At 54.2% G+C, this 115343-nt stretch carries 113 protein-coding genes and 1 tRNA gene (1 of these 114 cut by a window edge); 82 read left to right on the top strand and 32 right to left on the bottom strand.

Features of this window, described 5'->3' with window-relative positions; all coding sequences use genetic code 11:
• Window positions 1-12 precede the first annotated feature (12 nt).
• From MCM46_19590 to MCM46_19540, 11 genes are all read left to right on the top strand, one after another.
• Window positions 13-393 (top strand): TraR/DksA C4-type zinc finger protein, encoded by a 381-nt coding sequence (locus MCM46_19590; GenBank protein MCG3114014.1) that lies wholly within the window; start codon window positions 13-15, stop codon window positions 391-393.
• 317 nt (window positions 394-710) lie between these two features.
• Complete coding sequence (locus MCM46_19585; GenBank protein ID MCG3114013.1) at window positions 711-2030, top strand: FHA domain-containing protein; 1320 nt, start codon at window positions 711-713, stop codon at window positions 2028-2030.
• A complete protein-coding gene (locus tag MCM46_19580; GenBank protein ID MCG3114012.1) occupies window positions 2027-4435 on the top strand; it encodes a protein kinase in 2409 nt (802 codons plus the stop codon). Before MCM46_19585 ends, MCM46_19580 begins: the two co-directional genes overlap by 4 nt.
• Window positions 4436-4632: 197 nt before the next feature.
• Entirely contained in the window at window positions 4633-5034 is a 402-nt protein-coding gene (locus tag MCM46_19575; GenBank protein ID MCG3114011.1) for a hypothetical protein, read from the top strand.
• A complete protein-coding gene (locus tag MCM46_19570; protein ID MCG3114010.1) occupies window positions 5031-5516 on the top strand; it encodes a hypothetical protein in 486 nt (161 codons plus the stop codon). Before MCM46_19575 ends, MCM46_19570 begins: the two co-directional genes overlap by 4 nt.
• A gap of 22 nt (window positions 5517-5538) precedes the next feature.
• Complete coding sequence (locus MCM46_19565) at window positions 5539-6615, top strand: trypsin-like peptidase domain-containing protein (protein MCG3114009.1); 1077 nt, start codon at window positions 5539-5541, stop codon at window positions 6613-6615.
• 114 nt (window positions 6616-6729) lie between these two features.
• Window positions 6730-8457, top strand: coding sequence for an ATP-dependent DNA ligase (locus MCM46_19560; GenBank protein ID MCG3114008.1), 1728 nt, complete (start codon window positions 6730-6732; stop codon window positions 8455-8457).
• Entirely contained in the window at window positions 8454-9773 is a 1320-nt protein-coding gene (locus MCM46_19555; GenBank protein ID MCG3114007.1) for a hypothetical protein, read from the top strand. Before MCM46_19560 ends, MCM46_19555 begins: the two co-directional genes overlap by 4 nt.
• A 2-nt stretch (window positions 9774-9775) precedes the next feature.
• On the top strand, window positions 9776-10507 hold the full coding sequence (locus tag MCM46_19550) for an ABC transporter ATP-binding protein (GenBank protein ID MCG3114006.1): 732 nt from the start codon (window positions 9776-9778) through the stop codon (window positions 10505-10507).
• Entirely contained in the window at window positions 10504-11295 is a 792-nt protein-coding gene (locus MCM46_19545) for an acyltransferase (GenBank protein ID MCG3114005.1), read from the top strand. Before MCM46_19550 ends, MCM46_19545 begins: the two co-directional genes overlap by 4 nt.
• A gap of 71 nt (window positions 11296-11366) precedes the next feature.
• Window positions 11367-12575 carry an MFS transporter gene (locus MCM46_19540; protein ID MCG3114004.1) on the top strand — a complete coding sequence of 403 codons (1209 nt, stop codon included), beginning with the start codon at window positions 11367-11369 and terminating at the stop codon, window positions 12573-12575.
• Here the strand turns inward: MCM46_19540 and MCM46_19535 are convergent.
• From MCM46_19535 to leuC, 4 genes are all read right to left on the bottom strand, one after another.
• Entirely contained in the window at window positions 12556-13299 is a 744-nt protein-coding gene (locus tag MCM46_19535; GenBank protein ID MCG3114003.1) for an alpha/beta hydrolase, read from the bottom strand. The two genes, MCM46_19540 and MCM46_19535, sit on opposite strands and share 20 nt — an antisense overlap.
• 89 nt (window positions 13300-13388) lie before the next feature.
• Window positions 13389-13883, bottom strand: coding sequence for a hypothetical protein (locus MCM46_19530; GenBank protein MCG3114002.1), 495 nt, complete (start codon window positions 13881-13883; stop codon window positions 13389-13391).
• A 79-nt stretch (window positions 13884-13962) separates the two neighbouring features.
• The gene (gene leuD, locus MCM46_19525; GenBank protein ID MCG3114001.1) at window positions 13963-14559 is read right to left on the bottom strand and encodes a 3-isopropylmalate dehydratase small subunit; all 597 of its coding nucleotides are present in this window, start codon (window positions 14557-14559) and stop codon (window positions 13963-13965) included.
• A gap of 13 nt (window positions 14560-14572) precedes the next feature.
• On the bottom strand, window positions 14573-15979 hold the full coding sequence (leuC, locus tag MCM46_19520; protein MCG3114000.1) for a 3-isopropylmalate dehydratase large subunit: 1407 nt from the start codon (window positions 15977-15979) through the stop codon (window positions 14573-14575).
• Window positions 15980-16279: 300 nt separating this feature from the next.
• Here leuC and MCM46_19515 point away from each other — a divergent pair, with 300 nt between their 5' ends.
• Together MCM46_19515 and MCM46_19510 are read left to right on the top strand one after the other, a co-directional pair.
• The gene (locus MCM46_19515; GenBank protein MCG3113999.1) at window positions 16280-16612 is read left to right on the top strand and encodes a cytochrome c; all 333 of its coding nucleotides are present in this window, start codon (window positions 16280-16282) and stop codon (window positions 16610-16612) included.
• An 88-nt stretch (window positions 16613-16700) separates the two neighbouring features.
• Entirely contained in the window at window positions 16701-17642 is a 942-nt protein-coding gene (locus tag MCM46_19510; GenBank protein MCG3113998.1) for a CPBP family intramembrane metalloprotease, read from the top strand.
• Here the strand turns inward: MCM46_19510 and aat are convergent.
• Both aat and MCM46_19500 read right to left on the bottom strand, forming a co-directional pair.
• A complete protein-coding gene (aat, locus tag MCM46_19505; GenBank protein ID MCG3113997.1) occupies window positions 17639-18214 on the bottom strand; it encodes a leucyl/phenylalanyl-tRNA--protein transferase in 576 nt (191 codons plus the stop codon). The two genes, MCM46_19510 and aat, sit on opposite strands and share 4 nt — an antisense overlap.
• Window positions 18215-18357: 143 nt before the next feature.
• Window positions 18358-19005: a bifunctional 4-hydroxy-2-oxoglutarate aldolase/2-dehydro-3-deoxy-phosphogluconate aldolase gene (locus MCM46_19500; protein MCG3113996.1), complete on the bottom strand. Its 648-nt coding sequence runs from the start codon at window positions 19003-19005 to the stop codon at window positions 18358-18360.
• An 838-nt stretch (window positions 19006-19843) separates the two neighbouring features.
• Here MCM46_19500 and MCM46_19495 point away from each other — a divergent pair.
• From MCM46_19495 to MCM46_19485, 3 genes are all read left to right on the top strand, one after another.
• Window positions 19844-19921, top strand: a tRNA-Glu gene (locus tag MCM46_19495).
• Between the two features lie 138 nt (window positions 19922-20059).
• Window positions 20060-20551, top strand: a complete 492-nt coding sequence (locus MCM46_19490; protein ID MCG3113995.1) for a response regulator — start codon at window positions 20060-20062, stop codon at window positions 20549-20551.
• Window positions 20552-20736: 185 nt separating this feature from the next.
• Window positions 20737-21054, top strand: a complete 318-nt coding sequence (locus MCM46_19485; protein ID MCG3113994.1) for a hypothetical protein — start codon at window positions 20737-20739, stop codon at window positions 21052-21054.
• Between the two features lie 31 nt (window positions 21055-21085).
• Here MCM46_19485 and MCM46_19480 read toward each other — a convergent pair whose 3' ends face one another.
• Both MCM46_19480 and MCM46_19475 read right to left on the bottom strand, forming a co-directional pair.
• Complete coding sequence (locus MCM46_19480; protein ID MCG3113993.1) at window positions 21086-21346, bottom strand: hypothetical protein; 261 nt, start codon at window positions 21344-21346, stop codon at window positions 21086-21088.
• A gap of 27 nt (window positions 21347-21373) precedes the next feature.
• On the bottom strand, window positions 21374-21892 hold the full coding sequence (locus MCM46_19475) for a CbiX/SirB N-terminal domain-containing protein (protein ID MCG3113992.1): 519 nt from the start codon (window positions 21890-21892) through the stop codon (window positions 21374-21376).
• A gap of 138 nt (window positions 21893-22030) precedes the next feature.
• On the opposite strand from MCM46_19475, the gene MCM46_19470 reads away from it, so the two are divergent.
• The 7 genes from MCM46_19470 (at window position 22031) to MCM46_19440 (ending at window position 28343) form a co-directional block, all read left to right on the top strand.
• Window positions 22031-22912: a deoxyribonuclease IV gene (locus MCM46_19470; protein ID MCG3113991.1), complete on the top strand. Its 882-nt coding sequence runs from the start codon at window positions 22031-22033 to the stop codon at window positions 22910-22912.
• Between the two features lie 301 nt (window positions 22913-23213).
• Window positions 23214-23909 (top strand): chlorite dismutase family protein, encoded by a 696-nt coding sequence (locus tag MCM46_19465; protein ID MCG3113990.1) that lies wholly within the window; start codon window positions 23214-23216, stop codon window positions 23907-23909.
• 7 nt (window positions 23910-23916) lie between these two features.
• Window positions 23917-24888, top strand: coding sequence for a thioredoxin-disulfide reductase (gene trxB, locus MCM46_19460; GenBank protein ID MCG3113989.1), 972 nt, complete (start codon window positions 23917-23919; stop codon window positions 24886-24888).
• A complete protein-coding gene (locus MCM46_19455) occupies window positions 24889-26046 on the top strand; it encodes a Xaa-Pro peptidase family protein (GenBank protein MCG3113988.1) in 1158 nt (385 codons plus the stop codon).
• The gene (gene folE / locus MCM46_19450; protein ID MCG3113987.1) at window positions 26047-26673 is read left to right on the top strand and encodes a GTP cyclohydrolase I FolE; all 627 of its coding nucleotides are present in this window, start codon (window positions 26047-26049) and stop codon (window positions 26671-26673) included.
• Window positions 26674-26705: 32 nt separating this feature from the next.
• Window positions 26706-27950 (top strand): molybdopterin molybdotransferase MoeA, encoded by a 1245-nt coding sequence (locus MCM46_19445; protein MCG3113986.1) that lies wholly within the window; start codon window positions 26706-26708, stop codon window positions 27948-27950.
• A 111-nt stretch (window positions 27951-28061) separates the two neighbouring features.
• Window positions 28062-28343 carry a hypothetical protein gene (locus MCM46_19440; GenBank protein ID MCG3113985.1) on the top strand — a complete coding sequence of 94 codons (282 nt, stop codon included), beginning with the start codon at window positions 28062-28064 and terminating at the stop codon, window positions 28341-28343.
• A 58-nt stretch (window positions 28344-28401) separates the two neighbouring features.
• Here the strand turns inward: MCM46_19440 and MCM46_19435 are convergent, their stop codons facing one another.
• From MCM46_19435 to MCM46_19390, 10 genes are all read right to left on the bottom strand, one after another.
• Complete coding sequence (locus MCM46_19435; GenBank protein ID MCG3113984.1) at window positions 28402-29892, bottom strand: PhoX family protein; 1491 nt, start codon at window positions 29890-29892, stop codon at window positions 28402-28404.
• A gap of 348 nt (window positions 29893-30240) precedes the next feature.
• Entirely contained in the window at window positions 30241-30852 is a 612-nt protein-coding gene (locus MCM46_19430) for an inorganic pyrophosphatase (protein MCG3113983.1), read from the bottom strand.
• A 213-nt stretch (window positions 30853-31065) separates the two neighbouring features.
• Window positions 31066-31443 (bottom strand): DUF2628 domain-containing protein, encoded by a 378-nt coding sequence (locus tag MCM46_19425; GenBank protein MCG3113982.1) that lies wholly within the window; start codon window positions 31441-31443, stop codon window positions 31066-31068.
• Between the two features lie 197 nt (window positions 31444-31640).
• Window positions 31641-33143: a catalase gene (locus MCM46_19420; protein MCG3113981.1), complete on the bottom strand. Its 1503-nt coding sequence runs from the start codon at window positions 33141-33143 to the stop codon at window positions 31641-31643.
• Window positions 33144-33206: 63 nt separating this feature from the next.
• Complete coding sequence (locus tag MCM46_19415) at window positions 33207-33626, bottom strand: transcriptional repressor (protein MCG3113980.1); 420 nt, start codon at window positions 33624-33626, stop codon at window positions 33207-33209.
• Between the two features lie 58 nt (window positions 33627-33684).
• Complete coding sequence (locus MCM46_19410; protein ID MCG3113979.1) at window positions 33685-34698, bottom strand: chemotaxis protein CheB; 1014 nt, start codon at window positions 34696-34698, stop codon at window positions 33685-33687.
• A 94-nt stretch (window positions 34699-34792) separates the two neighbouring features.
• Window positions 34793-35272 carry an Hsp20/alpha crystallin family protein gene (locus MCM46_19405; GenBank protein MCG3113978.1) on the bottom strand — a complete coding sequence of 160 codons (480 nt, stop codon included), beginning with the start codon at window positions 35270-35272 and terminating at the stop codon, window positions 34793-34795.
• 110 nt (window positions 35273-35382) lie between these two features.
• The gene (locus tag MCM46_19400; protein ID MCG3113977.1) at window positions 35383-35859 is read right to left on the bottom strand and encodes an Hsp20/alpha crystallin family protein; all 477 of its coding nucleotides are present in this window, start codon (window positions 35857-35859) and stop codon (window positions 35383-35385) included.
• Window positions 35860-36052: 193 nt separating this feature from the next.
• Window positions 36053-37135: an LPS export ABC transporter permease LptG gene (gene lptG / locus MCM46_19395; protein ID MCG3113976.1), complete on the bottom strand. Its 1083-nt coding sequence runs from the start codon at window positions 37133-37135 to the stop codon at window positions 36053-36055.
• A gap of 2 nt (window positions 37136-37137) precedes the next feature.
• Window positions 37138-38268 carry an LptF/LptG family permease gene (locus tag MCM46_19390; GenBank protein MCG3113975.1) on the bottom strand — a complete coding sequence of 377 codons (1131 nt, stop codon included), beginning with the start codon at window positions 38266-38268 and terminating at the stop codon, window positions 37138-37140.
• 521 nt (window positions 38269-38789) lie between these two features.
• On the opposite strand from MCM46_19390, the gene MCM46_19385 reads away from it, so the two are divergent.
• The 20 genes from MCM46_19385 (at window position 38790) to recN (ending at window position 57816) form a co-directional block, all read left to right on the top strand.
• A complete protein-coding gene (locus MCM46_19385) occupies window positions 38790-41741 on the top strand; it encodes a tetratricopeptide repeat protein (GenBank protein ID MCG3113974.1) in 2952 nt (983 codons plus the stop codon).
• Window positions 41742-41747: 6 nt separating this feature from the next.
• Window positions 41748-42581 (top strand): AAA family ATPase, encoded by an 834-nt coding sequence (locus MCM46_19380; GenBank protein ID MCG3113973.1) that lies wholly within the window; start codon window positions 41748-41750, stop codon window positions 42579-42581.
• A 119-nt stretch (window positions 42582-42700) separates the two neighbouring features.
• Window positions 42701-43807 carry a DegT/DnrJ/EryC1/StrS family aminotransferase gene (locus tag MCM46_19375; protein ID MCG3113972.1) on the top strand — a complete coding sequence of 369 codons (1107 nt, stop codon included), beginning with the start codon at window positions 42701-42703 and terminating at the stop codon, window positions 43805-43807.
• A 63-nt stretch (window positions 43808-43870) separates the two neighbouring features.
• Window positions 43871-45202: a signal recognition particle protein gene (gene ffh, locus MCM46_19370; GenBank protein ID MCG3113971.1), complete on the top strand. Its 1332-nt coding sequence runs from the start codon at window positions 43871-43873 to the stop codon at window positions 45200-45202.
• An 84-nt stretch (window positions 45203-45286) separates the two neighbouring features.
• The gene (rpsP, locus tag MCM46_19365; GenBank protein MCG3113970.1) at window positions 45287-45556 is read left to right on the top strand and encodes a 30S ribosomal protein S16; all 270 of its coding nucleotides are present in this window, start codon (window positions 45287-45289) and stop codon (window positions 45554-45556) included.
• A gap of 88 nt (window positions 45557-45644) precedes the next feature.
• Window positions 45645-45875 (top strand): KH domain-containing protein, encoded by a 231-nt coding sequence (locus MCM46_19360; GenBank protein MCG3113969.1) that lies wholly within the window; start codon window positions 45645-45647, stop codon window positions 45873-45875.
• An 11-nt stretch (window positions 45876-45886) separates the two neighbouring features.
• Window positions 45887-46393 carry a ribosome maturation factor RimM gene (rimM, locus tag MCM46_19355; GenBank protein ID MCG3113968.1) on the top strand — a complete coding sequence of 169 codons (507 nt, stop codon included), beginning with the start codon at window positions 45887-45889 and terminating at the stop codon, window positions 46391-46393.
• Window positions 46393-47139 (top strand): tRNA (guanosine(37)-N1)-methyltransferase TrmD, encoded by a 747-nt coding sequence (trmD, locus tag MCM46_19350; protein ID MCG3113967.1) that lies wholly within the window; start codon window positions 46393-46395, stop codon window positions 47137-47139. Before rimM ends, trmD begins: the two co-directional genes overlap by 1 nt.
• A gap of 23 nt (window positions 47140-47162) precedes the next feature.
• Window positions 47163-47573 (top strand): 50S ribosomal protein L19, encoded by a 411-nt coding sequence (rplS, locus tag MCM46_19345; protein MCG3113966.1) that lies wholly within the window; start codon window positions 47163-47165, stop codon window positions 47571-47573.
• Window positions 47574-47737: 164 nt separating this feature from the next.
• The gene (locus MCM46_19340) at window positions 47738-48370 is read left to right on the top strand and encodes a ribonuclease HII (GenBank protein ID MCG3113965.1); all 633 of its coding nucleotides are present in this window, start codon (window positions 47738-47740) and stop codon (window positions 48368-48370) included.
• Window positions 48367-48735: a YraN family protein gene (locus MCM46_19335; protein MCG3113964.1), complete on the top strand. Its 369-nt coding sequence runs from the start codon at window positions 48367-48369 to the stop codon at window positions 48733-48735. The genes MCM46_19340 and MCM46_19335 overlap by 4 nt, the downstream gene beginning before the upstream one ends.
• A complete protein-coding gene (locus MCM46_19330; GenBank protein ID MCG3113963.1) occupies window positions 48729-49130 on the top strand; it encodes a hypothetical protein in 402 nt (133 codons plus the stop codon). Before MCM46_19335 ends, MCM46_19330 begins: the two co-directional genes overlap by 7 nt.
• Before the next feature lie 153 nt (window positions 49131-49283).
• Window positions 49284-49952 (top strand): cell division ATP-binding protein FtsE, encoded by a 669-nt coding sequence (gene ftsE, locus MCM46_19325; GenBank protein MCG3113962.1) that lies wholly within the window; start codon window positions 49284-49286, stop codon window positions 49950-49952.
• Entirely contained in the window at window positions 49949-50869 is a 921-nt protein-coding gene (locus MCM46_19320; protein MCG3113961.1) for an ABC transporter permease, read from the top strand. The genes ftsE and MCM46_19320 overlap by 4 nt, the downstream gene beginning before the upstream one ends.
• 31 nt (window positions 50870-50900) lie before the next feature.
• Window positions 50901-52046 (top strand): peptidoglycan DD-metalloendopeptidase family protein, encoded by a 1146-nt coding sequence (locus MCM46_19315; GenBank protein ID MCG3113960.1) that lies wholly within the window; start codon window positions 50901-50903, stop codon window positions 52044-52046.
• Between the two features lie 41 nt (window positions 52047-52087).
• Window positions 52088-53455, top strand: coding sequence for a S41 family peptidase (locus tag MCM46_19310; GenBank protein MCG3113959.1), 1368 nt, complete (start codon window positions 52088-52090; stop codon window positions 53453-53455).
• A 211-nt stretch (window positions 53456-53666) separates the two neighbouring features.
• Window positions 53667-53951 carry a co-chaperone GroES gene (locus tag MCM46_19305; GenBank protein ID MCG3113958.1) on the top strand — a complete coding sequence of 95 codons (285 nt, stop codon included), beginning with the start codon at window positions 53667-53669 and terminating at the stop codon, window positions 53949-53951.
• Between the two features lie 49 nt (window positions 53952-54000).
• Window positions 54001-55629, top strand: coding sequence for a chaperonin GroEL (gene groL, locus MCM46_19300; GenBank protein ID MCG3113957.1), 1629 nt, complete (start codon window positions 54001-54003; stop codon window positions 55627-55629).
• Window positions 55630-55776: 147 nt separating this feature from the next.
• Window positions 55777-56109 carry a thioredoxin gene (gene trxA, locus MCM46_19295; GenBank protein ID MCG3113956.1) on the top strand — a complete coding sequence of 111 codons (333 nt, stop codon included), beginning with the start codon at window positions 55777-55779 and terminating at the stop codon, window positions 56107-56109.
• A gap of 12 nt (window positions 56110-56121) precedes the next feature.
• Window positions 56122-57816, top strand: coding sequence for a DNA repair protein RecN (recN, locus tag MCM46_19290; protein ID MCG3113955.1), 1695 nt, complete (start codon window positions 56122-56124; stop codon window positions 57814-57816).
• 99 nt (window positions 57817-57915) lie between these two features.
• On the opposite strand, the gene MCM46_19285 is transcribed toward recN, so the two are convergent.
• On the bottom strand, window positions 57916-58365 hold the full coding sequence (locus tag MCM46_19285; GenBank protein MCG3113954.1) for a response regulator: 450 nt from the start codon (window positions 58363-58365) through the stop codon (window positions 57916-57918).
• A 534-nt stretch (window positions 58366-58899) separates the two neighbouring features.
• Between MCM46_19285 and MCM46_19280 the strand changes: the two genes are divergently transcribed.
• Window positions 58900-59685, top strand: a complete 786-nt coding sequence (locus MCM46_19280; GenBank protein MCG3113953.1) for a transporter — start codon at window positions 58900-58902, stop codon at window positions 59683-59685.
• Between the two features lie 29 nt (window positions 59686-59714).
• On the opposite strand, the gene MCM46_19275 is transcribed toward MCM46_19280, so the two are convergent.
• Together MCM46_19275 and rpmB are read right to left on the bottom strand one after the other, a co-directional pair.
• Window positions 59715-60491, bottom strand: a complete 777-nt coding sequence (locus MCM46_19275; GenBank protein MCG3113952.1) for a MerR family transcriptional regulator — start codon at window positions 60489-60491, stop codon at window positions 59715-59717.
• 255 nt (window positions 60492-60746) lie between these two features.
• The gene (gene rpmB / locus MCM46_19270; protein MCG3113951.1) at window positions 60747-60938 is read right to left on the bottom strand and encodes a 50S ribosomal protein L28; all 192 of its coding nucleotides are present in this window, start codon (window positions 60936-60938) and stop codon (window positions 60747-60749) included.
• Between the two features lie 125 nt (window positions 60939-61063).
• Here rpmB and recG point away from each other — a divergent pair, with 125 nt between their 5' ends.
• The 6 genes from recG (at window position 61064) to MCM46_19240 (ending at window position 66894) form a co-directional block, all read left to right on the top strand.
• Window positions 61064-63205 carry an ATP-dependent DNA helicase RecG gene (recG, locus tag MCM46_19265; GenBank protein MCG3113950.1) on the top strand — a complete coding sequence of 714 codons (2142 nt, stop codon included), beginning with the start codon at window positions 61064-61066 and terminating at the stop codon, window positions 63203-63205.
• A 24-nt stretch (window positions 63206-63229) separates the two neighbouring features.
• A complete protein-coding gene (locus MCM46_19260; protein MCG3113949.1) occupies window positions 63230-63616 on the top strand; it encodes a hypothetical protein in 387 nt (128 codons plus the stop codon).
• A gap of 19 nt (window positions 63617-63635) precedes the next feature.
• Window positions 63636-64574, top strand: a complete 939-nt coding sequence (locus MCM46_19255) for a Ppx/GppA family phosphatase (GenBank protein MCG3113948.1) — start codon at window positions 63636-63638, stop codon at window positions 64572-64574.
• 76 nt (window positions 64575-64650) lie between these two features.
• Entirely contained in the window at window positions 64651-64992 is a 342-nt protein-coding gene (locus MCM46_19250; GenBank protein MCG3113947.1) for a PilZ domain-containing protein, read from the top strand.
• Window positions 64993-65009: 17 nt separating this feature from the next.
• The gene (locus MCM46_19245; GenBank protein ID MCG3113946.1) at window positions 65010-65729 is read left to right on the top strand and encodes an FAD-binding oxidoreductase; all 720 of its coding nucleotides are present in this window, start codon (window positions 65010-65012) and stop codon (window positions 65727-65729) included.
• A 157-nt stretch (window positions 65730-65886) separates the two neighbouring features.
• The gene (locus MCM46_19240) at window positions 65887-66894 is read left to right on the top strand and encodes a hypothetical protein (GenBank protein MCG3113945.1); all 1008 of its coding nucleotides are present in this window, start codon (window positions 65887-65889) and stop codon (window positions 66892-66894) included.
• A 9-nt stretch (window positions 66895-66903) separates the two neighbouring features.
• On the opposite strand, the gene MCM46_19235 is transcribed toward MCM46_19240, so the two are convergent.
• Genes MCM46_19235 through MCM46_19225 form a run of 3 tightly spaced genes read right to left on the bottom strand, consistent with a single transcriptional unit; the run spans window position 66904 to window position 68713 of the window.
• A complete protein-coding gene (locus MCM46_19235) occupies window positions 66904-67461 on the bottom strand; it encodes an NAD(P)H-dependent oxidoreductase (GenBank protein MCG3113944.1) in 558 nt (185 codons plus the stop codon).
• A gap of 59 nt (window positions 67462-67520) precedes the next feature.
• The gene (locus tag MCM46_19230) at window positions 67521-68045 is read right to left on the bottom strand and encodes a DNA-3-methyladenine glycosylase I (GenBank protein ID MCG3113943.1); all 525 of its coding nucleotides are present in this window, start codon (window positions 68043-68045) and stop codon (window positions 67521-67523) included.
• A gap of 59 nt (window positions 68046-68104) precedes the next feature.
• Entirely contained in the window at window positions 68105-68713 is a 609-nt protein-coding gene (locus MCM46_19225; GenBank protein ID MCG3113942.1) for a DUF3052 domain-containing protein, read from the bottom strand.
• 260 nt (window positions 68714-68973) lie between these two features.
• Here MCM46_19225 and MCM46_19220 point away from each other — a divergent pair, with 260 nt between their 5' ends.
• The 12 genes from MCM46_19220 (at window position 68974) to MCM46_19165 (ending at window position 84131) form a co-directional block, all read left to right on the top strand.
• Entirely contained in the window at window positions 68974-69672 is a 699-nt protein-coding gene (locus MCM46_19220) for a hypothetical protein (protein MCG3113941.1), read from the top strand.
• 95 nt (window positions 69673-69767) lie between these two features.
• Complete coding sequence (gene ilvD, locus MCM46_19215; GenBank protein MCG3113940.1) at window positions 69768-71441, top strand: dihydroxy-acid dehydratase; 1674 nt, start codon at window positions 69768-69770, stop codon at window positions 71439-71441.
• Window positions 71442-71448: 7 nt separating this feature from the next.
• Complete coding sequence (locus MCM46_19210; protein MCG3113939.1) at window positions 71449-72405, top strand: hypothetical protein; 957 nt, start codon at window positions 71449-71451, stop codon at window positions 72403-72405.
• Window positions 72406-72416: 11 nt separating this feature from the next.
• On the top strand, window positions 72417-73334 hold the full coding sequence (locus MCM46_19205) for a hypothetical protein (protein ID MCG3113938.1): 918 nt from the start codon (window positions 72417-72419) through the stop codon (window positions 73332-73334).
• A gap of 86 nt (window positions 73335-73420) precedes the next feature.
• Window positions 73421-73621 carry a hypothetical protein gene (locus tag MCM46_19200; GenBank protein MCG3113937.1) on the top strand — a complete coding sequence of 67 codons (201 nt, stop codon included), beginning with the start codon at window positions 73421-73423 and terminating at the stop codon, window positions 73619-73621.
• A 516-nt stretch (window positions 73622-74137) separates the two neighbouring features.
• Entirely contained in the window at window positions 74138-74725 is a 588-nt protein-coding gene (locus MCM46_19195) for a CHRD domain-containing protein (GenBank protein MCG3113936.1), read from the top strand.
• A gap of 152 nt (window positions 74726-74877) precedes the next feature.
• Entirely contained in the window at window positions 74878-76953 is a 2076-nt protein-coding gene (locus MCM46_19190) for a sigma 54-interacting transcriptional regulator (protein MCG3113935.1), read from the top strand.
• A 199-nt stretch (window positions 76954-77152) separates the two neighbouring features.
• Complete coding sequence (locus tag MCM46_19185; GenBank protein MCG3113934.1) at window positions 77153-77446, top strand: hypothetical protein; 294 nt, start codon at window positions 77153-77155, stop codon at window positions 77444-77446.
• A gap of 18 nt (window positions 77447-77464) precedes the next feature.
• Window positions 77465-78706, top strand: a complete 1242-nt coding sequence (locus tag MCM46_19180; protein ID MCG3113933.1) for an efflux RND transporter periplasmic adaptor subunit — start codon at window positions 77465-77467, stop codon at window positions 78704-78706.
• A complete protein-coding gene (locus tag MCM46_19175) occupies window positions 78703-81876 on the top strand; it encodes a multidrug efflux RND transporter permease subunit (protein ID MCG3113932.1) in 3174 nt (1057 codons plus the stop codon). Before MCM46_19180 ends, MCM46_19175 begins: the two co-directional genes overlap by 4 nt.
• 1 nt (window position 81877) lies before the next feature.
• Complete coding sequence (locus MCM46_19170; GenBank protein ID MCG3113931.1) at window positions 81878-83317, top strand: efflux transporter outer membrane subunit; 1440 nt, start codon at window positions 81878-81880, stop codon at window positions 83315-83317.
• A gap of 82 nt (window positions 83318-83399) precedes the next feature.
• Window positions 83400-84131, top strand: a complete 732-nt coding sequence (locus MCM46_19165) for a cytochrome b/b6 domain-containing protein (protein ID MCG3113930.1) — start codon at window positions 83400-83402, stop codon at window positions 84129-84131.
• Window positions 84132-84215: 84 nt separating this feature from the next.
• Here MCM46_19165 and MCM46_19160 read toward each other — a convergent pair whose 3' ends face one another.
• Window positions 84216-84947: an intradiol ring-cleavage dioxygenase gene (locus tag MCM46_19160; protein ID MCG3113929.1), complete on the bottom strand. Its 732-nt coding sequence runs from the start codon at window positions 84945-84947 to the stop codon at window positions 84216-84218.
• A gap of 108 nt (window positions 84948-85055) precedes the next feature.
• Window positions 85056-86126 carry a HEAT repeat domain-containing protein gene (locus tag MCM46_19155; protein ID MCG3113928.1) on the bottom strand — a complete coding sequence of 357 codons (1071 nt, stop codon included), beginning with the start codon at window positions 86124-86126 and terminating at the stop codon, window positions 85056-85058.
• 583 nt (window positions 86127-86709) lie between these two features.
• Here MCM46_19155 and MCM46_19150 point away from each other — a divergent pair.
• The 5 genes from MCM46_19150 to MCM46_19130 all read left to right on the top strand — a co-directional run bounded on the left by MCM46_19150 (window position 86710) and on the right by MCM46_19130 (window position 91448).
• Window positions 86710-86949: a hypothetical protein gene (locus tag MCM46_19150; protein MCG3113927.1), complete on the top strand. Its 240-nt coding sequence runs from the start codon at window positions 86710-86712 to the stop codon at window positions 86947-86949.
• A 198-nt stretch (window positions 86950-87147) separates the two neighbouring features.
• Window positions 87148-88530 (top strand): glutamine synthetase family protein, encoded by a 1383-nt coding sequence (locus MCM46_19145; GenBank protein MCG3113926.1) that lies wholly within the window; start codon window positions 87148-87150, stop codon window positions 88528-88530.
• Between the two features lie 4 nt (window positions 88531-88534).
• Window positions 88535-89245 carry a gamma-glutamyl-gamma-aminobutyrate hydrolase family protein gene (locus MCM46_19140; GenBank protein ID MCG3113925.1) on the top strand — a complete coding sequence of 237 codons (711 nt, stop codon included), beginning with the start codon at window positions 88535-88537 and terminating at the stop codon, window positions 89243-89245.
• A gap of 17 nt (window positions 89246-89262) precedes the next feature.
• Entirely contained in the window at window positions 89263-90036 is a 774-nt protein-coding gene (locus MCM46_19135; GenBank protein ID MCG3113924.1) for a glucose 1-dehydrogenase, read from the top strand.
• A gap of 38 nt (window positions 90037-90074) precedes the next feature.
• Complete coding sequence (locus MCM46_19130; protein ID MCG3113923.1) at window positions 90075-91448, top strand: aldehyde dehydrogenase family protein; 1374 nt, start codon at window positions 90075-90077, stop codon at window positions 91446-91448.
• Window positions 91449-91482: 34 nt separating this feature from the next.
• Here MCM46_19130 and MCM46_19125 read toward each other — a convergent pair whose 3' ends face one another.
• Window positions 91483-92919, bottom strand: coding sequence for a hypothetical protein (locus tag MCM46_19125; protein ID MCG3113922.1), 1437 nt, complete (start codon window positions 92917-92919; stop codon window positions 91483-91485).
• Between the two features lie 171 nt (window positions 92920-93090).
• Between MCM46_19125 and MCM46_19120 the strand changes: the two genes are divergently transcribed.
• Complete coding sequence (locus MCM46_19120) at window positions 93091-94890, top strand: glycoside hydrolase family 15 protein (GenBank protein MCG3113921.1); 1800 nt, start codon at window positions 93091-93093, stop codon at window positions 94888-94890.
• On the opposite strand, the gene MCM46_19115 is transcribed toward MCM46_19120, so the two are convergent.
• Both MCM46_19115 and MCM46_19110 read right to left on the bottom strand, forming a co-directional pair.
• Complete coding sequence (locus MCM46_19115) at window positions 94878-95351, bottom strand: hypothetical protein (protein MCG3113920.1); 474 nt, start codon at window positions 95349-95351, stop codon at window positions 94878-94880. The genes MCM46_19120 and MCM46_19115 overlap by 13 nt on opposite strands.
• Window positions 95352-95368: 17 nt before the next feature.
• Window positions 95369-96592, bottom strand: coding sequence for a glutathione-dependent formaldehyde dehydrogenase (locus MCM46_19110; GenBank protein ID MCG3113919.1), 1224 nt, complete (start codon window positions 96590-96592; stop codon window positions 95369-95371).
• A 212-nt stretch (window positions 96593-96804) separates the two neighbouring features.
• Between MCM46_19110 and MCM46_19105 the strand changes: the two genes are divergently transcribed.
• Together MCM46_19105 and MCM46_19100 are read left to right on the top strand one after the other, a co-directional pair.
• Window positions 96805-97677 (top strand): NAD(P)-dependent oxidoreductase, encoded by an 873-nt coding sequence (locus tag MCM46_19105; GenBank protein ID MCG3113918.1) that lies wholly within the window; start codon window positions 96805-96807, stop codon window positions 97675-97677.
• 197 nt (window positions 97678-97874) lie between these two features.
• Window positions 97875-99137: a GAF and ANTAR domain-containing protein gene (locus MCM46_19100; GenBank protein ID MCG3113917.1), complete on the top strand. Its 1263-nt coding sequence runs from the start codon at window positions 97875-97877 to the stop codon at window positions 99135-99137.
• 32 nt (window positions 99138-99169) lie between these two features.
• On the opposite strand, the gene cls is transcribed toward MCM46_19100, so the two are convergent.
• Window positions 99170-100327 carry a cardiolipin synthase gene (cls, locus tag MCM46_19095; GenBank protein ID MCG3113916.1) on the bottom strand — a complete coding sequence of 386 codons (1158 nt, stop codon included), beginning with the start codon at window positions 100325-100327 and terminating at the stop codon, window positions 99170-99172.
• 118 nt (window positions 100328-100445) lie between these two features.
• On the opposite strand from cls, the gene MCM46_19090 reads away from it, so the two are divergent.
• The 3 genes from MCM46_19090 to MCM46_19080 are packed head-to-tail and all read left to right on the top strand — an operon-like array spanning window position 100446 to window position 102817.
• The gene (locus MCM46_19090; GenBank protein ID MCG3113915.1) at window positions 100446-101429 is read left to right on the top strand and encodes an NTP transferase domain-containing protein; all 984 of its coding nucleotides are present in this window, start codon (window positions 100446-100448) and stop codon (window positions 101427-101429) included.
• The gene (locus tag MCM46_19085; protein ID MCG3113914.1) at window positions 101426-102436 is read left to right on the top strand and encodes a zinc dependent phospholipase C family protein; all 1011 of its coding nucleotides are present in this window, start codon (window positions 101426-101428) and stop codon (window positions 102434-102436) included. Before MCM46_19090 ends, MCM46_19085 begins: the two co-directional genes overlap by 4 nt.
• Before the next feature lie 33 nt (window positions 102437-102469).
• Window positions 102470-102817, top strand: a complete 348-nt coding sequence (locus MCM46_19080; protein ID MCG3113913.1) for a PilZ domain-containing protein — start codon at window positions 102470-102472, stop codon at window positions 102815-102817.
• Window positions 102818-102832: 15 nt separating this feature from the next.
• Here MCM46_19080 and MCM46_19075 read toward each other — a convergent pair whose 3' ends face one another.
• Window positions 102833-104113 (bottom strand): Glu/Leu/Phe/Val dehydrogenase, encoded by a 1281-nt coding sequence (locus tag MCM46_19075; GenBank protein ID MCG3113912.1) that lies wholly within the window; start codon window positions 104111-104113, stop codon window positions 102833-102835.
• A gap of 52 nt (window positions 104114-104165) precedes the next feature.
• Window positions 104166-104975 carry a CBS domain-containing protein gene (locus MCM46_19070; GenBank protein ID MCG3113911.1) on the bottom strand — a complete coding sequence of 270 codons (810 nt, stop codon included), beginning with the start codon at window positions 104973-104975 and terminating at the stop codon, window positions 104166-104168.
• A gap of 227 nt (window positions 104976-105202) precedes the next feature.
• Here MCM46_19070 and moaC point away from each other — a divergent pair, with 227 nt between their 5' ends.
• The 9 genes from moaC to moaA form a co-directional block, all read left to right on the top strand.
• Complete coding sequence (moaC, locus tag MCM46_19065; protein ID MCG3113910.1) at window positions 105203-105712, top strand: cyclic pyranopterin monophosphate synthase MoaC; 510 nt, start codon at window positions 105203-105205, stop codon at window positions 105710-105712.
• Window positions 105709-106962 carry an ATP-binding cassette domain-containing protein gene (locus MCM46_19060; protein ID MCG3113909.1) on the top strand — a complete coding sequence of 418 codons (1254 nt, stop codon included), beginning with the start codon at window positions 105709-105711 and terminating at the stop codon, window positions 106960-106962. Before moaC ends, MCM46_19060 begins: the two co-directional genes overlap by 4 nt.
• Window positions 106947-107771: an ABC transporter permease gene (locus tag MCM46_19055; protein MCG3113908.1), complete on the top strand. Its 825-nt coding sequence runs from the start codon at window positions 106947-106949 to the stop codon at window positions 107769-107771. Before MCM46_19060 ends, MCM46_19055 begins: the two co-directional genes overlap by 16 nt.
• A gap of 7 nt (window positions 107772-107778) precedes the next feature.
• Window positions 107779-108399: a histidine phosphatase family protein gene (locus MCM46_19050; protein MCG3113907.1), complete on the top strand. Its 621-nt coding sequence runs from the start codon at window positions 107779-107781 to the stop codon at window positions 108397-108399.
• A gap of 16 nt (window positions 108400-108415) precedes the next feature.
• Window positions 108416-109474 carry a methyltransferase gene (locus MCM46_19045; GenBank protein ID MCG3113906.1) on the top strand — a complete coding sequence of 353 codons (1059 nt, stop codon included), beginning with the start codon at window positions 108416-108418 and terminating at the stop codon, window positions 109472-109474.
• A gap of 17 nt (window positions 109475-109491) precedes the next feature.
• Window positions 109492-110316, top strand: coding sequence for an outer membrane lipoprotein-sorting protein (locus MCM46_19040; GenBank protein ID MCG3113905.1), 825 nt, complete (start codon window positions 109492-109494; stop codon window positions 110314-110316).
• Window positions 110317-110498: 182 nt separating this feature from the next.
• Window positions 110499-113060: an MMPL family transporter gene (locus MCM46_19035; GenBank protein MCG3113904.1), complete on the top strand. Its 2562-nt coding sequence runs from the start codon at window positions 110499-110501 to the stop codon at window positions 113058-113060.
• A 36-nt stretch (window positions 113061-113096) separates the two neighbouring features.
• A complete protein-coding gene (locus MCM46_19030) occupies window positions 113097-114095 on the top strand; it encodes a hypothetical protein (protein MCG3113903.1) in 999 nt (332 codons plus the stop codon).
• Window positions 114096-114482: 387 nt separating this feature from the next.
• Window positions 114483-115343, top strand: partial view of a GTP 3',8-cyclase MoaA gene (gene moaA / locus MCM46_19025; GenBank protein ID MCG3113902.1) — the 5' portion only. It continues 135 nt past the right edge of the window; 861 of the gene's 996 nt are visible here — the first part of the coding sequence; it begins with the start codon at window positions 114483-114485; the stop codon falls past the right edge of the window.

Genomic DNA, 115343 nt, shown 5'->3' with positions numbered 1-115343 from the left:
GAGGTTCGACCGATGGAGCAAGTCGATAAGAGAAGAAAAGCACTCCAAGAGATACTTTTGAACAAGAAAAGAGAGGTGGTCCAGCAGATCGAGAATTTAATGGTGGCCCAGGAAGACACCCCGTCCGGCATTCTGGATACGGGCGATCAATCGCTCAAGAATCATGAAACCGATGTCGATCTGACCCTTCTCGAAATGAACAATCGTCTCTTGAAAGAAATAGAGGACGCGCTGATCAAGCTGCCGGAAAACCGATACGGTATATGCGAGGAGTGCGGCGCGGAAATCAGCGCCGGCCGGCTGAAGGCCATGCCGTTCGCAAAATATTGTGTTACTTGCAAGGAGCGGCAAGAGCTTTTCGAAAAGATCGAGAAAACCAGAACCGAAGCCTAAAGACAGGCCGACCGACCGGCCGATTCATGAAGCGAATCGAGCGGCTTCTTCGGAAGTTTCGCGCTCCGACCGATCTGTTCTCGGGGAATGGCCGCGTGTAAGGGGTGAATCTCTTTCTCGACGAGGTTCACCCCTCGTTATTTCTATTTTGTATTCCGATAACCCATTCCCTCTCCAAACCCTTCCCTAGGGAGCGACATCCCGCATTCAAAAAACGATAACTCCTTGAAAAAATCATCAATTCACATTTCCGTTGTTTGACAGAAATCAGGTTCTAAACTAAACTTAATTTTCAAATCATCCTGATCGAGAGTATCATGCTGAAGGATCTCATTGCGAACCAGAAGGTACTGTTTTCAAAGAATCTTTACGCTGCGGGCCATATCGAAACGATCTTCAACGATCTGAAATCAAAAGGAGATCTGGTCACCGCCGTTTTATTGCTGGAGGAGAAAGACCGCTCTCTTCTTCTATTCATTTTACAGGATGATCTTTACGCCGCGGTCGAACTGAAGGAAAATTCTTTCTCGCCCCTTCCCTTTACGGATTATTTTACCGAGATGTCCCAGGCCCAAGGGGCCATCCATCTCTACGTCACCAATCCGATCTTTTTCAAAGCGCTTCTTGTCTTGGCTCAGAAAAAACCGAATATCGTGGCGACGACCGACATCCTCAATATCGAAGCGCTTTTAAATCAAGTGCAAAGAAAGAAGAAGGAGGCCGTTCTCCTGCTGAAGAAGGGGGAGGAGATGAACCTCTTCTACTTCAGGGGAGGAAAACTCTCGGAGACCTATTTCCAAACCGCGGGCGAAGTGACGAAAGAAGGGAGCCTTCAGGAGCAACTCTTAATCTATACCTACTCGTCGGATGGCGCCGAGCCGATGGAGATCCAACTCTTTTATGATCTGGACGTCTCGCCGGCGGCCGATGTCGACGATGCCCTTGAAGCGTTAGGGGAGGGGGTGGAGCGCCATCTTGCCTCCCGACCCCGCCTGATTCTGAAAGAAGAAAAACCGGGAGCGCCGGTCGAAAAGATCCTCGATAAAGGGATCTTCACGTTGGGCCGTGATCTCAGGAGTGATTGGGCGATTAAAGACCCGATGGTTTCAAGAGAGCACGCGATCATCAAAGAGGACCAGGATGGATTTTATATCGAGGATCGGGGGAGCCGAAACGGGACCTTCGTAAACAAGGAGAAGGTCCTCCGAAAAAAACTCTCGGATCAAGATGAGATCCGGATCGGATCGGCGACTTTTCACTTCTCCGGAAAAGAAGGACAGACCGATTCGGAAATCTCCGCTCCGTCGATCTCCGAGCCGATTCGGTCCGCCCCGCAGGAAAATCTCGGAGCCTGGGCTCTCGAAGTGATTTCCGGAAAAGAGGTCGGCCGCTTCTTTGAGCTTTCTCCCAAACTCCTTTCGATCGGCAGGGGAAAAACCGACGTCGTCGTGAACGACCCGAAAGTCTCCCGTCATCATGCTGATCTGGAATGGTCCGAAAAGGGTTTTATCCTCGTCGATCTCAAGAGCACCAACGGCATCTTTGTAAACGATCAAAAGGTCGACAGAAAACCCCTCTCCGCAGAAGATGTCATTACAGTGGGGGACACCCGCCTGAGGGTCGTTTGTAAGAAATGAACCAGGCTTCCTGGCGCATCGATCTTTCCCGCTTTTCTGACGATCCGGTTCTTTTCCTTCAACAATGGATTTCAGACGTTTCAAAGCCGACACTCGTCGGTTATGCCTCTCTTTTTTTCCTGATCGCCATCGGGATACCTCTTGCCCGGCGTTATTTTTCCATGCGTCCTTCGACAAATACATACAACCCGTTGAAAGAGGCCAAAGAAGCCGCCAAATCGCGAGATCCATACCGAGCGGCCGAACTTTTCGAGCAAGCCGGCGAGTATGAAGAAGCGATCCGTTTATACAAAGAAGGAAAAGCCTATCAGCAGGTCGGTCGAATTTTCGAATTAAAAAAGCAGTGGCAGGAATCGGCCCAATTCTATAAGCTTTCCGGGGATACCGAAAAGGCGGCCGTGATGTACCAAAAGGGAGGAGAATACGTCCGGGCGGCGGAGTGTTACTTGACCTGCAAAAAAATATCGTTGGCGGCCGAGGCATACGAAAAGGCAAAGCGGTTCAAGGAAGCGGCGAAGCAATACGAAAAGTTCGGAAACCTGCTCAAGGCGGCGACTCTCTACGATCAAGCCAACGATCCCCCCAAAGCGGCCGAGATGTACGAAAAGTATTTTTTGAGGGAGAAACGGGCCCGTTCGGGTCCCGCTTCCGAGAAAACAAATCAAATCGCTCAGGCCGCCTTCCAGAGCGGGCAAATATACATGAAGCTGAAACAATTTCCAAAAGCGGTCGAGATCCTCACCGCTGGAGGCTTTGCCTTAGAGGCGGCGGAAGCAGCCGTGCAAGGAGGAGAAACGGAGAAGGCGGCGGAATTGTTTCTGACCGCAAAGGCGTTTGATCGCGCCGCCTCCCTTTACGAGCAAATCGGAGATACGCGCCGGGGGAATCGCGTCGTCGGAAAGAAGTTCCAGGAGGAGGGGAAATTCCTTCCCGCGGCGGAAGCCTTCGAGCGGGGAGAGAGCTGGGTCGAAGCGGCCGAGTTGTACGAACGGATCGGCGATAAAACAAAAGCGGGCGAAATGTTGATGAAGAATGGAGACTATCATCGCGCCGGCGACCTGTACCTCTCGGTAGGAGACATGGCGTCGGCCGCTCAGGCGTTGGAAAAAGGGGGCCGATTCAGAGAGGCCGCCGATCTGTATACGCGCCTCCAGCAGTTCGATAAAGCGGCCCAAATGCAAGAGTCCGGTGGGAATTATTACGACGCGGCCCTTCTGTATAAACAGCAGGGGAAATTCGATCAGTCAATCTCCTATCTCCAGAAAATCGATTCTCAATCGTCCGAATATCATCAGGCGTCGCTTTTACTCGGACAGCTTCTCGTGGAAAGAGGAATGATCGATGCCGCGCGGGAGAGATACCAAAAAATTATCTCACAGGAGACGATCGGCCAGGAGAATCTGGAGTTTTATTATCAATTGGCCTTGCTCCATGAGAAGCAGAAGGAGTTCGAAGAGGCGCAAAATCTGTATGAGAGGATCCTGGCGGAAGACTACAGCTATCGGGATGCCAAGAGCCGCAGCACGCTTCTCAAAAGAGCGCTTACCGAGGTGAAGAAAGTCCTCGACGCGACCCGGATCGAGGAAGCCACCGCGCGTCCGGTCGCCGCGCCGGTTCAGCCGACCACCTCGCGGTATAAGATCGTCAAAAAGATCGGGCAAGGCGGGATGGGGGTGGTGTATCAGGCGGAAGATACCCTCTTAAAACGGCTCGTCGCTTATAAAGTCCTGCCGGCGGCCATTCGTGAGAACGAAGCGATGCTCCAGAGCTTTCTGCAAGAGGCACAGATTGCCGCGGCCCTCAATCATCCCAATGTGGTGACGATTTTCGACACCGGTAAAAATGGAGATGAAATTTTTATCTCTATGGAATATGTCAATGGGATCACACTCAAGGAGTACCTGGAGAAGAACGAAACGTCGATACCGAAATTGGTCGAAATCATGAAAGAAATCTGTGTCGGTGTTTCCTACGCGCACAGTAAAAATGTCGTCCACCGCGATTTGAAGCCGGCCAATGTCATGCTGGCGCATGATCTTCGGGTCAAGATCATGGACTTCGGTCTCGCAAAGGTCGTCAGTGAAACGGCGGCGGATAAAACTTCAGTCAAAGGAACCCCGCTTTATATGGCGCCCGAACAAATTCTCGGGGAGAAAGTCGATCATCAGTCGGATATTTATTCCCTCGGTTGTACCTTCTACCGGATGGTGGCGGGTCGCCCTCCGTTTGTTCAGGGAGACGTTTATTACCACCATCTTCACACCCTCCCTGCCCATCCGCGCACCTTGAATCCTAAACTTTCGGAAGCGCTCGACCGGTTGATTATGAAAACGATCGAGAAGGAAAAATCGAAACGTTATAAGAAAGTCACCGAAATCATCGAAGATCTCGGAAAGCTCGCCTGACCGCCAAATCGCCCTTCCTTTTCCTTTTTTCCGCATGCCTTGACAGCCTCTCGAAGAGGAGATTACACTCAAGGCAATGGGAAAGCCGTTCCTCAATTCGTGTAAGCACAGACGTGTTGAGTCCTGATACGTTTAAATTTCGATTGACAACTCATTCGGCACTCCATTAGAGTGCTGATCATCGTGCGGAGGGTGTTGTGAAGAAAGCGATTCCGTTCATTCTTTTCCTCTTGTTGACCGCTTGTGCAACCGGCCCCGAGCGAATGGAAGCCGCGCCTGAGGATTTTCCCAAGGAGGCCGTCATGTTCCAATTCGGTTATCCGGCGGCCTTCGGTCGGATTGTTGATGCGCTGGAGGCGGAGGGTTATGACGTCGCCGTCGCCGATGAACGCGCCGGGTTTATTCAAACGCATCCGAAGGAGATCGACGTCACCCCTGAAGATCCGAAACTCCAATACCGGGGTCTCTACCGGATTCAGGTCGACGGAGATCGCGACCGCTCATGGGCGCTCATCCAATTTATGGTCGTGCCGGAATTGCCGGGCGAGCGGGAAAAACTGGTCAATCGGATACAAGGAGGGACTCCACCCGCACCATGATCCATTGGACCGCCTTTCTTCTATATTGGATGAGGGGATTCGCCGCCCCCATACTGCTTCTCGTTTTTTTGACCGGGTGCGCCTCTTTCACCGTTGATCAAAATGACAAGGCGCAGATTCGGATTTCGAATGGCGCCATGGGATCGGGTTTGGAACTCAATCCCCCCATTCTGAAAATCGAACCGGGAGAAACCGTCTCCTGGAGTAATTTTACAACCTATGATCTCCGAATCCAGATCGAGCCGGCCTCGCCGGCATCCGATCCACCCTCCTTCATCTCACCCTTTACGACGGTTGAAAAAAAATTCGAGGAGGCCGGGAGCTATGATTATACCCTTGTCTTCTCAACCGATAAGACCTTCGGCCGTATCACCGGAACGATCGTGGTGGGGGATCGTCCGGCAAGCCCGCCGCTAAAAAGAGATCAGCCCGAATCGCCTCCCCGGGAGAGAATCCCTGACACAGAACCGTTCATTATCTAAAGGCCGAGCCTCAAAGAGAGGGATGTCGATCCAGAGATGCTGGACCGCCGCGCTTTGGTTCTCACTTCTATTCGTTTTATTCTCTTTCTCCAGCCCCTCGGCCTTCGTCGGAGACGAGGAAAACACGATCGAGATCTATCAGCGCGTCAACGCCAGCGTCGTCAACATCACCAGCATCGCCGTCACTTACGATTTTTTCCTCAATCCCATTCCTTCCGAAGCCTCCGGCTCCGGCTCCATCATCGATAAGAAGGGGTATATCCTCACCAATAACCATGTGATCCGCGATTCCGAACGTCTGGAGATCACCTTGGCCGACGGGAGCAGGTGGCCGGGAGAGCTGGTCGGGGCCGATCCGCAAACCGACCTCGCCGTCATCAAGGTCAACGCGCCGCCGGAGCGGCTGACAGCCATCCCGATGGGGAATTCGGACGGGCTCCGCCCCGGCCAAAAAGTCCTGGCGATCGGGAATCCTTTCGGCCTGGAGCGGACCCTGACCTCCGGCATCATCAGCTCCGTTCGGAAGAACATTCGCGCCGGCGATCTGGAGATGGATGAAGTCATTCAGATCGACGCCGCGATCAATCCGGGAAATTCGGGCGGTCCGCTTCTTAATTCGGAGGGAAAGATGGTCGGGATCAACACCGCCATTTTTACCCCGTCGGGGGGAAGCGTCGGAATCGGCTTTGCCATTCCGATCAACACCGCCAAACGGATCTTGAACGAGCTGATCACGAAGGGCTATGTCGCCTATGCCTGGATCGGTATCGATACGCAGACCCTTCTTCCCGAATTTGCGGAAGCGCTCTCGCTGCCGGTCCGGAAAGGGGTGATGGTCGCCCGGGTGGTGCGGGGCGGTCCGGCGCACCGGGCTGGCATCCGGGGAGGGACCCAACGGGTCGAGGTGGGAAACGCGATTCTGGTGGTGGGCGGGGATATTTTGGTCGCCGTTGATGGGGAAGAGGTCACGTCGGCGGAAGCGTTCCACGAAGTGATGAAAACCAAACGGCCCGACGATAAGATCAGGTTGACCCTCTGGCGGGGCCGGGAGAAGAGGGAAGTCGAGATCAAGCTGGGTGAACGCCCACGGCGGGGATGATGATTTTAATAAGGGTTCGTAGGGGCGAGGCACCGCCTCGCCCCTACAATGCTCCAATGAGGTATGGTATGATTGCTCGGTGGTTATTTTGACAAAGATGAATTTGAGATTGAAATGAAGTTCCTGAACCTCGTCCATGACTTTGAAAAGCTGGAAGCGACGTCGAAACGTCTTGAGATGTTTTCGATTTTGTCGGATCTCTTCCAGCAGGCGAATGCGGAAGAGATCGATAAGATCATCTACCTGGCCCAAGGAGAGCTCCTCCCTCCTTTTCATGGGATCAACATCGGCATGTCGGAGAAATATCTCCTTCGCGCCTTGGCGAAGGCGGGCGATGTCGATCCGGAGATGATCGCGAAACAGTATCGGATCGTCGGAGACCTCGGCGGATTGGCGGAGAAGGTAATTCACGGCGAAGGGAAGGGGCTCACGGTCGCCGAAGTCTACGAGCGAATTGATGCGATCGCCGCGATGTCGGGGGAGGGGAGCGTGGAGCGGAAGATCGATGCCGTTTGCGAGCTGATCGGCGCGGTTTCCCCCCTCGAAGCGAAGTATGTCGCCCGGTTTATGGCGGGAAAGCTGCGGCTCGGCGCGGGAGACGCCACCATCCTGGAAGCGCTGGCCCTCTCGAAAGGAGATCGGGCCTATCGAAAGGAGCTCGATCGGGCCTACAACATCACCTCCGATCTCGGCCTCGTCGCCAAAACCCTCTACCAAGCGGGAGAGAAAGGAATCCGCGCCATGTCGGTCCGGATGGGTTATCCGATCCGCCCGGCCCTCTGTGAACGGCTGAGCTCCGCCGAAGAGATCGTCGAGAAAATCGGCCGCTGCTCCGTGGAGGTGAAATACGACGGCCTTCGCTGCCAGATCCACAAGAGCAAGAATGATCTCGCCATCTTCTCCCGGAACCAAGAGCGGACCACCCCGATGTTCCCTGAAATCGCCGAGGCCTGCCGGAATCTCTTCGGCGAACAAGAGATCATCATCGAGGGAGAGGCGCTTGCTTTCAATGAGGCGACCGGCGATCTTCTTCCGTTCCAGATCACCAGTCAGCGGAAGCGCAAACATGGGATCGAAGATATGGCGAAAGCTTTCCCGCTCAAGTTCTTCGTCTTCGATCTTCTTTATTTGAACGGCGAGGATTATACCCATCATGGGTATGCTCAGCGGAGAAAAAAACTGTTCGAGCTGATCAAGAAAAACCCGGTGATGGAAGTCTCCCACGCCATCGAAACGGAAGATCCGGTCGAGATCCAAAAATTCTTCGACGCGTCGATCGAGCGGGGTCTCGAAGGGATCGTCGCCAAACGGCTCGATGGACCTTACGCAGCCGGTTCTCGGAACTTCAATTGGATCAAGCTGAAGCGGAGTTATAAAGGAGAGCTCTCCGACTCGGTCGATCTCGTCATCGTCGGCTATTTTGCCGGCAAGGGCCACCGGGCGAAGTTCGGCATCGGGACGATTCTCTCGGCCGTCTACGATCCGGGGGAAGATCGATTCAAAACCGTGACGCGGATCGGAACCGGTTTTTCGGAAGAAGAGCTGGTCCAGCTCAAACAGCTCCTCGACGAAGAGGCGGCCCCGGAGCGTCCCCATCCGGTCGACTCGGAGATCACCCCCGATGTCTGGGTGAATCCCAAATATGTCATCACGGTGACCGCCGACGAGATCACCCGATCCCCCAACCATACCGCTGGGAGAGACGCGGATGGGATCGGTTATGCCCTCCGTTTCCCCCGCGTACAGGGGTTCATCCGGACCGATAAAAGCCCGCAGGACGCCACCACCGTTTCTGAAATTATCGATATGTTCAACCTGCAAAAACGGGTGAAGATGGAATGAGTGCGCTTCGCTCGTATCTGAAAGTTCGGATCAAGGGGCTTGTCCGGACATGGACGGAGGAGTGGGCGACCTATTTCATTCTCGCTCCGGTCATGATCGGCGCCGTCTTTCTGTTGGGACGGCGGATCTTTCACGATTTTGCTTCCAAGATCGGCGCGGTCCAGTCCATCGCCATCTCCCAAGAGACGTTGCTTCAAGGGGTGCTCGCCGTCCTTTCCTTAAAGATCTTCTTTAACTTTCTCCCCCTTTCAAAACGCCTCTATCCGACCGAGCAATCGCTGACGATTGATGATCTGTTGCCGATCCGGCCTGAGATACGATACGTGATGTTCTATATCGAACAGCTGATCCGAGACTTTCCCTTCTTTCTTTTCGCCCTTTTCACCGTCCTCTTCTTTGATAAGCCCGACCTGATCGGGTGGGTCTTTACCTTTTGGCTTTTCTTCCCGGGTATGGAGATCGGGTTGACGATCTTATGGAATCATCTTCATCCGCCGAGCCGGGCGGAGCTCCTCTTGGCCCTCTTCATTCTCCTCTGGCTGATCTGGTTTCTTCCGATCGAAAGCATGGGCTGGTGGCTCGATTTCGCCGCCCCATTTCTGGTGACGGTCGGATTTTGGGGATTCGGAAGGTGGCGGTACAGCGATGTCTCCGGGGTCGAGCAGCTTCTGCTTGAATCTCAATCGAAGGGAAACCTCTTTAACCGGATCGGCCGGTGGCTTCCAGAGAGTGTCCGCCCGCTGGTGGTGCGCGACTTTCAGTTGACCCTGCGGAATTTCGCCCCGCTCTTCTGGCGCAATCTGGCGATTGCCTTCATTCTGGTTGCGGCGGTCGTTCTGCGCGGAAATATTCCCGCCGCGGTTTTCTGCGCGGGCGCGGTCTATTTCCTCTCCGCGACCGCTTCGACCCTCTTTGCCCTCCAGCGGCCTTATCGCGCGATGGATTACATTCTTCCCCTTGCGGTGGAGCGGATCTGGCGAGGAAAGGTCCTCTATGCGGTTTTTCTCTCTCTTCCGATTCCCTGGCTGGTTTGGGCCGTCGAAATGATCGTCCGTCCGCTCTCCTCGGCGCAAGGTTTCTCTCTGCTGTTTCAACTGCTCCTCGTGGGACTTGCAGTATCCGCCCTGACGGGGGGGACCGTCTGCGAGGGAGACCAAAAGCCGGCGCTTCACTACATCATCGCCGGCTTCCTCTCGTTGCTCGCCACCCTTTTTATCGCCGTTTTTCACCCGCTTCTTTTTGTTCTGGTCTTTCCGGTTCTGGGGAACCTGCGCGGTTCCGCAATCACGCGTCTTGAAAATGAGGAGGTGGCCTAGCCATGTCGATTCAGCTCCAAGGGGTCACCAAACGCTACGGCCGGATTGTGGCTGTCCAACCGCTCGATTTAAAAATCGACGGAGAAATCTGCGGTTTGATCGGCAACAACGGGGCCGGCAAATCGACCTTGATGAAGATGATCACCGGGCTGCTTCACCCCGACGCGGGGCGGGTGGAGATCAACGGGATCGACTTGAAGAAGGATCCGGAGGAGGCCAAGCGCCAGATCGGCTATCTCCCCGAATCGCCGATGCTCTACCCGCGCCTCACGCCGGAAGAGCTTTTGACCTACATCGCCGAGATCAAGAATGTTCCTTCCCCGGCAGCGGAGATCGATCGCTGGTTGGCGACCTTCGGATTAAGCGAAAAACGGGGAGCGCTCCTGCGGGATCTCTCCTTCGGGATGAAGAAAAAGGTCGCCCTCTCCACCGCTTTCATCGGCTCGCCGCGCCTTCTGATCCTCGATGAGCCGTTCAACGGCCTGGATGTCGCCACAATGGAGCGGCTGGCGGAGATGATCGTCGAATTCAATCGAAACGGCGCGACCGTCTTGATCTCCAGCCATCTGATGGAGTATGTGGACCGCCTCTGCCGGCGCGTATTGATCCTCAAGAAGGGGGCCGTGGTCCGGGAAGGGACGCCGGAGGCATTAAAGGAAGAAGCCAAGGCCTCGTCCTTTCATCAGGCATTTCTTTATTTCACCAGTGACGGGAACCCGGAGACAAAAAATTGAAAGTCGGTTTCGTCCAATTCGATTGCCGGTTCGGAGAGGTGGAAAAGAACACCAACCGCGCGGCGGAGTGGATCACGCGGCAGCGGGCTGACCTCTGGGTTCTGCCGGAACTTTTTAACACCGGCTACCAGTTCACTTCAAAAAAAGAGGTCGCCGCGCTGGCCGAGCCGGTCCCGAGCGGCCAGACGACGCAACGACTGATCCGCCTCGCCAAGGAGAACAGAACCCATCTCGTCGCCGGGCTGGCGGAGCGAAGCGGAAAACAGTTTTACAATTCTTCAGTCTTGGTCGGGCCGAAGGGGTTTATTTCAGTCTACCGGAAGATCCATCTTTTCTATGAGGAAACACGTTGGTTCACCCCCGGCAATCTTCGGTTCCAGGTCCACCCGGTCGGCAAAGCGCGCGTCGGGATGATGATCTGTTTCGACTGGTTCTTTCCGGAGGCGGCCCGAAGCCTCGCCCTTTTGGGGGCGGACATCATCGCGCATCCTTCCAATCTCGTCTTGCCGTATTGTCCCGATGCAATGCCGACCCGCTGCTTGGAGAACCGCCTCTTCGCGATCACCGCCAATCGGGTCGGGTCCGAATCACGCGGGAAGGAAACCCTCACCTACATCGGCATGAGCGAGGTGGTCGATCCGAAGGGGAAAATCCTTTATCGGGCCTCCGATCGGAAAGAGGAGTCCCATGTGGTTGAGATCGACCCGAAGCTGGCCCGGAACAAATCGCTCAATCGCTACAATCATCTCTTAAAAGATCGGCGCGACCGACTGTACGTGAAATCCTAAAGTACAATTCAACTCTTTGCTCTTGATCTTCACCCCTCATTCTTCGTTTCCAGTTCTGTTATGATAAAACCATGAGAGATCCGACGGTTCATGAAACCCGGCCTGTTCTGATCACGCGCGCCTTCATTCTTCTCTTTGCCGCTCATCTTCTCTTTGGGCTTTCTTTTTGGCCATACGTCCTGCTCCCGGTGTTTCTTCAGCAACTGGGGGCCGATCTTTTTACAGTCGGCCTGATCATGGGGACCGCCTCGTTTTCCGGAATCCTCATTCGTCCGTGGGTCGGCGCGGCGCTCGACCGGATCGGACGGCGGAAAATATTGATCGCCGGCGGGGCGATCTTTCTGGGGGCCAATCTTTCTTATCTGGCCATCGATGAGGTCGGGTGGACGATCTTCGTTGTCCGGCTGCTTCATGGGCTCGGCATGGGAATCTTGATGGCGGCCTTCTTCACCCTGGCAGCCGATCTGTCGCCGGCCACGCGGCGGACGGAAGGAATCGCCCTTTTCGGGGTGTCGGGGCATCTTTCCGGCGCGATCGGTGTTTTGGTGGGGGAGCAGATTATCCGGCTTGGGGGATATCCCGCCCTCTTTCTCAGCAGCGCGACCCTTGCGCTTTTATCGATCTTCACCAGCCTCTTTATTCGCGAACCTGATACCCCTTCCCACGACGCCGAACCGGAGGGCTTCTTCTCCGTTCTGCGGGGGCCGGCGCTTCGCATTCCGCTGCTCGGAACCGTCGCCTTCTCCTTCAGCATGACCTCCTACATGGTCTTTCTCAAGCCGTATGCCCTGAAGATGGGAATCGGCTCGATCACCCCTTTCTTTATCGCGTATACCCTCACCGCCGTGACCGTCCGGCTGGCCGGGAGCAGCTGGCCCGACCGGTTCGGACTCAAGAAGGTTCTTTATCCATCGGTGTTTTCAATGGCGGTCGGGATCGTCGCCCTTCTGTTCTGGCCGACCCCCTCGGGCTTGATCGTGAGCGGCGTGCTCAGCGGGATCGGGCATGGATTCATTTTTCCGATTCTTTCGGTCATGCTGATCGAGCGGGCGCGGGAAGAAAACCGAGGAAGCGCGATCACCCTCTTTACCCTGCTCTACGATTTGGGTCTCTTCATCGGAGCGCCGCTGCTCGGCTTCATCGCGATCGGAGAACGTTACGGAAGGATGTACGTCGCCGCCGCGGCGGTTCTCATCGTCAGCCTGATTGCATTCATCCGGTTTGATCGGGAAAAGGGGGGAGGGGGGAGCGGGCCGCCGCTCAGGGAAGGCGGAAGATAAAGTCGGCCATCGCCTTGAAATAGGCCTCGCCTCCGACCGCTTCGGTATTGTTATGGCCGGCGCCGGGAATCGCATAAAAGGTCTTCGGCCCGCGGGCCGCCTCGAAGAGCTTCCGGCCCTGTGCGAAGGGAATGGTCTCGTCCCGGTCGCCGTGGAGGATCAAGATCGGAATTTCCAATCGTCCGATCTTCGAGAGATTATCGTACCGGGTCGTGATCAGCCCTCCGACCGGAAGCCAGGGGAGGGCGACCCGCGCCATCTCTCGAATCGAGATGAAGGGCGCCTCCAAGACCAGCCCCTGCACCTTTCTCTGAAGGGCCAGCTCGACCGCCACCGCCGCCCCGAGCGAAGCCCCGAAAGGAATGATCCTCGCCGGATCGACATCGTCCCGGGTGAGAAGGTAATCATACGCCGCAACGGCATCCAGATAGGTCCCTTTCTCCGAGACCCGCCCGCCGCTTCGCCCATAACCCCGATAGTCGATGATGAGAACGTTTGCTTTTAACGTGTGATGGGAACGGTCGATTCGCCCCACCCGGTGGCTCATGTTCCCCCCGTTTCCATGCAGCCAGAGAATCGTCGTTTGCGCTTCGGGGTGGGGGACGAACCAGCCGTTGATTTTGACGCCGTCGGCGGTGGTAAGGGTGAGGTCTTCGAAGGGGAGTCCGGCGTCGGCGGGGGTGAGGGTGATCTCTTTCTCGGGGAAGAAAATAAGGCTTTTCATGGCGCAACCGCTTCCCAGGAGAAAGGCCGATAAGAACCAGAAGGTGAAAGATTGAAGGAATCGAATCCGTGGCGCTTTCACCATTCGCGTCATGGAATTTTCATGAGCGGAGGGATGGCCGGGTGAAGCGGCTTTTCCGCCGAATCGATGAGGCCAAGGAAGCCTTCGGTCGGCTGGAGCGCATACGATTTCCAAAGTGTTTCGGAGAGCCAGACGGGGCGGGCCGTTTTGTTTTTCATATCGACCTCCCACCACCAGCCTCGCAGAATACCCCGCCGGTCATCCTCCCGCGTGCCATAGGTATAGCTGACGAGGTAGACCGCCCCTTTCCATTCGGTATACCAACCGTAAACACAGTGGGTCTGATCGCCCGTCCAGCACTCCTCGCGCTCGCCGTAGGCGGTCGTCTCTTTCGGAAGATCTTTGATGCTCTCTGTCAGCATTGCCTGGTAATCGGCCTTGATCAGCGCGACGGCGGCAAGAGAGTCCGGTTTCCAGATGGAGGGGAGAAGAAAGGAAATAATAAACCCGGCCAGCATGAGCCCGATAAAAAAGATGATCAGATAGGGAACCAGCTTTTTCACCACTCCGCCAATCCGATCTCGATCGGTTCGACCGACATATTCAATTCGAGCAGAACCTGTAGAGCCCGCCGGGACCTCTCTACGAGACCCAGGCCCGCGTCCTCTCGTACTCGCTGATCTTCTCCTCCTGCTGAAGCGTCAGACCGATATCATCCAGCCCGTTGAGCAGGCAATGCCGCCGGAACGGATCGACATCGAAGAGAAAAAGCAGCCCGTCCGCCGACGTGATCTCCCGCTTCTCCAGATCGACATTCAATCGATAGCCTTCCCTGGCGCGGGTCCGCTGGAAGATCGTTTCGATCTGATCTTCGGAAAGGACGATCGGAAGCATCCCGTTTTTAAAACAGTTGTTGTAGAAGATGTCGGCGAAAGAGGGGGCGATGATGCACTTGAAACCATAATCGAGGAGCGACCAGGGGGCATGCTCGCGCGAGGAGCCGCAGCCGAAATTGGCGCGGGTGACGAGAATCGTCGCCCCTTTATACCGGTCGGCATTCATCTCGAATTCGGGGTTGAGCTGCTTGCCGTCGATAAAACGCCAGTCATAAAAAAGAAACTGTCCGAATCCGGTCCGCTCGATCCGCTTCAGAAACTGCTTCGGAATGATCTGATCGGTATCGACGTTCGGAAGATCGAGCAGCGCGACCAGTCCGTTTAATTTGGTGAATGGCTCCATGAATTCTCCCTTTCTACTTTTTAGAATCGTACTGACGAACGTCGACGAAATGTCCCTCGACCGCCGCGGCGGCCGCCATGATCGGGCTGACGAGATGGGTCCGTCCTCCCTTTCCCTGGCGTCCCTCGAAGTTCCGGTTGGAGGTGGAAGCGCACCGTTCACCCGGCTTCAGGGTATCGGGATTCATGCCGAGGCACATCGAGCAGCCCGACTCCCGCCAATCGAACCCGGCCTCTTTGAAGATGCGATGGAGCCCTTCCTCTTCGGCTTTTTTCTTCACCTGCTGCGATCCGGGGACGATCATCGCATAGACTTTGGAGGAGACCCGGCGGCCCTTCACGAACTGGGCGACTCGGCGAAGATCTTCGATCCGGGCGTTGGTGCAGGAGCCGATGAAGACCCGCTCGATCGGGATCTCCTCGATCCGGGTTCCGGGGCGCAGCCCCATGTATTCGAGGGCCCGCTCGGCCGACTTCCGGTCGTTCGGATCGGTATATTCGGTCGGATTCGGAATGCGGGCGTCGATCGGCAGGACCTGGCCGGGGTTGGTTCCCCAGGTGACCTGCGGGGTCAACGTCGCCGCATCGATCTTCAGCGTGCGATCGAAGGTCGCGCCCGGATCGGTCGGGAGCTTCTTCCATCGGGTCACCGCCGCATCAAAATCTTTGGGAGCGTATTTTCGTCCTTTCAAATATTCAAAGGTCTTCTCGTCCGGGGCGATCATCCCGGCGCGGGCTCCCCCTTCGATCGACATGTTGCAAACGGTCATCCGCTCTTCCATGCTGAGCGAGCGAATCGTATCGCCGGCGTATTCGATGACGCTGCCGACGCCGCCGCCGGTGCCGATCCGCCCGATGATGGAGAGGATGATGTCTTTCGCCTCCACGCCGTAGGGGCGCGGGCCATTTACGTCGATCAGGAAGGTTTTCGGTCTGTCTTGAAGAAGACACTGCGTCGCCAAGACATGCTCCACCTCGCTCGTGCCGATTCCGAACGCCAGCGCTCCGAACGCCCCGTGGGTGGAGGTATGGCTGTCGCCGCAGACAAGAGTAAAGCCGGGGAGGGTCAGCCCCAACTCCGGACCGATCACATGGACGATCCCCTGTTCCGGACTCTTAAGATCGAAGAGGGTCACCCCGAACTCTTTGCAATTGCGCGAGAGGGTATCCATCTGTTTGGCCGAGATTTCATCTTCGATCGGGAGGGCGCGATCGGTGGTCGGGACGTTGTGATCCATCGTGGCAAACGTTAATTCGGGCCGCCGCACCTTCCGCTTGGCCAGCCGAAGTCCGTCGAAGGCTTGGGCCGAGGTCACCTCATGAATCAAATGCCGATCGATGTATAGGAGCGACGGCTTCCCGGCCTCTTCATGGACGACGTGGGCTTCCCAGATCTTTTCAAACATTGTTTTCGGTTTCATGCTGTTCTCATCTCCCGATCAATCCGTTTAATGACGATGCGAGCCGCCATTATAACCGAAACCAAGTGGCGTTGAAAAGTGGTTTTCAGATGGGGTAGTGGGCCAGTTTAAATTTTGTCATGCTCGCGGAAGCGGGCATCCAGAGGTTTAAGAGCACTGGATTCCCGCTTTCGCGGGAATGACGACCAAAAAGGAACCGCTCAACCCAAACTGACCCACTACCTCAGATGGACTTTATTTTGATTATTTCCCTTCTCTTTGATAAGATGCTTTCATTTTGAAAACGAGGGGGCGTAAAACATGTCGAAACTCATTTGGGCCACGGTGGCGGTCGGAATTTTACTGGCAGGGTGTTCGGGTGGAATCAGTGATGAGGCGCTAGCGGGCCTTTCACCGGCGGAGGCGGGGCAGAAGGTCTTTGATGCCAAATGTAAACGGTGCCACGTGATCAACGGCTCCGGCGGGACGCGCGGACCGAATCTCTCGAACGTCGGTGGACGTTTGGAGGAAACGGCCCTCCGGGAATTCCTCCAAGATCCGGAAAAGGCAAGACCGGGAACCCGGATGCCGAAGGTCGGCCTCACCGAGAAACAGCTCGACGTGGTGGCAACTTATCTTGCGGGACTGAAGTAACGCTGATAGAGTCAAGAATGGAAAATCTTTCTCTCTGATACTGATCACCGGCTTTCTGAGTTCTTGATCTCGTCCCTGGATCTCTCCGATGACATGGTGGACGCTCTCTTTCTATTTGCTCGTTCTCTTGGCGGCCGGGTCCGTCTTTTCGGTCAAGAAGGACGCCTATCCTGACCGGGGAACCCTGTTCGACCGACAGGTCTGGAGCATTTGGATCGGCATCTTCGCCGCGACCCTTCTCAAATCGGTCAGCGCCATCGTTCTCTGGTCTCCCTGGTCCTTCCGGAATCAACCGGCCATCGTGCCGATCTATTTTCTGGCCGAAATCTCGGTCTTCGTCGGCGTTCTCCTCTTTTACCGGCTCATCACCGGTCGGCCTTTTACCCTCCTCGGTTTTTCGTCGGAACGATTGGGAATACGCCTCCTCTTCGCGATGAGGTGGATCATCGGGGTGTTCTTCGTTCTTTACTGCGTCTTCTATATCTTCCTTCTATTTCAATCGATCGAGGTGTCCCAAGCCTGGTTGATGCGGCTTTACCGAAACCGCGATCTCGTCACCGCCCTGATGCACTTCTTTGAAAAAATGTGGGGGCTCCCTTCCGTCGTCATTCCGATCCTATTTATGGTGGTCCTTCGTCCGTTTGCGGAGGAGATCGTCTTCCGCGGCCTGTTATACGGGCCGATCCGCCGGAAGTCCGATCCGATCATGGCGGCGCTCATCTCCTCTTTTCTTTTCACCCTGGCGGACGGATCGATCGCGAGCCCCCATCTCCTCACCGGGGTCCTCTCGGCCTATCTCTATGAGCGGACGGAGAGCCTTTTCCCCGGAATGATTTTACATGGGCTGCTTAATCTGGGAAGTGTCGTCTACTACTTCGGCGGGAAAAATGTCATCTCCGTCGTCGTGCGCAAAGCCGAGGCCGGTTGGATGACCCTTTTGCTTGCGGCCCTCTTCGTCGGGGTCGTCATCCTCTATCGCGTTCTGCTGAAGAAGGGATACGGATGGGGAGGGACGGTTTCGATTTCTTAATCGAACCGGCAATCGAGGGCCAGCGCCTTCTCAAGACGTCTCATGTACTCCGGGCGTGAAATCTCGACGGCGCCGAAACTCTGCAAGTGGGAGGTAATGAACTGCGTATCGAGGAGAAGGTAGCCCCTATTTTTAAGACGCTCGACCAAAAAGGCGAGGCAGACCTTCGAGGCGTCCCGCTGAACGGTAAACATCGACTCCCCCATAAAAGCGCCGCCGAGCGCGACCCCATATAGCCCTCCCGCCAGGGTTCCCTCCGCATAAGCTTCCACAGAATGGGCCTTGCCGGACCGGTGAAGCGCCAGATAGGCCCGGATGATCTCCTCGTTGATCCAGGTCTCTTGCCGAGAGGCGCAGGCCCGAATCACCGCCTCCAAGTTCCGGTTGATCACAATTTCAAAAGGTCCCCGGCGAATGGTCCTGGCCAGCCGCTTCGGGAGATGGAAAGATTCGAAATCGATGATCCCCCGGGGATCGGGAGAGTACCATCGAATTTCTCCCCCGTCGGCCATCGGAAAGATTCCCTGGCGATAGGCGGCCTCAAGGAGTTCGGGGGTAAGGGAGATCTGCATGGAGAGACTATACCCGAACTGATGCAGAAGGGTAAAGTGATGAGGAAATAAAAACGGATTAGATGAGGACGGGAGTGAACAAGATTTGTGTCACCGCTCCGATCTCTCTAATCCGTCTTCAATGAATCCGTGTCGGACCGACGCTATGCCGCTTTGCGGAGAAGGTCATCCCGAAGGGAAGAGAACTTTTTCGCCTCGCGCGTAATCGCCTCGTAATTTTGGCTCTCCACATGTTTGCGGGGAGTCAGCAAACTTCCCAAAGCAATCGCCTCCACGCCGATGGAGAGGTACTCTTTAAACGAGTCATAACTCTTGACCCCCGCCGGAATGATTTTAAGGAAGGGGAGCGGCTTGAGGATCTCATCGATATAATCCGGGCCGCCGAGGGCATCGACGGGGAAAACTTTGACCATATTCGCCCCTCCACGCATTGCCGTATAAATTTCGGACGGAGTCGAGGCTCCTAATATACAGGCGACGTTGCCGTCTCGGCAAACCGGAACCATTTCCAGGTTTCCGACCGGTGAGGCAACAAAGTGACAACCCAGACCGATCGCCGAGCGCGCTTCACGGAGAGTCAGCACCGTCCCGGCGCCCACCAGGATATTCCTTTCCTTCATCAATTCCCGAATAACGTCCTGCGCATCCGGAATGGTGTAGGATATTTCAAAAATACAAACCCCCCCTTCCATGACGGCCTGCACGGTCTTCACGGCTTGATCGGCATTTTCGGTTCGAATGACTGCGATAATTTTTTCTCTGGTAATACGCTCAAGCACGTCATTTAACATTTTCCCCTCCGGATCAATAGGCCAAGATTTTTTTGCCGAATCACATGAAAGACCCTCTTCCAGTGTCTCTTGTAAATAAGCATCCGATCTCTCCCAAACCGTTCGAGAATGCGCATCGACCATATGAAAGAGTAATCTGTCTGTTTCAGTTAGGGGACTGATCTGGGGCAGCATTCTTTTCAAAGCAGAGAAAGATCGGTCTGCATCAAAACAAAATTTGCAAAACGAATGCCGTAAAATCCGGCCACATAAGCGATTTATAGACCGCTGGCGCCTTCCTTGTGCAAAAAAATCACAGACGCCGGCCGACCGAGCCGGTTCTGAGAAAAAGAGGTCCGGACAATAAACACAGGACGTCTGCAGGGGGCACTTCTATTTTGAGCGCCCCTTTGAACCGGAGGAATCGACCTTCTATTAACCCGAGAAAAAAATCACAATTTCGAAGAAAATTTAAAAATCACCCTACCGATTTCTGATTCGATGCGTCATTCGGCAATGTGATCTTCCCTACTTTGGGTAAAAGTGAGCATTTATTTTCAGCTTCCAAACACGGTTCAGGCTGAGGTTTCGTCCAAACCGGTTCAAGAAGATTTTGCAATTGCCATGTGTGAAAATGCCGAGCTCCGGCCGCACGGGTTGCCTCCATCCTCGGTGATAATCATGAATGTGTTCTCTCGATCGACCGCGGGAACGCCTGGATCGGTCCTTCATTTCAGGACGGCTTTCCCGATCCGGCCACTCACAAAATAGGCTTCAATCGCGGAGAAAGACTCATTCTCATGCAAAAAGGCTTGACATGTTTGCATCGTCTCGGCTAGTATCCGGCGATGCCCTTTGGGTCCCCATCGTCTAGCCCGGCCTAGGACATCGCCCTTTCACGGCGGTAACCGGGGTTCAAATCCCCGTGGGGACACCAGATGCCTTTTTAAAAGTTTCGCTCTTTCCCAAAGCCGTACTGATTTATACCAAAATTTAATTTCAATCATTTCTCCATTTCGAGCGGAAGAGGAAATTTTACCTTCCGCCGTATCTTTATAAAAAGAAGGGAGTTCCGATGTCAAAGAGAGTATTAATCGTTGATGACAACCAGGACGCCATCCATATTTTGTCGGCAGTCCTGAAAAGAGGAGGCTACGCCGTCTCTGTTGCGAAAAACGGAGCCGAGGCGGTCGAAATGGTCCGTCAGGAGCATCCCGCTCTGATCCTGCTCGATATCATGATGCCGAAAATGGACGGCTTCGAGGTTTGCCAAGAGATCAAGGGAAGCACGGAAACACGCGGCATTCCGATTCTCATGATCACGGCGAGAAAAGACCCGGAATCGCGGAAACGCGGTCTGGAAGTGGGCGCCAGCGAATATCTGGTCAAGCCGATCCACCCCGCCGAGGTCTTGCGGAAAGTTGAGGAATATTTGGGGAACGACCGATCTTCTCCGCCTTCCCTGAAATCGATTTTTCTGCCGTTTCTTCTTCTTCGTGAAAAAATCACTTTTCAGTTGGGAGCGTTTGCCTACTGCTCCGCCGTCGACAAAAAACCGACGGTCTAACAGACGCAGGAGAACAACGGCGGAGACCCGATACGCCGTTGTTCAATTCTGCCGCTCTCGTCAGAGAAATGCTCCCTCCCGCCGCCGCTTGTCTTCTTCAAACCGAACATGGTAGATTGATTTATTGACGGATTCCACAGGAACGCTCGATCATTCTCACCCGGAACCGGGATAAAGAGGATCGGATGAAGATCGATTTCACGAGAAGCGGCGGCTTCGCAGGAATGCGATTGGCCGTCCGGATCGATACGGATACCCTTCCTTCGACGGAAGCGGATCGGCTGCGCCGCCTGATCGAAGAGGGGCGTTTTTTCAACCTGCCGACCTCCCTTAAATCGAACCTTCCGGGGGGCGACCGTTTTCAATATCGGATCAAGGTGGAAGAAGGGGGAAAGCGGAAGGAAGTTTTTGCCGATGAAGCCGCGGTCCCGGAAACCCTTCGGCCGTTGATTGATTATTTGAGCGACTGGGCCCGCTCCAGCCAAAAAAGAAAAACGGTTTAACTTTCAAACCAAGCTGACCATCCGTTGAAATTCATTGCCCTTCTGCCTCCGAAAAATCTTTCTCTATCACAATCTCAACCTCATCCTCGGCGGAAATTCCCCGGTTCCGAATGTGGGCTTTCAGATCGGGGTGCCGGCGCAAGAGGGTGAAGATCGACTTGAGGATTTCCGGCTTGATTTGCCCCTCCCACCGCTTTAGCCAGGCGTAGTCGTCTTCCTCTCCGTCGTAATTTTCGAGAAACCGGGCTTCCAAACTAAACCTCAACACGAACGTCTTCTCTTCGCGAAACACGTTTCCTCTCTTCCGTGGGATGGGTAATTACGTTTTTGAGATGAACAGCCCGATCTGGCCTGCCAAGAACCGCGCGACCTCTGCGGTTTCAAACGGCCAGGCATACAGAATGGAAAGGCCCGGGTGGCGGCGGCGGGCTTGCTCGATCGCCTCGGGAATTTCCGCTTTGGAGTGGGCGCCGCCGGGGGTCATCATCGGCGTAACGACGATCACCTGCTCCGCTCCGACGGCCGCCGCTCGATCGATCGCTTCATCCACAGTCGGGGCGCAAAATTCATTGAATCCGATCACCACTTCGCATCCCATCTCCTTCCGAAGCTGTTCGGCGAGGGCCTGCGATCCTTCGAAAAAAGGATCGTTCTCGGCGGTTCGAGGCCACGCCCGCATCTTCGTGTCGAGCTGATGAAGCCGCTCTTGGAGCGGGGTCCGTTCCGCCGCGGGGGGGTGCTTGAGCTTGGCCCGCAGGTCAAAGAGCTCCGCCCTCTCTTTTTTGGGAAAATCGTTTGCCGGCGCCCCATGCATGGCGAGAACAACGACCCTCTTCAATGGAATCCTCACAAAGGGGTTTATCATTCGGCGTCAAATCGATGTCATGACGGGCCGAGTATAACATGACCGTCTCCCGAATGCTTCTGGAAAAACCGAGAAGGTTGCTGTAGAATAGGCCGACTCATGGAGGAAAAATTGGCTAAAACGGACGGGAAAATAGAAGCGAAGCGTCCCCTCTTGGGAGCGCATATGTCGGTGGCCGGCGGGCTCGATCAGGCGCTCTACCGCGGGCGGACGGCCGGGTGCGATGTCATTCAGATCTTCTCGAAGAACTCCAACCAGTGGAAAGCAAAACCGCTGACGGTAGAAGATATCGCGAACTTTAAAAAAGCCCGCCTGGAGACGGGGATCTTCCCCGCCATGGTGCATAGCTCTTACCTGATCAACCTCTGCTCCGACAAGGAAGAAGAGTGGAAGAAGTCGGTCGAAGCGCTCTACATCGAAATGGAGCGGGTCGAGGCATTGGAGATGCCCTATCTGGTCCTCCACCCGGGGTCACACCTCGGGGCCGGAGAAGAGGTGGGAATTTCCAGGGCAGCCGAGGCGTTGAACCTTCTTTTTCAACGGACCGCCCGGTTTAAAATGCAGATCCTCATCGAACTGACGGCCGGGCAGGGGAGCTGCATCGGGAGCCGGTTCGAGGAGGTCGGCGCGATTTTCGACCGGATCAAAGCGCCGGAGCGGATCGGGGTCTGCTTCGATACCTGCCATGTTTTTGCGGCCGGGTATGACTTGAGAACCGAGACACACTACCAGGAAACGATGGACGCCCTCGACCGGGCGGTGGGCTTGGGACAGGTCCGAGCCTTTCATCTCAACGATTGCAAAAAAGAGCTCGGCTGCCGGGTGGACCGGCATGACCACATCGGACAGGGAAAGATGGGAACGGCCCCCTTTTCATTTTTAATGAACGACCCGCGTTTCTTCGGCTTGCCGATGGTCCTGGAAACCCCGAAGGGAAAAGAGCTCAAAGAGGACATCCAAAACCTGGCCATTTTAAGAGGACTACAGAAGTAGGAGACAATTGCGGATATGGATTTCGGTGCGGTTTCCCAATTCTTATGTAGGTCCCGGCGGGACGTCTCTACAACACCTTTTTTAATCTGCAATCCGCAACCCGAAATCCATACTAATTGGGGTTGATTTCACGCCGATGCGCTGCTAGAATCGGGCGAATAAGTCCTGGCCGTTCCATTTGCTTTTCAGCGCTTAAAAAGGTATGATCGGCCCGCTTTGGGGAATCCCGAACAGGCGGTTTCTCCATTTGAATTTTGTATTCATGAACCGACGCGATGCGGATTGTATTGGAGGAGGATCGATGGCAAACGATAAAAGACAGTATGTGAACTACATTTTCTACAAGTTGGATCCGGCGTGGCGAAGGTTGCCGGCCGAAGAGCGGGAAGCAGGGAAACGGGAGCTGTCCGCGGCCATCGAAGGCTTCACGTCGAAGGTGCTCGTGATCCCTTATTCCACGGTCGGAATCCGTGCCGAGACCGATATCATGCTCTGGCGGATCAGCTACGATCTGGAATCGTTTCAGGACATGACGGTCAAAATGCTCTCGACCAGCCTGGGCAAATACATGAACACCGTCTACTCCTATATCGCGATGACGAAGCGGTCGATCTACGTCGACAAGCACACCCACGAAGGCCAGGAGTCGAAGCGCCTCACGATCGTTCCCGGAGAGTCGAAATACCTCTTCATCTATCCCTTCGTCAAGACACGCGAATGGTATCTTCTGACCAAATCGGCCCGGCAGGGAATGATGAATGAGCATATCGAGATCGGCCACAAGTACCCGACGGTGAAAATCAACACCTCCTACTCCTTCGGATTGGACGATGCCGAGTTCGTCGTGGCGTTCGAGAGTGACCATCCCTCCGACTTTTTAGACCTGGTCATGGAGCTGCGCAACGCCGAGGCGAGCCGGTACACGCTGCTCGACACGCCGATCTTCACCTGCGTCCGAAAAAGCCTCAAGGATGCTTTGAACGATCTGGGGAATTAAACCGCACATGACGGAGAAGATCGAAAATGTCATCATCATCGGCTCGGGGCCGGCCGGCCTCACGGCGGCGATTTATGCCGCCCGGGCGAATCTTCATCCCGTCTTGATCGAAGGGGCTCAAGCCGGCGGGCAGCTGATGATCACGACCGACGTGGAAAACTTTCCGGGATTCCCCGACGGCATTCAGGGGCCGCAGCTGATCCTGGAGATGAAGAAGCAGGCGCAGCGCTTCGACACCACCTTTATCACCGGGGATGTCACCTCCGTCGATTTCTCTCAGCGCCCCTTCAGCATCGTGGTCGACGGGGAGCGGACCTACCGGACCCGATCGGTGATCATCTGCTCCGGTGCCCGGGCCAAGCTGCTCGGGATTGAATCGGAGGCCCGGCTGATGGGCCACGGCGTCTCCGCCTGCGCCACCTGCGACGGGTTTTTCTTTCGCGGGAAAGATGTCTTTATCGTCGGCGGGGGCGATACCGCCATGGAGGAGGCGACCTTTCTGACCCGTTTCGCGAATCAGGTCAGCGTCATTCACCGGCGGGATAAGCTGCGCGCCTCCAAGATCATGCAGGACAAGGCGTTCAAGAACCCCAAGATCAAATTCATCTGGGACACGACGATCACCGATATTTTGGACGGGCCTTCCGGAACGGTTTCGGCGGCGGTCCTCCAGAATCTGAAAACCGGAGAGACTTCTCAGCGGAAGATCGACGGGGTTTTCATCGCGATCGGGCATGAGCCGAACACCGCTCTGTTCAAGGGCCAGCTGGCGCTGGATGATCGCGGTTACATCAAAACCCAGCCCGGGACACCGCACACCAACGTTCCGGGGGTCTTCGCCGCGGGGGATGTGCAAGACCCGAACTATCGCCAGGCGATCACGGCCGCCGGCACCGGCTGTATGGCGGCGATGGATGCGGAGAAATTTTTGGAATCCGATCACCTAGAAAACGAATCGGCCGGTAGGGAAGGACACTAAATGGCGGATCGCCTAGAAAATAGACCGGCCACGAGTAAACCCGATATTCTTTTAATCGCGTGCAGCGAGACCGACTCCAACATCTACTACGCAACCAAGTTCCTCGCCCCCGATAACTTCATCTTCCTTCGCGCCCGCGGTAAAACGCTTCTTCTCATGAGCGATCTGGAGGTCGACCGCGCCCGCGCCCAATCGTCCGTCGATCAGGTCCTCTCCTATTCGGAGTATGAAGAACGGACCAAAAAACGGGGGATCGATCGCCCCGATATGGCCGATGTCGTTCAAACGCTCCTCCAGGAACAAGGGGTCAAGGAGCTGACCGTTCCGGCGAATTTTCCGTTGGAATACGGCGACGCGCTCCGGTCCCGCGGTTTTACCCTCTCGATCAAGAAGGAGCCGTTCTTCGAAGAACGGGCCCTGAAGACGCCGGAGGAAGTGGCCGCCATCCGAAAGAGTCAGATCGCCGTGGAAGAAGCGGTCACGGAGGCGTTCGATCTTCTCCGAAGGGCGGAGATTAAGAACGGTCAAATCTATCTTGAGGGAAAGGTCCTCACGTCGGAGTCGGTTCGAAGCCATCTCCACCTCCGGATGATGGAGAAGGGATGCATCGGACAGCACACGATCATCGCCTGCGGGGTGGATGCCTGCGATCCTCACAATGAGGGATCGGGCCCGCTGCGGGCGAACGAGCCGATTATCTTCGATGTTTTTCCCCGATCCTCCGAGACCCGCTACTTCGCCGACATGAGCCGGACGGTGGTCAAAGGACGGGCTTCCGATGGAATGAAGAAGCTCTACGACACCGTCCTGGAAGGGCAGGAGCTCGGCATCAGCCGCGTTCGAAGCGGCGCCTCCGGGAAGGCGATTCATGAAGAGATCGTCGGGCTCTTCGAGAAAAAAGGGTATCACACCGGCAAGGTCGGCGGGCGGATGCAGGGATTCTTTCATGGAACGGGGCACGGCGTCGGCATCGATATCCATGAGCCGCCGCGAATCAGCCGTGCCGATTGGATCCTCAAAGAGGGGGAAGTAGTGACCGTGGAGCCGGGGCTTTATTACCCGGAGATCGGCGCGGTCCGGATCGAAGACATGGTCCTGGTTGAAAAAGACGGATGCCGGAACCTCACGACCTTTCCCAAAAAACTGGAGATTCCCTAAGTGGCTTCCAAGCGCAGCGGAAATCGATCGACGGGCGACAGCCCAAAAAAGAGCATGGAAACAGAGACCCCGGCCGTCAAAGAACTGGTGGAAAAACTCCTGGTCTCGCTGGGAGAAGACCCGTCCCGGGAAGGGTTGAAGGGAACGCCGGGCCGCGTCGAGCGATCGCTCCGTTTCCTGACCAGCGGCTATCACCAGAACGTCGATCGGGTGTTGAACGAGGCCTTTTTTACCATCGATCATGAAGAGATGGTGATCGTGAAGGACATCAACTTCTTCTCCATGTGCGAGCATCATCTTCTCCCCTTTTTCGGAAAGTGCCACATCGCCTATCTTCCCAATAAGAAAGTCGTCGGCCTAAGCAAGCTTCCCCGGGTGGTGGAGATTTTCTGCCGTCGGCTGCAACTGCAAGAGCGCTTGACCGGCGAGATCGCCCATGCGATTGCGGACAAGATCCACCCGCACGGCGTCGGCGTGGTCATCGAGGCGCAGCATCTCTGCATGATGATGCGGGGCGTCGAGAAGCAAAACGCCCGCACCGTCACCAGCGCGATGCTCGGGGTCTTCAAGACCGATCCGAAAACCCGAGCCGAATTCCTCGACCTGCTGCGACACGATAAGATTTAATTTCTCCGACACCTCACCGTCTTGGGTTCGCGATGATTTCCGTTGAAGAAGCCCAAAAGATCATTCTCGCCGAAATCCGCCGGATGGGGACGGAGCGGGTGCTGCTGTCCAATGCGCTCGGGCGGGTTCTTTCGGAGGATCTACTCTCCACGCTCGATCATCCCCCTTGGGACACCTCCGCGATGGACGGCTACGCCGTCCGTTGGAACGACACCGCCGGCGCGTCCAGAACAAACCCGTGGACACTCAAGATCATCGAAGAAATCCCCGCGGGGACCCTCCCTCAGAAAAAGATCGAGCCCGGAGAGGCCTCGAAGATCATGACCGGCGCGCCGGTCCCGGAAGGGGCCGAGGCGATCGTGAAGGTCGAGGAGACGGAGCGGCACGGCGATCAAGTAAAAATTTTCGAGGCGGCCGATGACGGCGACTTCATCCGGAAAAAAGGGGAGGCGATCCGGACGGGGGATCTGATTTTAAAGAAAGGGATCCGGATTCGTCCCGCCGACATTGCGATGATGGCGTCGATCGGCCGGTCGGTCGTCCCGGTCTATCAACAGCCGCGGGTGGCGATCCTCTCCACCGGGGACGAGCTGGCCGAGCTCGACGAGCCGCGCGGGCCGAACAAGATCCTCAACAGCAACGGCTACGGCGTGGCGGCGCAGGTGATCGAGGCGGGGGGACTCCCGATCAACCTCGGCATCGCCAAAGACACGCGGGAGGATCTCGACAAAAAGCTGAGGGGCGGGCTGCACGCCGACTTTCTGATCGCCTCCGGCGGGGTCTCGATGGGCGATTATGATTTCGTCCAGGAGGTCTTGATGGAGCTGGGAGCCGAGATGAAGTTCTGGAAGGTGGCGATGAAGCCGGGCCAGCCGCTCGCCTTCGGGGTGATCGGCGGAAAACCGGCCTTCGGGTTACCGGGGAATCCGGTTTCCGCGATGGTTTCTTTCGAGCAGTTCGTCCGCCCCGCCCTTTTAATGGCCGGCGGCCGGACCGAATTCTTCCGACCGATTATTCAAGCAACCCTTGAAGAAGAGGTCCGCAAACACCCCGGCCGCCGTCACTTCATGCGGGCGATCGTTTCCGTCCAAAAAGGGGAGTACCGCGTCCGGACCACCGGCGATCAGGACTCCCACATCCTTCTCTCGCTGGTCAAGGCAAACGCGCTGATGATCCTGCCCGAAGCCGGCAACCTCCACAAAGCGGGTGAAAAAGTCGCCGTCCAGCTCCTGTCCGATGTGGCCGTTGCCGGAAACGAGCTAAGTGGATTAATATAGAGTCTGTTCCCAATCTCCTTGTCACCATCCTTCCCTCAGCGATCTTGAAACCCGCATCAAGTCACTGATTGTTGGCGCTCGACAAACGTCTCACTGAGAGGAACCTTCATCATGACTTACAAAATAGAATTCCAGCATAAATCGGAAGGCCGCTTGCGACCCTCCGACACGAGCCAAGACCAGGAACTGATCTTTAAACAAGGAGAATTTATTCCGATCCCCAACGTCGGCGACAGTGTGACTTACTCCCATGATAACGAGCGGAGAAGCTATCGGGTGGTTAGCCGGCATTTTAGTTATTCATACACTCCCGCAGAAGGCGAACTCTGTCATATCAATATCGTTGTGATCGATCTTTCGAACGACGAGGAGGCGGGGCGGCGGAAGGGATAAGCCAAAAAACGGGCGCCCGAAGGCGCCCGTTTTTCCAATCATCTATTTTAATCATCCCTTACCGGGGAGGCCGTTTCACAAAGATCGGCCGATGGTCGTCGCGATAGATCGCAAAAGTAATGCCGGGGCTCTGAATGTTGACGAACATCATCTTGCCGTCGTTCGAAAAACAGGCGCCGCAGAATTCACTGGTAGTAAAGTTGTTGCGGGCGAACTTGAAGAGATTACCGTCGTCGTCCACGCCGACAACGAATTGCTCCTCTCCGCCGTCCTCACACATGTAAAGCGCGCCGTCCGGCCCCACCGTGATATTGTCCGGGTTGTCCAACGCCCCCCCGCTGGTCGATTCCACCAGCAGGGTGACCGTCTCGCGACGGGGGTCGTAGGCCCAGACCTGGCCGTTCCCTTGATCGCCGCCGCCGGTGCAGACAAAATAGATCAACCCGTTTGTATACCACATTCCCTCGCCGCGGGAAAATAGCGCCGCCCCCTTGGACTGGGCTTCAACGCGGACGGTGTCGCCGGCCGGATCGACCTCTTCGATCTCGACCCAGCTCACCGGAAGCGGCTGCCCGAGGAACGACTGAACGCCGGTGCGGGTGTCGGCGTTGGTGCCGGTGGCCGGAAAGATCGTTCCATCGCAGACCGCCATCACATTCGGATCGATCACCATGGCATACAACCGACCTCCCTTCTGCAAATCACCGAATTTACTAGCACGGCGGACCTTCGGCACAAATTTGTAGAAGGCGCTGTCGCCGCGGTCCTCCGTCTCGTAGACGTATCCCGTTTGAGGATCGGTCGCGTTGGCCTCGTGATTGAAGCGCCCCATGTCGACCAAGGGAATCGGATCGACCGCTTCGGGCAGATCCGCCGGCACCTCGAAATTATAACCATGTTTTTTGGTGACGTTATTGGCGCCCGTCGGAATTGAGACATCTTCCTCGCAGCTGATCCAGGAATCCCACGGCGTCAGACCGCCCGCGCAATTGCGGATCGTTCCGCCGAGCGAAATCCAATGGCGGACGAGCCGCCCCTCCCGGTCGATGATCAGCGTCGTCGTCCCGCCCCCGCCTTGTCCCGCAGGAAGAATAAAAGGATCGTAGACTTTTCCGTTGGGGGGAAGACAACCGACACGGCTGCCGAATTTATTCTCGGCGGGACCGAGCTCATGGTTGCGAACCAGGATATGCGAGCCGCGGCGCCCCTGAAAACAGGCCATCCCGTCGTGATCGCCCGGCACCAGCGCGCCGTCGTTCATCGTTTGACCCGTGATCGACAGGGCGGTATACGAGAAACCTTCGGGCAGTTCGAGGAGCGCGGTCTGGCTTAGATCACCGGCCGCCGTACTCGTGAGATCGGCCGCGTTGAGCGGAAGCTTGGGGCTGATCGGGCCAAAACCGACCCCTTCGCCGTTCGCGAGGCAGACGCCCGGCGCGGGAAACCGGCCCGGCTTCTGGGCGTATAACTTCCCGAGCGGTCCAACCGCGGTCCCGGCGCTTACAATCGCTAGCATGCTTAAAAATTTCCGTCGCGACAATGTCGTCATCTTGTTCCTCCTTTGAGGTGAATAGATTCTCCGCCTGACGAGACGCCCGCCAAACGGACCCCCTCGTCTGAAGAGAGACTAGCGCAACGAAAATACCGCTCCCTTAAGAACCTGTTAATTTTCTGTTAAGCATGCGCTGAGGACGGAAAACGGACGACACAGGCGAAGGGCGCTTACCGTTTGGGAGAAAGATTTTGCTTTTCGAGTAAATCGATTTAAAGAATGGGGGTTTGACTTCTAGGGGGAAGTTAGAAAACAACGAGAGAAGAGCAGACTCTGACTCTGCTTACCGACAAGGTTTAAATCCTCGTCCCTCCAATCGTCTGAATAAGCCGGGGAGTGGAGCGCTCAGGATCCGTACTCGTCCTGGTAATCTTCCATTGCGGCCTTGATCACCCGCTCCGCATGCTCCCGGTTGTACGCGGCATCGATGACCACATGCGACGACTCGCCGGGGACAAGCTTGTAAGTGCTGAAGTAATGCCGAAGCCGCTCTACAAGGACCCCCGGCAACTCCGAGATGTCCTTCACATCGGACCAGAGATGATCGTTCTTGATCACGGCAATGATCTTATCGTCGGCTTCACCGTCATCCAACATCGGCAATCCCCCCACCACGCGGGCTTGCAGAATGACGTCGGACCGGTCGATCGGCCGCTCGCTAAGGACACAGATATCCAATGGATCGCGGTCCCCGATCTTGGCGTTCCGCATCAGCGCGCCGACGCGCCGGCCGCAGTAGGTGCGCGGAACGAAGCCGTACAGGCTGGGAGGGAGGGCGGAGGACCGTTGAGGACGGTCTACGTGCAAATAACCCGTCACCTTGTCCAATTCATATTTGACCGTGTCAAAAGGGGTGATTTCAATATAGGCGTGAACCAATGAGGGAGGATTCGGACCCACCTCGAGACCGTGCCAAGGATGCGGCCTCCATCGATAGAAAGGGGATGGAAAGGACATGTCGTTTCTCCAATGGTTTGGGGGAATAAGATCTCACCGGTATGATCGCCGGGCGGTTCTGTTTTAATCATCCGGTCATGAAAAAAAGAACGGGTCACATTCAATGATTATACACGATCCGCTTAAAGCCCTTTTCTTAAAAAACGGACCCTTTTTATAAACCAGTTATACCTGCATGTCAATCAGTTATTCTGCGGGAAAATTCAGATGGGCCTAGGAAGGGGATGCAGAAGTGTCGTTTTCCAGATAAAGCGCGACAGCGGCGCCGGCGCTGGCGGCGCTGATCGTCTTTTTGACCGCAAAACCGCGTGCGATCAGACTTTCTTCCCGCCAGGAATTGCCGTGGACGCCGAACATGAGGTTGGCGGTCATTCCGATGCCGTTGAGGATCGCTTCGCCCATCTCTTCGCTCGCGGCAATACCGGTAATGAAGCCGATCACGAGAATGGCCAACACGACGCCGATGCTCAGCTTCCACATCTTTTTCATCATCGCCCAGACGAACCCGAAGAAGAAAGCGGGCCAGGACCAGCCTTGTTTCACCGCCTCGATCGCGCCGGACGGATGCTTAAAGATCTTAAATTGCTTCATTTCGGTTGCCTTTGAACCTCACAAAATTCACGAGCTTGGTTATTACGTCTCTGTTTTTATATTTCAACTCGCCTCCGTAGTCAACAGCTAATTCGGAGGAAGTATGAATATCGAGAGAAAGAATAGGGGAGTCGGAAGAAAAGGGGGACAGGCCGCCTGAGTCACCTGTCCCCCTTTCTCAGGCGGCAGATCGTCGGCTAGAACGCCCTTCGGCCGGGATGGGGCGCCGGTTTAGTGATCCCTCTGCGGACAACCTCGACCGCTTTGGCGACCTGCTCTCCATATTCCGGGTCGGCGTTACGGAAGTGCGCAATGGAACGTTCGATAATCTCCTCACGGCTGACCCGTCCCAATGTCGAAGCGATCGCTTCGATCAGCCTTTTCTTCGAATCCGGGGAAATCAGCCGGTAGAGATCGCCCGCCTGCACGAAGTCATTGTCTTCGGCATGGCGCGTCGCCTTTTGCGCGCCGGTCATGCCGTGCACCGCCAAAGGAGCGTCGTGCCGTTCGTTGCTCTGGGCGGGGCCGTTGTCGCTGTTCGGTTCGTAGTTCTTCGCGCGTCCGCCGTTGCCGTCGGAGCGCATCGCGCCGTCGCGTCCGTAATTATTGACCTCAGCCGCATGCGGCCGATTGACCGGGAGAGAGGTGTGGTTGATGCCGAGACGGTAGCGGTGGGTGTCGCCGTAGGCGAACAGCCTTCCCTGAAGCATTTTGTCGGGGGAGGGGCCGATACCGGGGACAAAATGGCCTGGGTTGAAGGCGGCCTGTTCCACATCGGCGAAGTAATTCTCCGGATTGCGATTCAAGACGAGCTTGCCGACCTCGATCAACGGATAGTCGGCGTAATGCCAGACCTTCGTGAGATCGAAGGGGTTGAAGCGATAGTTTGCCGCATCGGCGACCGGCATGATCTGCATCTTCAGCGTCCAAGAGGGAAACTCCCGGCGGTCGATCGCACGGAACAGGTCGAGATGGTGATGGTCCGGATTTTCACCCGCGATCCGCGCGGCTTCCTGAGCGGTCAGGCATTGAATCCCCTGATCTGTCTTGAAGTGGTACTTCACCCAAAATGCTTCGCCGTTTGCGTTCATCCACTGAAAGGTGTGCGAGCCGAAACCGTCCATGTTCCGATAGCTCGCCGGAATGCCGCGATCGCTGAAGAGCCAGGTGAACTGATGGGTCGCCTCCGGGGAGTGGGAGAAAAAGTCCCACACATTGTCCGGCTCCTGGACGTGGCTGTAAGGGTCCCGCTTCTGCGAATGGATAAAGTCGGGGAACTTGAGCGGATCGCGCAAGAAGAAAACCGGCGTGTTGTTGCCGACGAGATCGTAGTTGCCTTCTTCGGTGTAGAACTTGATCGCGAAGCCGCGCGGATCGCGAACGGTGTCGGCCGAGCCAAGCTCTCCCGCCACGGTCGAGAAACGAATGAACAGATCGGTCCGCTTGCCGACCTGATTTAAAAATTTGGCTTTCGTCCAACGGCTCACGTCCGCCGTGACCTCAAAATAGCCGAAGGCCCCTGAGCCCTTGGCATGGACGACCCGTTCGGGGATCCGCTCGCGGTCGAATCGGGCGAGCTTTTCGATCAGGTGGTGGTCTTGCAACAGGATCGGACCGTCCGGTCCGGCCGTTTGGGAGTTCTGGTTGTCGGCCACCGGCGCGCCGGCTTCGGTCGTCAGCTTCTTGGGCTCTTCGTTCATGTTCGTTCCTCCTTTGTGGGTTTATTCTAAACTTAGAATTATTCTAATATCTGAGTAAAAAATTTACTTCTTTGTGCCTCTCAATAAAACCTGAACCCCGTTGATTTTGAATTCTTCACGTAATTTAACCGAGAGGTTGACCGATTCCGGCTCGACATCGTGCAATTGTCCGGTCTTTTCGTCCAGGAAATGGTAATGAACGTCGGTGTTACAATCATAAACCGCTGAATCGGAATGGGGGAATTTGAACTCCTGAATGAGCCCGGCATCGACGAGTGTCTTCAATGTATTATAGACGGTCGCCAGGCTCATCTTTGGAAAGTAGCGATCGGCCCATTTTTTAATCTCATCGGCGGTGGGATGATCCGCTTCACAGAGAATATAGCGGCAAATCGCAATCCGTTGGGCGGTCGGCTGAACCCCCGCGTCGATCAGCCTCTTCTCAATTTCCGGATGACTGAGTTGTTCTTTTTCTCGATGCATGCTAATTAGAATAACTCTAATATTAAACTAAGTCAAGGTTAATTTAGAGCCATGCGCATTAGAAAAAGTTCGGGTCATGCCCGAGCATGTCCTTGTCCAAGACAACCTCCCGGATCCGCTGCACCCGCTGCTCCGCCTGGTTGGCCTGCTCGGCACACTCCTTCGCGACGGCGGGATCGTTTCTCTCGCGCGCCAGCTGCTCCATCTCCCGCAACAGCAATATCCGCTCTTCGATGGCGCGGACGGCGTTCCACAAGCCCCGATCAATGGCGTCATTGACATCGGCGAGCAGGCTCTGAAGCGAGAAGGAATGGCCGGTGTGGCATCGGAAGCGGACGATTCCTCCTTGCCGAATTTTAACCAGCACCCCATGACATTCCGGACAGGTGTTGGGAGAAACCGGGCCTAATCTCATGACCCCGGTCTGCAGGGCGTTCCCCTCACGGGCGATCCGGTTTTCAATCTCGATCAATTCGGATATTCGCGCTTCCCCCTGGAGGACGATCGGCTCACGGGTCAGGCGCGTCAAGACGGCGGCCATCTCGGCGACCGGCAAGGTGTGATCGACCGTCACATGCTGGCGGGCACTCTCCGGCATCGATGCGTGGAGCGCATCCTGGGGAGATTGAACGATCGCCACGCCGCCGCGATCTTTTATGCTCCACAACCCGGCGGTGCCGTCATCGAGCATACCGCTGAGGATAATCCCAATGACCCGCGGCCCGCAGGCGGCCGCGGCGGAACGGAACAGCACGTCCACCGCGGGGCGCATCCGGTTCTCCTTGGGTCCACGCGTAATTCTCACCCGATCCGACTCGATCATGAGGTGCCGATCCGCAGAGGCGACATAGATGCGGCCGGGGGTGATCGGTTCTCCATCGATGCCGGTCCCGGCGCGAAGCGGCCCGGCACGGTCGAGAATCTCGTGCAGTTGGCTGGGAGCATACACGGGAATGTGCAATACCACCAGAATGGCGGCGGGAAATCCGGACGGCAAACCGGATACCAGTGTTTTCAAGGCCTGAACCCCTCCGGCGGACGCTCCGATGACAACGATGTCGCGTTGAACCATGTCGCTCCTTCTTCCAAGGGGACCCAGCGGGACGGAACCGGGTGAGGATGAGACGAAAACCCCTGAAGGTCGATTTGCGATTAAATTGTCAGCATTATGCCGCTTCCTGCTTTTCCTCCGGCGGCTCCTCGGATTGGACTTCGATCCGCCTTCCGTTCCCCTCCGTCGCGGGAAGCGTTACGAAGAGAACCCCTTTGTCAAACCAGGTTCGAACCCCCTCTTCTCGAATCGGCCCTGGAAAGACCACCGCCCGCTCGAAGCGATCGAAAGAGGACTCCTGAAAAATGCACTTCTCCGGATCAAAACCCTCCGGCGGTTTCCGTTCGCCCCGAATATAAAGTTGGTTGTCCAGGACGGAGAGAGAGACATCTTCCGAATGAACCCCCGGAAGCTCCATCCGGACGACCCAGTATCCGTCCCTCGTATAGAGATCAACCGAAGGAACCCATTCGCCCGGCTGATAGCCGGTGCCGAAGGCCCGCTCGCCGAAAGTCGTTCGGAAGATCACATTCAACGATCGGATGAGATCGGCCATTTCTTCAAATGAACGCCATCGGAAGGCTTCTCCTGCCATACACTTCACCTCCTTAATCAAAACTGTCCTTATGGTTTGGTTTCAATTTGAATTCATCGGTTTCTCTGTCGCCAGGCCTAAGGGGCTGCTCGTCTGCGATGGATCCGGAATTATGCCGCTTTCGGCGTTTCCTCCGAGGACGCTTCGGATTGGATTTCGATTCTCATTCCCTTCTCCGCCGTCACTGGAAACGTCACGTAGAGGATCCCTTGGCGGTAACGGGCCTTGATCTGGTCTTCCGGAACGGGAGCAGAAAGGCTGATGATTCTCTCGAAGGGACCGGTGGAACACTCGTGAAGAATGCAATATTCCGATTTTAAGGCCTCCGAAAGCTTTCTCTCCCCACGGATGATCAATCGATCATCGACCACCGAGACGGAAACGTCATTTGGGTTCACTCCCGGCATCTCGACACGGACGACCCACCGGCCGTCCTCTCTGTAGAAATCGACCGGCGGCGTCCAGACCGTTTCTTGATCGGTGTCGAGCCCGGCTCCCGAGGAGTGTTGTCCAAAAATCATCTTGAAAAGATCATAGAATTGGCGTCTCAGCTTAAAAGGACGCTGATCGAAACGCGCATTCCTCATCGATACCTCCTTTGGTTTTTAAGACCCTTTTATTATGAGCGTATTGATTCAACCCGGTCAAGGTTGGCGTCGACGACGAGATGGGTGGGGGATTTAATTTACAAGCTAAATGCAGCGGCGGAACCAGGCGAAGAAGATCCTGAAGCAGGCCGAGCCCTGGCTCTTCCGTTAATAAGCCCTTATTGTTTCTAGGTTAGTGCCGGATATTCAAAAAAAGATAGGTTCCGATTCCGATAAAAAGGAGATTAGCCCCCCAGGCGGAGAGCCAGGGGGAGAGGGCGTTCACGTGACCGAGCGAGATCGTGACTGAAAAAACGAGATAATAAAACAGCCCCAAAAAAAGGCTGATTGCCCCCCCCCGGGCAACTCCCGTGCTCCTCCGGTCATGAAGGGCGAATGGAATTCCCACCAAAACCATCATGAAGTTGATAAAAGGAAAAGCTTGCCGGCCGAGAAGATCGACGCGGTACCGCGTCACATCAAATCCATCCTGGGAGAGCTGATCGATATAGGCTTCAAGGTGCTGATATGTCATCTCCTCGGGCTGGGCGACCACCTGTTTAAAATCTTCCGGCCGCTTGTTGATCGGAATGATCTCTTCATCGAAACGTTTGATCTGAACAGTTCCATCCGGCTGAAATCGACGGCGGATTCCTTCGGAGAGGACCCAGCTCCCATCTCGGTATGTCAGCGCTTCGGCCTCGATCGTCTCCGGCAAGGAGAAATCGTTCCCGAGATAATAGATCTTGATCCCATGCATCTTCCGCCGATTCGGCTCCGCGAGCTCGATGTTGAAAAGGGTGCGGCTGTCGAGGCGGAGCCAGAATTTGTTTTGAACCAACTTTCCGTCCACATTCCTCTTTTCGATCCGGACCTCCTGAATCACTTTGGCCTGTTTGTACGCCGATGGAATCAGGGTGCCATTAAGAAAAAAGAGAACGCCGCTGAAAAAGGCGCCGAAGAGAAGGAGGGGAGCGGTCAACTTGAGAAGGCTGACCCCCGAACTTTTAAATGCGATGATCTCATTGTTTCGCGACAACATTCCCAACGTTAGAAAGGTAGCAATGAGAACGGCCAGTGGGGAAATGTCGAAAAGGATCCTTGGAAGCTTGTAGAGGAAATATTGAACGACCAGCAGAAAGTCCGCATCCCGCTCTGAGAACTTCCGTATTTTTTCCAGAAACTCGATCGTCAAATAAACGAGGGAGAGGACCGCAAGCGTGACCGAAAAAAACTTCAGGTATTCTTTCAGAATATATCGTGAAATGATCGACACAGCTAGGGCCTCTTGTTGCCGAGTTGAAGGAATTTGGGATACGACTCCCGCGCCATCGCCCTCATCAGATAAAGGGTCAGGGGAATGAGCGCAAAATGGGGAACCCAGACCGCCAGAAAGGGGGTGGCGAACCGGATTGTGATCAAGTAGTCCCCCAATGTATTGAGCAAATAATAAAGGGTAATCAACCCGATTCCGACGGTGAATCCTCCCAAACGGCCGGTTCTTCCCGAGATAATGCCGAGCGGAACACCGACCAGACCGAAAACAAGCGAGGCGAGAGAGAAAGAAAAGTTTTTATAAAATTCAGACAAAAGACGCAAGGCGCGAAGATCTTTTCCGCCGGATGCCTCCACGTTTTTCTTAATCTCCCGGTAAGTGGGGGTCTCCAAATTCGTATTTCCTCCCTGAAGGACCGACCCCAAATCCAATCTCAAATCATACGTGGCAAAAACCACATGCTGATAATCGGCGCCCTCTTTTCTCTGCGCGTGGAGACTTCCATTTAGAAGATGAAACTCAATGGCGCCGGTGCCGGGATCGTTCAAGAGGATTCCTTTTTTTGCAACGATGATCCTGGGAGCGTTCTGATCTCTTACATCGTAGATGAAGACCCCTTCCATTTCCGTGAAGGTCGGCATCGACTCAACGTAGATCATAATATCCGAAAACGTTCCGTTGAATTTCCCCTCCTCGATTCCGACGCTGGCCCGCTTCTTCAGGATCTTCATCGCCAGTGATTTGAAGGAGCCCCCGCCCCAGGGCTGGGCGATCATTCCCATAAATAGGGTAACGAGAGCCGCCGCGACCGAAAAGAAAAGAACCGGACGGAGGTAACGATAAAATCCGACGCCGGCCGATTTCAAAGCGGTAATTTCGTTATCATTCGAGAGTCGGTTAAAAGTCATGACCGAGGACATCAGGACGGCCATCGGAATGGTCAAAAGGAAAAAAGAGGGGAGAAGGGTCAGAAAGATCTGTCCGACGCTGAGAAGATCGACCCCCTTGTCGATGACGAGCTCCATCAACCGCAAGAGTTGATGAATGAGAATTAAAAATGTTAGTATAAAAATGCCGAAAAAAAAGGGGATCAGCAGCTCTTTGAGAATGTAACGATCGAGAATCCGAATCATGATGTGACACTATACATGGGAAGTGATCCAATTGTAAATATGGATCATTTCAATCTTACAGTAAAAAAGAGCGTGTCGAAAAACGTCGCGCATTGACTGGGAAGATCCATAGGAACCTCGGCGCGATCGGATGAAACACACGCTAATTTGATCAGCGAAAGGGGAATAAAATGAAGAACTGGATTAGATTAGCCGCTGTTTTGCTCATTGCAACCGGTTTATCCGCCTGTTATGAGCGTCCTCAAGAGGAACAAAGCCCGCAAACACCCGCTGAAACACCATCACCCGCGACACCCCCTGAGACACCACCGGCAGAACCTCCTGCAGCACCCGATGGGACACCTGAACAGCCCCCTCCGGCATCACCGTAAGAGGGGCCAGGCGCAGCCTGGGTCATTGTATTCAAACAAGAAGCCTGCTGGTCAAATCTGGATATAAACCAGCAGGCTTTTTGTTTGGTTTTCTTGACACATCGGGGGTTCTATGATATCTCCTAATACGAGTACATAGAGGGGATATCTTTGTCTTCCGATAAGAGTTCGATCATCGAAAAAGCCCAAAAACTCGCGGCAAAAGGGCAGATCGATAAGGCCATTGAAGAGTGGCAAAAGCTCATCGCTGAAACCCCCAACGACGGCAACATCTATAACACCATCGGGGATCTTCATTTAAAGGCAAATCATACCAAAGAGGCCATTGCGGCCTATCTGAAGGCCGCCGATGCATTTCGAGGGGCCGGCTTCGAGTTAAAAAGTATCGCGGTTTTTAAAAAGATCGTCAAGGTCGATCCGACCCGCATGGATGTTTATGAAAAACTGGCCGATGTTCACGCGGAACGCGGGTTGGTTGCCAATGCCGCAGAGGACTATCTAAAGGTCGCGAAGCATTACGCAAAGGAGGGCGACATGCAATCCTCCATTGCAGTCTATCGAAAGCTCGCGAATCTCGACCCGAAGAACTTTGCGGTTCGACAAAAACTCGCGGAGATTTGTCAAAAGTGGGGCCTGGCGAAAGAGGCCGTCGAAGAATACAGCAAAGTGATATCGATCTTTAAGGATCGTCAGATGACTTCCGAGGCGCAAGAAGTCATCGACAAGGTAATGAAGATCGATCCCACCTTTACAGGGACGACCTCACCTGTCGATGAGAACGTTTCAGCCGAGAAAAGCCAGGCCTCCGTCCCTCCCTCTGTCATAGAAGCGGGGGCGCCTCTCCAGGAAGAGGTCTCTGCGCAAGAAACATCCCTTCCTCAGGAAGCATCTTCTCCTCCGAGCCCATCCGAACCGATCATCCCCCCTGCCGCCGAGCCGGCACAGGAGGAAGCCCCCTCGCTGTCGGTCAGGATGGAAAAGGCGTTTCAGGAGGGGGACTGGTCGGCGGCCGAACTGCTTGTCGAGGAAGTTCAAGATCAACCCGCGGAAGCCTTTGCGTATTTATCAAAGTGGGTTGAATTTTTTCTTGAAAGGGATTCGTCTCCCAAAGCGTTCTCGATTCTTCAGAAGGCGGTTCCTCTCGCCGAATCGCATCAGCTCTTATCCGAGAGCCGATCACTCATACAGCGTTACCTTGCGGCGAATCCGGAACAAGTATCGGCCCACCAGTTCCTCGGAGAGTCTTTCGAGCGGTCAGGAGAGGAAGGAGAGGCGATCCAGTGTTATTCAAAAATCGTTTCTCTCCTTCATCAGCAACGATCGACGACCGATGCACAAGCCTATTATGAAGAAATGAAATCACGCCTCCCCGGGATTTCCGAGAACGAGCATTGTCGCCGGCTCTTTGAACCGGAGGAAGAAGCGGCCGAAGAATCAGCCCAAGAAGCAGCGATAGAAGCGCTGCCGCTTGAGCCGCTGGAAGAACCGCTTCAAGCGGAGGCGGCGGCTCCGGTCATCGAGGAAGCGTTGCCCGAACTCGAACCGGCCGCCGAAGAGTTGCCGGAACCGGTGGATATCAATGAAGTAAGCCAGGCCCCTGCCGAATCGGTCTCGGCAGAAAGCAGATCTGCAGAAGCGCCCGTCGATGAGGTTTCCGAAACGACATTCCAGGGACACTTAACGGAGGCCGAAGTCTATATCAAATACGGACTCAACAGTAAAGCGATTGAACAATTGACGCTCCTCCGGAAGCTGGCGCCGTCGAGGGAAGAACCTCCCCTTCAATTAAAAGAGCTCTATTTAAAAGAGGGAATGCGAAAGGAAGCGGTCCAAGAATGTCTTTTTCTCTCCGACCTTTACGAGAAAATCGGCGCGGAGGACAAAAGAACCGCCATCTTGGAAGAAATAAGAGCCCTCGATCCCGAAGGACAATACCGGCAGGAGGCCGTTCGCGAGATCGCTGACGAAGGATCGGTATCCGCGGAGCAATCGCCCGCGATCGAAGTCCTCGACCCGCCATCAGCGCCGGAAGAGGAAATCGGTGAAATTGCGCATGAAGCCGAGCCGCTCTCGGTCCTAGAAGAAGGGGACTCCTCTTCCCAAGAAGAGGCCCCCGTCCGGGAAGAAGATCTTCAAGAATCGGATGAAATTAAATTAAAACTAACGCAAGCGGAAGAATACATACAGGATGGAAAAAAAGAAGCGGCCAAATCACTCCTCTGGGAAATACTGAAAAGAGATTCCGGATGCGCAGAAGCACGTTTGATGCTGTTGAATCTCCAAGCGAAAGAAAAAGAAAAAAAGAAAGTGTCCTCTGATGTAGAACGTGAAGTTGTAACCGATCCGCCGCTGACAGGGGAAGAAATTTCTTTCGAAGGACTCTCCGAGCTTGAGGAAAGCCTGGACGGCCTCCTTGCAGACGAAGGCGAGGAAGAACCTTCGGAAAGTGAACAAATATCGGAGGAGATCTCATCCGAGCGGGCTGAAGAACCGGCGAGAGAGGAGTATATCGATCTGAAATCTATTTTCGGAGAAGAACTGAATACGGAAGCCGACGATTCATTCGATATCAGTATCCCCGGCTTGGAAGACAGCATCAATGATTTAAAAGCAAATATTCAAAGAGGACACGATGAACAAGAGTACGAGACCCACTATAATCTCGGCATCGCCTATAAAGAAATGGGCCTGATTCCGGAGGCGATCAAGGAATTCGAGCTTGCATTCCAGGGGAACCTCCGTTTTCAAGACGCGTCGAGCATGTTGGCGAGCTGCTATAAAGAGAACGGGATGATCGATACCGCCGTGGAAATTATTCAAAACGCGTTGGAAGATCCGAGGTGCAAAAATGAAAATGTCATTGCGCTAAAATACGAATTGGCGATGCTCTATGAGATTCAAGGCGTTCTGGATCAAGCAAAAGCCCTTTATGAGGGGATCTATCTCATTGACCCGACGTTTAGAGATGTTGCAGCAAAAAAGACGATAAAGACGGAGCGACAGGAAGACGCAATGAATCCGGCTGTATCCTCGGTCTCAGAGCCGCCCAAAAAACCGAAACGGCAGGATACTAAAAAGAAGGATAGAATCTCTTATCTATAAATAACGATGAGTTATCTTGAATTTTATAATTTAAAGGAACAGCCTTTCTCGATTTCCGTTGATAATCGATTCTACTTCAACAGCAATCAGCACGCGCATGCCTTGGTCAAACTTCGATATGCGGCTGAAGAGAGGAAAGGGCTCGCCGTTCTGGTGGGAGGGGTGGGAACCGGCAAAACAACGCTGGCGCGCCGGATGCTCGACGAGCTTGAAGAATCCACGTTCGAATCGGCATTGCTTGTCGTGATTCATACTTCCATCACTTCGGAATGGCTTCTGAGGAAAATCGCCGTCCAATTGGGGGTACAAAACCCGTTAGACGACAAGACAGAGCTGTTGAGCCAGCTTTACAATCGTCTCGTAGAGATTTATGATTCAGGGAAAAAAGCGGTTGTCCTCATCGATGAAGCGCAGATGCTCCAACGCCGGGAGGTGATGGAAGAGTTCAGAGGGATTCTGAATATTGAGCTCGATGGACAAAAACTCATTACCTTTATCTTTTTCGGGTTGACCGATTTGGATACCTATCTGGCTCTGGATAAACCGCTTCAGCAGCGGATCGCGGTCCGTTATGAATTGGAATCATTTACGGAAAAAACGACGGAAGAGTATATTCGGTACCGTCTTGAGGTCGCGGGCGCGAAGAGGGAGCTCTTCACGAAGGGTTCATTAACCACCATCCACCAGTTCTCGGAAGGAATCCCTCGATTGATCAACAGCATTTGCGACAATGCCCTTCTGGAAGGATATCTCCGAAAGAAAGATCGAATTGACGAAGAGATGATTAAGGAAGTGATTTCCGATCTCAAACTCGTCGGAACGGGAAAAGACCCCGTCTAAAAAGGACGTTAGAAACAACCCGCCTTTTTTGGGAAACGACATTTACCGATCCTGATTTACGATAAACACCAGAACCGATACACAAACAATTTAAACCTCTCTGATGAAAGGTGTAGAAGATGCGCGTCCCTTTGCTTGATTTAGTCGCACAGTATCATACTATCCGACCGGATATTCAGAAAGCGGTTCAGGAGGTTTTTGAAAGTCAGCAATTTATCCTCGGCCCCTCCGTCACAAAACTTGAAGAGGAGATTGCGGCACATTGCCAAGTCCGGCACGCGATCGGCGTCGCCTCCGGATCGGACGCCCTCTTGCTGGCCCTGATGGCCCTGGGCGTGGGACCCGGTGATGAGGTGATCACCACCCCCTATACATTCTTTGCCACCGCCGGCTCAATTGCTCGGCTCCAGGCCACGCCTGTTTTTGTCGATATCGACCCGAAGACCTATAATATCGATTCCTCCCTGATCGAAGGGAAAATCACCCCTCGGACCAAGGCGATCATTCCCGTTCATCTTTATGGCCAATGCGCCGATATGGATCCGATTCTAGAGATCGCAGAACGGAGACATATTCCAATTGTTGAGGATGCGGCCCAGTCGATCGGCGCGACGTATAAAGGACGGCAAGCCGGCTCAATGGGCGCGTTCGGCTGCCTCTCCTTTTTCCCGTCAAAAAACCTCGGCGGGGCGGGGGACGGGGGGATGATCCTGACCCAAGACGGGCACTTGGCTGAAAAGATTAAAATCCTCAGGGTCCATGGAAGCCAGCCGAAATATTACCATCAGGTCATCGGCTGCAATAGCCGCCTCGATTCGGTCCAGGCGGTGGTCCTCTCGGTAAAGCTCCGTCATCTTGAAGGGTGGAGCCAGAAACGGCGCGAAAATGCCGAATTCTACAATAAACACCTCGGCTCCCTGGGCAATGTGGTTGTCCCCCATGTTGAATCTCACAACAAATCAATTTATAATCAATATGTTATTCGAGTATCCCAGCGGGATCAGCTCTTAAACTATTTGAAAGAGAAGGGGATCGGGACGGAAATCTATTATCCTGTGCCGCTTCACCTACAGGGCTGCTTTAAATATTTAGGATATTCAGAAGGAGCTTTTCCTGAATCGGAGCGGGCCGCACATGAAACGATTGCGCTCCCCATTTATCCGGAGCTGACAATGGATCAAAAAATCTATGTGGTCGATCAGATCAAGCGGCTTTTATTGTCTTGACTTGCCTGGTTGACCTCTTTATAATGGTAAAAATTTTTTTGTCCAGCGGGGAATAACTGTATCATGTTGGAAAATTTAACAAAACGGCTCGACTCCGTCCTCAAAAATGTCCGCGGAAAAGGGCTTCTCACCGAAGAAAATATTGATGAAGCCTTGAAGGAAGTTCGGCTTGCATTATTGGAAGCGGACGTTCACTTCAAGATCGTCAAAACCTTCAACGAATCGGTCCGTGCAAAGGCAGTCGGAAAAGAGGTCTTAGAGAGCCTCTCCCCCGGACAACAGGTCGTGAAGGTTGTCTGGGAAGAGCTGACCAACCTGATGGGAGAAAAGGGGGTCGGAATCTCACTGGCCGCTCAACCGCCGACCCTGATCATGCTGGTCGGTTTACAGGGTTCCGGAAAAACAACCACCGCCGGAAAGCTGGCACGGCTTTATAAGAGACAAGGGAAAAGGGTCCTTCTCGTTGCGGCTGACCTTCAGCGGCCGGCGGCGGTGGATCAGCTTCAGATTTTGGGGAAAAATATTGAAGTGCAGGTTGCGGCTCCCCAATCCGAAAATGATCCGGTCGATGTCATCACGAGAGCCGTCGCGCAAGGAAGAGAGCAGGGATTTGACCTGGTGATCATCGATACGGCCGGCCGGCTCCAGGTCGATGAGCCGCTAATGGAGGAGTTGGTCCGAATCAAATCAAAAGTGCTCCCGCATGAAATCCTCTTCATTGCCGATGCGATGACAGGACAAAATGCGGTCAACGTTGCAGATACTTTTCATAAGCGGCTCGGTCTCACCGGAATCATTTTGACCAAAACGGAGGGAGATGCCAGAGGGGGCGCAATATTATCGATGCGCTCCGCCACGGGCGCCCCGGTTAAATTTATCGGAACCGGAGAGAAGCTGGATGCGTTCGAGCCGTTTCATCCCGATCGAATGGCCTCTCGAATCCTCGGCATGGGAGATGTTCTCTCTCTCATTGAACTCGCAGAGGAGAACTACTCGAAAGAACAGGCGGAGGTCCTTCAGGAAAAGCTTCGCTCTCAACAGTTCACATTGGAAGATTTCCGCCAACAGATGAAGCAGATCAAAAAACTGGGAAGCCTTGAAAAAATCTTGGAGATGATTCCGGGGATGCAAAGCGTGAAAGATCTCCCTGAGCAAGGGCAGATCGACAAAGAGATGCGCCACATTGAGGCGATCATTTCCTCGATGACCCCTCGTGAACGCAATGATCCCGGAACCATCAACGGAAGCAAGAGAAAAAGAATCGCGAAGGGGAGCGGAACCTCCGTCCAGGAAGTCAATAAACTCTTAAAGCAGTTCTATGAAGCGAAGAAAATGATGAAGCGTTTTTCCGGCGGTAAAAAAGGATTGGGGCAAATGCTGGCGCGATTCAAGTGAGAGTTCAGACGGCAGGCTGTGAATCGTTTGAGCGATTTTTAAACAACGAGGCGAGAATAACCTCACACAATAAAGGGGCGATACGTGGCAGTTAAGATCAGATTAACCCGGATGGGGCGACATAAACGGCCTTTCTATCGGATTATTGTTGCCGACTCTCAATCTCCAAGAGACGGACGATTTATCGAGATTTTAGGAACCTATGATCCCTTGGCCGACAAAGAAGGGGTGAACATCAAGGAAGAAAAAGCGATTGGATGGCTAAAAAAGGGGGCCGAGGTTTCCGAGACGGTCAGAACCCTTTTTACAAAGGCCCAGTTATTTAAAAAAGCGAAAGAGTCGAAAGCGAGTTAGATCGCGGGTAGAGTAATGTCGTGCGCCGAGGAGTCGTTCTTGGCGCAGATTCCTGTGTCGCCTGTGAATGCAAATGGAGGTAGCGTCGATGAAAGAGTTGATCGAGTACATCGCAAAGTCGCTTGTTGATCGACCTGAGAATGTGGTTGTTAAAGAGACCGAAGGGGAAAAAACGACGATTATTGAGTTGCGCGTTGCCCAAGAAGATTTGGGCAAGGTCATCGGCAAACAAGGCAGAACAGCGAGAGCCATGAGGACGATCCTCAATGCGGCAGGGACAAAGATCGGCAAACGCTGCGTTCTTGAGATCCTAGAATAACATGTTTGAAAATGTCGATTGCGATTGGAACCATACTGAAATCGGTCGGTCTTCAGGGGGAGTTGAAGGTTTCTCCCCTGACCCATTTTCCTCAGCGCTTTAGACAGCTTCGGGATATCACGATTCAGAAGAAGGGGGGGCAATCGCAAACATATCGTATCGAGCAGGTACGGTACGCGTCTCCCTTCATCTACATTAAGTTGGCCGGCCTTTCTTCCTTGGAAGAAGCTCAATTATTGGCAGGAGGATCCATCCTCATTCCCGAGGAAGATCGCATGCCGCTTCCGGAAGGGAGTTATTATCAATTTGAAATTATAGGCCTCGACGTCTATCTGGAAAATGGTGCCCGGCTCGGAAGGATCGAGTCTATTATGGAAACCGGCAGCAACGACATTTATGTCGTAAAGGAGGAAGGCAAGGAGTTTCTGATCCCTGCCCTCGCCTCCGTCGTAATAGAAATCAATTTGCCTGAGAGGCGGATGACGATCCGCCCCATGCAAGGGTTGCTTGAACTTTGATGAAGTGTGATATAATAACGCTTTTTCCCGGGATGGTCGCTCCGGCGTTACACGAGAGCATCTTGAAACGGGCGCAGGAGCGCCGTCTTCTGGAAATCGGCGTCCATCAACTGCGCGACTATGCGACGGATAAACATCAGACGACCGACGATGTTCCGTATGGCGGCGGCCCGGGAATGGTTCTTAAACCGGAGCCGATTTTCGCTGTTGTAGAAAAAATCCGCCGGGAGCGGGGGGAGACGCGAATCATCATGCCTTCTCCCCAAGGAAAACGGTTCGATCAGAAAATGGCCTCTGCATTCTCAAAAGAAGAGCAAAGCCTTGTTTTTATCTGCGGGCATTATGAAGGGATTGATGCCCGGGTAAAAGAGGGAATGACGGTCGAAGAAGTCTCGATCGGCGACTATATCCTCACCGGGGGAGAATTGGCCTCGTTGGTGATGATCGACGCGGCCGCAAGATTAATCCCGGGGGTCTTAGGGGAGCCTGCCTCCCTCGAAGAGGAATCCTTTGCCTCTTCTCTTCTAGAATATCCTCAGTACACGCGTCCAGTGGAGTTTCGTGGGCTTCGGGTTCCGGATATCCTTCTCTCCGGAAATCACAAGGCGATCCGAACCTGGCGGAAACAGCAAGCCCTTCTCAATACCCTTCGGAAACGGCCTGATTTGTTGGCAGCTGCCTCTTTAACCGAAGATGAAAAGGAATGGGTCGATCGGCAGTACGACACGGTTAAATCTCACTCTTGAACTGAAAAAGGAGATCAACTTCAATGAATCGGTTAGAGCGGTTGGAAAGAGGACTTTTAAAGCAGTCGGTCCCGGACATTAAAATCGGGGCGACCGTAAGAGTTCATGTCAAGATTATCGAGGGCGAAAAGGAGCGTATTCAGGTTTATGAAGGGGTGGTCATCAGAAAGAAGGGAACCCGTAACCGTGAGACCTTCACCGTCCGGAAGGTATCGTACGGCGTCGGCGTTGAACGGGTCTTTCCGATTCACTCTCCCTATATCACCCAGATCGATGTCGTTCGCGAGGGGAAGGTGAACCGGGCGAAACTCTACTATCTGAGAGAAAGAACAGGGCAAGCCGCCCGTATCAGTGAGCGGGAAAGATCGTATCCATCGGAACCGAAGACGACCTCCCCCGTCGAAGAGCCGCAGCCCGTGAAGGTGGAATCTTAATTCGCCCTGAATCGGTTTCCTGATTTTCGGTGACCGCCCTTCCTTCCTAATGAGGAGGAAGCGGTTCACTGAAATAAGGAAACGCGCTCTCGCCTATTTACGATCCGTCGGTCACACCATTTCCGGCAAGATCTCGATCTCACTCCTTGGGTTGGTTTCGACGCATGACGCCTCTGAAAACGGAAGAAGCGCATCGCCTGTTTGGAATGACTCTCTTTGAGAGGTCGCTCTCTTCCTACGGCTATCAAATGATTTGCGGTATCGATGAGGCGGGACGAGGCCCCCTGGCCGGGCCGGTCGTTGCCGCGGCCGTGATTTTACCCTCGGGATACACTGCCGCCGGAATACGCGATTCAAAACTACTGACAGAAAAACAGCGCGAGACGCTTTATGATAAAATCTCCTTGGAGGCGGTCGCCATTGGAATAGGCGTCGTCGACCACACCACCATCGATGAGATTAATATTTTGCAAGCGACCTACTTGGCAATGGAATCGAGCGTACGAAACCTTTCCGTTCAACCGGACCACCTCCTCATCGACGCCTTGACCCTATCCCGGATCAACCTTCCACAGAGGGGAATTATTCGCGGCGACAATCTCTCCATCACGATCGCAGCCGCTTCGATTATCGCCAAGGTCACGCGGGATCGTCTGATGACGGAGTACCATCGGGACTTTCCGGAGTACAATTTTCTCTCCCATAAAGGTTATGGGACGGAAGAACATCTTCGAAAATTACGGACGTTTGGACCTTGTCGAATTCATCGGAAAACATTTCGAGGCGTTCTCTCGTGACGGGGGCGGAAGGGGAGAAGATCGCGGCGGAATTTTTGCGAAAGATGGGCTATCGGATTCTGGAGCGGAACTTCAGAAACGTTTTAGGAGAAATCGATATCGTTGCGCTCGACGGGAAAATTCTGGTCTTCGTCGAGGTCAAAGCCCGCTCCGGAGACCGCTTCGGCGCGCCGCAATTCGCCGTGGACGCGAGAAAGCAGGCCAAGATGAGTCGGGTTGCCCTCGCTTATCTCAGCCGAAAGCAAATCGCTCCGTCTGAATGCCGATTCGACGTCGTAGGAATTATCCGCAACCCGAACGGAGCGACCTCGATCGAACATTTAAAAGACGCCTTCGAAGGACAGGAAACGGGAAGAGGATGTTAAGCGGAATTAATACCGATATTCAATTCAAGGGCGAAGTGTATCACGTTCAAACGGAAGACGGGGGAACAAACAATCCGATTATCACGACCTTGCTTTTTAAAGGGGGGGCGATCTTTTCATCCAAAAAGACGAACTATGCAGAAATCCTTCAATCTCCTTCTTATCAAGAGGTGGTCAAAGAGCTCATGAAGGAGCAGCACAAAAACATGGTCCGAGATTTGACCGCCGGAAAATTTCAGACACCGGCCCCAAAAGAGTTCCGGGAAGATCGCACGGTGCCCGACGTAAAAGCGCCGTCTCCGGCGCCCGCTTCGCCGCAAAAGTTAAGCCAAAAGAAAAGCTTGGATGATCTGATTCTCGACTATCTTTCTGAAAAGGAAAAAGACGCCGATTAAGATCCAACTCCTTTGGATAATTCTTCCTGCTTCTTCTTTTTCTTTATCACGACCGACTCTTTCGCTCCGCACGCGGATACCACGACAAATCAACTGCGAACCACGACCCGTGACGCTTGTTCTTTCGGATCGTTATAAAAAGGTTGGCAAACGATGATCCAGATGTTTCACGTATATAAATATTACGGTAAAGACCACGTCGCTCTGGACGATATTAATTTGAAAATCGAAAAAGGGGAGTTTGTTTTTCTGGTCGGGTCGAGCGGCGCCGGGAAGTCGACGCTTCTTAAGCTGATGATCTGTGAAGAAAGAGCGGAACAAGGACAAATTCTCATCGGAGGGAAAAATATCTCTCGGTTGAAGGAAAATCAGGTTCCGTTTCTCCGTCGCAATATCGGATTTGTCTTTCAGGATTTTAAACTGATTCGGCGCAAGACCGTTTATGAGAACATCGCGCTTCCGTTGGAAATCGTCGGAGCTCCCGGTGGAGAAATCAGAAAAAGGGTTCAAGAGGTTTTAAAGATGGTTCAGCTGGAACATCGCCGGAATCAATTTCCGCAATTCCTCTCCGGAGGAGAACAGCAACGGGTCGCGATCGCCCGGGCGTTGATCAACCGCCCTTCTCTCTTGTTGGCGGATGAGCCGACCGGTAACCTGGATGAATTCCTTTCGGTCGAAATTATGGATCTGCTCAAAAACATTCACATCAGCGGGACTACCGTGATCGTGGCGACACACAATCAGCATCTGATGACAAAAATGGGGAAGCGAACGATTGTCCTACAAAAAGGGAAAATTTACTCGGATGGGGCATCGGCATGAGGAAAACTCTCTATTTTCTTAGAACCGCTGTTGAAAATCTTCAGATCAATCGAATGATGGCCTTCTTTTCCTTTCTCTCACTGAGCCTCACGTTGACACTATTTGGTGTTTTTCTGCTTTTCTATTATAATGTGCAGGATCTGCTTCGATCGATGCAGGAGGATGTTCAGTTCAGCATCTACCTCTCGGATGGAACGGCGGAAGAGGATGTACGCTCGATCAAAGAACGATTATCGAGCGATGACCGTATCTCCTCCGTAACGTATATTTCCAAAGAGGAGGCGCTCACGATTTTTAAAAAAGAGTTTCATGACGAATCGTTGTTAAACAGCCTGGGAGGAAATCCGTTACCGGCTTCGTTTGAGGTCAAAGTCAAAGCGGCGTATCAAGACCCGCAACAGCTTTCAGTGATGATTGATCGTTTTAAACGGCTTCCTGGCGTAGAAGAAATCGCATACGGATCGGAGTGGCTCCAGAATCTCGACGCATTTCTGATTCTATTGAAGAAAGTTGGAATCGGCGTGGGAGGATTGTTATCCGTCGCAATCGTGACCATTATCGCGAATACGGTCCGTCTGCACTTTTATAGCCGGAGAGACGAAATCGAGGTGATGAATTTAATCGGGGCGACGCACAGTTTCATCAAGATTCCCTTCTTCATTGAAGGCTCTCTCATCGGTTTGATCAGCGGCTGGATCTCCGTGTTGATGCTCTTTGCCCTCTTTCATTTTTCCCAGCCCCATCTTCAATCGATCGGAGGGATGATCGGAGGTTTTCTCAATCCGCTCTTTCTACCTGCCCCGTTTCTCTTCGGCATTCCGGCGGGAGGGGGGGTGCTTGGCGGGATTGCCGGCTTTCTTTCCCTGTCCGTCTTACTGAAGGCGCGTTTTCCGACCGATGGAAAAAAGCAGACTTAACCGATTTGGAATCTGTCTTGTGATCTTTTCTATGATCGTGATAGAACGGATCCCCGCCGCGGCTGCGGAGAAAGCCCCCTCGCTGAATCAAAAAATAAAACGCGAGAAAAAGGAGCTCGAAAAATTAAGAGAAGAAATCGAGGAAAAAAGAGACAAGAGCATCACCATCAAGAAACGGGAGGGCTCCGTTTTATCCCAGCTGGAGGAGATGGATCGCCGGCTGCGGCTTCTCCAAAAAGAGGCCGGCCTCATCGAGCTAAAAACGCGTGAGAAAGATATCGAGATGGAGGAGCTCTCTACGGTGATCGGCGGGCTGAATGAAGAGATACGGGAAAAGAGGGGCACCATCTCAAAGCGGCTCCGGACACTTTATCAAGAGAGACAGACCGGCTCCCTTAAAATATTGTCCGCCGCGCGAGATTACCCCGACTTCATGAGGCGGCTGCACTATTTGAAAACGATCGCCCGCAAAGAAGGCGAAATGTTGTCTCAATTTAAGGAAAAGCAGAACGAACTGGAAGGGAAAAACCATCAAGTGGGAATCGTGAAAGAGCACCTCATTCAGGAAAAAGAGGCGCTTGCCCAAAAGCTGGCCGAGATACGGTCCGAGAAGAGAAAAAAAGATCAGCTGCTGACGCGGGTTCGCAATGAAAAGGTATTCTACGAAAGGGCCCTCGCCGAGTTGGACGAATCTTCGCTGCAGCTTCAAATGTTGATCAAAAAGATGGAGGAGGAAAAGAAACGGCTGCAACAGCCTGCCTCCGGTAAATTCTCAAGGGAGAAAGGGCGTCTGACCTGGCCGAGCGACGGTCAGATCGTCTCCCTGTTCGGAAGACAAAAACATCCTAAATTTGACACCTTTATCTACAAAAAAGGGATCGAGATCGAGCCGTCTCGAGGGGATGAGGTCCGCGCGGTTTACGATGGAACGATTATTTTTGCGAATTGGTTTAAAGGGTATGGGATGGTCATCATCATCGATCATGGCGAAAATTATTATTCGATCTATGCGCATCTTGCGAAGTTATTGGTTTCCGTCGGTGATAAAGTAGGACGAAGCAGATCGATCGGACAGATCGGGGAGACAGGGCTTTCCCAGGGAAGCAATCTTTATTTTGAAATCAGACACCAAGGGGAGCCGCTCGATCCTTTGACCTGGCTCCAGAAGAAGAGATGACCCGGAACCAACCGGTTCTATCAGCAAGGAGGAATAATATAATGACATTCAGCAAACGGGCACGGATCACCTTTTTGGCGATGATCATACTTTCCATTTTTAGTATGAGCATCTTTGTGGAAAGGGATCTCGAAGGGAAGGTTTCGGCTGAATCCGATAGCTACGAGGACCTGAAGCTCTTTTCAGAGGTTCTCTCCACCCTACAGAGAAATTATGTCGAGCCGGTGAAGAGCAAAGAGTTGATGTATGGTGCCGTCAAAGGAATGTTGAATACCTTAGATGCCCACTCCGCTTTTATGCCGCCTGAAGTATACAGAGAGATGCAGGTGGATACAAAAGGGGAATTCGGCGGGTTGGGACTTCAAATCGGGACGAAGGAAAACAGGTTAGTCGTGATCGCCCCCATCGAAGGAACCCCTGCCGAATTGGCTGGAGTGAAGCCGGGGGATATCATTCTCAAAGTCGATGATCAGGTCTTGACGAAAGAAACCAGCCTGATGGACGCCGTTAATAAAATGCGGGGAGAAAAGGGGACAAAGGTCATCCTGACCATCCAGCGAGACCAAGTTCCAAACCCGCTGGTTTTTGAGCTCGTTCGAGACATCATCCGCATTCAGAGCGTCAAATCAAAAGTCCTCGAGCCGGGGATTGGTTATATTCGACTTACCCAATTTCAGGAGCAGACCGCAAGAGATCTCTCAAAAGCAATTTCGGGTTTGCGTGAAAACAACATTCACTCGCTCATTCTCGACCTTCGAAACAATCCAGGGGGTCTGCTCACTTCGGCCGTCGAGGTGACGGAGCAATTCCTCGAAAGTGGAAAGCTGATCGTATTTATCAAAGGAAGAGATGGCAAGCGAGATGAGTACCTTGCGAGCAATTCAAGCGCGTTAAAAGAAATTCCGATCATTGTACTTGTGAATGAAGGAAGCGCCTCCGCGTCCGAAATTGTTTCGGGGGCGTTGCAGGACTGGGGCAGGGCCATGGTCGTGGGAACCCAAACCTTCGGAAAAGGTTCCGTTCAAACAATTCTTCCCCTGTCCGACGGCTCCGCACTCCGTTTGACGACGGCGAAATATTACACCCCGAAAGGACGTTCGATTCAAAATACCGGGATCGATCCGGATATCTTGGTCAAACCGATTTTGCCGAAAGAGGTCAAGAACGCCCCAATCCTCCGTGAAAAGGATTTGGATCGGCACTTGAAGAATGAGCTTAGACCCGATGCGGATAAACCGGATAAGGTCGATTTAGACCCCCAGAGTTCATCGGATGAAATCGGGATCAATGAGCCTCCTCAAGATAAAGAGGAAGACGCTCAGCTTCAAAAAGCGATTGATCTTCTGAAGAGTTGGAGGATCTTCAAGGACCTTTCTCCGAAATTGACGGCGCAGCAAAGTATCAGGTAGTCGGCCCACGCTGTTATACGACAGAATACGGAGAGAAATCGAATCCCGAGTTTTGAGAAATTTTATTCTCAAAATTAAAATAGGACTTGATTTTGTTCTTGGGATTGTTATATATCTTATTAGCACTCTGAATGAGAGAGTGCTAATAAGTAACTCTCCATTCTAAATACCTTGTAAATTCAGACTAATTTCAATTTTGAAGGAGGGAACCATGGCACAGGCTACGAAATCTGCCGTTAAATTCAAACCGCTCAAGGAGAGAGTTTTCGTCAGCTACTCAGGCGAACCTGAAAAGACTTCCGGCGGGCTTTATATTCCGGATGCCGCCAAAGAAAAACCCCAGAAGGGAAAAATCGAAGCAATCGGCGGAGAAGTGAAAAACGTCAAAGTCGGAGATACCGTCCTCTTCGATAAATATTCAGGCAGCAAAATCACCATCGACAATCAGGAATATCTGATCTTAAAAGAAGAGGACATCCTCGGTATTCTCGAATAAAAAAATTCTAGAACTTTAAACTGTTAACCGCTCAGAAGGAGGAAATTCGATGGCAAAGCAGATGGTATTTAGCGACGAGGCCCGCGCAGCCATCCTACGGGGTGTCAATCAGCTTAGCAATGCAGTCAAGGCGACATTAGGTCCAAAGGGAAGAAATGCGGTCATTGAAAAGAAATTCGGCGCACCCACAATTACAAAAGACGGGGTAACGGTTGCGAAGGAAATTGAGCTGAAAGATCCCTATGAAAATATGGGCGCTCAGCTTGTGAAAGAAGTGGCCAGCAAAACGTCCGATGTGGCGGGGGACGGAACGACCACCGCTACCGTTTTGGCTCAGGCTATTTTCAGGGAAGGGGTTAAGAATCTTTCCGCCGGCGCGAATGCAATGGAGTTGAAGCGGGGGATCGATAAGGCGGTTGAAGCGGTGACGGAAGAGCTCAAGAAAATTTCCAAGCCCTGCCAGACAAAAAAAGAGATTGCCCAGATTGGAACGATTTCGGCAAACAATGACAAGACCATCGGTGATCTGATCGCCGAAGCGATGGAGAAGGTCGGGAAGGACGGAGTCATCACGGTCGAAGAGGCCAAGAGCATGTCGACTTCGCTGGATGTCGTCGAAGGAATGCAGTTCGACCGCGGTTATATCTCTCCTTATTTCGTCACCGATTCAGAGAGAATGGAAGTTTCGCTCGAGGATGCTTTCATCCTCATCAATGAAAAGAAGGTCTCCACGATGAAGGATCTCCTCCCCGTTCTTGAGCAGGTCGCAAAGATGGGACGTCCGCTTCTGATCATCGCAGAGGACGTTGAAGGGGAGGCCCTCGCCACACTGGTGGTGAATAAACTGCGCGGCACCCTTCAGGTGGCTGCGGTGAAAGCGCCGGGTTTTGGTGATCGTAGGAAAGCGATGCTTGAGGATCTCGCCATTTTGACCGGAGGCCAGGTCATCTCTGAAGATCTTGGATTGAAGCTTGAAAACGTAAAGATCTCCGACCTGGGACGGGCCAAGCGGATCACGATTGATAAAGACAACACCACGATCGTCGAAGGGGCAGGGGACGCCCATAAGATCCAGGGCCGCGTGAAGCAAATCAAGGCACAGATCGAGGAGACCACCTCCGATTACGACCGAGAAAAACTCCAAGAACGCCTTGCCAAGCTCGTCGGCGGGGTTGCCGTCATCAATGTCGGCGCGGTCACGGAGACGGAGATGAAAGAGAAAAAGGCACGCGTGGAAGATGCCCTCCATGCCACCAAAGCGGCGGTGGAAGAGGGGATCGTCCCCGGCGGCGGTGTGGCACTGCTTCGCTGCATTTCGGCTTTGGATAAAGTAAAAATTGACGGGGATCAGAAGATCGGCGTTGATATCGTACGCCGATCCCTCGAAGAACCGATCCGTCAGATTTCCGAAAACGCCGGCGTTGAAGGTTCTGTTGTCGTAGAACGGGTGAAACGAGAAAGCGGCGCCAACGGATTCGATGCAGCCTCCGAGTCCTATGTCGATATGGTCCAGGCGGGGATTATCGATCCGACCAAAGTCACCCGCACCGCGCTCCAGAATGCCGCCAGTGTGGCCAGCCTGATGCTGACCACGGAGGTGATGGTTGCCGAGATCCCCGAAGAGAAATCGAAGGGACCTGCCATGCCTCCCGGCGGAGGAATGGGCGACATGTATTAAGCATAAAAAACCTCTTGATGTCGGAAGAGGTGTGAGCATTCGAAAGCCCCCCATAATCCTCTTTGGTATGGGGGGCTTTCATTTCTTCTCGTTGACTTGGCTCAGCAAGTTGGATAAAATGGACTCAACTTTTGAAAGGGAGATGAGATGGGAAATGCAGCAAAGGTGACCAGTCAAACCTGGGAACAAGAAGTACTCAAATCGGCCGGTACGGCCATGGTCGATTTTTGGGCGGCTTGGTGCGGCCCCTGTCAAATGATCGCGCCGACCATTGACGAGCTTGCCGTTGAATATGCCGGAAAGTTGAAAGTTTATAAGCTCAATACCGATGAAAATCCAGATATCGCCGGGAAATATCAGATTATGGGGATTCCGACACTTCTTTTCTTCAAGGATGGAAAACTGGTCGATAAGATTGTGGGAGCGGCCTCCAAAAAACAGTTTAAACAAAAAATCGATTCCATCCTATCTTCATCGTAACGCATTCCAAATATGCTGAGAGAGCTTCGCATACAAAATTATGCAATTATCTCCGAAGTCTCTCTTGAATTCTCTGAAGGCTTAAATATCATCACCGGCGAAACAGGCGCCGGAAAATCAATCCTCATCGATGCGCTCTCCACTCTCTTAGGGGGGCGCACTTTCCCCGAAATCATTCGGGAAGGAAAGGACGAAGCGCTCCTGGAAGCGCGCTTTGATTCGATCGACCTTCCCCTTCTAAACGATTTTCCTTCAAGCGAATGGCTGATCCTTAAACGCATTCTTTCGAAATCGGCTAAAAATAGAACTTATCTGAATCATTCTTTCGCAAACCTATCGATATTGAAAGAAGTCGGCCAGCGGCTCACTGAAATCCACGGTCAACACGAACATCATAACCTGACCAATTTAGAGTGGCAGCTCGACCTCCTGGATGCTTTCGGCAGCCTCTCTGAACAAAGGAAACAGGTTGCAAACAGCTACCTCGTTTGGCACCAACTCCTACAGGAACGGACGGCGCTTCAAAAACTTGGATCGGAGGGCCAACAGAAGCAAGCGTTTCTCGAATACCAGCTCTCGGAAATAAACAGCGCAAACCTCCAGCCCGGAGAGGAAGAAGCGCTAGAAAAAGAAGAGAAGACGCTGAAGAACTGGGAAGCCTTTTTATCAGCCACGGAGACATCCTATGCCCTCCTGTCGGAAGAGGGGGGCATCTTAAGCCGGTTGGACGAAACCGGGAATGCGATTGACCGGCTGAACCAGATTACAAATGACGCCTCGGAGGAAACACAACTCTGGGAGAACGCCCAAATCAACCTAAAAGAATTATCGACCCTCCTGCGGAATCGGCTCAATGCGCTCGAGTATGATCCCCATCGTTTACAGGAAGTCACAGAGCGGCTCTATCTGATACAAAAATTGAAGAAGAAATATGGTTTATCCCTTCAGGAAATTCTATCGCTCCGGTCCCAATTGGAAATGGACCTTTCTAAAATTTCCGGTTGTGAAACAGAGCTGGCAGAAATAGAACGGAAAATTGAACGCGCCGAGAAAGATCTTAGGGAAAAAGCGGATTCTCTCTCGCGCACGCGGCTGAAAGCCAAAACGAAGTTAGAGGAAAAAGTTCAGGAAGAGCTGCAACTATTGGGGATGGAGAGGACTCGCTTTCAAATCTCTTCCGAGCGAAAATCTCTCTCGGAGGACGGAATCGACCGGATTGAGTTTCTGATTGCACTGCCCGGAGAAACGCCGCAAAGTCTCGGGAAGATCGTCTCCGGCGGCGAACTTTCTAGGATCATGCTGGCGCTGAAGGTGATTCTTGCCGAGGTTGATCCTGTCGAGGTATTGGTCTTTGATGAAGTGGATGCCGGTATCGGTGGCGGGGTGGCCGAAAGGGTAGGCAAGCGGCTTTCAAAACTATCAAGAACCCATCAGGTTTTTTGTATCACCCATTTACCGCAAATCGCTCAATTCGCGGACCATCATTATTTTGTCGAAAAACAGGACTTGGAAAACAGGATCACCACTTCGGTAAAAAAATTGTCTAAAGAGGGGAGAGTGCACGAGCTGGCGCGGATGTTGGGGGGGGTCACGATCACCCCGATTACTTTACAGCATGCAGAAGAGATGATCGACCAAAAGACATCGCAAGAAAAAACTATATCATCGCGGCAAATAAAGCAATTGAGAAGAGAACGTAGTAAATAAAGAAATTTGAGGGTGTGACCAAATACCGCTCCGTCCAAAGATAGAGTAGTAGCAAAACACCTAAAATCAGAAAAGTGACAGTGTTCATATCAATTTCTTTTAACTCCTTTGCTTGGAAACGATGCCCGTTTCTTTTGATCCTTCTCGCTGTTCTTTAAAATAGGTCTTGATCTCCTCCAGGCTTGCATTTTCGCCGAACGTGCTGCCGATCTCGCTGAGGAAACCTTTCAGTTCTTCCATCTTTTTCTTTTTATTAAGCGCTTTATTGATAATGTTAATAATTTCCGAAATATTAAAGGGCTTGATCAAATAATCGCAAGCGCCATGTCGAATCCCATCGATCGCGCTCTTTAAGCTCCCATATCCGGTGATAATCAACACTTCAATATCGGGATTTTTTTGCTTGATTTGCTTCAGCACTTCCCCGCCATGGGGACCCGGCATCTTGAGGTCGAGCGTCACCAGATCGATTTCCTTCTCTCGGATAATCTCAAGGGCCTTAATGCCGTCTTCAGCGGTCTCAACATTGTAAAAGGGTTTCAGAATCATCTTCAGGGATTCACGCGGTCCGATCTCATCATCTACAATTAGGATTGTTCTTTTAGAGACCATCAACTCCTCCAATGGTTTGAGTGCGTCAATTCTTTGATGCAAGAGAAATACCCAAGCGAGTCATCCCCAATTAGAATATAAACTCCTAATTTAAAAAGTAAAATTTCGAAGAAAGGTTGAAAGATCTTATTTTCTGAAAAGAAAGTGTGTGCAGTTTTGAACTGATGTACATATATGTCCACTCAAGAAGGATATCACCCTTTGACGAGCGGTATTTATCTTCTGAACACGAAGGAAACTTCCCTTCGAAATTGCTTAGTCGGTTCGTCAAATCGGAGAGCATTTGAATCACGCCGAACATTAAATACCCCTTGATCACACTTCTGTTCTAACCTAAATTATCTTCATCATGGCTGAATTCAATAAATATTTTTGTTGTGATTTGTAAATGAAATGATTAAAAGTGAATTAAAGATGAAAAGCGGATTTAAATTCTTGACAAAAAAATTACTGGAAAGTAGAATCACGCCCGTGAATAGCATCGGGAAAAAAGAAATTCTTCTGATTGTTTCCAGTCTCCTTCTGTTCCTTTCATTTGTTTCAGACAAAGCATTTGCCGAACGCCCCTTTCTCCTGACTGAAAGGGCGATCCCTCTGGAGAGGGGGAATTATCAATTGGAAACCGGTCTGGTTTTAAATCGGTTCTCCTCCGACACGCGTGATGCAAATCTGCTTGTTGATATTCGATATGGTCTCATTCAAAATCTGGAACTGGACATCCTTCTTCCGTATTTGTTTCGAGAAGAAGGAGGAGAACATGAAAACCAGATTGGGGATCTATTACTGCGTGCAAAGGTACGCTTCTTAAAAGGACGGGAGGCGAATCCACTCTCGATTGCAGGCCAACTTTTCATAAAAGTACCGAGTGCCGGACGTGATCGCTTCTTCGGCACCACCGGGGAACCCGATCTTGGCATTGTCGCCATCGCAAGCAAAGAATTCACCCCTGTGACGGCCCACATTAATTTCGGTTATATTTTTATCGGGAATCCGCCCCTTGGGGATCTGCCTGATCAGATCCTCTATGCGCTCGGTTTGGAGCTCCAAACGATCGAGGAACCGTTGTCTCTCATCGGGGAAATATCGGGAAGCACCGAAATTGGAAATTCGGCTTCGAAGGGAATCTTAACCCTACTGGGAGGGGTCAATTACAAATTCGAGAGAGCCGTCAGCGCCGATGCTTCGGTCGGGTTTGGGCTCACTGACGACAGCCCCGATTACCTTGTTCAATTTGGGTTCACCTACCTCTTTGAATAAATCCTCGCAATTGAATGCATATTGCTTGTTTATTGAACCAGCCGATTTCTCCGTAACCCTTGTCCCAAAAGTTCTCCTTCCGCGGCAGTGAGAAGATTACCCTCTTTCCGGGGTGGCGTATTGGAGTCACTAAAGCCAAAGGCCGCTTGCAGCTTGAATCTTTTATCTTGAACATCCCATTCAGATCCTTCAATGATCTCTTTTACTTCTCCGGAAAGAAGCCGGGCCTGCTCGATTGTTCGGTTCGGCATCAACCAGAGGAAAATGGAATCTTTTTTGTAGCTGATCACCTCAGATGCCTTTAGCATCGAACCAAATTTTAGTGAAAGCTTCAGGAGGATCTCGTTTTTCAGATGGGGAAGTTTGATAAAAGAAGGAAAGAGAACTTGAATCGCCATACATGCCAGCGGAAACGGCTGCTGCTTTAATTTCGCCAATTCCTCGACAAGACGAACCTCCAGATAGAGCGAGGAAGAAAGGCTCCGGTGTCCATTTTCTTGATGAGAATGGATCCCATTCTGCTCTGGAGACGGCATTCCGGTAGAAAGGCCAGAAGAAGGGGAAGAGAGCGCCTCTTTCAGCTTGTGAATTTTTTCAGCGGCCTTGCTGACGAAAAAACCTTCCTCAATCAGTTTCTTCACCTTCTTTAAGGTTTCGACATCCTCATCTGTGTACCGATTAAATACCTTCGCACCGTGCATCTGCTTCGTCGGTTTGATCACGCCGATCATTCCCCAGTAACCGAGTTGGCGTTGTGAAATACCCACAGATTGACAAACCGCTTTTGGGCCATATGTCTTTTGCATTTTTTCTCTCCCTAATCATTCAAGTAGCCGTGGAGGAAATTCCCCTAATCACAGGAATTTGCAAGTGAAATGCCATCGTTGATCAATTGTGGTCGATGTAGAGAAGATTGATTTTCGATGAGAATCCAAATGCTTAGGCTGGGAATGCCCCGTTAACCGGGGCGCGGGAGAGAAAGATCAAGTTAAAGGATGGTTTACCGGAAGTAAATTACTTAGTAAGAGGACATAATTTGTCACCGGCTGAGTGACCGGACTTTATCCTGCTTTAATGACTTTCCCTGCCTTGATACAATTGGTGCAGGCCAGAATCCGCTTTACCGTTTTACCGATCAAGGCGCGAACAGTCTGAAGATTCGGCTTGAAGCTCCGCTTGCTTTTGTTATTCGCATGGCTGACCAAATTACCGATCTGATGCCCTTTGCCGCAAACCTCACATACTCTTGCCATGATCCCGAAATCCTTTCCGTTAGTTGTATCTCGTTGATAAAAAAGCGACCCTATGCTATCATGAACACTTCGAATTGGCAAGAGAAAAAGCGTTCTGCTTCCTGAGAATCACCTCCTAAAATGCGATGACCGAACAGGCCAGACAGATCATTGACTCAAGCCCATTTCCGTGGGATCAGCCGATTCAGTACCTGAAAGGAGTCGGCCCGAAGAGGGCCGTTCTTTTCGGCAAGCTTGGAATTGAGACCCTTGAAGACCTTCTCCTCTTTTCCCCCTTCAGGTATGAAGATCGAACCGCTTTAAAAAAAATCGCTCACCTTCAACCTGGGGAAGAGCAGACGATCTTGGCCGAAATTAAAGCAGTCTCCCTGGTTCAGACGCCCCGACGCAGAATGAAAATCGTCGACGCGGCCGTGATGGACGAAACCGGGCTTCTCCACGCAAAATGGTTCAATCAACCCTACCTAAAGGACCTCTTCAAGGTGGGCGAAAAAATCATGCTTTCCGGAAAGGTAAAAGCAAATCACTACGGCGGATATCATCTCGAAATGGAAAGCCCCCTCTACGAAAAGGTCGATGAAGAAGAGGTTCAGATTCATATGGGTCGGATTGTTCCGATTTATCATGAAACCAAAGGGGTGACGAGCCGCCAGATTCGATCCTTGATGAAGGTGGTGCTGAATCAATACCTCGCCAAGATTCCAGATATCCTCCCGTCCGCCCTGATTCAGAAGTATAATCTGATCCCTCTCTCCCAGGCGATCTCGGGGCTTCATTTTCCCGCATCGGATTCAGCGCTGGACCCATTGAACGCCGGCCGGAGCCCCTTCCACCGCCGCCTCTCGTTTGATGAACTCTTCCTTCTCCAAACCGGTTTAGCCCTCCGCAAAAAGCGGTTTTCAACTCAGGAAAAAGGAATCTCCTTCCAGACCTCCGGACCACTTCCGGATCGGCTTCGCGAGATTCTTCCTTTTCAACTGACGCCGGCGCAGGAAAAGGTCCTTGCGGAGATCAAAGAGGACATGGCCTCGGATCGTCCCATGAATCGGCTGGTCCAAGGGGATGTCGGATCGGGCAAAACACTGGTCGCCCTCATGTCGATCCTGATTGCCCTTGAAAATGGATACCAGGCGGCGCTGATGGCTCCCACCGAAATTCTCGCCGAGCAACACTATCTCTCCATTCGGGGGTATATTGAACGGTTAGGGAGAACGATCACGTTTCTGACCAGCGAGATGCGGAAGAAAGCCAAAGAAGAGATCCTGGAAGGAATCCGAGCAGGAGCGTACGATCTGGTCATCGGAACACATGCCTTGATCCAGGAGGGGGTGGAATTCAAAAAGCTGGGGATGGTCGTTGTCGACGAGCAACACAAGTTCGGGGTGCTGCAGCGGGCGAAATTAGCGGGGAAAGGTTATCGCCCCGATGTTCTCATCATGACGGCGACGCCGATCCCTCGGACCCTGGCATTGACCCTTTATGGAGATTTGAATGTTTCCATCATCGATGCGCTGCCGCCGGGCCGGTCACCGATTCGTAATTTCCTTTTCTATGGAAAGCAGCGGGAGCGGGCTTATTCCTTTCTTGAAAAAGAGCTCGCGAAAGGAAGACAGGCCTATGTCGTCTGTCCGCTGATCGAAGAGTCCGAGAAAAGCGATCTCAAAGCCGCCTTTGAACTGTCCGTGACCCTTCAGCGTGAGATCTTCCCGCATCGACGAATCGGGCTGCTCCACGGTCGATTAAAGCGGGAGGAGAAGGAATCGATCATGCGGGAGTTCAAAGAGGGTCGAATCAATCTTTTGGTCGCGACGACCGTCGTGGAAGTGGGAATCGATGTGCCGAATGCGACCCTCATGCTGATCGAGCATGCGGAGCGATTCGGTTTGGCCCAGCTTCATCAACTCCGTGGGCGGGTCGGGAGGGGAAGGGAGCAGTCTTTCTGTCTTTTGGCCGCGGAGTATCCGATCAGCGCCGAGGCGAAGCGCCGTCTGGATGCCATGGTGAAGAGCAATGACGGCTTTAAGATCGCCGAGATCGACTTGGAAATCCGCGGTCCCGGCGAATTTTTCGGAACACGGCAATCGGGCATTCCGGAATTGCGGATTGCAAACTTGATGAGAGATACCGCCATTTTGGAAACGGCCCGCCGCGAGGCCTTCACATGGGTCGATCGAGATCCGAATCTGACCGAAGCGGAGAGCCGGCCGATCCGCCTCCTGCTGGAAAGAAAGTGGAAGGGAAAACTCGAGTGGTTGACCACCGGATAATGGTCCGGATGAAGTGAGGATGGAATGGCCCTTTCGTGGGAGATCTTCTTAAAAAAGTGGTGGAAACCGGAGCGGGGGCTCTTCCCAAAACATTGGAAAGAGGATATGATTCGGGGCTGGCAAGCGGTCCAAACCCGCTCCGCCTCCGCCGTCGATCGCTCCTTCGCCGAGGCAGAGCGCATCCGGATCCGTTATCGTCTGGAGAAAACAAATCGGAAACTCTTTGAAGCGCATCAAACCCTGGGTAAAAGGGTCCACGATCATTGGTCCGGAAAGGGGAATCTGACCGAGGAAGAGAGGAAAAGGGAATTTCGACGCATCGGACTCTTATTGGAAGAGCAAAAGATTCTCCTCGACCAGATGAAAGAGATGGATCAGCCATCCGACCCCGATGAAAAAGTATCGCCTTGATTGAGGAGAGAGCAGGTTAATGGCTGTCATTGCAGGAATCGACATCGGCACGAACACCCTTCGTCTTCTTGTGGCGGAGTTGGAGAATACACAGTCGCTCCGTGAAATTTGCTCCGCAAAGGAAATCACCCGGCTGGGAGAGGGCTTTTCTACAAAAAAGGCTTTCCTACCCGCCGCCGTCGAGCGATCGGTCGCGGCGTTAAAGCAATTTAAGGAGATCCTCAAAAATTATTCGGTGGACAACTTGATCGTGGTCGGCACCAGTGCGGTTCGGGAAGCGGAAAATCGTGATCTCTTTTTAAATGAAGTGAAACGGCAAACCGGATTCGATGTGCAGGTCATCTCAGGAGAGGAAGAAGCGCTCTGCACCTTTCTGGGGGTGAATCTTGTGATAAAAAACCAGACCGAACCGATGCTTGTTATCGATATCGGGGGAGGAAGTACGGAATTCATCGGCGCCGAAGGAGACGCGCCTAATTTTCTTCTCAGCACCGAGCTTGGGGTCGTTCATCTGACCGAGAAGTATTTGAAGTCGGATCCTCCGACGCCGGAGGAGCTCAAAAACTTGCGGCTGGCGATCGATAAAGTGATCAAACCGATCGGTTATCATTTTCCTCCGAAGGGACTTTTTGTCGGAACGGCGGGGAGTATTACCACCCTCGCGGCGATCGACCAAAAGATGACCGCATACGATCCACAAAAGGTGAACCGCTATCCTCTCTCGCGCGCCGCCATCGAGCGGATCTATAAGGAACTCTCCCTGATGCCGCTTGAACAGAGAAGAAAAATGCTGGGGCTGGAAAAGGGGAGGGAGGATATCATCCTCACCGGAAGTTTGATCTTGCTCGCCGTGATGGAGCTTTTCGGATACGATCCGGTCTATGTGAGTGATTACGGCTTGAGAGAAGGGGTCCTGATTCATTTATATCAGAAAGAATATGAAGAGACATCGTCTTAGAAATCGACCGACTCGAACGATCTATCTGGAGTTCATCCACCGGCCATCCGATCAACCATAGGGAAAGCAGACGAAAATGATTGAGAAGCGAAAACACATTCGGGTGACGATCAAATCGATCGCGGAGGTGGTCCTGCCGGACGGCGATTTCGATCAGGCCTATGTCGGCGGCATCAGCCGGGGTGGATTGGAGATGTATACGAGCAAAGAGATTAAAAAAGATACCTCTGTTAAAATCACACTTCATTTCCTGCTCGAAGGGGAGGAAGAGACCGAAGCCCTTCAGGGGAAGGTGAAGTGGAGCGCCTCCTTCAAGAACGCCTTTGTTTCCGGGGTCGAATTCTCCAATGTCCTGACCGCGGAGACACATCCGAACCTCACCCGGTGTATCGAGCAGGCGGAATCGTATTATAAATAGTTCCTTATGGAGTATACATGCAACCTGTAAAGTGCAGCGCGGAAGTGATCGACATCCATGTTCTAACGCATGATGTCAAAGAGGTCAGCTTGAGGATGATCGATCCCCCGCAGCTTGAATTCACCGCCGGGCAATACATCTCGATCGAGGTCACCGAGATGAAAGACGGACACCCCCGACAAAACAATCGGCCTTACTCCATTGCCTCCTCTCCGGAGGAGAAGGAGATCATCCGGCTTTGCGTCAACCTGGTGAAGGGGGGACCGGGATCAACACAGATCCACTCGCTTCAGATGGGAGACAAATTGAAGTTCCTCTATCCCCTCGGTTATTTCACCGTCAAAGAAGCGGCCACTTCGCTTCTCTTTGTGGCGACCGGCACGGGGATCGCGCCGATCAAATCGATGATCGTTCACCTTCTTCGGAGCGGTAGCCGCCGCCCGATGACCCTCTACTGGGGACTCCGAAGCGAAATCGACCTTTATTACCAGGAAACGTTTACCTCCCTTGCAAAGGAGTATCCCTTCTTCAAATATTTCGTCACCTTGTCCCGGCCGACCGATGCATGGAACGGATTGAAGGGACGGGTGACAAGCCTTCTTCCCGGCCTGATTCAAACCGTAGAGAATCTAGACGCCTATCTCTGCGGAAACGGGGAGATGATCAAAGAGGTCCGGACCCTTCTCATCGAAAAAGGGATGCCGCGAAAATCGGTCCACTACGAAAAGTTTTATTAACCGATCTCCCGCTCCGATCGCTCTCCGCAATCGTTCCGTACGACAGGAAACCCTCTCGTTCGGCATTTTGAAAAGAAAAATGCCTCCTTTATTTGACAAGATCCCACTTTGTGATAAATTTTTAGAAAAACACAAAGGTTAAATAAAGGAAGGCGCCATGAGCCGGTTCCTGGGCGAACACCTGATTGCAGCCAAGAAGATCACCGAAGACCAGCTTGAGAAAGTACTGGAGCGGCAAGTCACGGAAGGGGGACGCCTCGGAACGAACTTGATCGAGCTGGGATATCTGACCGAAGAAGAGCTGACCCATTTCCTGAGCGAGCAGTTCCAAATCCCGATCGTTCCTCAGGTCGTCCTCGCGCAAATCCCGAAAGAGGTGATCCAGCTTGTCCCCAAGGGGCTTGCGATTCAATATGAGATGATCCCGTTCGGGCGGCAGGGAAATATCTTACGGATCGCCGTGGCCGATCCGACCAATACCCCCGAGATCGCCACCCTTCCGATCTTCCAGCCGTATGAGCTCCAGTTTCATGTCGCCTCCGAAATCCGAATTCAATATTTTCTGAAAAAGTATTACCAGGCCGACGCCAAGATGCGGTTTCTCTCCATTTTGCACCGAGAGCAGGATCAATCCAAAAATGGAAGCCGCGTCGACCGAAGCAATGAAGATCTTGATGCGTCGAAAATCGAGCTCTACATGGAGTTGGCCAAGAAAGATCTCCTTTTGATCCAAGATCAAGACGAGGTCATCCGGTCCCTGATCCGCTATCTCTCCTTCTTTCTGGAGCGAGTTTACTGTTTCTCCGTTAAGAAGGGAAAGCTGAACTTCTGGATGAGCATCCCGGAAGAAGAAGGTCACGACCTGAGCCTCCCCACCGACGATCTCCCGCTCTTCAAGCAGGTGATCAAAAACAAAACATTCTACGATGGCCCGATGATCTCCTCCGGTATGGAGAAGCTGATCGAGGCCCTCGATATCCAGGTTCCTCCCCAGGTCGTCGTCATCCCGATGTTGATCCAAGGCCATGTCGTCTGCGTGATCTACGGCGACAACTTTTTCTCCAGACGGATGATCCCTCACATCCCCGCCATCAAAAGCCTCGTCGCCAAAACGGCGATGGCGCTGGAAATCATCATCCTACGGAAAAAGATCATCGACGGGTAGTCCAGGCGGCTAACGTTTGGCGAGTGCTTCAGCCGCCTTAAGATAACCGGCCATGATCGTCTGAAGCCGGGAGGAGAGGGTCGGATCTTTCAACGTCCCATCTTCCGCGAACGCCTTGTCGGCCGCCGCCAGCGCAAACATATCCGGGTAGAGAAAGACTCCCAAACCTTCCAACGGAATCCGGAGTTGCCAGAGGCCTCGAATCCCGCCGACAACGGAGGTGGCGGCGGACAAAAGAAGGCCGCTCTTCCCGCGAAGCGGCATCGGCTTGGCGCGCGAGACCCAATCGATTGCGTTCTTCAATGTGCCGGGGAGAGAGTAATTATATTCAGGCGAGGCAATAATCAACCCATCCGCTCCCTCAATCCGCCGGACCATTTCCAACGCGCCGGGAGGCAGCCCCGATTGGGCTTGAAGATCGCCGTTGTAGAGCGGCATATCGAACTCATGAAAATCGGCCGGATCGACAACATGGCCCGCCCCTCGGACGATCCCGGCCGCCAGGCCGATCAATTTTCGGTTCATTGACTCTTTCCGAAGAGAGGCGGCAAACATCAGAAACTTCATTCAGTCCTCAACGAATCTGTTTCCGGATTCATGATACGCGATTGCTCCAAGCGTCGCAATCACTCACCCGATTGATATCGAAAGCAGTCGATCGTGTGATCGTTCACCATCCCGACCGCCTGCATGAAGGAATAACAAATCTTCGTCCCAACAAACTTGAAGCCTCGCTTCGCAAGATCACGGCTCATCCGGTCGGAAACATCCGACCGGCAAGGAACCTCCCTGAATGTCTTAAAGGAATTTCGGATCGGGCGGCCGTCGACAAAACCCCAGAGGTAGCGATCAAGCGATCCGAACTCTTTCCGAACTTCGAGGTATTTCTGCCCGTTGAGGATGGCGGCGTTGATCTTCAGACGATTTCGAACGATTCCCGGATCGTCCAGCAGACGCCGGATCTTCGCATCGGTGTACCGGGCCACCTTCACCGGATCGAAGTCATCGAATGCCTTCCGGTAATTCTCCCGTTTCTCCAAAATCGTCCGCCAGCTCAATCCGGCCTGCGCTCCCTCCAGGATCAAAAATTCAAAGAGCCGGCGGTCGTCGTGCAGCGGCACACCCCATTCTTTATCGTGATATTCAACCATGGGCGGGAGAGCTCCCGCCCAACTACACCGGACCATTCCATGATCTCCTGATCTTGAAGTTAACGGCGGGCCACTGGAATGACGAACTTGTTGGCGGTATGGGTTTCGGAGAAACGAGCCACTTTGACGGCGACCAATCCGGCCTCTTTTGCCGCGGACAAGATCTCGCTCTCCTTGATCCCTGTTTTGCCTTTCGGCGAGATCGTCCAGATGGCTCCTTCTCTCTTAATTGCCTTTACCAAGGTTTTTAATTTCTTTAAATCGGATAAAGTCTCGACACCCAGAAAAACCAAATCCGACCCTTTCTTCGCCTTATCCTCCGAGATCTCCTTTGCCCGATCCTGCAATTCTTTCCGAAAAGACTCCTCTTGAACTTTCAAAACCGAGACAATAGAGTCGGTCTTGACCCCCAGCTTGTCGATCAGCCCCTTCGGGTTCCGGATCTTCTCCGCCCATTTTTCCGCCTGTAGACCCAATTGAAAAAGGGCGACCCCCTCTGGGATTGTCACCTTCAACACCCGATCTTCCACCACGAGGGACTGAATGGTCTTGAAAGAAATCTCCAGGCGGAAATCGCCTCGAAAGAGGAGGGTGTCGGTCTCCAACAAGGCTTTGCCCTTGGAAGATCGCCCCGAAAAGACAACCGCGCATTGCACTTCCAGTCCCATCTTGCCCCTCCTAATGAGTCAACCCGATCTGCTCCGCCGAAATGTAGCAAAACCATCGGGAGAAATCCACATCGATCTCTCAGTCAGCCGGCGCGGAAAGGATTCGCTCGTTCCAGGAAAATCAATCGACCTTCCAAAGAGAAAACGTTGAATTCATCTTGACTTTTTGGACATAAATCGTACATTATCTAGCGATTCTTCATCATGTAAATCCAACTTCCCCTCTCTGAGAGGGGGCACCCAGGGAGTGAGGCGATTCGATGAGCATAACAAGTGTTTATACCAGCCCGGAAAAGCAGCTTGAAAAGTGGCGGGAACTCAATGATTTTATCAAGAAACAGTTCGCCAAGGACGCCATCCCGGACGAAGCCTTCAAGGCGATCGAACCGAAACTGAAGGGGTTGACGAGCAAAAGCCGTCTTTTCTACGGATTCGGCGACAACGGCCAAGGCCAAGCCGACCCTTTTTTGACGGGACACATCTTCGCGACGTACCTCACGGGCAAACATCACCTCGATAAATCCCGTTTCGTCGACTTTTATCCGTCGCCGCCCGATCCGTTACGCTTCGACTTCTACCGGCCGAAGGTCAAAATGCGCGACGGCGCCGCGCCCCGCCCTAAAGGGTTTTATATCAAAGAGCTCCTCCCGAAAGATTATGAAGAAGGATTGGGCGCCGCCTACAAAGACCAGTCGCCGATCGACATCCGGAAAATGTCCCCTTGGGGGATCGGTCCGGAGGGGTTCGAGTTCCTCGCGGTCGAAGAAGCGTATTATCCGCTTCTCTCCGAGAAAAAGGTCCCGGTCTATGTCCTCGGCGATTACTCGGTTTCTCCCTACGGCGAGAGCGATTTTTCGAGCACCATCTTCATCGGCGCCGCCCGTGAGAAGATCGAAATCGGCTGCACCAATTCCCGGGACAACATCGCGAAGTATCGCGCTTCCCATTTTGCATCGTAACCTCTTTTGTCCAAGGGCGAACAGGCCGTTTTGCGTAAAGGCAATCCGATCTGTTCGCCCTCGTCTTTGAAACATAGAATGAAGGATTCCAGATCATGCCCTCCAAGTTAAAACACAAAAGCCACATCATCACCGACGGTCCCGACCGGGCCGCGGCGCGGTCTTACTTTAAATCGATCGGTTTTACCGACGAAGATCTGCGCAAGCCGATTATCGGAGTTGCCAACACCTGGATCGAAGCGATGCCTTGCAACTTTCACCTCCGGCGTCTTTCGGCGAAGGTGAAAGAGGGGATTCGGACCGCCGGCGGAACGCCGATGGAATACAACACTATCGCGATCTCCGACGGAATCAGCATGGGAACGGAAGCGATGAAAACGTCGCTGATCAGCCGGGAGGTGATCGCCGATTCGATCGAACTCTGCGCCCGCGGTTACCTCTTCGACGCCGTCGTCGCTCTTTCCGGCTGCGACAAAACGATTCCCGGTACCGTCATGGCGCTCGCACGATTGGATCTCCCCTCGGTGATGCTCTACGGCGGATCGATCGCCCCCGGACGATTCGAAGGACGCGACGTCACGATTCAAGATGTTTTCGAGGGGATCGGCGCCTTCGCGAAGGGGAAGCTGACCGAGCTTCAGATGGCCGATCTGGAAGAACACGCCTGTCCCGGGGCCGGCGCCTGTGGCGGACAGTTCACCGCCAACACCATGGCCTTGGCGATGGAGGTCCTCGGCATCTCCTTGATGGGAACCGCCGGCGTGCCGGCGGAAGATTCCGAGAAAGACCGGGTCGCCTTCGAAGTCGGACGCCAAATAGTTGAAATCCTAAAGAACAATATTCTGCCGAGTCAGATCATCACCCGCAAATCGATCGAAAACGCCATCGTCTCGGTCGCCGCGAGCGGCGGCTCGACGAACGCTGTCCTCCATTTTCTCGCGATCGCGCGGGAGATGGGCATCAAGCTCGACATCGACGACTTCGACAAGTTGAGTTCCAAGACCCCGCTGCTGTGCGATCTGAAGCCGGGGGGAAAGTACGTCGCCACCGACATGCACCGCGCCGGGGGAAACCGTCTCCTCGCCAAGAGACTGCTTGATGCAAAGCTGCTACATGGAAATCAGAAAACCGTCAGCGGGAAAACGATCGGGGAGGAGGCGATGTCGGCGCAGGAAACGCCGGGACAGATGGTCGTCCGCCCTCTGACAGATCCGATCAAAAAAAGCGGCGGGCTGGTGATCCTCAAGGGAAATCTCGCTCCGGAGGGCTGCGTCGTGAAGGTGGCCGGACACGAGCGGATGCTCCACAGCGGTCCGGCGCGTGTTTTCGATTGCGAGGAAGACGCCTTCGCCGCCGTCCAAAAAGGAAAAATCAAAGCGGGGGATGTCATTGTCATCCGCTACGAGGGACCGAAGGGGGGGCCGGGAATGCGGGAGATGCTCGGCGTCACAGCGGCCCTGATGGGGGCGGGGCTCGGCGACTCGGTCACGTTGCTGACCGACGGGCGCTTCTCCGGCGCGACCCGCGGCCTGATGGCGGGACATGTCGCTCCGGAAGCGGCGGTCGGCGGACCGATCGCCGCGCTGAAGAACGGAGACATCATTACCTTCGACATCAAGGCGCGCGAGCTGAGCGTCGCCCTTTCGCAAAAAGAGATCAAAATCCGCCTAAAAAACTGGAAAGCACCGAAGCCCCGCTACAAGAGCGGCGTCATGGCGAAGTATGCGCGCCACGTCTCGTCGGCGGCGGAAGGGGCGATCACCACTTAGAGGAAAGATGACCGAACCGATCGCACTTCCCCCGAGCATCTCAAAATCCAAACAAGGCCAAACCGAATTCGTCACCTCCGATTTCGGCCATGTCTACGTTCCGTCGCGCGTCCTCTACAAAGGAAGCACCGGCTTGCAGGAGATCGAGGTGTATGAGACCGACACCTTCGGCCGGATCATGTTCCTCGACGGCAAGATCCAGGTCTCTTACCTCGACGAAGAGCGCTACCATCAATACCTCGTTCAAGGACCGCTCCTCGCCTGCGAGAATCCCAAGAGCATTTACATCATCGGCGGCGGGGACGGCGGCGCAATCGAAGAGGCGGCGAAACATCCCGGCATCGAGCGGATCGTGATGGCGGAGATCGATCAGGTCGTCATCGACAAATCGAAGGAATATCTTCCGGAGATCTCGCGCGGCGCCTTCAATGACAAACGACTCGACCTTCGCTGCGTCGATGCGCTGAAGGACTTGCAGGAAGAAAAAAACCGTTACGACGTGATCATTGTCGATCTCACCGAACCGCACGGCCCATCTAAGATGCTCTACACGAAAGAGTTCTACCAGCTCCTCGCCTCGCGCCTGACGGAAGGAGGAATGGTCGGCGTTCACACCGACAACTTCGATCTTTTCCCCCAATCGTATGGAACGATCTACAACACATTGAAGTCGGCCTTCGGCGCCAACATTCTGACCGCGCACGTCGGGATGCCCTGCTTCGGGATGGAGTGGTCGTACCGGATCGTCTCGCCGTATCGGATCAACTTCGAGCGGATCGAGAAAAACTTCCGCGCCGCCGTTCAACGCGGCATGCAGCTCGATTATTTCCACCCCTCCACCTATCTCGCCCAGCCGACGGCGCGCGAGCGGGCCGTCGGCGAAAAATTCAACCGCGTCTCCACCAACGCCAGCCCCTATGACAAGTTCGAGCAAGCGGCAACCTACATCACCGGGAAAATATAGAGCGGGGAGTCATGGGAACAAAACCGGGCGAATGGTCAGTGAAAGCGCCGCTGAGCGCCCCGCGATCCCATCCCGCGGTCGCAGTTCACGGCGGCAAGATCTACTCTTTCGGCGGCGGCGGTCCCGCTTTCAAAAGCCTCAACCTCTCTGAAGTCTACGATCCCAAAACCAACCGGTGGTCCTCGCTTCGGCCGATGCCGACCCTCCGTTCCGGCGCGATGGCGGCGACGATCGGCGATGCGATTTATGTGATCGGCGGCGGGTTCAAAAAGCCCGACGGAAAATTCAAATTTCTCACCACGGTCGAAGCCTACTTCCCGAAGGAAGATCGATGGGAAACCGGCCCCGACCTTCTCCAACCGCACGATTATCCCGCTTTCGACATCCTCGACGGAAAAATCTACATCATCGGCGGCCATCACCCGAACGCCACCGAAGGAGGCCCGCAGACCGATCCGGCTTTTTCGTTCTCAGAGCGCTGGTCACCCGAAATGAAAGGATGGGAAGAGATCGCCCCGATGCCGACGCCGCGCTTTGCCGCTTCCGCCATCGTCATGAACGGACAACTCTCGGTCTTAGGCGGGGTCGCATTTACCCCGCAGGGGTTCAACGAATACGACCGGATCGAGACCTTCGATCCCAAGCAAGGGAACTGGACGGTCAGCGCGCTAAGGCTTCCCTGGGGTTCGGCAGGGCAGGGAGCCTGCGTGGTAAATGACCGGCTCTACATCTTCGGCGGCTTCCGCGGAGACGAGGGGATCGGCACCCACGGGGCAATCTTTGATCCGCCTTCAAAGAAATGGTCGGAGCTTCCGCCAATGCCGGAGGCGAGGGCCGCGATGGGAATCGCCGTCATTGATGGAACGATCTACCTCCTCGGGGGCTGGGCGAAGGATCGGTCGGTAATGGGGTCGGTGGTCGCTTTTTAGAGGAGTAGTAGAATTGATTTAAACCTTCTAAACACTCTGATATAATTCAAGGGTGATCTTTTCAAAAAATAGGAAGGAATATCGATATGCTGGATTTAAAACGACTTAAGCTTCAATACGTTACTGATAAAGGTGGTGAGAAAAAGGCGGTTATCTTACCCATAGAAGAATTTGAGGAGCTCATTGAAGATATTGAAGACCTTGCTGCTGTTGCAGAGCGCCGCGAAGAGCCGACCGTCCCACATGAGGAATTAATCACAGAGCTGAAACGAGATGGCCTTATTTAGTATCCGCTGGAAAAGCTCCGCCGTAAAAGAATTAAAAAGGCTTTCCAAAGATACTATTTCAAGAATCATCAAAACAGTAGAAAAATTATCCGAAACACCGTATCCCGACGGCGTTCGCAAACTAGTCGGGTCAGAACATACCTATCGTATTCGGATCGGGGACTACCGGGTCATTTATACCATACTCCGCTCAGACCTTGTAATCGAAATAGTCCGAGTGGGACATCGCAAAGATATTTACAATAAATAAATCCTATTTCACTCTTTTTAAAATCATAAAACGTCGCTTTTCTTGCTCCTTTAGCAAGGAATCATAGAAAATACCTTCCACAATGGTTCTCCATCACACACCTTTCTCATGTCACCTGCATCTTCTTGATAAATAAACCTTGACCTTTGAAAGTAATTTCAACTACCCTCAATAATTGACCGACCATCCGATTTCGGTCTGATTCGGCAAGATCGATCCAGGAAGACAAACCATCAACCGTCTAACCAAACAGAGGGGGAACGAAGATGAAAAAATCTCTAACATACCTCCTAATAGGTGCCGCGCTCATCCTGCTTCAAACCGCACCCGCTTTTTCGCACGAAGACAATGACGATGGACCGCCGCCCGCTCGACCGCCCAGGCCGATCGGACTCTCCGCCCGATTAGGGGGGCTGCCCGAGGTGCCTTCGGTGTCGACCACGGGGAGTGGTCAATTCAGGGCAACCGTCAATGCGGATCGGACTGAAATCAGCTGGTCGTTGAGTTATGACAACACAGAAGGGGAAATCTTCATGGCCCATATCCACTTCGGACAGCAACATACCAACGGAGGGATCTCCGTCTGGTTCTGCGGCGATCCCGACAGCCCCTCTCCACCGCCGCCCTCGGTTCCCGCCGGTCTTCCCATCTGCCCGCTGAGCGGGACCTTGGAGGGATCGTTCACCGCTGCGGACGTCATCGGTCCGGCCGGGCAGGGGATCGCCGCCGGCGAGTTCGAAGAGTTCGTAAACGCCATCCTCAGCGGAGCCACGTACGTCAACGTGCACTCCCTCAAACATCCTCCCGGTGAAATCCGCGGACAAATCGATTCACGCCGGTTCGGCCCGCGCTGAGATTCGTCTACATTTCGAAAATCCACCGGCCAAGGGGGTTGCGCCTCCTTGGCCGGTTTTGTTTCAGGAGGTCCCTCAAAGGAAGATGAAATTGATTTTGTAAAGAACATGGCCTATAGTATAAACCGGTCAAAAGGATTGATCCTTCCCTTATGAACAACGCATCAGAGCAGACCCCGGATCAGCAGGTCGAGCGGTATCGCTCCCTGCTGGAAGTTACGGAGGCGATCGCCCTCCATCGGGATCTTCATGAACTCTTTCGAGATCTCGCCAAACGCCTTCCACAAGTCGTTTCCGTTCATTTCGTCGGCCTCTCCTTATACAATGCCGAACGCAACACGGTTCGCCTTCATACCCTCCAGGCAAACGTTCCGGCGGAGATCATCGGCGGTCACGAATCATCCCTTGAAAACTCCCCGGCCGGGTTCGTGTGGCAACAACAGGATGCGCTGATCGTTCACGATGTGAATGAGGAACACCGCTGGCCCGAAACGATCCGAAGAATGAAGGAGGACGGGATCAACTCATTCTGCGTTGTGCCGCTGACGACACCGGTAGGCCGATTGGGTGCGATCATTTTTTCGAGCTTGAAGAAGGCCGCTTACGACGGCTGCGATCTTGAATTCTTGAAGCAGGTCGGCAAACAGGTTGCGCTCGCCGTCGAGAATGCGCTGAACTTCCAAAACGCCCAGTCGTATCAGAAGCAGCTGACGCATGAACGCGACCGGCAGCGTTTACTTTTGGAGATCAACAACGCGGTGGTTTCCCACCTTAATTTGCGGGATCTCCTGAAAGCCATCTCCGCCGGCCTGCGCCAAGTCATCCCGCACGACTTCGCCGGCATCTCGCTTTATGACCCCGAGAGTCGCCAGTTGCTCTCTCATGCGCTCGACTTTCCAAAGAATCAGGAGTTCTTCGGAATCGGCCTTCCCATCCCGATCGAGGGGACACCGACCGGGCGCGCATTCACCTCGCGCCAAACCGTCCTCGTGCGCCATCTCGATCTCGCTCAGTTTCCGGAAGAAGTGATCAAAAGCGCCGCCGCGGAAGGATTGAAATCAGGTTGCAGTATTCCTCTCATCTCGCATAACCGGGTGCTGGGAACGCTTGACATTGCAAGCCTGCATGACGATGCCTTCACCGAACAGGATGCGGAGCTTCTCACACAAGTCGGAAGCCAGATCGCGATCGCCGTCGAGAACGCCCTCGCCTATCAGCAGATTGAAGCGCTTAAAAACAAATTGGCCAAAGAGAAGCTTTACCTTGAAGAAGAGATCCGCGCCACCGGACACAACTTCGAAGAGATCGTCGGTGAGAGTGCGGTGCTGAAGCGAATCCTCCAGCAGGTGGAGACCGTGGCGCCGACCGATTCCACGGTGCTGATTCAGGGGGAAACCGGCACCGGCAAGGAGCTTATCGCACGGGCGATCCACAATCTCAGCGGACGACACGAGCGGACATTCGTGAAGATGAACTGTGCCGCGATTCCCACCGGGTTGTTGGAGAGTGAGTTGTTCGGCCATGAGCGGGGCGCCTTCACCGGCGCGATCGCGCAAAAGATCGGCCGGTTCGAGTTGGCCCATCAGGGAACGTTGTTCCTGGACGAGATTGGGGACATCTCTTTAGAGCTGCAGTCCAAATTACTCCGAGTGCTTCAGGAACAAGAATTCGAGCGGCTCGGGAGCAACCGAACGATTAAAGTGAACGTCCGCCTGATCACGGCGACAAACCAGGATCTTGCTCAAATGGTCGCCGAGAAACATTTCCGGGGCGACCTTTACTACCGTCTCAACGTCTTTCCGGTCACCCTCCCTTCGCTGCGGGAGCGCACCGAGGATATCCCTTTGCTCATCCGTTATTTCGCCCAAAAATATGCACGGCAGATGAATAAACCAATCGAGACGATTCCCGCAGAGGCGATCGCGGCCCTCTCGAAGTACTCCTGGCCCGGGAACATCCGTGAGCTCGAAAACCTGATCGAGCGCTCCGTCATCCTCTCCCAGGGAACCGAGCTGCGTGTTCCTCTCGGAGAGATGAAGGGGTCCGCGGCGGCTTCGTCTGATGGAAACGCCACACTGGAAGCGGCGGAGCGCAAACATATCCTCCATGTTCTCCAAGAAACCAATTGGGTCATCGGCGGGCCCTCCGGCGCCGCGGCCCGCCTCGGCATGAAGCGGACGACCCTGCAATCAAAGATTCAAAGGCTCGGCATTACCCGCCCTTCATAACGCCGACCCTTCGGCACCTGCCGATATATCGGCACGCCATCATCGGCACCTTCCCCCGAATCCTCCATACAGCTTTTCCGAATTAATTCTATTTCTCTTTGTTTATCGGGCTTTAACTCCTTGCCCCATCGCAAGCCTCTTTTGGAATAGAGATTGCTCTCTGTTGGAGGCAACAAGTTGGACAAGGAGTCGATGCACCATGTTGAAGATCACGACAGAAACAGACCCCGGCCGAACGGGGATCACCCTCGAAGGAAAGCTGGCCGGACCGTGGGTGAACGAGTTAGCGCTCTGTTGGCAAGCCGCCGCGGCCCAGTCGCCGAACAGCGTCCAGGTCAATCTCGCCTCGGTGACGTTTATCGATGATGAGGGAAAAGCGCTCCTGATGGAGATGTACCGGAGCGGCGTTGAACTCGTGGCGAACGGTTGTATGAACCGGTGTGTCATTGAAAAAATTATCTCCTCCGTCGAAGAACGGAAGAGAAAGATATAAAGAAGGGGGAGGAACAAAATGAACCTACTTTGGAGACGGAAACAGATCAAGAGAAAAGAAACAAAAGGGGGTGTCGATTCGCGGACGGGGATGCGCCTGTTCACCCTCCTCGTCTTCCTGGCGGTGGGGCTGCAAGGCTGCGGCAATGAGGCGACCTCCGCGGCGCCTCCTCCCGTCCCTGAAGTGTCGGTGGTGACCGTCTCGACAGAGACGATCCCCGATGAGCCGGAATTCATCGGACAGGCGGAGTCTTCCCGGCCGGTCGAAATCCGATCTCAGGTGACCGGCATCGTGAAGGAGCGATTCTTCCCGGAGGGCCGCGAAGTCAAGAAGGGGGATCGGCTCTATCAGATCGATCCGATTCCATTTCAGGCCGCCTTCTCCAGCGCAAACGCGCGGGTGGCCCAAGCCGAGGCGCGGCGGAGGCAGGCGAGTCAGAATATGGACCGTATCCGCCCCCTTTTGGAAGAGCAGGCGGTCAGCCGAAAGGATTTCGATGACGCGGTCGCCGAAGAGCTGGCGGCGGAAGCGATTTTGGAAGGGGCGAAAGGGGAGTGGGTGAAGGCGAAGTTCGATCTCGACAACACCCTGATCACCGCCCCGATTTCCGGCCTGATCGAGCGGACCCGGGTCTATGAAGGCCGCCTCGTCTCGGCGCAGAGCGATCTGCTCACCGTCATCCATCAGGTGAATCCGATCTATGTCACGGTGAACGCGCCGGAAAGCTACTTTTTACAGAAGCGAAGAGAGATCGCAGAAAGGAAGATCGCGGGAACCGACCTCTACCAGCTTCGCGGGGTCATCTCCTTCACTGACGGCACGACCTACTCCCACGAAGGGAAATTGGATTTTGCCGATGTCGTCTATCGGAGCGAGACCGGGTCGCGGCAGGGACGGTTCGTCTTCCCGAATCCCGACCGAATCCTCCTCCCCGGGCAGTTCATTAAAGTCCGCGTGAAGGGTTATACGAAGCCCGACGCCATCCTCCTGCCGCAGCAGGCAGTGCAGCAAGGGCCGAAGGGACCGATCGTCTTTGTGGTGGGAAAGGAAAAGCGGATCGAGATCCGGAGCGTCCAGGCGAGCGGATGGATCGGCAGCCGGTGGCTGATCGAGCAAGGGCTCCAGCCGGGAGAGCAGGTGGTGGTCGACGGACTGCACCGGGTGATGCCGGGAGCGCCGGTGAACCCGGTCCCGATGATCACCGCGAAAACGGCTTCCGCAGGTCAATCAATCGAATCAAAGAAGGAGGAAGTCCGATGAGTCCGCGATTCTTTATCGATCGGCCGATCTTCGCGTCGGTCCTCTCCATCGTCATCGTGGTCGTCGGACTCGTGGCGATGCGGGCCCTTCCGATCGCTCAGTTTCCCGACATCACCCCGCCGGTGGTGCAGATCGACGCCGACTATCCGGGGGCGAGCGCCGAGGTGGTGGCGAACGCGGTCGCCCGTCCCATCGAAGTGCAGCTGCCGGGGATCGACAACCTTCTCTATTTCGAATCGACCAGCACCAACGACGGCCACATGACGATCAAGGTGACCTTCGAGATCGGGACCGACATCGATATCGCGCAGGTCCAGACGCAAAACCGGGTAAAGCTTGCGGAGCCGCAGATCCCGCAGGAGGTCACCCGCCAGGGGGTGACGGTCAAAAAACTCTCCTCCGATCTTTTGGCGGTGATCACCTTAAGCTCCGACGATCCACGGTACGACACCCTTTTTCTTTCCAACTACGCCACGCTCCAAATCCTCGACAATATCCGGCGTGTGCCGGGAATCGGCGACGCGACCGTCTTCGGGCAGCAGAACTACAGCATGCGGCTGATTCTCAACCCGGACCGGATGGCGCAGCTTCAAATCACGCCGACCGATATCGTGAACATCGTTCGGGAGCAGAACCGCGACTTTCCCTCCGGCACCATCGGACGGGAGCCGGCGCTCAAAGGAACCCTGTTGACCTTCCCCGTGATCACGCAGGGGCGTCTCACCGAGGTGAAAGATTTCGAAGCGCTGATCATCCGGGCCCTCCCGGACGGATCGATGGTCCGGCTCAAGGATGTGGCCCGCGTCGAGCTCGGCGCCCAGAGTTATGCCTTGGAATCGCGGAAGGACAAGAAGCCGACCACCTTCATCCTCGCCTTCCTTTCTCCGGGAGCGAATGCCCTCGATTCCATCAGCCAAGTCCGTCAAGCGATGGGGGAGATGTCGAAAAATTTCCCGACCGGCGTCACCTGGGAGATCCCCTTCGATACGACCCCTTTCATCCAGGTCTCGATCGACGAGGTCGTGAAAACCCTGATCGAAGCGATGATCTTGGTGATCCTCGTCGTCTACCTCTTCTTGCAGAGCTGGCGGGCGACGTTGATCCCGACCCTGGCGGTGCCGGTCTCGTTGATCGGGACCTTCGCCGGAATGTACGCCCTCGGCTTCTCGATCAACACGCTGACCCTCTTCGGAATGATCCTGGCGGTCGGCATCGTCGTCGATGACGCGATTGTCGTCGTCGAAAATGTCGAGCGGCATATGGCGCTCGGCCTTAGGCCGAGAGAGGCGGCGAAAAAGGCGATGGAGGAGGTAACCGGTCCGGTCATCGCGATCGTCCTGGTCCTCTGCTCGGTCTTCATCCCGGTCGCCTTCCTCGGCGGGATCACCGGAGAGCTCTACAAACAGTTTGCGATCACGATCGCCATGTCGGTGACGATCTCGGGGTTGGTGGCGCTCACCCTCAGCCCGGCCCTCAGCGCGCTCATCCTCAAACCGGGACACAGCGAGCCGAATCGATTCTTCCGTCTCTTCAATCGGCTCTTCGATCGAATCCGCGACGGCTACAGCGCCGCGGTCGCCGGAATGTTGAAACGGTCGCTCCTCTTTGTCGGGATCTTCGGCGTCATCTTGTTCCTCTCGATCGGCATGTTCAAATTCATTCCGAGCGGCTTCCTGCCGGAAGAGGACCAGGGCTACTTTATCGGGATGGTCCAGCTTCCCGACGGCGCTTCCAAACAGCGGACCGACGAGGTGTTGGAGCGGCTGGAGGACTATTTCCACTCTGATCCGAGAATCAGACATACCAATGTCCTCTCCGGGCAGAATTTCGTCTTCAGCACCAGGGGATCGAACGCGGCGACGATCTTTCTGCCGTTGAAAGATTGGGACGAGCGGACCGATCCGCAGGATCATGTCAAGTCGATCATCGGCGCCGCGTTCGGGGAATTTTCAAAAATCCCCGAAGCGCTGGTCCTCGCCTTCAATCCCCCTCCGATTCGGGGTCTCGGCGCCACGGGGGGGTTCTCCGCGCAGCTGCAAGACCCGCTCGGGGGAGATTTCAGGGCCTTCTCCGATGCGACGCAGGAATTCATCGCCAAGGCGCGTCAAGAGCCGGCGATCGGAGGGATCGGGACCAACTTCCGCGTCAGCGCCCCCCGGCTTTACGCCAAGGTCGACCGGGAGCGGGCGAAGGCGCTCGGGGTGTCGATCTCCGATATCTTCGATACGATGCAGGCTTACTTCGGCAATTTCTACATCAACGACTTCATCAAATCGGGGAGGGTCTATCGGGTGCAGACCGAAGCGGACCCGGAGTACCGCTCCAGCCCCGACGATATCGCGAATCTCTACGTCCGCGCGCAGAACGGAAAGATGATCCCGCTGAGCGCCGTGATCACGACCGAATTTACCAGCGGCCCCGATCCGGTCACCCACTTCAACGGCCTCAACTCGGCCCTGTTGCTCGGATCGGCGGCGCCCGGTTACAGCTCGGGCCAGACACTCGACGCGCTGGATCGTTTGGCAAAAGAGGTCTTGGAGCCGAAAGGTTACCAACTCGATTGGAGCGGAATCTCCTATCAGGAGCGAAAGGGGAGCAGCCAATCGCTTCTGGTCTTCGGGATTGGTCTGTTGATGGTCTTTTTGGTCCTGGCGGCCCAGTATGAAAGCTGGTCGATCCCCTTTGTCGTCAATCTCGCCGTTCCTTTCGGGATCTTCGGCGCCTTAGCGGCCGTCTGGCTGCGCGGGCTGACCAACGACATTTACTTTCAGATCGGGCTGGTGACCCTCATCGGCCTCTCGGCGAAGAACGCGATCTTGATCACGGAGTTCGTCCATCAACGCTATAAGGAAGGGGTGCCGCTAATCCAGGCGGCGGTGGAGGGATCGCGCCTTCGGTTCCGGCCGATCATCATGACCTCGATGGCGTTTATCCTGGGGATTTTACCGCTCGTCATCGCGAACGGGGCGGGGGCGGCCAGCCGCCACTCGATCGGCACCGGGGTCTTCGGGGGGATGTTGGCCGAATCGGTCGTCGCCATTTTCTTTACCCCGCTCTTCTTTGTGGTGGTCCAGAAGTTCACGAGCCGATTCTCCATCCGGAAGCCGGCCGCGCCGATACCGGCGAATGCCGAGCCGGCCACACTCCAACCGACCGTAGGAGGACATTGACATGCGCTTCATGAGCCTGATCATTCTATCGCTGTTGATCACCGCGTGCGCCATGGGGCCCGATTACACCCGGCCCAACGTTCCGGTTCCTGACTCTTTCCGGATGGCCGAGACCGAGGAGACCCAATCGATCGCCAACCTCCCCTGGTGGGAGCTCCTTCGCGACGAGGAACTTCAGAAGCTGGTTCGAATCGCGTTGCATGAGAACAAAAACCTGCAACTCGCCGTCGCGAGGGTCGAAGCCTTCCAGGCCTTCTTGGGGAGCGCGCGGATGGAATTCGCTCCCCAACTGAACGCCACGGCCAATCTTCCGTTCGGCAAGTTAAACGCGGTCAACATCCCCAGGGTTCCCTCGTCCAGCAGTTATTATGGACAGGCCAATCTGTCGTGGGAGCTCGACATTTGGGGCCGGGTCCGAAGAGCGAACGAAGCGGCGCGGGCGCAACTCTTGGCGGAGGAAGAAAATCGGCGGGCCGTGGTCTTGGAGCTGGTGGCAAGCGTCGCCCAAGCTTACTTCGATCTTCGTCAATTGGATATGCAGTTGGAGATCGGAAAGGAAGCGCTTCAGTCGTGGGAGGAATCGGTTGAGATCGCCGAAGCGCGATTGCGGCAAGGGCTGATCACCCGGTTGGATGTCGATCAGTTCGAAGCGGAGCGGGCGAACGCCGCGGCCCGGCTGTTCGAGCTGGAGCGGGCGATGATTCAGAAGGAGAACGAGCTGAGCGTCCTGCTGGGGAGAAACCCGGCTCGAATCGGAAGAGGCCGATCGCTGACCGAGCAGGGAATGCCCCCCGAGGTGCCGGCCGGTTTGCCTTCGGAACTCCTTCAGCGCCGGCCCGACATCCTCCGATCGGAACAAGACCTGGCCGCCGCAACGGCCCGGATCGGAGTGGCCAAGGCGTCCCGTTTCCCGACGATCAGCTTGACGGGAATCCTCGGTGTGGCAAGTCCCCAACTCTCCGGCCTGGAGGAGGGGAACTTCGGCGCGGCCGGTGTTGGATTGTTCGCTCCTCTTTTCAACGCCCGGACATTCGGGTTCGAGCAGAAGGCGGCGGAGGCGCAAGCAAGACAGGTGTTGGCGCTATACGAGCAGACGGTGATCATCGCCTTTAGAGAGGTTGAAGATGCGCTTGTCGCGGTTCGTACGGCGCGCGATCAAAACAAGGCAGAGGAAAGTCAGGTTGCAGCGCTGCAGTCGGCCCTTCATCTGGCCGATCTGCGCTATCAAAGCGGGCATTCCAATTATCTCGATGTCCTCACCGCCAAGCGCAATCTTTACGAAGCGGAGCTGGCTCTGACCGCCACCCGCCGGCTTCATCTGGTATCGATCGTCCAGCTCTACAAGGCGCTCGGCGGGGGATGGGAGCCGGCGATGGAACAGCCGCGATCGACCCGGTTCCCTCCTGATTTGCATTGGGGGGAGCCGATCCAACCGGGATGACAAAATAGAGGGGTCCTGTTTTTACGCTCCCTTTTGACAGCAGGAACCGGTCGTGATATCTTCGGTCCGGGAAGGTATTCCGATGGGGAAAGCCAATGACAAAAATCAAGATCCAACCGATGCGATCGGTCCGGGAGAGCCCCTTTCACCGCCGGTGATTCGATCGAAGACCGCCGGTCCGGAGCGTTTGTCTCCCGCCCCCGAGGTGTTTCGCCATCCCTTTTTTATCCGGCTCACCCATTGGATCAATGCGCTTTGTCTTCTTATGTTGGTTATCAGCGGCTTTCAGATCTACACGGGCCGTCAATGGCTCTTCGGCCGGTGGCACCACTTCTTGTTCGCCTGGATCTTCTCGTTCAACGGGCTGGTCTATGTCGCTTACAGCCTCGCCAGCGGACATCTTCTCAGAAATCTTTTTCCAGGTTGGAGCGACTTCCGGAAAATCGGATCGACCCTCCGGGACACCCTCTTCTTTCGCCATCCGAAAGGAGAGGAAGCGACCCGATACAACGTCCTTCAAAAAACCGCCTACACGGGGGTCGTTTTCATTTTGGGGCCGTTGGTTCTTCTGACCGGCCTCGCCAGCTCCGCGCGGGGCGAAGCGGTCTTTCCCATCCTGCACGACCTCTTCGGCACACGTAAAAGAGCGCAGTCGATTCACTTTAACTTGACGATCCTCTTCATCGCTTATACCGCCCTCCACCTTTTGATGGTGATCCTCACCGGATTCGGCAACAACCTCCGGTCGATGCTCACCGGCTGGTACCGCGTCCCACCTTTGGACGAAGGCAACGAAAAAGAAAAGAGGGGATAACGGGATCCGGCGGCTTTAAGAAAAGGGGCTCGCTCCGTTTATTCCGGAAGAGGTTGGCGGGCGAAGAAGAATCTCCCTCCGCTTCTAGGTCAATTGAAGACCGATATCGAACGTCCCCGCATATCCACCCTCCGGCTGTTTTGTCAACGGAAGCATCAGCTCTTCGCCGCCGTTTTCAAAAATGCCGTCCTGGTGATTCGTCGTTCGCCGACCTTTGCTGTAGGGGGGTTGGGTGAAAACCTCGTCGGTGAGGGCATCGTCGAAATAAATCTGCGAGGTAAATTCGTACCCGAACATCGACGATGGGTTGAGGCGGATCTTAAAGTGAATGTGGACCGTCCTGCCGGGGTACCAACCGGGATAAATCGTCAGAAACGGCGCCGTCCCATCGGCGTCGGTCATCTGGTAGCCGCGCAAGAACTTCTTTCCCCGCGTGTCGAAGGAGTCGTCGCGAACATCCGAATAGACGCCGGCGGCGTCGCATTGCCAAACATCGACCATGGCCCCTTCGATCGGCGCGCAGGCATTGTCGCGAATGCCATGAACCCGGATCGCGAGTTGCAGTGGAACCCCTTCCTTGACCGATCCGTCCGTGGGGTCGGTACGAATGTCGGAGCGGTTGAGCCGCTCATCGACAAAATAGGGCCCTTCCATCTGCTCGGGACGCACGATGCAGGGAGGGATGGAGACAATCGCCGGCTTTCGAGCCCAAAGGCGCCGCCACCAACCGGGGCCGGCGCCCGGCTCGCACCCCACCAGCAGCGCGGCAGCGGCTGTCCCTATCAAACCGAGCAATGATCGTCGGCTAAGCGCCATTGGCTTCCTCCTTTAAGCAATGTTCCCATGATACTATTTTCAGACCCCGCAGGTAAAGGAAGCAGGGTCTGTAACAAAGGGCAAGTGGGTCTCTGTGCGGATGCTGATTTATCGGAGGCTGATACTGGATCGCCTTACGGCTTCAAGCGCTTTCGATGTTCCAATCCTTTCGAGGGCGGACTTCGCATCCAAGCTGACGATCAATTCCTGATCATCGAGGAGCTTGATGAGGGAGGGGACGGCTTCAACCGCGGGCTGCTCCATCGATTTGATCGCGTAAGCCGCCCACGAGCGAACGATAAAATTGGTTGAACCGAGCGCTTCAATCGTATTCGACAATGCGGAGAGACCGATCTTTCCGAGCGCGCTCGCCGCTGCAAAACCGATCTCCTGATCAGCCATCGCGGCAACGAGCGGAGAAACGGCATTTTTCGATTTGGAGCCGCGGGAGCCAAGCGCATTCACCGCGGACAGGCGCGCTTTCGGGTGACTCTCTTCGCTTCTTACGAGCTCGATCAGCGCTTCTGTCGGATCAATCTCTTCGGGTAAATGATAAAATGCGTTTTTTGAAATCAACTCTCTCTGCCGATCGCTTCCGCTTTGGATGATTTCGATAAGATCATCGACCTTGCCGATCTTTCCCAACGCGACAGAGGCGCAATCAGGAACATCCTGGCTCACTTCATCGAGCAGATCGATCAGGGTCGGGATCGCTTCTTCCGCTCCTTTTCCCATTTTTCCCAACGTCTGGCAGGCTCCAAGACGAATGTTCGGGTCTTCGTCTCTTAAAGCGTCGATGAGGGCCGGGATCGCCGTACGACGCAGATTGGAAACCAAGGTCATCACGACGTCGCGTCTTTCGTTGTCCGGCTCTCGAAGATAAGCAACCATGACAGGTACCGCCGACTCGGTTTCATTTCCCAACGACGCAAGGAGCACCGCTGCATTGAGCTGAACATCCGCGTCTTTATCTTCGAGCGCTTCTACCAGAAGAGGGAGGTAGTGCACCTGTTCTGAAAGCGCGAATCGGCCGACCTCCTGCAAAGCCAGCAAACGCACAAACGATTGGCCCGACCGAAGCCGCTCCGGCAGAGGGTCGGACGATTGGGCCATGAGCGAGGGCGAAGCATAGAAGAAAACCATCACGACGAACAAGAATGTTTTTATTCGTGGGAACATCGTTATTGAACTCACCTGATGTCGATTGTTTTGGTTGATGCCAACGATATCGGTTAGTATACCAAAGAAGTAAATTTCGGGAGGAGACCCGATTCCTGAGAAATGAGACTCTTTTTCCTCTGTTCGCCCATTCGTCAGCCGATTCCATTCACCCGCCTTTCGTCGCATTCCCCACAAAAATGTAGATCGCGAGTTTGGATGAAAAAAGTTTCTCCACATTTTTATGCATCCCATGCTCGTATAAAAAATAAATATTCTTGATACTAAAACCATGAATGGTGTGCGTCTCGGATGAAAAAGAGCGAGGCGGTCATTCTGGCATACCCTTTGCTCTTATCGGGGGACAGAAGACAATGAAGCTCTTCAAGGAGCAATGGCGCTCCTTACCTGAACGGGTAGGGAGCGCTTTTTATTTAACGGAGGGACAATGCAGAGTTCATGGCAAGTTGGAGCGTTTATCATCAGCTCGCTTTTGATCTTGGCCCTGTTTGTTCAATCGATGATCTCCATTGACAGAGATCTCCGAAATCGTCAGGCCCGAATCAAAGAAAAGGGATCTTCATTAGAGCAATAGGAGGAAGCCATGTTTGAAGAAATTTTGGAGTATGGAATTCCAATCATGATCGCCGCGGCGTTTCTCAGTTTTATTTGGGCGTTCATTCTGACCGCAGTGAAGTCGCCCGAGCCTTTGGAAGAAAAACCGATTCAGTCCAAAACCGATCCGAATTGGGTCTATCCGATGCCGCCCCTGAAAGAGTCGGAATTGACCTTCTGTGAGAGATCCGAATCTCACGAAATCGAGCCGCAGACCACGGCGGTTTGATCTTCCCAGAAATAGAGGCATGATCGTATCGAGCCGATCCTTCCTAAACGAAGGAACGGGGCTGAAAATATTCTTCCAAAAATACGCTTTCCTTGTCTCCCGACGGAAAATCCTCTTTTCACCCTCACCTTAATCGGGTATCATAAATATATTCTATAACGACACCTGAACTCCGTCCAAAAAGGGAGGCGCCTTCCGATGTCATCGAAAATTCCAGGCATGTTGACGCAGGATGAGCTCGCCCGGCGGGTGAGCGCGGGGGAGATCGATACGGTCCTGCTCGTCTTCACCGATCACTACGGCCGCTTCATGGGAAAGCGGCTCGACGCCGATTTCTTTTTGGAAGACGCCGCCAAAAAGGGGACCCACGCCTGCGATTATCTCCTGACGGTCGACATGGAGATGGAGCCGGTGCCGGGATACCGGTTCGCCAATTGGGAGAAGGGCTATGGCGACTTTCATCTCGTTCCCGACTTCGCCACGCTGCGGGTCGCGAGCTGGCTGGAGAAGACGGCGCTCCTGATTTGCGACGTGGAGAACGAGAAGAACCATCGTCCAGTGGTCCAGGCGCCCCGTTCGATTTTGAGAAAACAGATCGACCGGGCTGCAAAGATGGGGTACCGGGCGATCGCCGCCTCGGAGCTCGAGTATTATATCTACAAAAACTCTTACCGCGACGCCGCGGCCAAAGGCTACAACGGGCTAGAGCCGGCCGGCTGGTATCTGGAAGATTATCATGCCCTGCAGGGGGCGCGCGAAGAGGGGTTCAACGGCGCGGCCCGCCGCCACCTCAAACACTCCGGCATCCCGGTGGAGACCTCGAAAGGGGAGTGGGGGCTGGGGCAACATGAGTTGAATGTCCGCTACGCCGACATCCTCACCATGGCCGACCGCCACGTGATCTTCAAGCAATGCTTGAAGGAGATCGCCGAGCAGATGGGATTAAGCGTCACTTTCATGGCGAAGATCGCAGCCGACCAGGCCGGATCGAGCTGTCACATCCACTTGAGCCTCTGGCAGAAGAATCACCCCGCCTTTCCCGGAAAACAGCGCCTCGGTCCGGTCGCCTGTTCCGAAACCTTTCGCTGGTTCCTCGGCGGCTGGATCGCCCATGTCCCGGAGATGATGGTCTTCTATGCGCCGACCATCAATTCATACAAACGATACCAGGCCGGCTCCTGGGCGCCGACGCGGATGGCCTGGAGCTACGATAACCGGACCGCCGGCTTCCGCGTGGTGGGGGAAGGGAACAGCCTGCGGATCGAGTGCCGGATCCCCGGCGCCGATTGCAATCCGTACCTCGCCTTCGCCGCCGCGCTGGCCTCCGGACTCGACGGTATCGAGAACCGGATCGAGCCGCCGCCGATCTTCGAGGGAGATGTCTACGCGGCGCAGCATCTCCCCCGCGTTCCGCGCACCCTCCGCGAAGCGACCGATCTCTTCGAGAAGAGCGGATTCGCCAAGCGCGCTTTAGGCGAAGAAGTGGCCGAGCACTACCTTCACTTCTATCGAACGGAGCAGGAAGCGTACGACAAAGCAGTGACCGATTGGGAACGCCGACGATATTTTGAAAGGATCTGACCGAATGTCCCCTCCGCTCATTGGGATCACCACCTACGGCCGCGGTGAGAACAACCGCTTTTATCTTCCGGCGCAGTATGTCGATGCGGTCCGCCGCGCCGGGGGCATTCCGCTCCTCCTTCCTCCCGGAGAGCCTCACACGGAGAGTCTCTTGGTCCAACTCGAAGGGTTGATTCTGACCGGCGGCGGGGATATCGATCCGGCCCTCTACGGCGGCGCCCCCCATCCGGCGATCTACATGGTCGATCCGGAGCGGGATAAAAGCGAGATCGCCCTGGTCCAATACAGCGCGCAATCGGCGTTGCCGACGTTGGGAGTTTGCCGCGGCAGCCAGGTCATCAACGTCGCCCTGGGGGGGACATTGATCGAACACCTCCCCGATGCGGTCGGTGAAACGATCTTCCACCGGCTCCCGCCCCGGGAGCCGACACAACATTCGATTCGGCTCACGGCGGGATGCCGTCTCGCCGAAATCCTCTTTCAAGAGGAATTCCTCGCCCCCTCCTGGCATCATCAGGCGATTCGCCAGCCGGCCCCCGGTTTGAAAGTGGTCGCGCAGGCTCCCGACGGAACAGCGGAGGCGGTCGAGATGTCCGATCATCCTTGGCTGATCGGGGTTCAGTGGCATCCGGAGCTGGCCGCCGCCGATGAGCCGCTTCATCAAAAGCTCTTCAATGCCCTCGTCAGCGCCGCTTCAGATTGGAAACGAAGATAAAAAATAAGGAGAGGACGATGCGGTTAAGAGATAAGGTCGCTCTGATCACGGGGGCGGGAAGTGGAATCGGGATGGAAGCGGCCCTCCTTTTTTCGAGCGAAGGGGCCGGGATCGTGGCGGTCGATGTCAACGACGCCGCCGGAAAAGAGACGGTGAAACAGATCGAATTGAAGGGGGGCAAGGCGATCTATGTCCACGCAGACGTTTCCAAAGGGGATGACTGTAACAAGATGGTCGCCGCGGCGGAACAGACCTTCGGAAAACTGAACATTCTTTTCAACAATGCCGGGATCATGGACAGCAACGACGACAACGCCATGACGACCGAAGAAACGGTCTGGGAGAAAACGATGGCGATCAACCTCAAAGGGGTTTTCCTCGGCTGCAAATATGGCATTCCCGCGTTAAAAAGGGCCGGAGGGGGATCGATCATCAACACCGCCTCGTTCGTCGCCGTCCTCGGCGCGGCCACCCCGCAACTGGCCTACACGGCGAGCAAAGGGGGGGTTCTCGCGATGACGCGGGAATTGGCGGTGATTCATGCGCGGGAGGGAATTCGGGTCAACGCCCTCTGCCCCGGTCCGCTCCGGACGGAGTTGTTGATGAAGTTCCTGAACACGGAGCAGAAGAAGCAGCGGCGGCTGGTCCACATTCCGATGGGCCGGTTCGGGGAAGCGAGGGAGATCGCCAAGGCGGCCCTTTTCCTCGCCTCCGACGATTCGTCGTACATGACCGGCGCGTCGTTGATGGTAGACGGCGGGATCACCGCCGCGTATGTGACGCCGGAGTAAGCCCCTCTTTATGGAAGAAAAATCACAGGAGGAAAGCGGTGTATCTGAAAGTCATTAATCCTTATGATCAAAAACTTCTCATCGAGCTGCCGTTCGACCGGGGAAAGGAGATCGAAGGGAAAGTCGCCGGCGCGCGCAAGGCGTATGAGCGATGGCGCCGTCTTTCTCTGGAAGAACGGGCGCGCCGCGTCGAGCAGGGGCTGAAATACTTTCGAGATCATGCCGACGAAATCGCCCGCGACATCACGCTGCAGATGGGAAAACCGTTGACACAGGCGCGGAATGAGGTGAAGGGCTTCTTCCATCGGGCCGAATATATGCTCTCGATCGCGAAGGAAACCCTCGCCCCCGAGATCCTTCCGGGAAAGCCTGGTTTTCATCTTCGGATCGAGCATGCGCCGCTCGGCGTCGTCTACAACATCGCCCCCTGGAACTATCCGCTGCTGACCGCGGTGAATGTGGTCGTTCCGGCGCTCCTGGCGGGGAACAGCGTCCTGTTGAAACACAGTCCGCTTACACCGCTGATCGGCCGCCACTTTGAAGCGGCCTTCGGCGAGCTCGACCCGCCGAATCTCGTCACCAGCCTCATTCTAACCGACAGGGACGCCTCTCAGCTGATCGGCGACCCACGGATCAACTACGTTGCCTTCACCGGATCGGTCGCCACCGGAAGGAAGGTCTATCAGCAAGCGGCAAAGCGACTGATCGACGCGGGGCTCGAGCTGGGAGGAAAAGATCCGGCCTACGTGGCCGCGGATGCCGATCTCGACTTTGCCGCGGAGAACATCGTCGACGGCGCCTGCTACAACGCCGGGCAGTCGTGCTGCGCGGTGGAGCGGGTCTATGTCCATCACTCCCTCTATAAAAAATTCATCGAGCGGGCGAGAGAAGTAATGAAACAATATCAGCTCGGCAATCCGATCGACGAGAAGACGACGCTCGGTCCACTCGCCCGCCGGGAAGCGTTGCCGTTTTTGGAAAGCCAGGTGAAGGAGGGGGTTCGCCGCGGGGCGCGGCTTCTTCTCGGCGGAAAACGGGTCAAGGGGATGAAGGGAAATTTCTTCGAGCCGACTTTATTGACCGACGTTCCGAACCACGCCAAGGTAATGCAAGAGGAGAGCTTCGGTCCGCTCGTCCCGGTCCTCTCGGTCAAAGACGACGGCGAGGCGCTCGCCCGGATGAACGAGAGCCGCTACGGCCTCACCGCCTCCATCTGGACACGCGATCGGATGCGGGCCGAGCTCATCGCGCGGGAGTTGGAGGCGGGGACCGTTTTCCAAAACCGCTGCGACTACCTCGATCCTTGCTTGCCCTGGACAGGAGCGAGAGAAAGCGGAATCGGCTCGACGTTGTCACGATACGGGTTCTATCACCTGACGAGACGGAAGGGGATTCATTTCAGAGCGAGATAGGGGCAGGCGTATGTGCCTGCCTGTCTTACTATTATTATTCCAGCCGCCAAAGATCGTTCAACGGCGTTAATGACTCCGTGCCGCCGAACAACAGAAAGTGCCCGGCGGGAACGGCCGTCGGAAAAGTCCGCGCGGGAGGTCCTCCCGAGGGTCCATCGGCAGTCGCAAAAGTGTCGTCTTGTAAAACGAAGGCATAGATTTTATCATCGGACGAATTATCGAAATCGCCTCCTCCGAAAAGAAGAAACTTGCTACCGTCCCAGAACGACGCCGCACAGCAGCGGGCCGAAGGCGCCGTTCCTACAGAAGGGGTGAGTTCTTTCCACGTCGCCGTTGTAAAAGTCTGATCAAACGTTAACGTCCAAAGATCTCCGAGCTGAACGGGTCCACCCTGTCCAAATCCCGATCCACCGAAGATGATCATTCGACGGTTTGTTGAATCATAACCGACCGCCATGCAGCAGCGGGCCGAAGGGCCACTAGTCGCAGGGATCAGGATCTGTCGCCAGGTAGGAACCACTTGCATTGTTGCCTCTTCTAAGACCCAGACATCATTTAATATGGCCACTCCCGTCTGAACACCACCGAACACGATCATGATATCTGCTTGCTCATCGTAGACCGCTCCATGCCCCCAGCGAACAGGGGGGGAACCGTTGGGGAACAGTTGCTGCCAGGTTGGTGACACTCCATCTGCATCCGCATTTGAAAGTAGCCAGAGATCATTCTGAAGGGAGTTAAAATTTCCGTCTATATCTTCCGAGCCTCCAAACACAACCATTTTATTGGTCTGCTTATTGTATATCGCTGTATGGCTGGCGCGGCTTGAAGGTGGAACACCAATAGCATTAAACTGAGGCCAATTAGGACTCCCTAAATCACCTGAAGCATTCGATAAGACCCACAGATCTTGTAATGTTATCGCCTGAGTTTTTCCTCCGAAAATAATCATCCTGTCCGTCGTAGAGTTGTAAACCGCCGTGTGGCTGTCGCGTGCCGGAGGGTCGGTCAATGGGTTCAACGCTGTCCACTTTCCCGGCATCGCGCCGACGGCCGCGGAAGGATTGCTTTCGCTGCCGCCTGAAACCGCAGTGACGCCATAGAAGCGGGGAATGCCGTTGGTCAGATTGTCGTGGACGAATGGACTGGTCACCCCTTCGATCTTATTCCAGGTGGGGGTCGTGGTGTCGGGAGAGGTAGACCAATAGAGGTTAAATGAGTCGGCGTTTCCGGAGCTGAGCGCAAAGGTCAACGTGTTCTCACCATCTCCCGGAACAGCCGAGATCGACAGGTTGGGGTTCTGCGATCCTCCCCCTCCGGTGCTTCCTCCCCCGAAGCAGTTTGCGGTGGCGCAAGCTCCACCGCCCCCCCCTCCGGTCGTACTGTCGCCGTCGCATCCCGCGAGGAGAAGGATCATCGTGAGAAAGCCTAGAAAAAATGCCGTCTGCCGTTGAATTGAAATCGATTTCATCTTATCCCGCCATGGTAAATTAATTTATAAAGATTAACTGAATTCTAAAATAGATTCAAGCCCTATCTGATGAACCGCCGCGCCATCGCTTGCCTCTCCTCCCATCTTTCCTTTACCATGATAGAAAGAGATCTCGCCTCACCGGCCCTCGTTTATTATAGCGTATGACGCATGGCGCTTCAAACGATTCCCAAAATTTCAGATTACGCCCTCATCGGCGACTCCCGCTGCGCGGCGCTCATCTCCAACACCGGGTCGATCGATTGGCTCTGTCTGCCCCGGTTCGACAGCCCGTCTATCTTTAACCGTCTCCTCGACTGTCTGCGCGGAGGTTATTTCGCCATCCGGCCAACGGGCGCCTACTCGACCCGGCGCCGCTACATCCACGACACCAACCTCTTGATCACCGAGTTCCATACCCGAAGCGGCATCGTTCGAATGACCGATTTTATGCCGGCCCTGACGGAGGAAGAAAAGCAGGAGATGATGATCCCGTTCCGCAGCATCCTGCGGATTGTGGAGGGGATTGACGGAAATGTCGAGATGGAAGTGGACTGTTTTCCTCGCCCGAATGACGGACAGCTGATCCCCCAATTCAAACGCCGAGGCCGGGAAGGATATTTTGCCGATATCGACGGGGGACTCTTTCATCTTGCCTCCGATTGCTTTATGGAAATGAAGCGCGAGGGGCTGTCTGGGAAGTGGACGATCGGAGGCGGGGAGCGATCCGTCTTCTGGCTCGCCTATGCGCGGGATGCCCCGGCCGTTTATCCGCGGCTGGACGAAGGGGTCGATGATGTGAAGGAGCGTTCCATTCGATACTGGCGAGCGTGGGCCGGTGGCTGCAATTACCGGGGGCCCTACCGAGATGCGGTGGTTCGAAGCGCCCTCATTTTAAAGCTCCTCTCCTTCGCGCCCTCGAATGCCATTGTGGCGGCCCCGATAACGTCGCTCCCGGAGGCGATCGGATTCAACCGAAACTGGGACTATCGCTACTGCTGGCTGCGAGACGCCTCCTTCACGGCTCAGATCTTCTTCCGCCTCGGATTCCGAGAAGAAGCCGCCGGGTTTGTTCAGTGGCTCATGCATGCGACACGCCTGACGCAGCCCTCATTGAAGGTCGTGTATGACGTCTACGGCCGTCTTGGTAAACCTCAGCGGGAGGTCGAATATCTCGAAGGTTATCGCGGCTCGCGGCCGGTGCGGGTCGGCAACAACGCGGAAGCGCAATATCAGCTCGACGTCTACGGCGAAGTGATGGACGCTTTGTGGCTCTATACGCAGAACGGATGCCGTTTCGACAGGGACATGCAGCGGAGTTTCTGCCGGATGGCCGATTACGTCGCCGACCACTGGAGTTATCCCGACCACGGCATTTGGGAAATTCCCGGGCCGCGCCAGCATTACGTCCATTCCAAAGTGCTCTGTTGGACGGCGCTCGATCGAGCCTTACATATTGCTCAAAGACTCGGCCTCTCATGCGATCAAAGACGATGGGAACGAACGGGGAGGGAGATCCGGGAGATTATCCTGAGAGAAGGATTTCATCCGGCGCTCGGCAGCTTTACGCAAACGCTCGGAGGATCGGCGCTCGACGCAACCGCCTTTATCTTCCCGCTGGTCGGTTTTATCGAGCCGAAAGATCCGCGACTGAAATGGACGGTCGACGCCCTGGAAAAAGAGCTCGCCCTTGAAGATCTGGTCTACCGCTATCGGATCGACGACGGATTGGAGGGGGAAGAAGGAACCTTCCTCGCCTGCGCGTTCTGGCGGGTGGAGGCGCTCTGTATGCTCGATCGCCGCGCCGAAGCGGCCGCCCTCTTCGAGAAGCTCAACCGCCGGGCCAATGAAGTCGGTCTCTACTCGGAGGAAATTCGCGAAGACGGCTTCTTTCTCGGCAACTTCCCCCAGGCGCTCTCCCACCTTTCGCACATTGCGGCGGCGCTTCGACTGGCCGATCACAAGTTATAAAAGGACCCCAGGACTATACCGAAGGCGAAATGAGCGATCATGGTGACGGCCGGCGTCTGATAACCATAATGCAGGGCGAGGAAGCCGGGGGGCTCCAGAAGCCGGGTGGGGGTGGGTCCCCAGAATTCCGAAGCCATCCTCGGATGGACCCCCGGCAGGAGGGGAAGGACGACGATCAAAACAAACGCTCCGTGAGCGATCCCCATCAGCGCCCCCAGCCACCAGGAGACGAATCCGAACCCGCTGAAGAAAACCGCATAGAGAAGCGAGAAAAGAAAACCGTTGATGAAGTGAACGACCGATCCGATCACCTTGGCGAAATCGCGGTTCGACGTAAACATCGTTCCCAACATGAACGGGATGTCCATCCGAGTATAACCGAGGCCTTCCGCGCCCCGCATGAGGGTCGTCAACAATCCGGTCGCCAATAAACCCCAGAGAATAATGTCGTTCCAATTCACGATTTCCGCAACCTTTGTTATGACGCGACCTCCGCCGGTTCCAGCTTTACCTTGATCCAACCGGGCTCCCGTTTATCGAAGGCTTTGTAGGCATCGAGCGCCGCATCGAACGATTCATGCTGTGTGAGGACTTCGGTCGGATCGATCACGCCGGTCATAATCATCTCGATCAATATGGGGATATACTTTCGATGGTTGCAATTCCCCATGTTGAGGGTCAGGTTCTTGTTCATCGCCTTCCCGATCGGGAAAAATCGATCGCTCTCCGGATAGACGCCGATGATCGAAAGGGTTCCCGCCTTCGCCAGCGCGTCGACCGCCCAGACCGAAGCGATCGAAGGCGCGTCGCCCGGATGCCAGTTGTCTCCCTGCGGCTGCGTCTGCTGCGCGATCTCCTGGCGCTCCTGCCGGAATTGCTGCTCCCTCTGTTTGAGTTGCTCCGCCGCCGGTCCCTGATGCGGCCGGGAGGCGTCGACGCCGACGGCATCGATGGCGCGGTCCACTCCGATTCCGCCGGTGAGCCTCCGAATCGCTTGGACCGGATCTTCCTGATTGTAATCGATCGGAATCGCACCTTGCGCCCGCGCCATCTCCAGACGGGAGGGAATCGTGTCGATGGCGAAAACCATCCCCGCATCGTGGAGATTGGCGCTCGCAATGGCGAACTGTCCGACCGGACCGCAGCCGAAAACGGCGACCGCATCTCCCGGACCGATCTCCGCCAGCCGGGCGCCGAAGTAGCCGGTCGGGAAGATGTCCGAAAGTAGAATCGCTTCATCATCGGTCAGCCCTTCCGGCGCGAGAACCAGCGTCGAATTGGCGAAGGGAATGCGGGCCCGTTCCGCCTGGAGCCCGTTGATCGGGCCGGTCTGCGCGGGACCGCCGAAGAAAGCGGTTCCGGCCAGCGGGCCGTTGGGATTGGCGTTGTCGCACTGAGAGGTATATCCGTCCCGACAGTAGGAACAGTAGCCGCAAGAGATCGTGGAGGGGATAATGACCCGGTCGCCGACGCTGAAATTGCGGACATCGGGTCCCAGCTCCTCGATGATTCCAACCCCTTCATGTCCCAAGATCGTTCCCGGTTTCATCCCCGGCATCGTCCCCCGGATCATATGAAGGTCGGTCCCGCAGATGGCGCTTGCGACAATACGGACGACGGCATCGTTCGGCTTCTCAATCCGCGGATCGGGAACCTCTTCGTATCGAATATCACCCACACCGTGAAACACAACCGCTTTCATAGGACCTCCTTATCTCATTACGGACTCGTTGGACCGGGCCGTCTTCTCCCTCACCCGGATCGATGATCTTCATCGACAGAATAGCCTTTCTTCCGAGCGCTGTCTATTTCACTCATAAGATTAATCCGATCGAGCGAGGCGCCAACACGTTAGAAATTGGGATTGTCATCCGATTTTCGATCTGATATAGATGGTTCGACAAGGAGGAACCGATGAAGATTGCATTTCTGGGATTGGGGATCATGGGGAGCCGGATGGCCGAGCGTCTGATTCGTGCCGGGTTCGAACTGACCGTCTGGAACCGAACACCGGGAAAGGCCGAAGGGCTGAAAAAGATGGGCGCCAAAGAGGCGACCTCACCGAAAGAAGCGGCAGCCGAGGCCGACACGGCGATCACCATGCTGGCTGATCCGGCTTCTGTTGAACAGGTGGTCCTCAAAGGGGGCCTGCTGGAGGGATTGAAGAAAGGGAGCCTCTACATCGATATGACGACCGTCTCCCCGGAAACCTCCAAAAAGCTCGGCGCCGCATGCGCCGAGCGGGGCGTCGCCTTTCTCGACGCGCCGATGACCGGGAGCAAACCGGCGGCCGCCGCCGGCGAGCTCCTCCTGATGGTCGGAGGAGACGCAACGGTCCTGGAACGGGCCCGGCCGGTCCTGCAGCCGATGTCGAAAAAGATCGTTCATATGGGAGCGATCGGGCAAGGATCGTTGATGAAGCTGGTCAACAATTTGTCGATGGCCGGGGCGATGGCGACCTTCTTCGAAGGATTTACCCTGGGAAAACGGGGCGGCCTCTCCGGAGAAGCGATCCTGGAGGTCTTGACCTCCGGCGCGCTCGCTTCTCCCTTATTGCGACTGAAAGGAGAAGCGGTCCTGAAGGAAAACTTCGAGCCGCTCTTTTCGTTGAAGCACATGGCCAAGGATGTTCACCTGGCGGTGGAAGAATCGGAACGAAAGGAATTCGAGGCGCCCATCTCGCGCCTCCTGGACGGTCTCTTTCAAGAAGCGCAGCGGAGGAATTTCGGAGAAGAAGACTACGCCGCGCTGATCAAGGTGTTCGGCGTGACCGGAGAGAAGAAGTGAAAATCCTATAGAGGGCTATCCCGAAATGATGAGAAAAGGCTGAAACAACCGTTCAAATCGAACAGTTTGTTCCGGCTTTAACAAGCGCGGATCATGGATGGATCGTCCCGCAAAACCCTCGATCTCTTTAATTTATTGCCGTACCACTTAAATTATGCTATATTTCTCCGCCTGTTCAAAGGAGAAGGATGTTCGCAATGCCGACACGCACGCAGAAAACCGTTTCGACGAAAAAAGGGTCCGCGACGAAAGGGGCCCTGGAGCAAAAGACACGAGAGCTCGGGGTGCTTCATCGCATCACGGAGCAGATCAGCTCAAACCTGGAGCTCGAGGTCGTCCTTAAGGAAATCGTCGAAATGGTCGTCGAAATCACGCAGGCCGACGCCTGCCTTCTTTATCTCCTCGATGAAACCCAAAAGGAGCTGACCCTTCGCGCATCCAAAAATCCCCATCCGAAGCTGATCGGCCGGATCCGCTTGGAACTGGGGGAGGGGATCACCGGCTGGGTGGCCAAAGAAAAAAAGATGGTCGCCATCGCCAAAGACGCGTCGGAGGATCCTCGTTTTGCGCTGTTCCATAATCTCCCCGAAGATCGCTACCACGCCTTCCTCTCGGTGCCGGTGATCAGCAAAGGGGAGATCATCGGCGTGATCAACGTTCAACACAAAAAGCCTCACTATCATTCGGACGGGGAGATCGCCCTGTTGACCACGATCGGTCATCAGGTCGGCAGCGCGATCGAAAACGCGCGGCTCTATGAAGAGATGAAAAGGAAGGCGATGCAGATCGATACCCTCTCCCGGATGAGCACGATGATCGCCTCCAATCGATACCTTGAAGAGATTCTCAATTTGATCGTGACGATGACCGCGGGGATGATGAATTCGAAGATCTGCTCGATCATGTTCCTCGACGAGCAGAAAGGGGAGTTGAAGATCGTTGCGACGCAAAGCCTGAGCGAAGAGTATCGGCAAAAAGCGAACGTGAAGATCGGGGAGAGCGTCTCCGGCCGGGTGGTGAAGGAGCGCCGGCCGATCACGGTTCTCGATGTCACGGGCGATCCTCACTTCCGATTTCCGGAGTTGGCGAAAAAAGAAGGGCTTTTCTCTCTCCTGTCGGTCCCGATGATGATCAAAGATCGGGTGATCGGGGTGATCAACAGCTACACCTCCAAAGAGCACCACTTTACCCCGGAGGAGATCAACATCCTCCAGACGGTGGCCAATCAGGCGGCGGTCGCCATCGAGAATACGACCCTCGTCCAGCAGTCGTCCGCCATGCAAGAGGCGCTGGAGACCCGCAAAGCGGTGGAACGAGCGAAGGGGATCTTGATGAAGCAGGGAAAGATCTCGGAGGAGGAATCGTTCCGGCTGATTCAACGTCAAAGCATGAACACCCGGAAGACGATGCGGGAAATCGCCGAGGCGATTATCTTAGCATCAGAGATCAAGAAGGGATAATCGCCGGGCTTCCACCCCCCAATCCGCACCGATCAGATCCATCCGACGATATAATAAAACGTATTCTCCAAGAGACGCTGGAGCCAATTCCGGCGGGTCCATTCCGTGGCGCGGATCTCACGCGAGCACTTCAAATCGTCCCAAAACATCCCCTCCATTTTGTCGCCAAAAGTAGCGCCGAGTACCACCACGTTCACTTCAAGATTGTAGAAGAAGCTGAGCTGATCGATGTTGGACGAACCGATGGTGCTCCATCGCCCGTCGACGACCGCCGTCTTGGCGTGCAAGACCGGTCCTTCCCACTCAAAAATACGGACCCCCCATTTCAGAAGCCGGCTATAGAGGGCGCGGGTGGCATAATCGATGATCCGGACATCGGACCGCTTGGGGACGAGGATCATCACCTCGACCCCCCTTCGACAGGCTTTCTTCAGAGCGGTCAAAAACCAATGCGGGGGGACGAAGTAAGAGTTGGTGATGCAGACTCTTTTTCTGGCGCGAAGGATCGCCCTGAGATAGGCCTTCTTGATCTGATTTCGGCCTCGAAGACCGTTCGATGCAACAATCGATACCCCCAGCCTCCCCGAGGAAGAGACTTCCGGATAGTAAGTTGTATCGGGTTTCAGGCGCCTTTTTTTGTTCTTAAACCAGGTCGTGAGAAAGATCTGTTGGAGTTTTAAAACCGCCGGCCCTTCCAGCTTCAAATGGGTGTCGCGCCACCCTCCGCCCCCTTCCGCAGGATCGGCGTATTCTTCTCCGATGTTGATCCCCCCGACGAAACCGCAGCGGCCGTCCACCACCAAGATTTTTCGATGATCGCGCCGCTTCAAGTTCCACTTTAGGTTCCACCCCCATTTCCATGGAGCAATCGGGTGATACTCGAAGAGTTCCACTCCCGCCTCTTCCATAAAACGGAAGAGCGCTGGGTCGGTGGTCAGTGAGCCGAGAGAGTCATAAATAAGTTGGACGTAGACCCCTTCTCGTGCTTTTTCGGAAAGGGCTTCCGCAAATCGCCATCCGACACGATCGCTCCGGAAGATGTAGGTCTCCAGATGGATCGTTTCCTCGGCCTCTTTGATTGCTTTGAGCATCTCCGGAAAGATTTCGGAACCGTCTTTGAGAATCTGAACTTTGTTCCCGGAAATCCAGGCGCGGGGTCTCGATTTGAGGAAGGTGGATAATTTCTGCATGCCTTATTTTAACATAGTCAACAACCTCAATTTAAGCTTTCATTTCATAGAGATGAACCAAATCGACAAACCCATGCGACTATGTTAAGATACTTTCCAACGACGCAACGGATGGAAAATGGACGCATTTGTTTTAGCGGGCGACCGCGGGGCAAGCCACCAGATCCTGGGAACGAACAAAGCTCTCCTTAAATTGGAGGGATATCCTCTCTTCATTCATGTTCTCAAAGCCTTGGATGAAGTGGCTGAAATCGACCGTATCTATCTCATCGGTCCCCAAAAAAAGATGATGGAAGAGATCGAACAAGCCCTTCCCTATACGCTCTTCTTCAAGAAAATCGAAGTCCTTGAACAAAAGAACAGTCTCATCGAGAATATCCTGGCCGCCTACAGCCGTTCCCTGCCAGGTTATCAAGACGGCATGGACGTTCATCGGCTGAACCACGGCGATCCGCCCGGCCTCTTCCTTCCCGCCGATATTCCTCTGATCACGCCCGCTGAAATTCGGGAATTCATTTCCAAAGCGGATATGGAAGAATCGGATTACTGTCTCGGCGTCACACCGGAAGAAGCGCTGACCCCCTTCTATCCGAAAGCAGACCAGCCTGGGATGAAGATGGCCTACGTCTACACACGCACGCAGGCCTATCGGCTGAATAATCTCCATCTGGCCCGTCCGCTTCGCATCGGAGCGGGGCGGGACATTCAACAACTCTATGATCATCGTTACCAGAAATACCTCGGAAATCGAATCCGGATTATGCTCGAAATTTTAAAACGGCCGGGATGGCCGAGCGTATTGAAATCTTACCTGTTGGCTCAAGCGGCCGTTTCCCTCGCGCAATCCAACCGTTCCGGACTGGCCGCACTATTCCGCCGGTCCCTTGCTCTTTCCAAAGTGGAGCGGGAAATAAGCCGCTTCCTGGGAACCCGCTTCAAAGTGGTCGAAACAAATATCGGCAGCGCTGCCTTGGATATCGACGACGAGGCCAGTTATCGAACCCTCTCCACGCGCTTTCGAGAATGGCGTGAATTTTTCGCAAAGTTTAATCAAGGACAAGAAGGGGGCGCTTGTCCGTTTCGAACGGAAGCATGCGGATGAGGAACTTCGATATGCGGGGACCGACGCGGAAGAAAACCGCTGAAGGGAGAGGTTCGAGCGGACGGAGAAAACGATGGATCACGCCGCTGATTCTGTCATTCGTTGTTTTGCTCTTCTCGGATGAGGCGGCCTATGCCTGGGGGGTCGGCATGCACATGATGCATGGATCGACCCTCCTGCAAAATCTTCAATGGCTGACCGGATCATTGGTTCAGGTTTTGCGCGCCTTCCCGCGAGATTTCTTATACGGCTGCGTCAGCGCCGATATCTTTATCGGCAAAGGTTCCAAATATCATGCCGATCATTGCCACAACTGGTCGACCGCCCGGCGGCTTCTCCAACAGGCGGACGATCCCCGTTTGCAGTCGTTCGCGTGCGGCTACATCGCTCACCTGGCCGCCGACATCATCGCCCATAACGTTTACGTTCCGAACCAGCTCTATCTGACCTCTTCCACCACGCGACTGGGCCATATTTATTGGGAGCTCCGCGCGGACGAATTCGCCGATCAAAAATATTGGAAGCAGGTCCTCGATATCCTCTCGGGGGCCAACGATCAGAGCGACCGCTTCGTCCAGGAGATCGTCAAAAAAGACCTGGTCTCATTCGATATGAAGAAAAAGCTCTTTACCCACGCCGTCAAGCTGTATGACTTGGGGAAACGCCAGCAGGCCGTTTCTCTGGTCTCGCGGAACTCGCGTTGGGATGTTCCTCAGCAATATGTCCAGTCACTCAACCGAAAATGTCTCAACTTGATCGTCAATGTTTTGAACCATCCGGAAGACTCGATCTGCTATCGGTATGATCCGATCGGGAGTCAGCGCCTGGCCGAGGCAAAAAGATTGCGTCAATTCTCAAAACGGATTCATCGCAAAGAACCGACCGACTATATCTTCGATCCGCCCGCAGAGATCGAGAGCTTCTTTTGCTGTCACGCCCATTCCGAGGTATCTTCCTCGGTCGGCACCCTGCGCTCCGAATCCTTGGGTCACATCCATCTAACATAGAAAACAACCTGACCCCATCATTAAGACGAGGACATGGAGAATCGCAGAAAACAGAAGCGGGTTCCGCTCCTGACTGTGGCCCGCATCACACCGCACGGTCTTCAAAAAACGGTCGATGCGATGATTCGTGATGTTTCGATCTATGGAATGGGGGTTTACGTCAAAGGTCCTTACCAAAAGGGGGATCTGCTGCTCGTGAAAATATCAGTGAAGACCGAAGAAGGGGAGGCGATCGACGAATCGCTCTACGGTCAAGTGGTTTGGGCCACTGCACTTAAAGCAGCGGGTCAATATGCCATCGGGCTGGAGTTTCACGATATGGAAAAGAAGAACCCCGCCCTTTATGCTTACATCAAACGCTTGGAGAAACTCCAGAATTGACCCACGACGGAATGCTCAGGGGAAAACGCCGCGCGCCAGCTTGGCGCTGGCGATTTTACGGATGGCGAGCATCAGCGCCGCCATTCGCATACTGACCTTTTCTTCTTGAGCGAGGGTTAAAACCGCGTTGAAGGCGCTCGACATGATCTCCCGCAGCTTTTCGTTGATCTCTTTTTCCTTCCAGAAAAAGTTCTGAAGATCCTGTACCCATTCGAAGTAAGAGACCGTCACCCCGCCGGCATTGGCCAGGATGTCGGGGATCAAAAAGATTCCTCGATCTTGAAGGATGAGATCGGCCGCGGGGGTCGTCGGCCCATTCGCCGCCTCCGCCAGAATGGTGCATGAAATCCGCCCGGCGTTCTCCTCCGTGATCTGGCCCGAAAGGGCGGCCGGCACCAGGACATCACAGGGGAGCTCCAGCAACGCGCGGTTCGTGATCGGCTCTCCGCCGGGAAATCCCTCGATAAACCGGCTGTGCGAGAGATATTGAAGCAGGGCCGGGATATCGAGCCCCTTCGGATTGTAAACACCGGAGCGGACATCGCTGACGGCAATAATCTGACACCCTTCTTGATGAAGGACCTTCGCGACGTTCGATCCGACATTCCCAAACCCCTGAACAACGATCTTTTTCCCTTCCGGTCTCGTTCCGAGATGATTAAACGCCTCCATGATGCAGTAGACCACGCCGCGGCCGGTCGCTTCGATCCGCCCGAGGGAGCCGCCGATGACGATCGGCTTGCCGGTGACGATTTCCGGGATGGAGTAGCCTTTGAACTGGCTGTAGGTATCCATCATCCAGGCCATCACCTGCTCGTTGGTGCCGACATCCGGGGCGGGGACATCCACATCCGGCCCGATGAACTGGATGATCTCCGCGGTATATCGCCGGGTCAGCCGCTGCAGCTCGTTTCGCGAAAAGGCGTTTGGATCGCAGCTGATTCCTCCCTTGGCGCCGCCGAAGGGAAGGCCCATCAATGCGCATTTCCAGGTCATCCACATCGCCAGCGCACAGACCTCGCCGAGATTCACTTCAGGATGATACCGAATCCCTCCTTTGGAAGGGCCGAGGGTATTGTCGTGATGGACCCGATAGCCGTGAAACACTTCGATATGTGAGTCATCCATTCGAATCGGAACGGAGACCATGATCGCCCGTTTCGGAACCACAAGACGCTTCCGGACGTTCGGATCGAGCTTGAGCTGGTCGGCCGCCTGGTCAAACTGCGTCACCGCCATCCGGTAAATGGGGGTCATATACTCCGGCTCGTGCCGTTTTTCTTGTTCGATGTCCATCCTGTTTTGTCCCCAGATTGAGTGAGGGGTCCGACCGATGGGGCGGGCCGCCTTATTTTTGGTTCGAAAAAAAACGGGGAAGGTCGCGGATCGAGATCATGCCGATCAGATCTCGGATGGAAAGAATGCCGATGATCTCTCCTCTCTCGGTCACGGCCAGGTGCCGGACCCCCTTCGTCGCCATAATCTCGTTGGCCTCTTGAATCGTCCGTGAAAGGTCGATATCGAGAACCGGCGTATTCATGATCACCCCGACCGGGATTTTAGAGGCGCTCAGCCCGTAACCGATCACCTTTCGGACCAGATCGGTCTCGGTGATGATTCCGACGTACCGTTTCTCGTCAACGACCATCAACGAACCGATTTTCTTCTCATCCATTTTTCGCGCCGCTTCCTGGGCCGTCGCAAAGGAGTCAACCGTTTGAATGTCACGACGGACTAAAACGGTCAGCGGTTTGACGATATCGGTCATGGCGTGCAGGGGGCTTTTTTTGTCGTTCGAGAAATACCGGACCAGGTCCCGGACGGAGATCATTCCGACGATCTTTCCACTTTCTGAAACGGCGAGATGCCGGATTCCGTTCAGATGCATCAAATGATTCGCTTCGATCGGCGATTTTTCAACGTCGATGTCAAGCAACGGCACATGCATGACGGAGCGGGTCGGGGTCTCGGGAGAAACCTCCTTGGTCAGCCCTTTCCGGACCAGATCGCTCTCCGTAACGATGCCGATATATTGTCCCCCGTCTTCTACAAAAACGGAGCCGATTTTGTACCGTCGCATCATTTGGGCCGTCTCGACCAGGGTGGTCGTCGGACCCGTCTTTTTTATATCGGAGTGAATCAGCTCCCTTAATGACATCTTGTCCTCCTTCAGGCAATCGTCCGGAATGATATCTAAATGTCCCTATTCTGTCAACCAAAGCACCCTAGCGCATAATCACTTGATTGGGAAGAGATTTCAGCGAGAAATGCCTCGTGTTTTCCAGTACCGACTTTATTGACACCCACCGAATCGTATGTTAGACTCAGCCGGAAATTTCTGCTGCTTTATCTATATCTTAAGGAATGATTCCGGGAGGCGCTGACATGGCGGAAACCGAGTTAACCCACTTTAATCAAGAAGGCCGGGCGCGAATGGTCGACGTGTCCGGAAAGGCCGACACCCATCGCACGGCAGTGGCGACCGGCATGGTTTATATGAAACCCGAAACCTTGGCCCGGATTCAAGCGGGACAAATTGCGAAGGGCGATGTCCTCGCCGTGGCCCAGGTGGCCGGCGTCATGGGGGCCAAGCGGACGCCCGACCTGATCCCGATGTGCCATCCTCTGCTTCTCACCAATGTCGATATTCATTTCGAAATCCATCCTGCGGAAAATGGGGGCCCGGCCGCCGTCCAAATCAACGCCACCGTCAAAACCTCCGGCCAGACCGGTGTGGAGATGGAAGCGGTCACGGCCGTCACGGTGACCGCGCTGACGATTTACGACATGTGCAAGGCGATCGATAAGGGGATCAGCTTCGGTCAGATCGGTCTTCTCTCCAAAAGCGGCGGCAAGTCAGGAACCTATACCCGTCCCGAGCCCTTCCCGAAATGATCCAGATCGAGCACCTGATAAAAGAATACGCCTCCGGACGAAAAGCAGTCGACGATATCAGCTTTCAAGTTCCCTCAGGCGAAGTCTTCGGCTTCCTCGGCCCCAACGGGGCCGGAAAAACGACCACCATCAAAATCTTGACGACCCTTCTCCGACCCACCTCCGGGACGGTCCGGGTGGCCGGCTATGATGTCGTCGAAAATCCGCTGGCGGTTCGAATGTCGTTCGGGTATGTCGGTCAGCAAAGCGGCGTCGATCCGGCGATGACGGTCCGCGAAAATCTTCTTCTTCAAGGAAAACTCTACCACCTCCCCGCATCTTCTCTCCAGGAAAGAATGATCTTTTTGCTCGATCTGCTTGATATGAAAGGGACGATCGATCTCTGGGTGGGGGCCTTGTCGGGCGGGATGAAGCGGAAGTTGGATATCGCCACCGCGCTGATTCACGAACCCAAACTCCTCTTCCTCGATGAGCCGACGTTGGGACTCGATCCACAAAGCCGATCCGACCTTTGGAGTTATCTCCGCCGGCTGAACCGGGAACAGGGGGTCACCCTCTTTTTAACAACGCATTACCTTGACGAAGTCGATCAGCTGGCCCACCGGGTTGGGATTTTAAATCACGGAAGGGTTCAAACGATCGGAACCCCCGATCAGCTCAAAGATAGTCTCGGCGCGGACTGCGTTCACCTCACTTTCAAACAGCCCCTTTCCGAATCGGTCGTCGCCTCCTTTCGCCAAAAGGAATGGATCAAAGAAGTTATCCGCCAGGAAAATCAGCTTCGCCTCTACCTGGAGAACGGGAAAGGACTTCTTCCCCGTCTGCTCCAGTGTGTGGACGAACTCGGCTTGACTGCGGAGACCGTCGTTTTAACCCGTCCCACTTTCGATGATGTCTTTTTAAAATACACCGGCAAAAATTTCGCGGACGAAGACAAAAAAGAAAACGACTCCGCCGGATGGGGCTCCTGGGGGAAAAAATGGGACAACAATTCCGGCGAAAACGAGTGGGCTAAGAAATGGCAGAAGGAAGGGGAATCGGGGGAGTCGGGCAAAGAGTGGGGAAGCGAGTGGAAGAAGAAAGAAACCGGCTCGGAAAAAGAGTGGGGCAACCAATGGAAACAGCCGGAACCGAAGGATCCCGCGGCCGATGCCCCGGCGAAACCTGAAGAACCCTCCGAGAAAAAGTGGCCGCAAGGGGAGTGGCCCCAGGGCGAGTGGAAGAAGGATCAAGGATGGAACAAAAAATAGTTGTCGCCCCAACATCGACCCCGGTTCCGGCGTCAGGAATGCCGGTGAAATGGCTGGTGGCCGATACTGCAGCCCTCCTCAAAAAATATCTTCTGATGACATGGCGGATGCCGATCTGGACCTTCTTCGGACTGGTCCAGCCGCTTCTCTGGTTGATCATCTTCGGTCAATTGTTCAAGAACCTCTCGCGCCTTCCCGGCTTCCCAGAAGCCGATTACATCCAGTTCCTCGCACCGGGGGTGATCGTCATGACCGTGTTGTTCGGCTCTTCCTGGTCGGGGGTGAACCTGCTTCGAGACCTGACTTTTGGAATCATGGAAAAACTTCTGGTCGCCCCGATCTCCCGGACCGCCATTGTTTTGAGCCGTCTGTTGCATGCGGGGCTGACGGTCGTCATCCAGGTTTTTCTCTTGGTCGGCGTGGCCGCCTTGCTTGGGGCCGGCTTTCCCCGCGGAGCGGGTCTCTTCTGGATCTGGGTTGCCGTGCTTCTCCTTGCGATCGGCTTTTCCGCCGTCTCGAATGCGCTCGCGATGATCCTGAAAAAAGAAGAGCCGTTGGTCGTGATGGGAAACATGTTGACGCTCCCCCTCCTTTTCTTCTCCCCGGCGCTGGTGCCGACCGATTTCATGCCGGTTTGGATGCAGATGGTCAGCCGGATCAATCCGGCCACTTATGGAGTGGAAGCGGTCCGCGCCTCGTATCGGGGCGTTTTTGACGCCTCCTTTTTCATCAGCATGGCGGTGCTCGGCCTGTTTACATTCGTTTCAGTCATCTCAGCCGTTTCCATCTTTAGTCAGGATCGCTCTTAGAATTTTAATGAGGACAAAAGAACAAGCGACATCGTTTTTATTCCTCCGCCATGGAGCCACCGATTTTCCGGAGAATCGATATTATTGTGATTCGGTGGAAGATCCGGCGCTCAATCCGGTCGGCCTGAAACAGGCCGCCGGCTGGCCCGATCGGCTTCAAGGAAAATCGATTGCCGCGCTTTATGTCAGCCCCTCGCGCAGGACACAAGAGACGGCCCGGCCGACCGCCGATCGGCTCGGATTGAAGATTGAAACTACTGAAGGACTCCGAGAGCGGACCTTCGGATCGTGGGACGGGCTGACGAACGAGGTCATTCAACAACGCTTCCCGGAGGAGTGGTCAGCCTGGAAGAAAGACCCGCTCCATTTCACAACGGCGGGAGGGGAGTCGCTTGTCGGTTTTGCCAAGCGGGTCGATGAGACGATTCAGACCCTATTAGCGCGCCATGCGGGCCAGACGGTCCTCCTGGTGACGCACGTCGGACCGATTCGGATGATCGTCGCCGCGGCGCTCGGGATGGCGCTTGAAAATCAAAAACGGCTCGTGGTCGGTTCCTGCTCGTTAACACAGATTGATTATACGGCCAGTTGGCCCAACTTGGTCTTTTTTTCGCTCCGACCGGAGTGACTCGATGAGGAGAACCGTGAAGAAAAAAACAACCCGAAAAAAAACGGAGAAGAGTAAGGCAACGCCTTCCCGCAAAAAGAGTAAAGAAACCTTCGACCCGATGAAGGTGATGAGCATCAGCTCGGCCTACTGGCAGTCGAAGATCCTCCACACCGCCCAACGATTGAACATCTTCACCCGGCTGAAGGATCGGTCGGCGACGGCGACGGAATTGGCGGCCGAGATACCGGCCGATCCGCGCGGATTGGACATCCTCCTCATCGCGGCGACGTCGATGGGCCTGCTCGACCGGAAAAAGGAGAAGTACCGAAACACCCCTTTCGCGAAAACCTTCCTGGTCAGCGGAAGCCCCCGATACCAGGGGGGAATCGTTTCGATGTTCGACAGCTGGTACGGCGCCTGGGGCGATCTTGATCAGGCCGTCCTGACCGGCAAGCCGGTGGTCGACAAACCGCACGACCAGGGCCCGGAAGCGCTCCGGAGCTATATCTATGGAATGCACTACCGCGCCATCGCCCAAGGGGATCTGCTGGCGCGCAAGATCGATTTTTCGGGAAGACGCCAGTTGATCGACATCGCCGGGGGGCCCGGCACCTTCTGCATGAAGTTCTGCGAGCGAAATCCGAAACTTTCCGCGACGGTCTTCGATCTTCCGCAGACGTTGGAAGTCACGCGCGAAATCGTCGGCTCGTTCGGGATGCTCGACCGGGTTACCCTCAAACCGGGCAACTACCTTGAGGATTCTTTTGGAAAAGGATACGACGCTCTGCTCCTCTCCTCGATGTTCAATCAGGAGTCCCCTCAAGTGATCAAAGAGATCTTCCGAAAAGCCTATGAAGCGCTCGATCAAAAGGGGATGATCCTCATCCAAGATCAGATGCTTAATCGGGATAAGACCGGCCCGATGCTGTCGGCGCTGATCGGGGTCAACCAGCTGGTCCATACGCCGGGAGGCGCGGCCTACTCGGAGAAAGAGCTCGCCGATTGGATGAAGGGGGTCGGATTCAGGAAGATCAAACCGGTTCCCCTCCCTTCCCCGAGTCCCTTCACCGTTTTAGTCGGAGAGAAACCATAACGTCAGGAGTAACGGTTATGATTCGAAAAACAATCTATATCGTATTGTCCCTTTACATCATCCTGGGAGGCCTTCGCGTCGTCTCTGCGGAAGAGGCGCCCGCTTCTTCCAATCCTTTGGATGGAACCGAGATCATCAAAAAATCGAGAGAATTGATTTACCAAATCGGAGACCAAAAGAACAAGGTGATCCTTCATCTGATCGAGAAAGACGGAACCAAGAAAAAGATCGAGGCCAGCCGCTATTGGAAGAACTATCGGGCGAAGGAAGGTTTGGACAGCAAGATGCTCCTGGTGACCGATTTTCCTCCCGACTCGCGCGGAATCTCTTTCCTCATCTGGGATTACTCCCAGGAGAACAAGACCGACGATCTCTGGCTTTATCTGCCAGCGCTTAGGATGGTCCGGCGGATCTCCGCGCAAGATCAAAATGACGCTTTCCTCGGGTCGGATCTGACCTTCGGGGACATGGGACAGCGCCGGCTCGACGAAGATGAACATAAGCTATTGCGGGAAGAAGGTTATCTCGGCACCCAGACCTATGTCGTCGAGAGCGTTCCGAAGGAGAAAACGAGTATTTACAGTAAAAAGGTCTCCTGGATCTCGAAGGACAGCTGGACGGTCTTGAAAATAGACTACTATGATCGCAATTCAAAGCTTCTTAAAAGACAAACGATCGAATGGCAGTCGCTCGATAATTTCAGTGTCTGGAAAAAAACGGAGGTGACCAACGTTCAGAACGGACATCGAACCATCTTTGAGGTCAGTGATCTCCAGGTCAACGGAGGACTTGAGGATGAAGATTTTACAGAACGCTCGCTAAAAACCGGCATACGGAAATAGGGTCCATTCTGTCCGTCATTTGAAGAGCCTCCCGGCACCAGTTCGATAATCACCGCGCGCCGGGAGGCTTACTCTCCAGACTGTTATCCACCAAGATGTGATCTTCTACGCCGATATCCTCTACCTTGATTGTATTTTAGGTAATTTGGGTAGACTGACATCATCAAACCAAAGGAACGAAAATGATGAAACGCTATGTAGAGAAAATCGTCGGCCATCCTTACCTGGTCATTTTCTCCGTTCTTCTCATTACTCTTTTCTTCTTCACTCAATTTCGAAACCTCCAGATGATGTTCGATCCAAAATCGATCCTTCCTCAGAATCACCCTTACGTTCAGCTAAACAACAAAATCGAAGAGGCATTCGGCGGCAGCCGCGTGGTGGTGATCGGTATCCATAACAAGAAGGGGGATATCTTTAATCCGGCGACCCTCTCGAAGGTGAAGGGAATCACGGACGATGTGAAGAAGATCGCCGGGATTAAGGAAGAGAATGTCGTCAGCATCGCAGATCGAAAAATCAAATATGTGGTCGGAACCGAAGATCAGATCGAGATAACTCAACTCATGAATGGAGAGGTCCCGACGACACCGGAAGGGCTTTCCGAGCTAAAGAAAAGGGTTTACTCAAACGATCTTTTCCTCAACAGCCTGGTCTCGAAAGATGGGACGGCCGCTGCCGTGATCGTCGACTTTGGCCCCATCGTCCCTGGAGAGTGGGAAGGGGAGGGGGGCGCCGCAGGCGCAGCGTCCGGAGGAGAAAACTGGCAGCAATGGCAAAAAGGGGAAGGGAGCGTCTCGACAGGAGAGCCAAAGCAATCGCAAGCTGCTCCCCAGCAAACAGTAGAGAAAGAAGAAGGATGGAAGAAGTGGCAGGGGAGTGAATCAAATTCAGCCTGCGGCGCATGGCAGAAGAGTGAGCCGGGAAAGTGGCTGGCCGATTCATTAATCCATTGCCAACTTCAGGACATCACCGCAAAATACAGCGATGCCGACCACCAGATCTATCTCGGCGGGATGCCGATTGTTCTCTCCTATTTCGAGGCCGATTCTTTCAGGATGCTCGCGGTTCTCTTTCCGATCGCCATTTTGATCATCGGCATTCTTCACTATATTGCCTTTCGAACCTGGCAGGGTTTGTTTATTCCACTCGTCACTTCTTTGCTGGCGGTTGCCTGGGCGATGGGGATGATGGGCCTGACCCGTACCCCGCTTGATCCGTGGAATGCGATGACCCCGATCCTTATTTTAGCGATTGCAGCGGGCCATTCGGTCCAAATCTTAAAGCGTTACTATGAGGAATATGAACGGCTCGGCGATTCGAAACAGGCGGTGATCGAATCGACGACGCAGGTTGGATTGGCGATGGTGACCGCCGGCGTGATCGCCTCAGCCAGCTTTGCATCGTTGATTACGTTCAAGCTAAAAACGTTCCAGTCGTTTGGGTTGTTCACTGCCTTCGGCATCTTGAGCGCCCTTGTTTTGGAATTGACCTTTATCCCGGCTATCCGTTCCGTGCTCCGTCCCTCCCGTAAAAAGCGAGTCGTTAGGGGACCCGATCTACTCGACCGGTTTTTGAGCAGTCTTGCTTCGCAAGTGACCGGAAGCGGGCGGACGATTATTCTGACCGGCGCCGCCCTCTTTTTTGTCATTTCGGTCATCGGAACGCTTCGGGTCCAAGTCAGCAACAGCAACCGCTCCCAATTTTTTGAATCGACCCTCCTTCGGCAAGATGAGCGGGCCCTTAACGAAAAGTTCGCCGGCACCTCTACCTTTTATATTCTTCTGGAAGCAAAAAAAGAATCTGCCCTTAAAAACCCTATCGTGGCCGGGGCGGTGGACCGACTCCAGCGCCGCCTGGAGAGTGTGCCGGAGGTTGGGAAAACGGAATCGTACGTCGACTATGTGAAACAGATGAATCAAACATTAAACGGCGGCGATCCGGCCTTTAATAAGGTCCCGAATGCACAGGATCAGATCGCGCAGTTTCTTTTCCTTTATTCGGTCTCGGGGAATCCGGCCGATTTCGCCCGATTAATGCGCCCGCAACAGGAAGAGGCGGTGATCTGGGTTTTTCTAAAAAGCGACGATACCCGTTTGGCGGAAGAGTTGATTCAGATCGTCGAACAGGCGCGTGACGCTGACTTTACCCCTCATCAAGTCTCTTTAGGTGTGGCAGGAAGCTCCCCCGTTGTGGTCGCCCTCAACGAAGAGATGATCAGAGGAAAGGCGCTGAACATCATTCAAATCGCCGCGATTACCTTCTTAATGACCGCATTAGTACGACGATCGCTCTTAGGCGGCTTCTTTGTTATTATTCCGCTCGCCCTCTCGGTATTAATTAATTTTGGTATAATGGGACTCAGTGGGATCACACTCGGGATTGGGACCGCGGCGATTACCGCCATGGCGGTCGGTATCGGCGCGGATTATGAAATTTATCTCATTTTTCGCCTCAGGGAGGAGTTTAAGAAAAGCAAAAACATCGAAGAGGCGATCCGGACCACTTTGCAAACATCCGGAAAGGCGATTATTTTTGTTGCCATTGCGGTATCAGCCGGATATGGGCTTCTTGCTTTTACCGGGTTTTATCTTCATATGGAAGGAATTTTGGTGCCTCTGGCAATGTTGACCAGCAGCCTTGGCGCACTGACCATCCTTCCTGCTTTGGTCATCATTTTCAAGCCGAAATTTGTTTTCGACGGTCAGGAGGTGCCGCTTGCGCTAAAACCGACCGTCAAGTAAAACGATTCGGCTCCTTGACTTTGGGAGACGTGTAGAGTGAAAGGCAGATGGTTTTGGATTCTTATCATCGCAGCAAGTTTCACTCTTCTTCCACATCTCAGCTTCGGGCAAGAGTCCCGTTTAAGCATCGCCTATACAACCGGTGTTTATCAGCCTTCTCTTAAATCGTTAAATAAGATCCTCGGGGATCCTCACCTTGCGATCCTTCAAGATCCTAATTACCTCCTTCCACGCAACCGACTTCTCCCGGCCGAAGTCAGAAACATCGTCGCTCCTGAAATAAAAGGAAAAACCAACTATGGCGCGGAGGTCCAGTGGGAAGCAACCGATAAGTTTTCATTGGTCGCAACCCTCTCGCTCTGGCAGGGTGAATCGACGGCGGAAGATGTCATCACTACTTTCCTCCGGCAGGATCTTCCTCCTGTTTCGGCACCCAGAACAGCCTCCTATAACCTATCCGTAACTCAGATCTGGCTTGGTTGGAAATATAACCTCTATCAAGACCCCGATCATGGACGCTTTTTCATCAATGTCGGATTGATCGGAATCTCGATTACCAATTTGATGATCGATTCGGTCGTACGGGTGAATAGCCCCGACCTTAATTTCGCATCGGTCAGTTCCACCGAGGCAGAGGGAATTGCATTTACTTCAAGAATCGGCATCGGAGGAGAGTACTTTATTACTCCCTGGCTTTCTTTTGGCTTGAACGCGAATTATGTCATTGGAAGCAGCGCAAAACTTAAAGTAGAGAAGCATTTCCGTTCAAGTTTCTTCGACATTCCTCCCCCGCCACCCGAAACAACCAACCTGCAGAATGTTCCACCTGTCCCCGAAAACGGAGAAACATTACGCTGGGCTCGCATTGAAACTCAAAACATCAGCGATTTTTGTGACCCCCCCGCAACGACTGAAGATGGAAACATCGATCCAGATACCTGTTCTCAGCATGGTAGAGGGAATCCAGCGGGTCGACCTCTCGAATTAGAGCTAAACGGTTTTCAAGTTACCGGCATGCTTCGATTTTACTTCTAAACCTTTCCGACATCATTGTAATATGGCCTAAAATTCTTAGTCGGAAACATTGACATACTACACTTCTATGGTATATTAAGTTCAGGTTGAGGGTAAGAAATCGGGAAATAAATCAAGATCGATCTCCAAACCCGGTTTTTATTGATCGCTAATGATAAAGTTAGCCTATGAATGGTTACGGATATTCAAAGTGCAGAGAGCAAAATAATAGTCAACAAACTCGTCCTTGTTATAGGTGAACAGTGAATATGTTATGGTGGGAAATGCCTTCTTCAGACAAAAGTGTTGTACTTTTTCTGTTGACACGTGATCCCCATTCTCTATAAACTTAACCCGAGTTGCGTGTACATAATTCCCACCATAACTTTATATATTTAAGGAGGTCTGATGAATCCCCTTGTTGACAGCTATAAGAGGACGGTTTCTTACATGCGAGTTTCCATCACCGATCGCTGCAACCTTAGGTGTGTCTACTGTATGCCGGAGGAAGGGCTGGAATGGACTCCGACAGACGAAATACTGACTTATGATGAACTCACACGAATTATCACCGTCGCTGCAAAAAGGGGACTTCGGAAGGTGCGTATCACAGGAGGTGAGCCGCTTGTGAGAAAGGGCGTCGTTGGGTTTGTAGAACAATTAAGTCGTGTTCCGGGGTTAAAAGAATTGGCGTTAACCACGAATGGAGTCTTCCTTAAGGAACTTTCAGCCGACTTATATAAAGCGGGATTAAGAAGAATTAACATCAGCCTTGATTCGCTTAACCCAAAAACCTTTGCTCAAGTCGTTCGCAGAGACATCTTCCCGAAAGTCTGGGAAGGGATCGAAGAGGCGGAGCGCGTCGGATTCGAACCGATTAAAATCAACTGCGTTCTTCAGCAGGGGGTGAATGACCACGAAGTCATGGATTTTGTTCGACTCACGTTGCGAAAACCCTACCATATTCGTTTCATCGAATACATGCCTTGCGCAAATTGGGACACTTGGGTAAAAACGTACAAGCCGTTTTCTGCAGTGGTTGATGAAGTGGAAACACAATTCGGAAAATTGGTTCCTGTTGGCGGTTCCAATGAAAATGACAATGGGCCAGCTGAGAATTTTAGGATTCCCGGCGCTCCGGGCGTGGTCGGCTTTATCCATGCCGTGAGCCATGACTTCTGCGATACCTGCAATCGCGTTCGATTGACGGCAGATGGGAAAATTCGGCCCTGTCTCTTTTCTGAAATTGCCGTCGATTTTCGTGATGCT

This window comes from Candidatus Manganitrophus morganii, from assembly GCA_021651055.1.
Classification (GTDB): domain Bacteria; phylum Nitrospirota; class Nitrospiria; order SBBL01; family Manganitrophaceae; genus Manganitrophus; species Manganitrophus morganii.
Note: the sequence above shows the minus strand (reverse complement) of the source record. Positions and strands in the feature narration are given on the sequence as shown.

What these genes read in the sequence shown, in the direction of transcription:
- MCM46_19590 (MCG3114014.1), top strand. Translation starts at nt 13, where the DNA reads ATGGAGCAAGTCGATAAGAGAAGAAAAGCACTCCAAGAGATACTTTTG.
- MCM46_19585 (MCG3114013.1), top strand. Translation starts at nt 711, where the DNA reads ATGCTGAAGGATCTCATTGCGAACCAGAAGGTACTGTTTTCAAAGAAT.
- MCM46_19580 (MCG3114012.1), top strand. Translation starts at nt 2,027, where the DNA reads ATGAACCAGGCTTCCTGGCGCATCGATCTTTCCCGCTTTTCTGACGAT.
- MCM46_19570 (MCG3114010.1), top strand. Translation starts at nt 5,031, where the DNA reads ATGATCCATTGGACCGCCTTTCTTCTATATTGGATGAGGGGATTCGCC.
- MCM46_19565 (MCG3114009.1), top strand. Translation starts at nt 5,539, where the DNA reads ATGTCGATCCAGAGATGCTGGACCGCCGCGCTTTGGTTCTCACTTCTA.
- MCM46_19560 (MCG3114008.1), top strand. Translation starts at nt 6,730, where the DNA reads ATGAAGTTCCTGAACCTCGTCCATGACTTTGAAAAGCTGGAAGCGACG.
- MCM46_19555 (MCG3114007.1), top strand. Translation starts at nt 8,454, where the DNA reads ATGAGTGCGCTTCGCTCGTATCTGAAAGTTCGGATCAAGGGGCTTGTC.
- MCM46_19550 (MCG3114006.1), top strand. Translation starts at nt 9,776, where the DNA reads ATGTCGATTCAGCTCCAAGGGGTCACCAAACGCTACGGCCGGATTGTG.
- MCM46_19540 (MCG3114004.1), top strand. Translation starts at nt 11,367, where the DNA reads ATGAGAGATCCGACGGTTCATGAAACCCGGCCTGTTCTGATCACGCGC.
- MCM46_19535 (MCG3114003.1), bottom strand. Translation starts at nt 13,299, where the DNA reads ATGAAAAGCCTTATTTTCTTCCCCGAGAAAGAGATCACCCTCACCCCC.
- leuD (MCG3114001.1), bottom strand. Translation starts at nt 14,559, where the DNA reads ATGGAGCCATTCACCAAATTAAACGGACTGGTCGCGCTGCTCGATCTT.
- leuC (MCG3114000.1), bottom strand. Translation starts at nt 15,979, where the DNA reads ATGAAACCGAAAACAATGTTTGAAAAGATCTGGGAAGCCCACGTCGTC.
- MCM46_19515 (MCG3113999.1), top strand. Translation starts at nt 16,280, where the DNA reads ATGTCGAAACTCATTTGGGCCACGGTGGCGGTCGGAATTTTACTGGCA.
- MCM46_19510 (MCG3113998.1), top strand. Translation starts at nt 16,701, where the DNA reads ATGACATGGTGGACGCTCTCTTTCTATTTGCTCGTTCTCTTGGCGGCC.
- aat (MCG3113997.1), bottom strand. Translation starts at nt 18,214, where the DNA reads ATGCAGATCTCCCTTACCCCCGAACTCCTTGAGGCCGCCTATCGCCAG.
- MCM46_19500 (MCG3113996.1), bottom strand. Translation starts at nt 19,005, where the DNA reads ATGTTAAATGACGTGCTTGAGCGTATTACCAGAGAAAAAATTATCGCA.
- MCM46_19490 (MCG3113995.1), top strand. Translation starts at nt 20,060, where the DNA reads ATGTCAAAGAGAGTATTAATCGTTGATGACAACCAGGACGCCATCCAT.
- MCM46_19485 (MCG3113994.1), top strand. Translation starts at nt 20,737, where the DNA reads ATGAAGATCGATTTCACGAGAAGCGGCGGCTTCGCAGGAATGCGATTG.
- MCM46_19465 (MCG3113990.1), top strand. Translation starts at nt 23,214, where the DNA reads ATGGCAAACGATAAAAGACAGTATGTGAACTACATTTTCTACAAGTTG.
- trxB (MCG3113989.1), top strand. Translation starts at nt 23,917, where the DNA reads ATGACGGAGAAGATCGAAAATGTCATCATCATCGGCTCGGGGCCGGCC.
- MCM46_19455 (MCG3113988.1), top strand. Translation starts at nt 24,889, where the DNA reads ATGGCGGATCGCCTAGAAAATAGACCGGCCACGAGTAAACCCGATATT.
- MCM46_19445 (MCG3113986.1), top strand. Translation starts at nt 26,706, where the DNA reads ATGATTTCCGTTGAAGAAGCCCAAAAGATCATTCTCGCCGAAATCCGC.
- MCM46_19440 (MCG3113985.1), top strand. Translation starts at nt 28,062, where the DNA reads ATGACTTACAAAATAGAATTCCAGCATAAATCGGAAGGCCGCTTGCGA.
- MCM46_19435 (MCG3113984.1), bottom strand. Translation starts at nt 29,892, where the DNA reads ATGACGACATTGTCGCGACGGAAATTTTTAAGCATGCTAGCGATTGTA.
- MCM46_19430 (MCG3113983.1), bottom strand. Translation starts at nt 30,852, where the DNA reads ATGTCCTTTCCATCCCCTTTCTATCGATGGAGGCCGCATCCTTGGCAC.
- MCM46_19425 (MCG3113982.1), bottom strand. Translation starts at nt 31,443, where the DNA reads ATGAAGCAATTTAAGATCTTTAAGCATCCGTCCGGCGCGATCGAGGCG.
- MCM46_19420 (MCG3113981.1), bottom strand. Translation starts at nt 33,143, where the DNA reads ATGAACGAAGAGCCCAAGAAGCTGACGACCGAAGCCGGCGCGCCGGTG.
- MCM46_19415 (MCG3113980.1), bottom strand. Translation starts at nt 33,626, where the DNA reads ATGCATCGAGAAAAAGAACAACTCAGTCATCCGGAAATTGAGAAGAGG.
- MCM46_19410 (MCG3113979.1), bottom strand. Translation starts at nt 34,698, where the DNA reads ATGGTTCAACGCGACATCGTTGTCATCGGAGCGTCCGCCGGAGGGGTT.
- MCM46_19405 (MCG3113978.1), bottom strand. Translation starts at nt 35,272, where the DNA reads ATGGCAGGAGAAGCCTTCCGATGGCGTTCATTTGAAGAAATGGCCGAT.
- MCM46_19400 (MCG3113977.1), bottom strand. Translation starts at nt 35,859, where the DNA reads ATGAGGAATGCGCGTTTCGATCAGCGTCCTTTTAAGCTGAGACGCCAA.
- MCM46_19390 (MCG3113975.1), bottom strand. Translation starts at nt 38,268, where the DNA reads ATGATTCGGATTCTCGATCGTTACATTCTCAAAGAGCTGCTGATCCCC.
- MCM46_19380 (MCG3113973.1), top strand. Translation starts at nt 41,748, where the DNA reads ATGAGTTATCTTGAATTTTATAATTTAAAGGAACAGCCTTTCTCGATT.
- MCM46_19375 (MCG3113972.1), top strand. Translation starts at nt 42,701, where the DNA reads ATGCGCGTCCCTTTGCTTGATTTAGTCGCACAGTATCATACTATCCGA.
- ffh (MCG3113971.1), top strand. Translation starts at nt 43,871, where the DNA reads ATGTTGGAAAATTTAACAAAACGGCTCGACTCCGTCCTCAAAAATGTC.
- MCM46_19360 (MCG3113969.1), top strand. Translation starts at nt 45,645, where the DNA reads ATGAAAGAGTTGATCGAGTACATCGCAAAGTCGCTTGTTGATCGACCT.
- rimM (MCG3113968.1), top strand. Translation starts at nt 45,887, where the DNA reads ATGTCGATTGCGATTGGAACCATACTGAAATCGGTCGGTCTTCAGGGG.
- trmD (MCG3113967.1), top strand. Translation starts at nt 46,393, where the DNA reads ATGAAGTGTGATATAATAACGCTTTTTCCCGGGATGGTCGCTCCGGCG.
- rplS (MCG3113966.1), top strand. Translation starts at nt 47,163, where the DNA reads ATGAATCGGTTAGAGCGGTTGGAAAGAGGACTTTTAAAGCAGTCGGTC.
- MCM46_19340 (MCG3113965.1), top strand. Translation starts at nt 47,738, where the DNA reads ATGACGCCTCTGAAAACGGAAGAAGCGCATCGCCTGTTTGGAATGACT.
- MCM46_19330 (MCG3113963.1), top strand. Translation starts at nt 48,729, where the DNA reads ATGTTAAGCGGAATTAATACCGATATTCAATTCAAGGGCGAAGTGTAT.
- ftsE (MCG3113962.1), top strand. Translation starts at nt 49,284, where the DNA reads ATGATCCAGATGTTTCACGTATATAAATATTACGGTAAAGACCACGTC.
- MCM46_19320 (MCG3113961.1), top strand. Translation starts at nt 49,949, where the DNA reads ATGAGGAAAACTCTCTATTTTCTTAGAACCGCTGTTGAAAATCTTCAG.
- MCM46_19315 (MCG3113960.1), top strand. Translation starts at nt 50,901, where the DNA reads ATGATCGTGATAGAACGGATCCCCGCCGCGGCTGCGGAGAAAGCCCCC.
- MCM46_19310 (MCG3113959.1), top strand. Translation starts at nt 52,088, where the DNA reads ATGACATTCAGCAAACGGGCACGGATCACCTTTTTGGCGATGATCATA.
- MCM46_19305 (MCG3113958.1), top strand. Translation starts at nt 53,667, where the DNA reads ATGGCACAGGCTACGAAATCTGCCGTTAAATTCAAACCGCTCAAGGAG.
- groL (MCG3113957.1), top strand. Translation starts at nt 54,001, where the DNA reads ATGGCAAAGCAGATGGTATTTAGCGACGAGGCCCGCGCAGCCATCCTA.
- trxA (MCG3113956.1), top strand. Translation starts at nt 55,777, where the DNA reads ATGGGAAATGCAGCAAAGGTGACCAGTCAAACCTGGGAACAAGAAGTA.
- recN (MCG3113955.1), top strand. Translation starts at nt 56,122, where the DNA reads ATGCTGAGAGAGCTTCGCATACAAAATTATGCAATTATCTCCGAAGTC.
- MCM46_19285 (MCG3113954.1), bottom strand. Translation starts at nt 58,365, where the DNA reads ATGATTCTGAAACCCTTTTACAATGTTGAGACCGCTGAAGACGGCATT.
- MCM46_19275 (MCG3113952.1), bottom strand. Translation starts at nt 60,491, where the DNA reads ATGCAAAAGACATATGGCCCAAAAGCGGTTTGTCAATCTGTGGGTATT.
- rpmB (MCG3113951.1), bottom strand. Translation starts at nt 60,938, where the DNA reads ATGGCAAGAGTATGTGAGGTTTGCGGCAAAGGGCATCAGATCGGTAAT.
- recG (MCG3113950.1), top strand. Translation starts at nt 61,064, where the DNA reads ATGACCGAACAGGCCAGACAGATCATTGACTCAAGCCCATTTCCGTGG.
- MCM46_19260 (MCG3113949.1), top strand. Translation starts at nt 63,230, where the DNA reads ATGGCCCTTTCGTGGGAGATCTTCTTAAAAAAGTGGTGGAAACCGGAG.
- MCM46_19255 (MCG3113948.1), top strand. Translation starts at nt 63,636, where the DNA reads ATGGCTGTCATTGCAGGAATCGACATCGGCACGAACACCCTTCGTCTT.
- MCM46_19250 (MCG3113947.1), top strand. Translation starts at nt 64,651, where the DNA reads ATGATTGAGAAGCGAAAACACATTCGGGTGACGATCAAATCGATCGCG.
- MCM46_19245 (MCG3113946.1), top strand. Translation starts at nt 65,010, where the DNA reads ATGCAACCTGTAAAGTGCAGCGCGGAAGTGATCGACATCCATGTTCTA.
- MCM46_19240 (MCG3113945.1), top strand. Translation starts at nt 65,887, where the DNA reads ATGAGCCGGTTCCTGGGCGAACACCTGATTGCAGCCAAGAAGATCACC.
- MCM46_19235 (MCG3113944.1), bottom strand. Translation starts at nt 67,461, where the DNA reads ATGAAGTTTCTGATGTTTGCCGCCTCTCTTCGGAAAGAGTCAATGAAC.
- MCM46_19230 (MCG3113943.1), bottom strand. Translation starts at nt 68,045, where the DNA reads ATGGTTGAATATCACGATAAAGAATGGGGTGTGCCGCTGCACGACGAC.
- MCM46_19225 (MCG3113942.1), bottom strand. Translation starts at nt 68,713, where the DNA reads ATGGGACTGGAAGTGCAATGCGCGGTTGTCTTTTCGGGGCGATCTTCC.
- MCM46_19220 (MCG3113941.1), top strand. Translation starts at nt 68,974, where the DNA reads ATGAGCATAACAAGTGTTTATACCAGCCCGGAAAAGCAGCTTGAAAAG.
- ilvD (MCG3113940.1), top strand. Translation starts at nt 69,768, where the DNA reads ATGCCCTCCAAGTTAAAACACAAAAGCCACATCATCACCGACGGTCCC.
- MCM46_19210 (MCG3113939.1), top strand. Translation starts at nt 71,449, where the DNA reads ATGACCGAACCGATCGCACTTCCCCCGAGCATCTCAAAATCCAAACAA.
- MCM46_19205 (MCG3113938.1), top strand. Translation starts at nt 72,417, where the DNA reads ATGGGAACAAAACCGGGCGAATGGTCAGTGAAAGCGCCGCTGAGCGCC.
- MCM46_19200 (MCG3113937.1), top strand. Translation starts at nt 73,421, where the DNA reads ATGCTGGATTTAAAACGACTTAAGCTTCAATACGTTACTGATAAAGGT.
- MCM46_19195 (MCG3113936.1), top strand. Translation starts at nt 74,138, where the DNA reads ATGAAAAAATCTCTAACATACCTCCTAATAGGTGCCGCGCTCATCCTG.
- MCM46_19190 (MCG3113935.1), top strand. Translation starts at nt 74,878, where the DNA reads ATGAACAACGCATCAGAGCAGACCCCGGATCAGCAGGTCGAGCGGTAT.
- MCM46_19185 (MCG3113934.1), top strand. Translation starts at nt 77,153, where the DNA reads ATGTTGAAGATCACGACAGAAACAGACCCCGGCCGAACGGGGATCACC.
- MCM46_19180 (MCG3113933.1), top strand. Translation starts at nt 77,465, where the DNA reads ATGAACCTACTTTGGAGACGGAAACAGATCAAGAGAAAAGAAACAAAA.
- MCM46_19175 (MCG3113932.1), top strand. Translation starts at nt 78,703, where the DNA reads ATGAGTCCGCGATTCTTTATCGATCGGCCGATCTTCGCGTCGGTCCTC.
- MCM46_19170 (MCG3113931.1), top strand. Translation starts at nt 81,878, where the DNA reads ATGCGCTTCATGAGCCTGATCATTCTATCGCTGTTGATCACCGCGTGC.
- MCM46_19165 (MCG3113930.1), top strand. Translation starts at nt 83,400, where the DNA reads ATGGGGAAAGCCAATGACAAAAATCAAGATCCAACCGATGCGATCGGT.
- MCM46_19160 (MCG3113929.1), bottom strand. Translation starts at nt 84,947, where the DNA reads ATGGCGCTTAGCCGACGATCATTGCTCGGTTTGATAGGGACAGCCGCT.
- MCM46_19155 (MCG3113928.1), bottom strand. Translation starts at nt 86,126, where the DNA reads ATGTTCCCACGAATAAAAACATTCTTGTTCGTCGTGATGGTTTTCTTC.
- MCM46_19150 (MCG3113927.1), top strand. Translation starts at nt 86,710, where the DNA reads ATGTTTGAAGAAATTTTGGAGTATGGAATTCCAATCATGATCGCCGCG.
- MCM46_19145 (MCG3113926.1), top strand. Translation starts at nt 87,148, where the DNA reads ATGTCATCGAAAATTCCAGGCATGTTGACGCAGGATGAGCTCGCCCGG.
- MCM46_19140 (MCG3113925.1), top strand. Translation starts at nt 88,535, where the DNA reads ATGTCCCCTCCGCTCATTGGGATCACCACCTACGGCCGCGGTGAGAAC.
- MCM46_19135 (MCG3113924.1), top strand. Translation starts at nt 89,263, where the DNA reads ATGCGGTTAAGAGATAAGGTCGCTCTGATCACGGGGGCGGGAAGTGGA.
- MCM46_19125 (MCG3113922.1), bottom strand. Translation starts at nt 92,919, where the DNA reads ATGAAATCGATTTCAATTCAACGGCAGACGGCATTTTTTCTAGGCTTT.
- MCM46_19120 (MCG3113921.1), top strand. Translation starts at nt 93,091, where the DNA reads ATGGCGCTTCAAACGATTCCCAAAATTTCAGATTACGCCCTCATCGGC.
- MCM46_19110 (MCG3113919.1), bottom strand. Translation starts at nt 96,592, where the DNA reads ATGAAAGCGGTTGTGTTTCACGGTGTGGGTGATATTCGATACGAAGAG.
- MCM46_19105 (MCG3113918.1), top strand. Translation starts at nt 96,805, where the DNA reads ATGAAGATTGCATTTCTGGGATTGGGGATCATGGGGAGCCGGATGGCC.
- MCM46_19100 (MCG3113917.1), top strand. Translation starts at nt 97,875, where the DNA reads ATGCCGACACGCACGCAGAAAACCGTTTCGACGAAAAAAGGGTCCGCG.
- cls (MCG3113916.1), bottom strand. Translation starts at nt 100,327, where the DNA reads ATGCAGAAATTATCCACCTTCCTCAAATCGAGACCCCGCGCCTGGATT.
- MCM46_19090 (MCG3113915.1), top strand. Translation starts at nt 100,446, where the DNA reads ATGGACGCATTTGTTTTAGCGGGCGACCGCGGGGCAAGCCACCAGATC.
- MCM46_19085 (MCG3113914.1), top strand. Translation starts at nt 101,426, where the DNA reads ATGAGGAACTTCGATATGCGGGGACCGACGCGGAAGAAAACCGCTGAA.
- MCM46_19080 (MCG3113913.1), top strand. Translation starts at nt 102,470, where the DNA reads ATGGAGAATCGCAGAAAACAGAAGCGGGTTCCGCTCCTGACTGTGGCC.
- MCM46_19075 (MCG3113912.1), bottom strand. Translation starts at nt 104,113, where the DNA reads ATGGACATCGAACAAGAAAAACGGCACGAGCCGGAGTATATGACCCCC.
- MCM46_19070 (MCG3113911.1), bottom strand. Translation starts at nt 104,975, where the DNA reads ATGTCATTAAGGGAGCTGATTCACTCCGATATAAAAAAGACGGGTCCG.
- moaC (MCG3113910.1), top strand. Translation starts at nt 105,203, where the DNA reads ATGGCGGAAACCGAGTTAACCCACTTTAATCAAGAAGGCCGGGCGCGA.
- MCM46_19060 (MCG3113909.1), top strand. Translation starts at nt 105,709, where the DNA reads ATGATCCAGATCGAGCACCTGATAAAAGAATACGCCTCCGGACGAAAA.
- MCM46_19055 (MCG3113908.1), top strand. Translation starts at nt 106,947, where the DNA reads ATGGAACAAAAAATAGTTGTCGCCCCAACATCGACCCCGGTTCCGGCG.
- MCM46_19050 (MCG3113907.1), top strand. Translation starts at nt 107,779, where the DNA reads ATGAGGACAAAAGAACAAGCGACATCGTTTTTATTCCTCCGCCATGGA.
- MCM46_19040 (MCG3113905.1), top strand. Translation starts at nt 109,492, where the DNA reads ATGATTCGAAAAACAATCTATATCGTATTGTCCCTTTACATCATCCTG.
- MCM46_19035 (MCG3113904.1), top strand. Translation starts at nt 110,499, where the DNA reads ATGATGAAACGCTATGTAGAGAAAATCGTCGGCCATCCTTACCTGGTC.